This is a genomic window from Metabacillus kandeliae (assembly GCF_021166585.1).
Taxonomy (GTDB): Bacteria; Bacillota; Bacilli; order Bacillales; family Bacillaceae; genus Metabacillus_B; species Metabacillus_B kandeliae.
Genome location: NZ_JAJOZE010000009.1, coordinates 56,895 through 140,741, shown reverse-complemented (window position 1 = coordinate 140,741; position 83,847 = coordinate 56,895). Strand labels below are relative to the sequence as shown.

Sequence of the window (83,847 nt, the reverse complement as noted above, 5' to 3'; positions counted from 1 at the left end):
GATTAAATTGTGTCAACTTTGTGACAATCGCCCGAAAGCGACCTCTTGAGTATATCAAGTTACCAATCAGTTGTCAACAACTTTTTAAAATGTTTTTCAGCGCCGTTTATCAGCGACGAACATTAATATATCATGTATTCCAAGCTCTTTCAATAGAAATTTTAAGATATTATAAAAAAGTTTTACTAGAATACGGATATTGCTTTTTCCCCCTGTCCCCTCTTGCATTAATGAACTAAAGACCTGGAACCAAACAAGATAACCTGCTGGGCTCTCTTTCCCCCGCCGCTTTACAGCAGCACGGGACATGTCCCTCCTTTTATAGGAGGACTGAGACCCCATCAAGCCTACCTTAACACCCCAATCAACTCCCGCTTCAGTTCCCCAAACTCGCGCTCAGCCATCACATCCGCCGTTCTAGGCCTTCCAAACGGCACCTTCGCTTCTTTAATAACCTTTCCAGGCCTTTTTGACATTACATAAATGCGGTCCGATAGATAGATTGCTTCATCAATATCATGTGTAATGAAAAGAACCGTCAGATTCAGCTGGCTGCATATACCGAGAAGCCATTCCTGCAGATTGAGTCTTGTGATGGCATCCAGCTTGCCGAAAGGTTCATCAAGAAGCAGCATTTCTTTTTCATAGAGAATAGTTCTCAGAAAGCTGACTCTTTGTCTCATGCCTCCGGATAGCATGAACGGATAGTGATTTTCAAACCCTTTCAGGCCGAATAATTCCATTAAAGGCGCCGCTTTTTCTTTGGCTTCCTTCTTCTTAATTCCTTTCATTTCAAGAGAAAGGACGGCGTTTTCTAAAATTGTCCGCCAGGGAAGCAGCACATCGGCCTGCGGCATATAGGCGGAATAGCCGACCTTGCCTGTAATGTCTTTTCCTTCAAAAAGAACCTTCCCTTCCGTTGGAGGGATAAGTCCTGCTGCTATATCCAGAATAGTGCTTTTCCCGCATCCGCTTGGGCCGATCAGGCTGACGAACTCCCCTTTTTTCACCGTTAAATCTGTGCGCTGAACAGCTGTAATGGAATCCTTTTGCTGCTTGTAAGTTTTAGATACATCTTCAAGGGATAGCATCAGTCTGTGCTATCCTTTGGAAGAAATTCATTCGTGTAGGCTTTGGAGGCATCAATGTTTTCTTTAATCAGTTTCCTTTCAAACATCCAGTCGGCATATTTTTTCCACACTTCTTCTTTTTGCTGTCCCCATACCTCTGCTTTGCCCTGATATTGCGAACTGATCCATTTTTGGCTTTTTTTCACAAGATCGGCATTTATATCAGGCACTTGTTTAATTAACAAGTCCGCTGCATCTTCTGGGTGATTTATTGCAAACTGGTAGCCGAGAGAAGTTGCTTTCATAAATTTTGCGGTAGTCTCTTTATCTTCTTTAATTTTCTTTTCGCTTGCTGCTATGACTGGTGTGTAATAGTTCAGGGCCGGATCAAGGTCTTTGAGAAAGATATAGTTGAGCTTGATGCCCTTTCGTTCTGCTTCAATCCCGTCCCAGCCGTAATAGATCCATTCAAAGTCTGCGTCTCTTCCGATTGATTGAAAGAAGTCTGTCGCTCCGAGTGTAACGTTTTTCACTTTTCCGGGATCAGCGCCGTTCTTTTTCATAACAGCGTTTAATACAGCTTCTTCTGTCGGGGCTCCCCATCCTCCGTAGCGCTTTCCTTCAAAATCCTTTGGAGAAGCAATGCCATCCTTTTTTAAAGAGGCAAAGGCTGAGGTGTTTTCCTGAATAATGGCACCGATTGATACAAGCGGAATGCCATTGGATCTAGCCTGGGTAATGTTTTCTTGATAGCTGATCCCATAATCGGCTTTTCCGGCAGCGACCACTTGGTCCGTGCTCGTACCTTCCCCAGGCTCAACGATTTCAACATCCAGTCCTTCTTTTTTATAGTAGCCTTTTTCTTTTGCTGCATATATACCTGTATGATTTGTATTAGGAAACCAGTCCAGCATAACTTTTACTTTCTTTAAAGAAGCACTTTCTCCTGAATTGGCGGACTTCCCGCTGCTGCAGGAGGAAGCAATCAGCACAACGGCAAGGAGTAAACATGCCAGTATTCCCTTTTTCATATTCTCACCTGTTCTTATTAGTATTTTTCATATTTTTGCTGGGCGTATCTCCATGGCATAGCAAGCCGTGCGAGTCCTTCAATCACTCCAAAAACCACTAGACTCAGCAGGACGATGATAAAGATGACTGCAAACACTTTGTCGGTTAAAAAGGATTGGCTGCTTCTCGTTAGAAGAATGCCCAGTCCCTTATCAGAGCCGAGCCATTCCCCTATTACAGCTCCCATTACACTGTATGTACCGGCGATTTTCAGGCCGGAGAATAAAAACGGCAGAGCATGCGGGAACTTTACCTTCATATAAATCTGTGTTCTCGATGCCCGAAAGGTTTTCATCAGCTTCAGCATGTCTTTGTCTGCAAGCCGGAATCCATCTGCCAGATTAACAGCTATGGGAAAAAAGCAAACAAGTGCTGTGATTAAAATTTTCGGAAACATGCCGAATCCAAACCAGATGATAAACAGCGGCGCCAGCGCAATGATCGGAATAGTCTGGGAGATGATCAGCAAGGGATAAATTGCTTTTCGCAGCCATTTTGAAAGATCAATGATGATGCCGAAGAAAACGCCGGCCAAAGCGGCAAGTGCTAATCCAGCCAGTGCTTCTGCAGCTGTTTGAATAACGTGCGGAGCAAGTCCAGGAATCATGCTGAAAAGAGTTTGCACTACGTCAGCAGGTGCAGGAAGAATCCATTTTTCAATGCCGCTCCCCTTTACGGCAGCTTGCCAGATAATTAAAAACACGAGGATCGCCATACCGGGAAGCGCCATATCAGCCAGACGGCTGAATGCCTGGAATACCGACCGGGAAGGATTATAAGCGGTATTTTTTAATTTTTTCATCCATGGTCACTCCTGATGCTGGCCGGTAATGAATTTTCATGTGCGTCATAACTTCGCTTGCTCCAGCTTCTATGCAGGCATCCTGGGCTCTTTTGACAATGTCTAGAAGCTGATCAAGCTCTCCCTCCATCACCGTTTCCATTGCACCTACTTCATATTTGACTCCTGATTGCTGTACCGTTTCAATTGCTTTATCTACGATTTCGTATGTGCTGCCGCCTTCAGATTTTGGAAGGACTTGAAAAGCTAAATTAACGATAGACATCATTTTTCCCCCTGTTTCATTGTATTTAGATATGCTGCCGGCCGCTGAACCACGGCTCATATCTTTAGGACCTGAGCTGGCATGGCAACAAAAAAAGACTGCCTTGATAGGCAGCCTTTATGCTTGAATGTCATAAGCAAAACGTTATGAACGGCTCCCTACGCTGGCATTACCCAGATCAGGTTAACGGGTCGACGCTAATCAGCGTCCTCTCAGCCAAGTTCACTCAGCTCCCCGACGTATAAAAATGTATTGCGGCAAAGAAATCCCTTTCATGCCAGCTCTCTACCAAAAGATATCAGCCCGTTAGAAAAATGTAAAGAAAAATTGATTTTCCTTTACAAAACTGGTTGTCGAAATTTGCGAATTGTTGTATAGTATCATTATTCATAAATAATGAATCGACCACAAGGGGTGCGAAAGCTGAGAGTGAACTTTGTTCTGACCCTTTGAACCTGTTAGTTAGTGACTGCGTAGGGATGTGGCATGTACTTATTTTACCTTTACTCAAAGCAGTGCGTGGAAACGAACGACAGAGTTCCCCGCATTGCTTTTTTCATGCTCTCTTTTGGTCGGTAGATTGAGGTGCAGGATGAATCAACGGCTGATTTTTATGGTAGAAACGGCGATTTTTTCAGCCATCGCTCTTTTACTCGATTATTTTTCAAATATATTGCCCAGGCTTCCCCAAGGAGGCAGCTTGTCGCTTGCGATGGTGCCCATTTTCCTCATGGCCTTTCGATGGGGCTGGAAAGGCGGCGTACTGACCGGCTTTCTGACCGGTACTTTGCAGATTGTCCTCGGTATGGCAAGCATTGTTCATTGGGTGCAATTTTTGCTGGACTATTCTCTCGCATATGCCCTGCTTGGCATTAGCGGTCTATTTTCCAGCTGGGTCATCTCTTCAGCTGACAGCCGCCGGAAAAGGGCAGTTGTACTGTCTGTTTTTACGGCAGGTCTTGCAGGAAGTGCATTGCGTTATTTGGCGCATGTGATTTCCGGGATTGTTTTCTTTGCTTCATATGCTCCAAAAGGGACGCCTGTTGTGCCTTACTCTCTTATTTACAATAGTACTTATATGATTCCTTCCTGGATCGTCAGCTGTTTGATTGTTGTTCTGCTTCTGCAGACATCACCGGCTTTATTAAAAAGGAAAAGTGAACTCACTTGAGTTCACTTTTTTATTTGGCTTCCAATTAAATCGGCAACAAGCACATATCTTTTAGGGGCTGGCCCGATAAACCGGAATGGATAGCACGTTGATACGGTGAGCGTCGCCTTCGGTTTCGGGACAATGACTGTTCTGTCATCGGCATCCACAATCCGGACTTTTCTAACCTTATAGGTGAACGTTCCGGCCTTTGTTTTTACAATGAGCAAATCTTTCTTTCCCACTTCGCCAAGCCGCCTGAATACCGTATCCCTATGGCCGGCAAGAACAGAATTATCTTTTTCGCCTGGAAGGACAGAACCTGCATAGTGCCCCACACCTCTTTCAAGCTCGTCCTCATCCGTCCCATGATAAATCGGCAAAGATGCTTTCAGCTTTGGAATGAACAGCTCCCCCATATTTTCTCCGATTTTTGGAACAGCCGTGTAAAGCTGCTGCTTCTCATCGGTTTTTACGGGGGAAGTTCTAGGTGGAACCGGCTGCATGACAGGTGCCGGTTTTTCTGTCTTATAGAGAAAATAGGCGTAGGCCAGCTTAAAAGCATTTGTTCCGGCCAGATAAATGCCGCCGCCTAACAAGGCTGCAATGGCAAAAAGAAGAAGCATCCGCTTCTTCTTACCTGCTGAGTTTCCCATTATGCTTTTGCTTTTGCCCTTCTGAATAGAATGAAGGCAGAAGCGATGAGAAGAAATCCTGCTCCCATCATTTCAGCATAATTGCCGGCTGTTTTCGGAAGCTTTGCGCCTTTTTCTGTTCTTGCAGGATGAACGGCGGATGGCTTCTTTTTCTCATTCTTTATCACATGAACAGCCGTGTTCTCCAAGCTTTTTCCTGTGTCTTTAATCACTTCAGAGCCGGCGATTTCAGGTGTAATCAAAAGGTCCATCAGCAATTCCCCTGATTTCCCGTACAGTTCCACCAAAAGGTTTGCCCCTTTTAACTCATTCAATTTAACCAGTGTCTGAATTGAGAGCTCTTCTTTCTTTCCATCTTTTACGAGATAAAATTTAGGATGAAGCTGAAAGATATCCATGCCTTCGCTGTAAATAGACAAAAGTTCAGCAAGATCCTTTGCAGAAAGCTGATCAATGCTTTCGAAGTCTTCGAATTTCATCATTTTTTCAGCAAGCGCCTGGAGCCTTTCAGGAATCGTCGGATCGTTTTCAATCACAGAACCCATATAGTCTGATAGTTTTTGAATTTCCCTTTCCGTTACGCCAAGCTGTGAAAGAACATCTTCCATTTCTTTTTGCACATCAGCGGACGGCTGAAAGTAGTAGGCAACAGCCTGTTCCAAATCTTCAATATACTGATAATTTTTAAGAGAATCATCGTGTTCAGCAAGCAGATCCTCAAGCTCATTTTTCGTCATTCCATAATCGGAAAGAAACTGCTTAAGGCTGCTTTCTGTGATCGGTGTCAGTTCATTGTCAAGATAATAGGAAAGATCTGCTTCAAGGTCATTGACGAAATAATAGACATCCTCAATTTTTTCGCCTTTTTCAAGCTCGCCATTTTCTATTAAGAGATTTGTCGCTTTTTCTTTGGTTGTTTTATATTTTGCAAACAGAGCATCAAGGCTTTTTTGATCGGTTACAGGAGCTCCAAGTTCCTTTTCAAGCTCTTGGACTGAATTGAAATCATTCAGTGTCAGATCGCTGTAATCCAAATAATCCTCCAGCTCTTGTTTGCTTTCCATGCCGATTCTTTCCAAATAAGCATTCAGATCAGAATCTTTAACGGCAGCTAAAGCAGGTGTTGATGCAAAGACAAGCAGCAGCATTGCAGTAATTGTTGCAATAATTTTCTTCATGTTGACCCCCAGTTTTTTCAAATCCAGCTAATTATACAGGCAATACTATTTCAATACCAGTATTGCTATTAATTTGTTTTTCTCTTATAATTATCCATTTTTATTCACTGTCTGGAACAGCAAAAATAATAGGCATATTCCTGAGTGCAGCGGAATTTACTAGAGTAAGAGAGTTAATACTACTGGAGGCCGTGATCAATGAATATGGATGCTGTTTTGATGATGATAAGCTATGTACTCTCTCTTTTTCATTTTCTGTACAGCTATAAAGAAATTTTGCGCATTTCCGGTGAAGCTGGCAAAGTCAATGGCTGGCCCCTGATTTTCAGCGCCCCCTCAGCTATTCTCTTCGCCTGTTCTGCCTGCTACTTTTACGAAAGATGGTGGGCTGTTTGAGAGCCGGCAAAAAAAAGAAACCATTATTGGTTTCTCCTTTTACTCTCCGCCCTTAAGTTTTTCCGCTAATTTGCTAAGATCCTTCCAGCCATAGGCAATCTCTGTATGCTGCTTTCCGCTGATTTTAAAATGGTCTTCATCAATGAAATCAGGGTCGTACTTTTCATAAAATTTCCTCGATGGGTTTTCTTCAAAGACCCACAGCATGAGTGACTCTTCCCCTTTTTTTATCAGTTCCTCTATCGCTTTGCAGAACAATTTTCTTCCGATTCCCTGCTTCTGAAATTGCTTCAGAAGATAAATAGCATATAGCTCGCTTCCGTATTCGTATTTTCCAGTCCGTTCTTTTCCAAAGCTGGCAAAGCCGGCAATATTGCCCAGCCCGTCTTCTGCCACAAGCAGCTGGCGCAAATCCGTCTGCTCCCAAAGCCGCTCGCGGTCCTCGTATTTTAACGCGCTTAAATATCCTTGATCAACGATTCCGTCATAGGTTGTTCTCCAGCTGTCAACATGAGCCTTTGCTACATTTTTAATATCCTGAATTGCTGCAAATCGAATCTTGTACATCTTTCTCCCCCGCTTAATCAGCTAATCCTGCCTCATGGGCAGTTTGAATATTTTTCTTCGGCCTGCTGCCGAGCAAAAACCACAGAATTCCCCCGAAAATAATGGTTCCTCCAATTATTTGAGGAAGGGTTATCACTTCTCCAAGAATGAAATACGCAAGAATCACGGCCCCAACAGGTTCAAAAAGAATCGCGACAGAAATCGTATTAGTGCTGATCCATTTGAGCGCCCAATTAAATAAAGAATGACCGAGAAGGTTCGGAAAAACGGCCAGCAGAATGAAATAAATCCAATCCCCACTTTCTTTTGGAGCTAGCGGATAAGAGAAAACCAGACAGTAAATCAGCAAAACTGCTGCACTGATCCCATAAACTAAACCTGTATAAAGCGTCAGGCTGTGCCTTTTTCTTACCTCCTGCCCGAAAAGCAGATAAGCTGTGACCATCAGGCAGGCTAGCAGTGCCAGCATATCGCCAAAAAGCGCCATCCCGCTGATTTTCATATCGCCCCAGCTGATGATTAAGCTGCCTCCAATCGCCGCCAGTGCGCTGACCATTGCTTTAATGGAAAGCCTTTCTTTGAAAAAAAGATAGGTTCCGAGAAATGCAAACAGCGGCTGGAGGGTAACAAGAACAACTGAACTTGCCACTGAGGTATACTGCAGGGACTCAAACCAGAGAACAAAGTGAAAAGCGAGAAGCACTCCTGCTGAAACAGTAAAAATCCAGTCTTTTTTCGTAAGCCCTGATATTTCTTTCCGGCTTTTCATTAAAAAAACCGGCAGGAGGATCAGTGCTGAAAGAAACATCCTGTAGAACGCAGTAACAGGTGCCGGAGAAGCTGAAAGCTTTACGAAGATGGCGGATGCTGATACGGACAGCACGCCAATAATCAAAGCGCCGTATGGATAAAAGCTTGTTTGATTCACTATTTCTCTCTCCGTTTCTTAAAAAAACTGCTGAATTTTGTCTAATAAATAGTTTTTTTAATTTTCTGTCAATATTGTATAATGATAGCGTATTCACTTCTAACTGAACTTATTTTAAAGGAGGAACTATGAAGCCACTCATCCAAAAAACAATTGGCCAGCAGCTGAAGGATACGGCGCAAAAGTTTGCCGAGCGTGAAGCCATGGTTTATTCAAAAGAGGGCATACGCTACACCTATGAAGAATTTTACGGCGAAACTGGAAGGATTGCAAAGGCATTGTTAGCAATGGGCATAAAAAAAGGCGAACATATCGCCATTTGGGCGACCAATATCCCTGAATGGCCGCTGCTGCAATTTGCCAGCGCCAGAATCGGCGCTGTACTCGTTACAGTTAACACAAGCTATCAAAAATCAGAGCTGCAATACCTGCTTCAGCAGTCGGATGTGACTTCGTTGTTTTTAATTGAAGGCTATAAAGGAACTTCTTATACAAAAATTGTTCAGGACATTTTGAAGGAATCAAAGGGTGAGCTCCCCGAATTGAAAAATATCATCTACATAGGGAGCAGCAATACCCCTGATGGAATGACAGCATGGCAGGAACTGCTGATTGGAGCCAGTTACATCAGTGACGAGGAGCTGCTGGAAAGAGAAAAGGCCCTTGATCAGCATGAAACAATTAACATGCAATATACATCAGGAACGACTGGATTTCCTAAGGGTGTCATGCTTTCCCATCATAATATTATCAATAATGCTTATCTCGTTGCCCAGGCCATGAATCTTTCAAGTGAAGACAGGCTTGTCATTCCTGTTCCTTTTTTCCATTGCTTTGGATGTGTGATGGGATCGCTTGCCTGCATAACAGCCGGAGCTTGCATGCTGCCGATTACAGAGTTTCATCCCCGCAGTGTACTGGAGACGATTCATAAGGAAAAAGGCACGGCTCTTCATGGAGTGCCGACCATGTATATCGCTGAGCTAATGGATGAACAGTTTGATTCATACGATTTGTCTTCATTAAAAAGAGGAATTATGTCAGGCTCCCCCTGCCCTTCTGAAATCATGAAAAAAGTCATGAATAGAATGGGAATGCAGGAAATTACGATTGCCTATGGCCAGACAGAAGCCTCCCCAGTGATCACCCAGACAAGAATCCATGACTCGCTGGAACGGCGTGTTGGCACAGTCGGCAAAGCACAGCCTCACGCTGAAGTAAAAATTATCGATCCCCTTACTGGAGAAGAATCGGCGCCAAACGAGCAAGGTGAGCTTTGTACAAGGGGCTTTCTAGTGATGAAGGGCTATTATAAGATGCCGGAAGCAACGCATCAGGCTATTGATTCAGAGGGCTGGCTGCATACAGGGGACCTTGCTTCGATGGATGAGGATGGCTACATTACCATTACCGGCAGGCTGAAAGATATGATTATCCGCGGCGGCGAAAATGTTTATCCAAGAGAAATTGAGGAATTCTTATATTCACATGAAGATATTGTAGATGTTCAAGTCATCGGGGTTCCTGATGAAAAGTACGGAGAGCGGGTTGCTGCCTGCATTAAAATAAAAGAAGGCAAAGAAATAACAGAGGAAAATATCCGTGAATATTGCAAAGGCCGGATTGCCTTTCATAAGATACCAGATTACTGCTTTATCATGGAAGAATATCCAATGACAGCATCCGGAAAAATTCAAAAATATAAGCTGCGCCAGCAGGCTAAAGAGTGGGCAGCAGAAAAAACAGCAGCAAAGTAAGAGCTAACAGACGACTTTAATGCGGGAAATTTGCTATGATAGCCGCAAAGGGAGGCAGAAAAGAATGTTTGAACATATGATGCGTGTCAGAGAAGAGCTTTTGAACGAACTGGAAGAGATTCCCGCGGAAAAATTTAAGGAAAAGCCTTCGAGCACTGAATGGAGTCCGAGTGAGCTGGCTGATCACCTGCAAAAAATTGAGCATGTTATGACCAATACCCTAAAGAAAATTGCAGCTAATGCAGAAGAGAAATCATTGCCGGAAAAAAATCTTGAAATTATAACAGACCGCTCCAATAAAAGAGAAGCGCCTGAAAGTGTTGCTCCATCTGAAGAATTAATGGATAAGGAGCATGCCATCACTTCTTTGACGGAAGCCAGGCGTGATCTTATGACCTTTGCAGATCTGATTGAATATGATTTAACCGAAAGAGCGCTGAAACATCCTGTAATGGGAGAACTTTCTGTGAAACAGTGGATTGAGTTTATCGGCTACCATGAAGAACGCCATTTAAAGCAGCTTAGGGAAATTAAGCATGCAATCGTTCAATAAGAGGCTGCGGCCTCTTTTTAATTTATTTGAAAAGGAACAGGCTCAACAGCACCTGAATCTTTATTAACGGAAAAAGACGCCATATCGGAAGCAGCTGTTTTTGCTGCTGATTGAGCTTCTTCCCATTTTGCTGTACAAATATATTCCTTGTCTTTTAAGGACTGAAAAGAAACACCAACATTGCTCTTTCCTTCATTTTTAAGTTTCTCAGCCACAAGCAGCAGTGCTTCTTCCTTTGTAACATCCCGGTCTGCGAGCACTTCTTTTTGCAGCTTTGAAGGAACAACGCTGGCTTTAATGACATGCTCAAAGTAAGCATTATACAAAAGCAAACATCCGGCAGCCGCCGACAGCAGCACTTTTGCCCATTTCATGCTGGACCCTCCCTGATTTTCTTCCTATAAGATTTATCGACATAATTCTGTTATTTTTTTATAGAAACAAGAAAATTATCCAGGAAAAAACGGGTAAATTTACTTAGAAATTTTCACGTAAAGACCCGTTGACATTCTTGAGAAAATGGTTATTATATTATATATGTCTTAAGTTTATATTTTATACGGGGGCTTAGCTCAGCTGGGAGAGCGTTTGGCTGGCAGCCAAAAGGTCAGCGGTTCGATCCCGCTAGTCTCCATCGGTAAAAAACGGTCCATTGACCGTTTTTTTATTTGCACATCTTTTTCTCGTCTTTTCTATAGAGACAACGTAAAAAACCTTCCCGGCACAAATGTGCGGGAAGGTTTTTTATTGTGATTATTTGCTGTCAACCGCTTTGCGGAGATTTCTGGTTAAAAGAACGATGAATTCCAGTTCGTCCTTTGTCAGCTTTTTCCCATCAAGTGCAAGGTTATACTTCTCCGTAAGGTCTTCTGCAGTTAATTCCAGTTCTGCAATGAATTTGCGCTCCTCCGCTGTGTAATCAGCCTGATAATCAGCAAAATAGTTCAAATCCTTTGAATAAACCTGTGCGATTTTTGAAAGAAGCTCCAATGACGGCTTGTAAATGCCCCGTTCAATTTTGGAAAGATTGCTGTAATCATAATTAATTTTCTGGGCGAGCTGTTTTAAAGTGTCGCCATTTTGTTTTCTAAGCTCTTTTATCTTTATCATGCGGCTAGATCCCTTCTTGATCCTGATGCGGACTTAGAATGATCCGGTACTTTCAGGAAGCCATAAGTAACAATTAATATACCATAATGCATAATAATCTATATGATATTGTATTAAATAGCAACTGATTGATGTATTTTTTAAACTCCATTTGGTTAAATAAGAAAGATTATTGGATAAATAGACCAAATTTTTTTCTGTTTTTTTAAAAATAATACTTCAAATATTGCTTTAGGCTGGCATATATTGTATTGTATTTTCTATTCCCTACTATTAACTTATTGAACTATCTAATACTTAGGAGAAGAATAATGGAAAAATTAAGCATAGAACTAAGAAGCATTTTAAAAAAGCTTGTGCTGGAATATGAAAGCAAGTTTGAGCCAATGCTGTTTACGTTAAAAAAAGACAGCGGCGATTTTATTTTCAGCGAAATCAACAAGCCATTGCGTCAGTGCGTCAATCTTTCTGATGATGCTGTTGGCAAATCACTGCAAGAGCTCACTTATGTGACAGGTGAAGATTTTGATTACATTCACACGAATTTTTTGAATGCCTGGAATAAAAAAAATAGCGTCATCTACTACTTTAACCCAAAAACGAATATGGACATTTACCTGGTCGTGCTTCTTGAACCTGAAATGGATAGTGAAAGATCCGTCTCTCAGATTAATGGCCATTGTGCTGCCATTCTGAAGGAAGATTTGCCTTATACTGCCCAAGAGCTGTTCGCCCTACAGGAAAATACGATTCATGAAAATCGCTGAATCTTATAAAACCCTCCTTGACGCTATGTCAGGAGGGTTTTTCTTGACTTTTATAATAATCTCTTCTTGACCGCTGTTCCGGCTATTCCGTCTGCAATCATTTTATGATCCTTCTGGAATTTAATGACCGCTGCTTCTGTTGCGGGTCCGAAAATGCCGTCAATTCCTTTAGTAGAATAGCCGCGGGCCGTTAATTTTTGCTGCAGCTCTTTAACTGCTCCTCCTCTGCTTCCCCTTTTTAATGAAGGGCTGTTACTTAAAGAAGAACCCAGAGCAGGCTTTGAAACGGAGCCATTGAGCTTGCCCCATACTGCGGGCCCTGCTATGCCGTCTTGCTTCAGGCCGTTAGCTTTTTGAAAATTCAGCACCGCTTTTTCTGTACCTGATCCAAAAATACCATCAATTCCATTTGTGCTGTAGCCTTTGCTTGTAAGCTTCTGCTGGAGTTCCCTTACCGCTTCTCCCCTGCTGCCCTTTTTCAAAACCGGATGTGCTTCACTGCCTGAACCGCTTCCCGCTTGAGCACCGTAAGTTTTAGCCAGTGTTGCAAACGATTTTCCAGATGTGGTGATCACTACAGGCGTGCCCAGCGGAACCTGATTATACAGCCACGCAACTTCATCGTTATACATTCTGATGCAGCCATGGCTTACATAGCCCCCGATTGATGCCGGGTTATTGTTTCCGTGAATGCCGTAAGTCGTTCCCCACGTTCCTCTCGCATTTAGCCCAAGCCATCTTTTGCCTAGCGGGTTCCGGGGATCTCCACCCGGAATGTGGCCAGTATAATACGGTCTGTTCACAATCTTTGAAACCACTTTAAATTTTCCTTCAGGCGTTAGTGTCTGGCTCTTTCCCGTCCCCACTTTAAAGGTCCTTTTCAGACTGCCGTTTTCATAGTAAGCAAGCTTATTTACCGCCTTGTTGATAATAATAAACTTGCTTGAAGCAGCTTTCGCCGGCACTCCGGCAATGAAGAAGAATAGTAGCACACTGCTGAATAAAACCAGGCATTTCTTTAGCAATACCTCAACCCCCGTTTGTTCATTTGCATACAGCATTTATATATATGCGGGAGGAGCAAAGGGATTTCTTAAAAAACCAATTTCCATCGATATTGGTAAAAAAGCCAGTATTCGGCATAAACCGTTCTGCAAATAAATTTTTTATAACATTATGGAGAGATTTGGTGATGAATTGTTTGTCTTTCTTGCAGGAAAAATCGGTGCTGCCAGTAAAATTAACAGTAAGAAAAAAAAAGAAAGGCGGCTAAAAGAGAATGATACAGGAATTAAGTTTGCAGCAGATTGCCGAAGGGATACCCAAATCTGTACTGAACGCCTCTGACAGGGATATTGAGGGATTTCAAAAAATCATGGAAGAAACAATAAAGCTGAGAGAAGGACATAAAAACCTTCAAAAACTTATCAAAACCTATTCTACTTCAGTTATTCAAAGGTCATGATTGAAAAGGCTGTTGAAGTTCAACAGCCTTTTTTCTGTCCTGATGAGCAATTTTTTCCGTCCGTTTTAGCTTGTTTATTGTCCAAACTTATATCTCGGAAGCAAAACTCATTTTTGTTCCTTTAAAACTGAATTTTGCCCCCGCCTCCCCTTGTACAATCACTGCGAGCCAGTTTCCCCTGCAAACCCCTGCCGGATGAAAAAAATGTTCTGAATTAAAAGTATTTTCCTTTCCCAAATTCCCATTGATTTGGTAGGATAAACTTAGCGGCAAAAACGAGGCCGTCCCATATAAAGGAGGAGAAGCAAATGGCAACATTAACCTTAGACAAAGTGCATAGCGATGTCATCTTCCAGATTAAGCACATGATGGTTTCAAAAGCAAAAGGAGCATTTACTGATTTCGATGTAGAATTTACAGGAGATCCAGATGATCTTGCCTCTGCAAGTGTCAAAGCAGCCATAAAAACTGCTTCTATTGATACTGGAAATGCTGACAGGGATGGCCATTTAAAATCTGGAGATTTTTTTGAAGCTGAAAAATACCCGGAAATAACTTTTGCAAGCAAGTCTATTAAAAAGGTTTCCGATGATAAGTTCGAAGTAACAGGAGACTTTACCATTAAAGATGTGACGAAGACTGAAACATTCCATGTCACTTATAATGGAACGGCTAAAAACCCAATGGATGGCAGTATGGTCGCAGGATTTGATGTAGAAGGAAGAGTAAACCGAGAAGACTACGGCCTTACTTGGAATGCCGCTTTAGAAACAGGCGGAGTGCTTGTCGGCAAAGAAGTAAAGTTTACCGGAAATTTTGAATTTGCTATCAAAGAATAAAGAATAAACTAAAATGTGCGGTTTGTTTTGGCCGCACATTTTTTTGATGCTATTTTTTGTTAAACAGATACAGAGCTGCTGCGATAAGAAGGAGAGCTGTGATCCGCTTCCAATCAATCGGGATTTGCTTTCCCCCGAAGAGATTAAAATGATCAATCAGCGTGCTTGCAACCATCTGTCCAGCAATGGAAGCCAAGAGGGCTGATCCTACTCCGATTTTCGGCGCAGCTATAACCATTACAGTTACATAGACCGCCCCGAGAAAGCCTCCCAGCAGCTGCCACTTCGGAACTGTAAGGACTGACAGCAGACTGTTTCCTTTACCAAAAAAAAGGACGGTTAATAACAGCACAAGTGTCCCAATCGCAAACGAAATAAATGCTCCTTCAATCGTCCCCGTTTTCTTCCCAAGAGCTCCATTTACACCAGCCTGCAGAGACATTAGAATTCCTGCACAAGCTGTAACAAGAACAAACAGCCAATTCATCGCTCTCCCCCGCTCTTCTATGCCATATCGTTTCTCAATCTTTATGAACAAAACCTATTCTACTCTTTTTTAGGGCAAAATTGGATTTATATGCATCCCACCTCGAATTCGCACCTTATCATTGACTGTGAACAATAGCGCTATTATACTAGTAACATATTTAATGCTTAACTGCACAAAAGCATAAAAGCGTTTAAGTGGTATAATATTCTTATTTTTATTTTTTCAGGAAGGCAGGAAAAGGAATGGATCAAGAAAATAGATTGCAAAAAGGGCTGCTCCCGAGGCATGTCCAATTTATCGCCTTGGCAGGAATGATTGGAACAGGCATCTTTAAGGGCAGCTCAGATACTTTGAATATCGCAGGGCCAAGTGTCGTTTTCGCCTATCTGCTGGGCGGCCTGCTGCTGTTTATTGTGATGTCTGCTCTTGCAGAGATGGCAAGCGTCTTCCCAAATCATAATGTGCAGCATCTTATTTCCAAAGCATTCGGCTCTCAAACCTCCTTTATCATGGGCTGGCTCTACTGGATCAACTGGATTATCGTTACAGTTGTGGAGGTTCTCGCTGCTGGAAGCTTTCTGCAATTCTGGTTTGCTTCAGCGCCGCTTTGGCTGCTTGCACTGTTTTGCGCCATCTTTGTGATTGCGATTAACCTTATACAAGTAAAATTTTATGGCGAATTTGAATTTTATTTTGCCGGAATTAAGATTATTACATTGACGCTCTTTATTCTGCTCGGCGCACTTATGATTTTCGGTGTGATTCCAAGCCCGGTAGAAAATCCGCTCGGAAACTATACCGCACATGGAGGCTTTTTCCCGAATGGGGCCGGCGGCATGCTGAGTGCTTTTCTTGTGGTGATGTTCTCCTACGGCGGAGCAGAGCTGATCGGTGTTGCGGTTACAGAAACGAAGGATGCTGAAAAAGTGCTGCCAAAAGTAATAAAAAGCACTGTCATCAGGGTTATCCTGTTTTATATTTTGCCGATTTTAATTATCTGCGGGCTGATTCCGTGGAATGAGGTTTCCGGCAAAGACAGTCCTTTTGTGCAGGTATTTACCTCAACAGGCATACCTGGTGCTGCACATGTCATGAATTTTGTATTGCTCACGGCTGTCCTTTCAGCAGCCAATTCCGGTATTTATGCAACGTCGAGAACCTTGTTCTCCATGGCGCAGAACGGTGAAGCGCCAAAAAGACTTGCCGGGCTTACGAAGCAGGGAATTCCCATTAACGGCATTGCACTTACAGCAGCAAGCCTTTTGATCGGCGTTTTCCTTGCCTACAAAACACCAGGTGAAGTGATCAGCTATTTAATGACCATCCCTGGTTTTACCGTTCTTTTGCTTTGGCTTGGCATTTGCATGGCACAGCTGAAGCTTCGAAAAAGCTATCCGTCTGCCCCTTTTTTCAAGATGAAATGGGCTCCATTTACAACCATTGCAGCCAGTCTCGCATTGATCCTTATTTTCATATCCTTTGTTTTCAATAAACAAAATGCGATCGGCACTACTGTCTGCCTAATCATTCTCGCCGTATTGGCAGCAGCATCGTTCTTTTATCCGAAAGCTCTAGGAAAATCCCGAAAAATCCGATCTTAAGCTGAATATAGAATTCAAAAAAGGATAATCCTCCGCGGAAAACGGGAGGATTATCCTTTTTTCTTAAAATACGGACTGTCAAAGCCTTTAATAAACATTCCATAATCAATCACAACTATTTCATCCTGTTCTGAGAGAGCGGTATTGGCAAGCCTTAAATCAACGGGCAGAATGCCATTAAACAAGAACTTCACTTCCAGCTCTACAAGGGCCCTGACGTGAACCAGGCTCATGGGGACCTTCCTCATCATCTTTTGCATAATAATCCATCCGTGGCCTGATTCATAAACAGGGCAGAGATGTTTTTTCAGGATATTTGCCCCATCCCGGTAAATTTGCGCTTCAGTTTCATTGCTGCGGTACCCCCATTCTGACAAGGCTACCTTTAATACAGTTCCATTTTGAAGGTCAAAAACAATCCGGTTCATTCCATTGCCGAGCACAGGAGACTGAAGCTGCAGTATTTTTTTGCAAGCCTGCAATTTATGCAGCAGCAGCTTGTGCTGTGCCATTTCAGCAATCCAGGCATGGATTGCCCCAATTTCCGCCGCACTCAAAAACCGGCTTGTTTCCTGATGCCGCCCAAGGCTTTTTTCAGAAAACAGCTTTTGAAAAGCCTCCTTTTCATTTTCCGGGAACATTCCCTCATCCCCTGTCTTTTCGCTTAATACAGTATTATATGCTGTTCCAGAGGATTGGCTGGGCAGGAAGCCTTAATTCAGCAGTTTTAAAAAGGCAGCAAAAAGCCGGCAAGCAATGCTTGCCGGCTATCATGCTACTCGTGAATTTGCGAGATTTTATTTGCTATAGCAATAAACTGCTGCAGCTGATTCTTCAGCCGCTCCTCCAGATCCTCATCAAGAATGGGATCCAGTACATTGGTTTTATCGATTTGTGAATCTGTCAGGTACACTCCCCGCAAGATCGTCTGGGCATGCAGGGCTGCAAGCAGCGGCTTCAATGAATAGTCAATGGCAAGCAGATGAGCCTGGCTGCCGCCGATCATTAACGGAAGCACTGCTTTGTCCTTCAGGCAATCCTGCGGCATGAGATCAAGCAGACATTTTAATACACCGGAATAGGCTGCTTTATATACAGGCGATGCAATAATGACTCCTTGTGACTGCTGAATTGCTTCTGACGCCTCCCTCAATGAAGGGTGATTATATTCAGCATTAATCAGCACTTTCGGATCAAAATCAAGTACAGATACTTCTGTGACCTTGTGTCCTTCCCGTTCAAGCACATGCTTTAAATGCTGCAGAACGATAGCTGACCTTGATTCTGCAGACGGACTGCCTGAAATAGCTACAATATGATTCATCCAATCATCCCCTTTATTTAATGCGTATGTAAAAGTTCATTCCCTCTTTTATTGTACATAAAATTCTGACTATGTTGTATTCATTATGCCTCTTTTAAGCTCTTTTTGAAAGATTATTCACCAACACTTTTCATAGAACATTCATCCAATGCCTTTGTTTGACTTACAGTTAACTCTATCCCTTATAATTTGATTGTGTAATAACTCTGGAGACGACCAAGGAGGAGAGATAATGAAATACACTGTGATTACAGGTGCAAGTTCCGGAATAGGATATGAGACGGCTTTAGCCTTTGCTGAGCGCGGAAAAAATTTAATTATTGCAGCACGCAGAGCGGACAAGCTTGAAGAGGTAAAAGCTGATGTTGCGAAGATGAATCCGAACCTTGAAGTCATTATTAGGGAAATTGACCTTGCCGATGCGGCAAATGCTTATAAACTGTATGAAAGCCTGCAGGAATATGACATTGAAACATGGATTAATAATGCGGGGTTTGGCAATTATGCTCCCATTGGGGAACAGGATTTGAATAAAATTCAAAGCATGCTTCATCTTAACATTGAATCACTCACCATCTTAACTTCTCTATTCGTGAGAGACTATGCAGACAAAGAAGGCACACAGATTATTAATATCTCTTCAAGAGGCGGCTATACCGTTGTGGCGGATGCAGTTGCCTATTGCGCTACTAAATTCTATGTGAGTGCTCTGACAGAGGGCCTTGCTCAGGAGCTCCAGGATAAGGGAGCAAAAATGCAGGCGAAGGTGCTCGCCCCTGCAGCGACCGAAACAGAATTTGCCGGCCGGGCAAGAGAAGAAGAAAACTTTGATTACAATAACCTGCCGAAATTCCACACAGCAAAAGAAATGGCAGGATTTATGCTGGATCTTTATGACAGCCCGCACACTGTAGGTATTGTGGATGCCGAAACCTATGAGTTCCAGCTGAAAGGACCTATCTATCCATATGCTGGTCCAAAGAAATGAAAATGACAGAACAGCAGGCTCTTTTAAAAGAGTCTGCTTTTTTTTATCTCTTTCGGCATATTTTTCAACTAAATAGGGTATAGGTCTTTTGGTGAAGTAAATTCGAGGGAGAAAAAAGTATGCGTTCAACTATTATTCAGGTAAAAGAGCCTTTAACATTAGAAAAAATCGAAATGATTGAAAACCGATTGACGAAAACTCATGGAATTGAAAGAGTGCTGATTGATATCAAAACAGGCAGCATTCGGGTCATGTATGACGGGCTTGTTATTGCCCCGGAATTAATGATTCAGGCACTAAGCCAGCACGGGATGGAAACGGAAGAAGTTCAGCAAGTATAAAAAAAGCGGCCAACGCCGCTTTTTTTTGTTACATATTCTTCTCCATCCACTCAGCGATGGCCAGCTGGTTTTCCCCGCCAGCTTTCTTCAGCTGATCGGCAACAAGCTCTTGACGCGCTTTGGGATGATTCTGACTCAGCTTTGCTTTGCCTTCAAGCCTGTCGATTTTCAGTGAAAAGCCAACAATTCCTTTCAGCATTTTTTCAGCATACCCTTCTGGAAGCTGCTGAAACTGATAGGAGCTATCCTGGGCTTCATGAATGGTAATCAATGCCTCTAAGTATTGCATCAATTGCCCCTCATCTTCTATCATTTCAAGCTTCCCATAAGCATGAACACTCACATAATTCCAGGTTGGAACAGCAGTACCTGTTTCATACCACGAGGGAGAAATGTAAGCGTGAGGCCCTTAAAAAATCGCGAAGGCGGTCTGTCCGGAAATGGTTTGCCACTGCCTGTTTGCCCTTGCAAAATGATCATACAGGCAGTTTTCCTTCCGATTCAAGCTAAGCGGCAAATGGGTCGCTATAGGCTCTCCACCATCCTGTGAAATTAAAGCGGCAAAGTTATGCACCTCCATAAACTGTTGAATCAGAGCACGATCTGTTAAGGCAAATTCCTTAGGCGTATACATGCTTCAAAGCTCCTTTTCTACTTTTCTTTTATCATGAACACCTGCTTCTGCGGCGTGCCTCCAGGTGAAATTCCTTCGGTAAACCCTGCTTTTTCAAGCAGTTTGGCTGCAGGACTTGAAGCAGGCAGATTAAAAGTAGACTGGCGGTACACCTTTCCTGCAGGGAAAGCGGAGTTGAGCAATGCTATAACGGGCTCCTGTTCATTATCTCTTGCCTGGCAGTGAAATAAGATGACATCAGAAAGATCGCCTTCTTCTCCGTATTTCTTCTGAAGCAAAGCATAGGCAGCAGGTATTCCTTTTTGATCAAAAGCAATTAAAGCTAGTCCATTGGCAGTAAAAGGTCCATGTGTCTGCCATGGAACATCAGTATTGTAAAATGGGAGAGAGACCGCTTCATTAACTGAGTCCTTCTCAATTGTATAACCGGATGCGCTCCCAAAAGGATTCTCCTTTAGTGCTTTCCTATTTTCCAGGAATAGCAGTGTATCTTCATAACGGTATCCCAGCCGCTCATACAGTCTGATTGCCCGTTCATTCACAGCGAATGCTTCAAGAGTTACTCTGTCCGCCCCTTCCGCTTCATACATTTCCAGACTCTTCTTAATCAGCTCTCTTCCAACACCGTAGGAACGGAAGTCCGGCTTTACGCTTGTTCCGCCGTTCCATGCATGCTTTTTGCCTTTAATGATGCTTAATCCATTCAGAACAATCCCTGCTGGAAGATCATTCTGAAAAGCAACATAAGAGTGGTCAGGGGAAAGGCTCAGCGTCCCCATTCTGCCGATAAATTGCAAGGATGTCATTTTAATAGGAGAATAATAATCGCTAAATCCTCCGTTCCACGCATCCAGCGCTTCATCAATCCTGCATTCGCTCAATTTTTTGATTACCATATCCATTGTCATATCTGCTTCTCCTCCAATGTTTACAGCTTGTTTCTGAAATTTTCAGAAAAAAAAGACGCCTTATTAAAGCATCTTACAGCAGAGCAAGCGAGATCACAATGGGAAGAGCGACAATGCTCAGCAGTGTGCTGAGCAGAGTGGCGCTCGACACAAATTCAGGCTTCGTATTAAATTGAAGCGCGTACATAGTGGTATTGGCAGCCGTCGGCATGGCAGCCGTGATCACCATGATTTGTTTCACCATATGATCGACAGGCAAAAAAGAAGCGATAACAAAAGCAGCTATAGGAGAAATCGCCATCTTTAAAATAAGCGAATAGGCGAGCCTTTCCTTTTCCAGCTTTTTTAAAGAAATATCAGCAAGCTGCATGCCCAGGATGATCATGACCGTCGGGATGGTGGAATCTGCCACCATGCTGATGGCTGTATACATATCAGGACTGATTCCAACAGAAAAGATTTGACAAAGCAGTCCAAGCACTGCTCCGTATACAATCGGCATTCTGAAAATTTCCTTTAGAGGAGAAACTTTCCGTTCAGGATCAAGACTTCCCTTTGCGGCATAATACAAGCCGATGGTACACATAATCAGCTGCTGAATAACCATCAGAATCACCGCGAAATTTAACCCGGCTTTTCCGAAAACAAATAAAACTACAGGTGTTCCATAATTCCCGTTATTCATAAAAGCAGAAGACAAAATGGAACTGCAGATGCTGGAAGAATCCCACCCTCTCATAAATCCAATCACATAGTTTAAGAGGATAAGTACACCGCAAAGCAATATAAGGAAAATAGCAAAATAGAAATAATTCCAAGAAAGCGCATTTTCATAAAATGTACGGAAAGCAAGCACTGGCGTCATGAGAAATAGCGCCATTTTGGACAAGCTTTTCACATCAAAATTCATCATTTTTTTGCCTATGAAGCCTAAGAGGAAAATACAAAAAATAGGAAGAACTACAAGAATGAATGTCATGATACTAAACGTCACCTTCATATATCGGTTATTGCCTGCAGCAGCAGGCTGCTTTTAAAGTATAGCTGAAAACCCGTTTATTTTGCAGGGTAAATGATTGAGGGAAGAATTTGAGAATTTTTTGAAACAATCTGGCGGGGTTCTTCGTTACATGTGCGTATGGAGGAAAAGGACTGGCCGCTAGGTCTCTTACACCTGGCCCCTGGTTAAAGCTCTAAAGGACAGAGACCCGCCTAAACACAAAAAAGCAGAAAGCCAGCTATCTCCCTAATCCTCTAACAAAAAACAAGGAGGAACAAAAAATGAAAAAACTTACAAAAGCTATCAGCATTGGCACACTATCTCTTGGAATTCTTGCCGCACAGGCTTCTTTTAATCTTCCGTTCAATCAATCTCAGACAGCTGAAGCATCTGCTGCCTATACGTATGAGTCAAAGGTGGATCATTTAAATATCAGAGCGGCAGCATCCGTTAAGTCGAAAGTGGTCGGCTCATTGAATAAGGAAGAAAAAGTAGAGATTATCAGAATCTATTCAAATGGCTGGACATCTGTTCATTGGAAAGGAAAAACGGCTTATATTTCTTCGAAGTACCTCTTGCCTGTTGTCGGCTATGCTGTTACAAAGACAAATCTTAATTTAAGAACTGGTCCGAGTACATCCAATAAGGTGCTTCTTGTCATTCCAAAAGGAAAAAAGGTCACTGTCCATGAATGGAAAAATGGCTGGGGCCTGGTTGGGTATAACCATGTGAAAGGCTGGGTCAGTGAAAAGTATTTATTGACTGGGGAATAATGCCCCGTAAAAAAACAAGCCGGTTGCTCCGGCTTGTTTTTTCATTGTCGCGCCCATTTTCTTCTGCGGGAGCCTTTATAGTAAAGAATGGAGTGAGCTTTTTCACCTAAGTGGATGAGCTTCAGAGTACCGTTCTGATCTTCGTGAAGGATCGTGGTGCTTTTGTAACAGATTGAAACAGAAGTTTTCGCATTTTAATCCCTCATGTATCTTTGTATGGGTGCTATTTACCCTATTTCAATATCTTTTACACTTCTTTGCCTGCTGCTTTGAGGCAGAGCCCCACAAAGTTTTGGGGAAATTCAGGGTTTGAAGCAAAATGAAAATGCGCGTACCCTGCCATCAGGTTTTTCTGTGTGAATCCAGCAGGTGATTCCTTTATTTTATAGGCTGCTTTCTTAGAAGGACCTTCGTACTGAGAATGATGGTATACATGCCCTCTTATGGCCATGCCTTCAGGCAAAAGCGTGCTGCCTTCTAATCCTGCTGCTTCAAGGTAGCCGAGGGCTTGGAGCTGCTTTTCCATCTTGGCTCTGCCCGGAATCAGGCCGGCCATTTTATAAACCTGCCCTTCAGCTGTTTCCAGCTCTTCTGTCAGGTACATAAAGCCGCCGCATTCTGCGAGGATCGGCATTCCTTTTTCATAAGCCTGTTTTATTGAAGCAATGGTTTCCTTTGCATTGGAAAGTTCATTGGCGAAAATTTCGGGATAGCCTCCGCCGAGATAGATGCCGGCAGCGCCAGATGGCACTTTTTCTCCTTCCAGCGGTGAAAAGGGAAGAATTTTTGCGCCGCAAGCTTCCAGTAATTCCAGGTTCTCTTCGTAGTAAAAGCTGAAGGCTTTATCTCTCGCCACTGCAATGGCTGCCAAGGGTTCCTTTTTGCAAGTGAAAATGGACTTTTCCGCAGGAAAATTTCCTTTTTGCGAGATTTCAAAGAGCAGGTCAAGATTGATGGTTTTTAGTGCCTGCTCAGCAAGTTTGTTAAAGAGGGCAGCCAAGTCCTGATTTTCGGCAGCCTGAACAAGTCCTAGGTGTCGCTCAGGCATGGAAAGTTCAAGGTCATTCGGAAAATAACCGATCACAGGCAGTCCGCATTCCTTTTCAACGGCGGTCTTGATCATTTGATAGTGCCCTTCTCCGGCAGCTTTGTTAACAATGACTCCCCCAATTTTGACAGTGCTGTCAAACGACTGAAATCCTTTTACAACAGCAGCTGCGCTTCTCCCCATCGCCCAGCAGTCAAGACATAAGAGGACAGGAGTTTTGGTCAAAGAGCTGATCTCTGCTGTAGACCCCTCATTATTGAAGGGATTCTTTCCGTCAAACAGCCCCATCACACCTTCTATAACTGCTATATCTGCTCCTTGCATGCCGTGATGAAAAACATCAAGAAGGGTGGATTTGTTCAGCATCCAGCTGTCCAGATTGCGGGATGGCCGTCCGGTAACTTCTGTGTGAAAGGCAGGATCGATGTAATCAGGTCCGCATTTAAAGCCCTGCACCTTCCATCCTTTTTTTATGAGAGCAGCCATGATGGCTAAGGTGATGGTGGTTTTCCCTGCCCCGCTTTCCGTGCCGGCAATCATGATTCTTCTCATGCTGTGTTCCCCCTTTTTTCTAATGGCTGACTTTCTGTATGTATGACTCCTCCTACCTTCGATGAAAAAAGAAAAAAGCCTTCCAAAAAGGAAGACTTATCTGCCGTTTCTCATAATATTGGAAACAATTTCATAGGAGTGAAGCCTTGCTTGATGATCATAAATCTGGGCGTTAATCATAAACTCATTCGCCTGCGTATCATCCAGGAATTGCTGCAGTTTTTCTTGAACAGCTGCAGGGCTTCCCGTAATGGATGATTTCACGCGCTGGTCCAATAGCGCCTTTTCGTAGTCGGTTGCCACTTCGTCAATACTGTCAATCGGCGGCTGAAGCGGGCCGGGATTATTTCTGATGAGAGCGAGGAACTGCTGCTGCATGGAAGTTGCGAGCCTTGCAGCCTCTTCATCTGTATCTGCTGCAACGACATTGACGCCAACCATTGCATAAGGCTCTGACAAAACTTCTGACGGTTTGAAATTTCTATGGTATATCGAGAGCGCTGGAATCGTGTTCTCTGGCGAAAAATGGCTGGCAAAGGCAAACGGCAAACCGAGCTGTGCTGCCAAACGCGCACTGTAGTCGCTTGATCCAAGAAGCCAAATGGGAATATTCAGGCCTTCGCCTGGTATTGCCCTGACATGGCGGTCTCCTGAAGGCTTAAGATAAGCTCTCAGTTCTTCCAGCTGCTCAGGAAAATCATCGCCAGTGCTGTGTCTTTCTCTGCGAAGTGCATAGGCTGTCAGCTGGTCTGTCCCGGGAGCGCGCCCAAGTCCAAGATCAATTCTGCCGGGATAGAGCGACTCAAGTGTCCCAAATTGCTCTGCAATCAAAAGAGGAGCATGGTTTGGAAGCATAATTCCGCCTGATCCGACGCGGATAGTGGATGTTCCGCCTGCTACATGCCCGATGACGACAGAAGTGGCAGAGCTGGCGATTCCAGGCATATTGTGATGTTCAGCAAGCCAATATCGTTTATATCCCCATCCTTCTGCATGCTGGGCCAGATTCAGTGTATTTTGAAGACTGTCAGATATGGTTCCGTTCTCCAGTACAGGTGATAAATCCAGGATGGAAAAGGCAATATCCTTCAATTGTTTGGATGGCATTGGTTCCACTTCTTTCTTTTTCATTGTCTTTCAAATGCTATTTTATCAATTGTTTTTCCCTGTACAAAACATAACGATTCAGCCCCAGATTTCCCCTCTTTCATTAAGCTTCCCAAAAGGCTTGCCAGTTAGGCGGTACAGCGCTTTCAGAACCGTCCGGCTATCTTTTGCCGGGTTGAACTGCTGTATGGGCTGTGTTATCATGGAAAACGTTTTTGGCAGGAAGCCGCTCTTTTCACATTCAGCTGAGTTAGGAAAAATTTTTATAAAAAATTATGATTTCTTCGTAAAAAAATGATAACTTTTGCTAAATCAGGGTAAGTTATGTAGGAATCATGCCATTATTCCATTGACGCAGCCCCTTTTGTACACTTCTTAGAAATCTTCAAACGTACATATGCTCAGATTGAATGAACAAAAGAGTGCTTTTTAGCCGCATAAACGTTTAGGAGGAGGATGCAGCTAAAAACCCTCTCGCATGTAAGGACACATTGCCGGGGTAAAAATTTAAGGAGGAAGTTCATGTCTAATCATCAAGGGAAATTTAAAAAAACCATTTCACTGCTAGATCTTACACTGATCGGTCTCGGAGCCATTTTTGGTTCTGCATGGCTGTTTGCCGTCAGCAACGTTGCTTCGCAGGCAGGTCCAGCAGGAAGCCTATCCTGGATCATCGGCGGCGTTATTATTCTGCTGGTCGGCCTCGTATATGCCGAGCTCGGAGCCGCTTTGCCGAGAACAGGGGGAATCATTCGCTATCCAGTCTATTCGCATGGTCCGCTTGTCGGCTATTTGATTTCTTTCATCACGATAGTTGCTTATACAAGCTTAATTTCCATTGAGGTCACTGCTGTCAGGCAATATGTGGCGTTTTGGCTTCCAGGACTGACGCAAAAAGGCTCAGAGTCGCCAACGATCGCAGGCTGGCTCGTTCAATTTGCCATGCTTGTCCTGTTTTTCCTGCTGAACTATTGGAGCGTCAAGACATTTGCCAAATCAAATATCATTATTTCTATCTTCAAATATGTCGTACCAGTGACGGTAATTGTTGTTCTGGCTTTCCACTTTCAGCCTTCAAACATCACCGCAGCAGGTTTTGCTCCTGGGGGATTTAATGGCATTCAGGCTGCTATTTCAACAGGCGGAGTCATGTTTGCTTATCTTGGGCTTCATCCGATTGTTTCAGTTGCAAGCGAGGTTAAAAACCCTCAGCGAAATATACCGATTGCACTGATATTATGCATTGTGCTGTCTGCCCTTATTTATACAGCTCTGCAAGTGCTGTTTATCGGAGCTATTCCGGCAGACATGCTTAGCGGAGGCTGGGAAGGAATTCAAGATAAGTTTCCATTGCCGTTTAAAGATATTGCTGTATTGCTTGGCCTTGGCTGGCTGGCACAGTTTGTGGTATTCGATGCGATTGTTTCCCCTGGAGGAAACGGGAACATCTTTATGAATACGACGGCCCGTCTTGTATATGCTTGGTCCAGAAATGGAACGCTGTTTAAAACCTTTTCAAAAGTGGATAAAAACACAGGAATTCCGCGTTCATCGCTATGGTTATCTTTCGGACTGTCTGTCTTCTGGACGCTGCCGTTTCCATCATGGAATGCACTTGTGCAGGTTTGTTCTGTGGCGCTGATTCTTTCCTACGCGATTGCGCCAATTTCTTCAGCTGCTTTTAGGGTCAATGCGAAAGATTTGGAACGGCCTTTTAAATTGAGAGGCATGAGCATTATTGCTCCGCTTTCCTTTATCTTCGCTTCCTATATTGTGTACTGGTCAGGCTGGAAAACCATTTCCTGGCTGCTTGGCTCTCAAATTGTAATGTTTCTTGTCTACTTCGCCTTCACGAAATTTGTACCAAAGCATGAGGTCAGCATGGCCCAGCAATTGAAAAGCGCCTGGTGGCTTGTCGGCTATTATGTCATTATGCTTGTCATCTCGTATCTAGGCTCCTTTGGAGGAGGCTTAAAGGTACTGAGCAGTCCTGTTGATTTAATTGTCATCGCCATTGCTTCACTCGCTGTCTTTTACTGGGCCAAATACACCGGCCTTCCAAAAGCTATTATTGATGATGATGAATCAGATGCTCATGAAGAAGCATCGGCTGGCACTGAAAAAGAAAATGCAAAAATGACTTGAATATAAAATAAGCCCGGCATTTGCCGGGCTTATTCATTTTCTCGATGAATTTTTGAATCGAAGGAAAAAATGGATGATGAAGCTGGCCCTTCACCTTTTTAACTCGGCAAAGGCGAGCTCATTCCTTCGCTTGAGCTATTTTACAGACGGATTATCCGCTCTGCTTAGCCTGTTGATTCCCGTTACTCCTTCTGAATAGAAAGCCATTTATGCAGCGGAATAGTCAGCAAAAGACCGATAAAAAACAGTAGAGCTGCCGCTTCAAAGAGCAGCGTTAAAGAGAAAAGGCGTTTCAGCTGCCCCGCTGCACTAATGGCAATTGTCATAGAGCCAGTAAACAGCGGTGTGAGAAATCCGTTCACTCTGCCGATGAATCCTTCATCGGTATTTTTCATGATTAAGGTCTGAATGCTGATTTGAATGGCGGGAAGAAAGAAACCAATCACAAACTCTGCAGCCAGTGTCAGCCAAAGAACAGACGAAAAGCCAATGACGGATAAGCCGGCTGCGCTTGCCAGCATTCCTGCTGCGAGGATTTGTACAGTTGGCCATTTTTTCCCAAAAACCATCATCAGTGCTCCTCCTGTTAGCATGCCGATGCCGTTCACCATTAAAAGCCACTGCAGGCTTGTTTCAGACAGGCCAAGCTTTTCCGTCACTAAGAATATATTCATTGGCTGAATAAGTCCCATTGCAAGACCGCTGAGCGCGAACCCTGTTCCAAGCAGCTTCAGCCCTCTGCTTCCCCAAATATACTGAAATCCCAGCTTCATATCCCTTAATAAGCCCTCTTTCTCCACCTTTCTTTCATGATTTTCAGGAATCAATGCAAGGACAGCCGCTGATAGAAAGAAAGCTCCCGCTGTAAACAAAATCGCTCCATTGATCCCGAATTTGCTGTATGCCAATGTTCCTAAAACAGGACCAGCTGCCATAAACAGTGCAAAAACAGCCTGGTAAACGGAAATAGCTGTTTCCAGTGCTTCTTCTCTGACATGTTTTTTCAGCAGCTTCATGCCTGATGGCTGTGAGAATTGTGAAAGGGTGGAACTCATGACCAGGGCGAGGAAGATGGCCTGCCAAATTCCAAAAGCAAGGGCTGCCAGAACTGAGAGAACAGATATTCCGCTCAGCATATCACTCCAAACCATTGTCTTCTTTGGCCGCCATCTGTCAGCAAAGGTTCCTCCTATAAAAGAAAAAAGGAAGATCGGGCCATATTCTGCAGCTGCAACGAGCGAAACGGCCAGCGGGCTGCCATTCGTCCTGTCTGCTATATAAAGAAGAACCGCCATATTGCGGATCCAAATGCCTGACTGAAGGATAAGAGCCGATAAAAGTATGCTTTGAACATATTTGTTTTTAAAAAGATCTGTATGAGTACCAAGGAATGGATTTTCTTTTGCTGCAACTGACATACACTCTACCTTCTTTCTTATAGTGCTCACTCTTCTACTATGTATATGCTTAATACTCTGGCAGCTGAAGCTGTTTATTCTCTTTATCCTCATCTTCCGCATACAAACCTTTCAATGTGCTGCAGTCTTTTTTTCTTTCTAAGTTCTATATAGTAATAATGGGGCCATTAGTAGTATGATAACTATTATGAGAAGATCGTTTTCCAGGGAGGAACAAAACGTGGATATCAACTTGGCAATGTGCAATTACTTATTAGAAAATGGAGACCGCATGACAGATGAATGGTATGCGTCGCTGGAAGAAACGGACCCCTCTTCTGTATATGCTTCAACTGATCCGGAAGCTGTTGCTGAATTGAAAGCTCAGAATAGAGAATTTCATAACATCGTTCCAAATATACTTATTGAAGAAGAACAGGCCTTTTTGTCCCGATTTGACAGCTGGGTTCATGAACTTGCTCACGACGGCGCTCATTTAAGCACCCCGACCCACCAGATTATCAGAGAGTTTACAAGAGTAAGACAGCAATATTTCGATCTTATTAAAGAATTCTACACTCTTCATCCGGATAGGCTTGATGGCCATGTCCTCGGACAATGGAAGGACAAAATTATCCGTGTATTTGATATAGCCATCTTAAAATTCGTAGAAGAAGCTCATATCAATTCTGTTAACCTTCTGAACTCGCAGCAGGAAATGATTTACGAGCTAAGCTCACCTGTTATCAGCCTTTCTAATGACACAGCCCTTCTCCCTCTTGTGGGCGATATCGATACCGCTCGGGCTAAAATCATATTGGAAAACACGCTTGAGCAATGCTCAGCTAAAAGAGTGCGTCACTTATACATCGATTTGTCCGGTGTTGTGATTATTGACACAATGGTAGCGCATGAAATTTTCCAGCTTATTGATACCCTAAATTTAATCGGAGTAAAATCAACACTCTCCGGCATACGCCCGGAAATTGCGATGACAGCCCTCCAGCTTGGCCTGTCATTTGATAAAACGAAAATTGCGTCTACCCTGTCAAAAGCCTTAACGGACGATGGGCGATAAAGGAAAAAAGGTGTCCGGCACTTGCCGGACACCTTTTTTATAAAATGTTAATTTGCCTGCTGTTTTAAAAACTGGAGGCTTCTTTTAATGCATTCTAATGGCGGTTCTTTCGCTTCATCCTGCTCTATAATCCACCATTCAACACCTGCTTCTTCCTCAAGCGCAAGGACTGGCTTCAGGTTAATTCTTCCTTCGCCAAGCGGAGCAAATGCTCTTTCACTGTCATTTGTCATGTCTTTCAGGTGAACAAGCGGTGTTCTTCCTTTATACGTCTTAATCCAGCTGACGGGATCTTTATCCGCATAGGTCATCCAGTAAATATCGGGCTCTGCCGCGAGGTTTTCTTTTTCAGTTTCTTCAAGCAGAATGTCAAACCCTGTTTTATGATTAAACTCCTGCAATTCGAAATCGTGGTTGTGATAGCAGAGAGTGATGCCCTCTTCCCGGCATCTTTCCCCTATTTTATTCAGCTTTGCTGCAAGCTCTCTGTATTCTTCTTCCCGGTCCATCCGGTCCAGCGGATAAGCGACAATTAAGTAGCGGCTGCCGAGAACTTTTTGCGCCTCTAAATACTCTTCAAAGTTTTCTTCCAGCGGCTTTAATGGAAAATGGCTGCCTGATGCTCTTAAATTAAGTCTGTCGAGCTCTTTTCGAAGATCAGCCGGCTCCATGCCGTAATATCCGGCAAATTCTACCCCGTCAAATCCAAGCGAGGCGGTTTTTTCCAGCGTGCCGATAAAATCCTTTTCACATTCTTCTCTTAGTGAATAAAGCTGCACAGAAATTGGTTTCATTTTATCTTTTCGCCCCCGATAAGCCTTGTTCTTCCACTTCCGAACTGGCTTCTTTTAATTTGAAAATATTTGTTTTCAACCCTTTTGCACTTGTTTGGATTTTGAAGAGGCTGCCGGCATGCGGCTGTCCTGCTGCCGCATCTTCATCAAGGTTTTCCCGTCCTGTTGTAACATACAATTCATTCAGGTCAGGCCCGCCAAATGTGCAGCATGTCACCTGTGAAACCGGCAGTTTGCAGGATTCCATTTTTTCGCCTGTCTCAGGATTCCAGCGCGCGACCTGGCTGCCGTTATAATGGGCAATCCAAAGCATTCCTTCTTCATCAATGGTCATTCCGTCCGGGAATCCTTCCTCATCAGGGACATGAATCACCGTTCTTTTATTTGAAATGCGGCCTGTTTCAAGTTCAAAATCATAAGCAGCCACCGTCTGGGTTGGTGTATCAATTAAATAAAAAACTGTGTTTTCCTTGTTCCATGCAAGGCCGTTAGAAATCCCCAAATTCTCTTCAGCTTTCTGAACCTCGTAATCTGCATTCAGCACATAAAGCGACCCAGAGGAACCCTGCCCGTCTTTCTGCATGGTTCCGGCCCAAAGCCTTCCCATTGCATCGCATTTCCCGTCATTGAACCGGTTTTCAGACAGATGGCTTTCTGGATCTGTCAAAAGAGTCAATTCTTCTGTTTCTAAATCTATAGTATGAAACCCATTTTCGAGGGCCAGAATGGCTGTGCCGTTTTCTGCAGGCACGACCGTCCCTGTCAGCTGGCCGATATGTATCTTCCTGTCCTCATTCTTTGCGGGATTAAAGATATGAAGGTTTTTCCCCTTGATATCAACCCAATACAGCACTTCGTTATAAGGATCCCAGCATGGACCTTCTGCCAGCTCAGCTCTTGCATCAAGGATTAATTCTGCTTGATTCATTGTTTTTCCCCTCTCCTGTTTCGGAATATACCTTTCTATTCCCTTTTTCGCGGCTGCATTAATCCCATCCCCTCTTTTATTTATTCTCTTCTTTTTTTATGATCCCTTGTCTAAATTGCAAGGATTTTGTCTTCTATTAAAATTATTACCCTGCTAATCATTTTGTTTTAGTATAATAGTAGCTGGGCAATAACACGCAGTTTTGAATCCGAAGGTGCTGAAAAACATCAGAAAAGAAACTATAAGCTTGGAGCAAGCCAATGAAAATACTTATTGTAGATGATCATCCGGTTAATGTATTTGTCATAGAAAAAATATTAAAAAACGCTGGCTACAATGATTCTGTTTCATTGCATTCAGCAGGACAGCTGTTTGAATACCTGAATCTTAAGGAGCATAACGGTCCGCCCCCAAAGGCAGATTTGATTCTTTTAGATGTGATGATGCCGGAAGTTGACGGTATTGAGGCATGCAGAAGAATACAGGAGAATGAACGGCTGAAGGACATTCCAATTATTTTTGTCACAGCGATTGAAGATGCAAATAAATTGGCAGAAGCTCTCGATGTCGGCGGACTTGATTATGTTACAAAACCGATTAACAAGATAGAATTACTTGCAAGAATTAGAGTAGCCCTCAGGCTTAAGCAGGAAAAAGACTGGCATGCAGAGCAGGAAGAGAAGCTCACGCATGAACTGGACCTCGCCATGCAGATTCAAAAAAGTCTTCTGAATCCCCCGCTTATCCAGGATAATATCCGAATTCACGTATCCCATTTGCCGTCTAATAAACTGGCAGGCGATCTTTATTATTGGCATAAATTCAGCGAGCACCGCTATGGCGTCATTCTTCTTGATATGATGGGGCATGGCATTTCATCTTCCCTTATCTGCATGTACATATCATCCGTGCTGAGGGATTCGATTAAGCAGCTGGCTGACCCGGTTCAAGTTATGAAAGAACTGAACCGCTATATGGCGCTTCTTTCCAACCAGACAAAGGAGCACAATTATTATTTTACAGCAATTTATTTTATCATTGATACAAAAGAGAAGACGGTTGAGTATGTGAATGCAGGCCATCCTCCCGCTTACGCCCTTATAGATGAAACCGAGCTGAAGCTGCTGGATACCGGCTGCTGCGCCATCGGCTTTTTTGAAGAAATTGAGCCCAAAAAGACAATGATCTCTTACAAAAACTGTGTTCAGCTGCTGCTGTTTACAGACGGTGTTTATGAAAACAGCGGTGACAGCGAAGAAGAGGCTCTTGAAAAGCTTGAATATGTCGCCAAGCAGGATTGGAAAGGGACCAGCCTTTCCCCTATTCATCTCATCCATCAGCTCAGCAGGCAGGAACAGCAAAAGGATGATATGTGCCTTTTGATGATTCATGGGTTTTAAACAAATAAAAAAGGAGAAATCTCTTGAGATTTCTCCTTTTTTATTTGATTTTCCGGTAAAGCTTCTCCTCAGGATCAAATTCCTGATAGTTATAGGCAACGCTTGTGAATTTCAATGCTTCCTTGCTTCCAAGCCCCAGAAATCCGCCTTTTGCCAGGCTTGTGTGGAACAGCTCATGCACTTGATCCTGCAGGGGCAGGGTAAAGTAAATGAGTACGTTACGGCAGATAATGACATGAAATTCATTGAATGATTGGTCAGTTACAAGATTGTGCTGGGCAAAAATAATATTTTTAAGCAATTCCGGCTGGAAGTAGGCAAATTTCTCATCTGTTGTGTAGTATTCTGAAAAGGCCTTTTCACCGCCTGCCAAGAAGTAATTTTTCGTATAAGCCTGCATTTTGCTGAGCGGGAAAATCCCGAGCTTTGCCTGATCCAGCACTTTTTCATTCATGTCTGTTGCATAAATCGTTGTGCGGTCGTAGAGCCCTTCTTCCTTCAGCAGAATAGCCATCGAAAAAACTTCTTCCCCTGTCGAGCAGCCGGCATGCCAAATTCTGATGTTTTGATGCTTGGAAAGCACTGAGACAGCTTTTTCCCGAAATGTTTTAAAAAAGGATGGGTCCCGAAACATTTCAGTCACATTGATGGAGAAATCATTCAGCAGCTGATTTAAAAATTCCGGCTCATGAAGAGCTTTCTCAAGCATACGGGTGATCGTCGGGATTTGTTCAAGCTTCATTCTATTTTTAATCCTTCGTCCAATGGATGAGCGCATATACTCCCTAAAATCAAACCCAGACACTCGAAAGATTCCTTCTAAAAGCAGTTCCGTTTCCATTTCCTCCAGTGGATCTAAAATGATGTCATCAGAGTGTTGCAGTTTTCTTTCCTCCATTTGGTTGACCTCTTTTTTTCCATTTGGGTTTCTGTTATTGTGCAAGCCACACCCGCATGACGGACAGCAGCTGTTCCATCTTCAGCGGCTTGCTGATGTAGTCAGAAGCACCGGCTTCTATGCATTTTTCACGATCGTTTTTCATTGCTTTTGCTGTCAGCGCAATAATAGGCACCTGCTGCATGCAGTATTCGTTCCGGATTTTCCGGATTGCCTCATAGCCATCCATAACAGGCATCATAATATCCATTAAAATAATATCAACTTTTTTATTGGATTCAAGCACTTCAAGGCATTGGAGCCCATTAGATGCTGTCATCACATTCATTCCCTCGCTCTTTAAAGCTGCCTCTAATACAAAAATGTTCCGGTTGTCGTCATCAACAATAAGGACATTTTTTGAAGACAGAGCGTTTTCCGGGCTGTGTCCTGCCGGCGGTTCCAATACTGCCACGCTTGGTTCAGCCGGCATTTCCATTGCAGCCGCTGCTTCAGCTCCTGCTGAAGAAAGAGCGAGGGCAGGCTCCTGCTCTTTTATCGTAAGATCAGGCGCAAAAGGAATAATAACAATAAACTCGCTTCCTATTCCCTCATCGCTGATCAGTCTGATTTCGCCTCCAAGAAGCTTTGCAAGCTCCCGGCAGATCGACAATCCAAGTCCAGTGCCCCCAAACTTTCTCATCGTTGCTCCGTCTCCCTGCTGGAAGGCATCAAAAATCAATTCATGTTTTTCTTTTGGAATGCCGATGCCTGTATCTTTAACAGAGATCCGGATGCTCTCTTTGCTGTGCTGATCTTTTACTGTATCAAGCTTCACAGTGACCCCGCCGGTTTCTGTAAATTTAAATGCGTTGGAGAGCAGGTTTTTAACAATCTGATTCAAACGTTTTTCATCTGTATGAATAACATCCGGAACTTCAGCAGCCTTCTCAATCTTCAAGTAAAGGCCTTTCTGTTCTGCTACATGAGAAAAATTCCGTTCCACATATGATGGAAACTCTGCCAGGTTTACTTCGCTTAAAAAGACATCCAGTTTTCCGGACTCTACTTTTGATAAATCAAGAATTTCATCAATTAAATGAAGTAGATCCTGACCGGAAGAATGGATGATCTGTGCAAATTCCTTTTCATCCTCTGCAAGCTTTCCGCCCATGTTCTCAGCGAGCATTTCAGACAGGATAAGGATGCTGTTAAGCGGTGTTCTTAATTCATGCGACATATTGGCCAAAAACTCTGACTTATATTTAGAGCTCGCAATCAGCTGCTTCGCCTGTGCTTCCAGCTCCTCTTTTGCCTGCTCCAGCTCTTTTGACTTTTCTTCAGCATCCTTGCTTCTTCCTTCAAGCTGTTCATTGATCATCCGCAATTCTTCCGATTGCATCTGCAGCTCTTCAGACTGGGTCTGCAGCTCTTCTGATTGGGTCTGCAGCTCCTCCGTCATTGCCTGCGATTCAGCAAGAAGCTTTTTAATTTCCATCTGATCCAGCACGCTGTTAATCGTCAGCCCCATCATGTCTGAAAGGGAAATAAGAAGCTCCCGGTGGCTTTCAGAATAGGCGTTAAGGCTTGCGAGTTCAATAACCGCCACCGTTTCTCCTTTATGGGAAACAGGCACGATGAACATGCTTTTGGGCTGGATGTTGCTCAGGCCGGTTCCAATCAGCCGCTGTCCATGATTTAAATCATTCAGCATCACAGGCTCTTGGTCTTCAGCAGCCTGTCCAATCATCCCCTTGCCCAATTCAAATGAAGAGCGGCCGGCACTGTCCATATTGTCTGCATAAGCTGCTGTCTTGCTGAAAACAGGACTTGCGCCTTCCTTGAGATAAAAAGCAGCAAAAGCTGAATCTGTCATTTCAGCCACTGTGTGAATAAACGTTTGAGCCAGCGGTTCCATTGAAGAAATACCCTGGTTGCGGAGGTTTACTTCATTGATCTGCATTTGCACAATGCTTTTTTGCTCCATAACATCCAGCAAATAATTGGTCGCGTCACCGAGCTCCTTTATTTCATCCTTTGTTTTCACATGAAGCCTTTGGGTGAGATCGCCGCCTGTTGCCATTGCTTTAATATGGTCGATAACCTTTCGGACAGTCGTGATAATGGAATTTGAAATAAACAGTCCGACAATAATTGAAAAAGCAATGGTTCCCAGTACAATAGCAGCAAGCATTTTGCCGAGCGTTGAGTTTTGCTTGTCGAGCGCTGCAGCTCTTGCTTTTGTACCAGCAAGCTCTTTATTGCGGAAGCTGTCAAAATCAGCCCTTATTTGTTTAATATCATTCCTGTCAGGCTCCTCCTTATAGAGGCGCTCAACTTCCGCAGCATTGTTCTCTCTTTTGAGCTGAATCAGAGGTTCGCCTTTTAGCTGAATCCATTGCAGGATAGCCGTATGTATTTGGGCAAGCTTTTCCTTTTGCCCGGGATCTGCAATCAATTTTTGCAAGTTTCCATACTCTTTTTCCCAGCTGTTTTTCGCCTGTTCATAAGATTCGAGGTAATCCGGATTACCGGATGCTAAAAATCCCCTTTGCCCTGTCTGCATTTCCATCAGCTGCTTTTCAATGCTGTTCGTGCGGTTAAATACATTTATATCATGGTTAATGATGTAGTTTCTTTGCTTTTGCATGTTTGATATCTGGCTGCCGATCATCACGATGGATATGATTAAGCAGAGAATAATAATGCCGTACCCAATCAGTATTTTTGAACGGATTCCTAATCTCATCTTTCTCTTCTTCCCCTTTTGGTGAAATCTAATAAAAATTATAAAACAGAAATTTCGAATTGCCTATAAAAATGGCACATTTAGGTAGGATTTCTTTAACCGAGGGAAATGGAAGCTAAAAAATAAGCCCTGATTGATATGAAATTCAATCAAGGCTTTTTAAATAAGATAAAATGCGTGCTTCGTATTCTTCTTTATTCAGACGGTAAGCCTCAATGTGCCCGCCTTTTTTCGGCTGCCATAGATCAATGCCATCACAGATCTCTTTCATCCGCTCGCTTTCCTTGCAGGAGATCGCTGGGTCATCTTTAGCATGAATAATTAAGATTTTTTTGTCTTTTACTGTTTTCATTACCTCGATCGGCTTTACCTTATGCGGGGCAAAACCGTGAAAATTCAGCCTTGTCAAATACGTCGACAGCTGGCCGACAAACTTCGGCAGCTTAGTCCAATACTGGAAGGAATCAAGCACATACGTATCAAGACTTGCAAAAGGGCTGTCGGCAATGATTCCTTTAACATCCTTGCTCGCACCGCCGACTAGCAGCGATGTGCTCGCACCCATCGACCAGCCGATCAGGATGAGCTCCTCTGCACCTTTTTCTTTTTTTACAAAATCAATAGCACCCAGGAGGTCCAGCTGTTCCTTCAGGGCCATTGTTGTGACATTGCCTTCAGATTCGCCGGCATTTCGGAAATCATACAGCAGCACACTGTAGCCCTGGCTCTGAAATATCTTCACAAGATCAAACACCGGGAAGGGCATGTTATATCTGTTCAGCCCATAGGCGTGAGAAAAAATAATCGCTTTATCACTATTTTTGACAGGCATCCACCAGCCTTTTAAAGTCAAGCCGTCTGTACTTTGAAAGGCAACCTCTTCGCTCTCAAGCTGATAATCAGCCGGTTTTTTCCCAAGTGCCAATTTTTTAGGATGCGTGGCCCTCCAGACAATATAAGAACTCAATCCATAAAACGCATTCGCAGCAACTAGTCCAAGACCTGAAAATACAAAAGCAGCACGCTTCCACTGATGATTCTTTTGCTTTTCTGGTATAACCGCGTTTATTTCCAAAACTCTTTTTCCTTTCTATGTTCATTTTCCATTCATTTATATTGGATTACCTAATAAGTATTTAGTATAGATCTTTCATTATACTACTTTTATCGTCATTTTTTAACCCCTGCAGCAGTGTTTTTTTGACAATTTTCTACAGTCAGCTGAAAAAAATGCGTAAAAAAAGGCCTCATTATGAGGACCCTGAAATTCCTGCCTGTTCAAAGGTAGCCATCTCCCTGATCATTAAAGAAGCGGCAAGGATAATAGGAAAAGCGATGGCAGCCCCGCTTCCTTCACCAAGCCTCAAATTCAGCTTAAGAATGGGATCAAGTCCCAAAGCCTTAAGAGCGGCTTCGTGTCCAGCTTCCTCTGATAAATGAGACGCAAGCATGAAATCCTTTGCAGCAGGACAAATAGCAGCGGCAAGAAAAGCTGCGGCTGTACTGATAAACCCATCAGCTAATACCGGTATTCTGTTAGCTGCAGCCGCTAGCATGGCACCGGCCATCCCTCCGATTTCATAGCCTCCTACCTTTGCAAGAACATCCACAGGATCATGGATATTAGGCTTTCTTGCTTCTATTGCCTTGGAAATAACCTGCTGTTTATGGAACTGTTTTTCAGCATTAATGCCTGTACCTCTTCCAACCAGACTTTCTGCGCTGATTCCGCTTAGGACGGAAATAATTGCACTGCTCGAAGTGGTATTTCCAATGCCCATCTCTCCTGGAATTAAGCATTTTGCTCCGTCCTTGATTATTTTCGAAGCTTCTTCATACCCAATCAATAAGCTCGCTTCTGCTTCTTCCCTTGTCATGGCATCCTCTACGAGGAAGTTTCTTGTACCGTGCCTGATTTTTCTAACTGATAATCCTTCATAAGAAAGATCACCCGCAATGCCTGTGTCAATAATGGCCAGCTTGGCTCCAATTTGCCGGCTGAATACATTGATGGCAGCTCCGCCATTTAAAAAGTTGGCAACCATCTGCTGAGTGACTTCCTGCGGAAAGGCTGAAACCCCTTCTGAAACGATCCCATGGTCTCCGGCAAATACGAGCACACCTGGAGGAGTCACTTCAGGAGACAGGCTTGAAAAAATCTCAGCGAGCTTAATGGCAATTTCCTCTAACCTGCCAAGACTCCCTGGCGGTTTGGTAAGTGTATCAATATAAGAAGCAGCCTTTTTGCCTGCTTCCTTGTCAGATGGATGAATTTTTGCGAGTATTTCCAGCATTAATTATCGCTCCCCCTGTTTTAATCTCGATACCCTTCATATTGCCACATGATGAAATAAACAGGAATGAAATTTTTCTTTGGACCCGTATAAATCTTGAATTCCGCACGTTTAAATATGACTGTTGATTTCCGCTGCAGGCGTCCGCTTTTCGCGGGGCGGGCGGTGAGGCGCATGCGGGGTCTCACCTGTCCCGCTGCTCCCGCCTGGAATGTAGATAACAAGTGCGGAAAAATCAGCATTTCCCTTTAACATAGCCAATTAAAAAAACGACTCAATCAGCATAGTTTCCTGACAATTGCTTCAGTTTTATGCTCTGATAAAGCATTTAAACAAAAATTCAAGCACGAAAAAGAACGGGATAGCTATTTTTATATATGCTTTTCCAGAATTTACATGAAATTTTTGAATTTTTATTTAGAGGTTCTGAGACTTCTATGCAGATAAAGAGCCTTTCAATTAAAAGCGTCTTTCCAATAGAAGAGACGCGGTAAGTTCTTATTTGCTGTTCAGCGGTGCAAGAATTTCAGCCGTTTCATTTTTTGGAGAGTTAACAAGCTGGGACACCGCTGCTTTATCCATTTCTTTTGAAGGGTAAGGTTTAAACAGCTCCTGTAAATCTGCAGGTGCTGATTTGGAGGACAGCCATGCTTCCTGATCCTTTTTCTTAAGTATGACCGGCATGCGGTCATGGACATCCTGAGCCTTCTCGTTTGCTGAACAGGTTAATATTGTGCAGGAGACAATAGTCTCTTCTTTATTTTTCCATACATCATACAGTCCGGCAAAAGCAAATGGCTCTTTGCTGGATAAATAAAAAAAGTAGGGCTGCTTTCCGCTTTCTTCCTTTTTCCATTCATAATACCCTGTGCATGGAATGAGGCATCTTTTAGATTCAAATGGTTTTTTAAAGCTTGGTTTCTCCGCTATGGTTTCCGATCTGGCATTAATCATTTTGTAACCGATTTTAATGTCCTTGCTCCATGGCGGAATAAGACCCCATCTGAACTCTCTGCCCTTTCTTTTGCCACTTTCTCCGATAATGGCAAGGATTTTCTGAGAAGGAGCTATATTGTAGCGGGGCACTATTTCACCTTCATACTCAAATTCAAACATTTCCTCAAGCACATTTAAATCTTCAAAAAGTGAATATCTTCCGCACATTTTAATCCCTCCGGCTTTCATTAGTTACTGTTATTATGGATAAGCAGCATAACGAATTCAAGCATGAGGAAAAAAGTCACGGAGATAGGTCTGAAAATACAGATAATTCGAGGTTTTTCTTCTTTTTTGTAGTTAAAAATGACTGTTTATTGGTAACTGTATAGCTAATGCTGAGGTACGCTTGCATTGTTTGACTATTTCTGTTATCTTTAATAAGAATTATTTTTGTTCGTTGAAAGCGAGATTGTACGTCTCATTTTTCTGATTGAGCAAGGATAGTAATACAATGTGTGCGCAGCGCACAAGGAGGCAACACAAATGGAACAAGGTAAAGTAAAATGGTTTAATGCAGAAAAAGGTTTTGGATTTATCGAACGTGAAGATGGCGACGATGTATTCGTACATTTCTCCGCTATTCAAGGCGAAGGCTTCAAAACACTTGACGAAGGTCAAGAAGTATCTTTTGAAGTTGAACAAGGCCAACGCGGTCCTCAAGCAACTAACGTACAAAAAATATAATTCGCCACCACATAGATTTCAGACTCTTAACAGAGTCTGATTTTTTTTTGCCTTTTTAGTGGAAAGCATTTTGAAGTGCCCTGCTTAGCCGCGAACTCTATAAAAAAACTCCCTTTGCGGTTAAACAAAGGGAGTTTTTATTATCCAGCCCAAACATCCAGCGAATATCTTCCATCCTTCTGAAGCCCTGCAAGGAAACTTTGTGCCTCTTCCTCTGACACTCCAGCCTCTTTTTGATAGCAATTTAATAGCATGTTCTCTACATCAGGAGCCATCCTGCTGCCGTCACCGCAAATATAGAGGCAGGCGCCTTTTTCAAGCAGTTTGATCAATTGAGGACCATCCTGTTCCATCAAATGCTGAACATAGGTTTTTGGCTTGCCTGCTACTCTCGAAAAAGCAGTGTGCAGGCTCACCAGACCGTCTTTTTCTGCCTGCTCCAGCTCTTCTCTGTACAAATAATCGGTTTCTTTAGAACGGCATCCAAAATACAAATGTGCTTCACCGAGGGTTTGTCCGGAAGCTTTCAGAGCACGGCGAGCCTGCAGGAATCCTCTGTACGGGGCAACGCCTGTACCAGGTCCAACCATAATGATCGGTGTTTCCGCATTCTCCGGAAGACTGAAGCCTGTTTGCTGGCTTTTGATAAAGCATAGCACCCTTTCACCGGCGGAAAGTCCAGCCAGGTAGTTAGAGGCGACTCCTTTGTATTCTCCTTTTCCGCTCCACGCTTCTTCCCTAACAATGCTTACTGTAATGCTTGCCAGACCTTCTGCTGCTTTCAGCGAGCTTGAAATACTGTAATATCTTGGCTTCAATGGCGGCAATAGTGCAAGAAAGGTGCCAAGGCTCATTTCGCATGCTGGATATTGCTCTAAAAAGTCCAGCATCGTCAGCCGTTTATTGAGCACATTGCTCCGGTAAAGCCCATCATCCAAGAGCTCTTCAAGCTCTGCCTTATGAGGAGGGCAGACGGTATGAGAGGCAAGCGCTCTGAGCTGCGCTCTTGTTGCCGGCTCCTGAAGCTCTGTAAAAGCAGAAAGCAGTTCTCTTGCTCCAATAGCTTTATTTAATGGGAGATGAGAAAAAGAAGATCCTTTACCGCTAAGCTTAAGCTTTTCTGATCCTGTCAGTCCAAATCGGCTTAAAGCACGTGAAACCAGTTCAAAACTGTTTTCAGGGAGAATGCCTAGATGATCGCCTTCTTTATAAAGAGTTCCCTGCGGCAATGCTAATTCGATGTGCCGCGTGCTTCTCGGACTGTTTGCTGATTGCAGTTCTTCATTTTTTAAAACTTCAGCCGAAAACGCCTGGTAGTTTTTAGCGATCGGTGATTCTTCCAAGTGACCGACAAATTCTACATTTACTGTTTTAGCTGTCTGCTGTGCCTCAGCCTCAATTAACAGACCGAGCTTCTTCGCTGTTTCAGGCCATAATTCATTTTTCCAGCTTTCATATTGCAATTCAAAATCACTGTCAGCATCGCCTTCGCCGCGAGGCAGCATGGATTCTGCCCCTTTGGAGCTCAGCAGTTCATCAATGAGAAGCGGCACTTTCTGATAGGTACTGGCCCAGTTCCGGTCCCCGCAGCCAAAGACTGCGTAGCGGACACCAGCCAATTCCTCGCTTTTTGCAGATTCCAGCCAGTCAATAAACTGCATCGCATTGTCAGGCGGTGTGCCATTATAGGAAGAAGTAACGATGATAACAGCTCCTTCCTTCGGCAGCTTTCCTGCATGCTCGTCAAGCGGGGCCGCTTCTGTCTGATAACCCTGCGCTGTACCGGCATCTGCCAGCTCTTTCGCAATTCCTTCTGCTGTACCCATATTGGAACCATACAGAACAAGAAGAGGTGTCAGGTGGGCATTTTTCGGCTGTACTTGAGCACTGCTTTCCCCGGTGCTGCTCACTGCCGGCGCTTCCTCCTTCAAATTTACCGCTGCAAGCGGGCGCTTTCTTGATTTTACCTGCATGGTAAATCCTTCCGGCTTCAATGTCAGAGTTTCTTTTACCTTCAGCTGATAATTTTTATGATCAGTAAAATCAAAATGCTTCAGCAGCATGCCGAGAATCATCGTTGCTTCATGAAGGGCAAATTGCTGGCCAATGCAGGCGCGCTGTCCGTTTCCAAAAGGCTTGAATGCATGCTGCGGGATTCGGCTCATATCTTCAAAGCGCTCAGGCAAAAACTCATCTGCGTTTTCTCCCCAAACGGCCTTGTCGCGATGAAGCTGCGGAAGAATCACAAACACTTCCTGTCCTTCCTTTAGCATATACTTTTCGCCCAGAACCTGGTCTCCCTTTGCATAAATAGAGAATCCAGGTGCTGTCGGCCAGAGACGGAGGGCTTCATTCAAGACCATCTGGATGTACTTCAGTTTTTTAACCTGCTTGTAATCCGGAATAGGATCTGTCAGAACACGGTCAGCCTCGGCTTGAGTTTTTTGCAGCTTTTCTTTATTTTTCAGCAAATAGTAAAGGGTAAAGGAAAGCAGGCCGCTTGTCGTTTCATGCCCTGCAATCAGAAAAGTAATGATTTGAAAGCGGATGTTCTCGTCATCCAGCCTTTCTCCTGTTTCCGGGTCTGTGCTGTTCAGCATATGTGAAAGCAGATCTCCCGGATTTTCACCGCTCTTTTTTCGTTCTTCTATAAGAAAGTCAACAAGTCCGAACATATAGGAAATATCATCCTGAAATTGCTTTTGTCTTTCCTCAGGCACATCAGGGCTTGCAACTCTGTTCATCGCTTCCCCGAGTGAACGGACCATACAGTCGACAAACGGATGATTTTTTTCTTTATAAAAGCTATTGAACCTGTAATTGAATCCGCAGAGGCCTATGGTGTCGAGCGTAAGCCGGGTCATATCGTCTGATACCTCGACTTCTTCTCCTGGATTCAGCCGTTCCCATTTTTGCACAAGCTGAACGGCGATATCAGCCATCATGCTATGATAGCCCTTCATCGCTTTTTGGCTGAAGCTCGGCAGAAGAATATTGTGCGCTTTCTTCCAATTTGGCTCATGAGTCCAGCTTGTAAACAGTCCGTCTCCGGCAAATTCCCGGACATTCTGGAGCGCCGGACTGACGCTCTTGGCAAATCTCTTTTCATCGCTCACTTCTGCAGCAAATTCTCTGCTCGTTACATAAGTGGCCATCCGTTCAGGCGTCTGCAGCTGAAAAATCGGCCCCATAATTTCCGCTGTTTTCATCAGCCATTGCACAGGATTCTGAGGATCATGCGGCGGCAGCTTTTCAACGGCACCAGTTAATTCAGGATTAGGGATTTTCATTAACGTGTTCATGCTTTCCCTTCTTTCAGTTAGATGGTAAGACTTCCTTTATTTATGCGGACGGCATCCCATAAGCTTTCTTCCAGATCTGCAAGCAGCTTTGGCGACAGGATCAGATGGCCGGACCAGACCATTTTTTGCAATTCCAGAAAGGCCCCGAACAAAATCGCAATCAAGCCGTCTGAGGGCAGTTTTTTAATATCTTCCTTTTTTTGGCCCTCTTCAAAAAAGTCCCGGAGAATGCCAAGCGTTTCGTCAAATGCTTTTAAGCTTTCTTCGTCCAGAAAATGCGCATAGGCATGATCCCTCAAAAAATGAAGAGCATATTCCTCTTCCTCCGAATAGGAGACCATACCGTAAAAAAGTCTGTGAAATTGATCGCGCGTTTTAAATTCATTCAGTCCATCATTGGCTTTCCATATATCCGCAAGCCTTGAGATGCAATGCTGAAACAAATGGTTAACAAGCGTTTCTTTGTTATCAAAGTACCGATAGATCGTACCTGCTCCAACACCAGCGGTTTCAGCGATGCTCGGAACCGTTGTTGCATCATACCCCCGCTCCGCAAAAAGATGAAGGGCTGCTTTTAAAATGTGGTCCTTTTTCGATAATGCAGCTTCCACTTCCCCGCCTCCGATCGCGGAATGAATATTCATTCCGCCTAAAGTATAACGCTGGAGCTCATCTCATTGAATAGTCCGAATTGATGAAAAATATCGGGGCAATAACTCCCGAAAATGTGGAAATAAGAAGAAGTACAATAAAAAAAGCCCTGCATCATAGCAAAGGGCTGTTTATTGTGAGGAAGCTTTTTTACCAATAAAGCATACGATTGCGAGAGCAGCCAGAAGAAATAAAGAAATCATAGCGATGACTCCTCCCCATCCTGCTTCAGCCCAGAAAAGGCCTCCCAAAGTACCGCCAAGGCTTGAACCTGCGTAATAAAAGAATAGATAGAGAGAGCTTGCCTGCGCTTTATTGACTGCTGCTCTTCTCCCGACCCACCCGCTCGCGATGGAATGTCCTCCGAAAAAGCAAAAGGTAAAAACGGCAATGCCGGCAATCTTGGCTGCCAGGCTTGCTGAAAGAGTGAGAAGCGCACCGGCAGCCATAAACACAATGCTCAGCACAAGCATTTTTTTCCGCCCGTGTTGATCTGCTTTTGCTCCCATCCAGGCTGAACTGAACGTACCGACAAGGTAAACGATAAAAATCCAGCTCACAAGAATAGGACTGAGAGAATATGGCGGCTTTACCAGAAGAAATTCAATATAGTTATAGAGAGTGACAAAGCTTCCCATCAGAAGGAAGCCGATAAAAAACAAACCGTTCAATCCAGGATTTTTCAAATGACCGATCAGGGATAGGGCCATTCCTTTTGCATTCGTTTTCTGCGGCTTAAAATGTCTGGAATCCGGCAGCAGAAAAATAAAAAGAACACTTGCCGCAATGCTGATAACCCCGATTGCTGCCATGGCCAGCCGCCAGTCAAATAAATCGGTCAGCGTTCCCATCAGCACACGCCCGCTCAAACCCCCGACTGAATTCCCGCTTATATAGATGCCCATGGCTGCTCCAAGACTTTCCGGACTGATTTCTTCTCCCAAATAAGCCATCGCAACAGACGGCAGCCCCGCAAAGATGATTCCTTGCAGAACCCTCACTCCTAAAAGAACCGGGTAGCTTGGAATAAATGAAAGCACAATCGCAAGCAGTGAAACGCCTGCCATGGAAAATGCCATTATTTTTTTCCTGCCGGCTGCATCTGACAGAGATCCTGCAATGAGCATGCTGATGGCAAGCGCCAAAGTTGTAAATGAAAGAGATAAGCTTGCTTGGGCAGGTGTAATATGAAATGTCTGTGTAAACTCCGGCAGAAGCGGCTGGACGCAGTATAAGTTGGCGAACGTGCAAAATCCTCCTGCAAAAAGAGCCAGATTCGCTTTTTTAAAGGCTGATGACCCTTGCTGTATGTATTCCATAATGATGTACACTCCGAACGATTGCTTTTCTTTTTATGTTACTCCTATGTGAAGCTCTGCGTCCAAGAAAGAGGATTGAAAAAGAGGCTGGGACATAACTGAAATAACTATCCTCAGGAGACGAACAATGTCTAAATGGATTCTTCCTAAACTTTATCTCTTATGAATGAGTTAAACTGGAGGAACAAGTTCGTTCCATTGCGCTGCAGCCACTCCCTTTCCGCGGGGAGGAAGGCTTTAGCCTCCTCGGCTTCGCCTGCGGGGTCTCAGCCTTTCCTCTTCTTCCCGCAGGAGTGGAGTGGCTTCCGCTCCATTCCACTAAGTTTTACTATCCGTATGAAGCATAAAATCTACTTAAGTAAATTAAAAATCCGAACAATTAAGGGATCTACTCACTTAAATCTACCTAATCATTCGGATTTTTCACTAATTGAAATACACATGTCCAAACCTCTTATAAATTTATTATGTTGACCCCCAGGCAGAATTACAGAATGTAAAATAACCGGCCTGCCAGGAGGAGAAAGAGTAAAAACGAAAGTGCCAATAACCCTCTCATTCTATGCTTCAGCACGGCAAGCTGCGTTCTTGTGTACATCTATGAACCCTCCTTTTTTCAATGGCTTCCCTCATTGAATCATATAAACACATGATCCCACCACCTGAAATATATGATAAGAGGAGGGGGTTTTTCCAGTCTTTCCAGAAAGAAAAAGCGCAGCCGGCGGCCGCGCTTTTTTTCTTATTCTTTCCACCAGCTGTCGAACATGGTAGCCGGCATTTGTCTTTTGTGCTCACTTACGATAAACCGCTGTTCGATTTTTTCCGCAGCCTCTTTAGTTACTTCTTTGCCTTCAAGGTAATCATCAAGCTCATCATAGGTGATGCCAAGCTCTGTTTCATCAGCTTGCTGCGGCTTGTCATCAAGAAGATCTGCTGTCGGCGCTTTTTGGTACAGGCTTTCGGGGCAGCCAAGCTCCTTCAGGAGTGCTTTGCCCTGCCGCTTTGATAGTCCATGGAGCGGAAGAAGGTCTGCTCCGCCGTCGCCGTATTTTGTATAGAAACCTGTTACTGCTTCAGCAGCATGGTCTGTTCCTGCCACAAGAAGGCCATGCTGTCCGCCTACTGCATATTGGACAATCATCCGGACTCTTGCTTTTACATTTCCTCTGTGATAATCCTCAAGGTCCTCATCATTCATCTCATTATAGGTTTTTGTAAAGCTGTCAACAGTGTCCGCAATATTGAATGTGACCACTTTGTCAGGCTCGATAAAGTCAAATACGAGCTTTGCATCATGCTCATCCTTTTGTACTTTGTAAGGAAGCCTTACCGCCACAAAGCTTGCGTCTGTGCCTTCTTCGCGCAGCTCGTTTACCGCCATCTGGCAAAGCTTTCCTGCCAGTGTTGAATCCTGTCCTAAACTAATGCCTAGAACAAAGCCTTTTGCCTTCGTTTTTTTAATGTATTGCTTCAGGAAATCAACCCTTTTTCGGATTTCCTGTGCAGGTTCAATCTGAGGCTGAACATCCAAAGCTTTGATAATGCGTTCTTGCATACTCACTAAAATCATCCTTTCCCATTTCCTATAGCTTTCGTTTTCATTATTGCTGATAGATTCCGTGTTCTTTAATATAAGTGTAGCATTTGTCAGGGAGCAGATATCTCGGCTCGCCGCCAAGGGAAAATTCATCTCTGATATACGTGCTGCTGATTTCCATGGCAAGTCCTTTGTCGATCAGATGGAAGCGTGTGCCGTCATCATGATTCCGAAGCAAGGCTGAGCCGGAGATGGTCTTTAACATATCTATACCATTTCGCGCCATGATAATAAACTTGTTATTTGATATGAGCTCTTCCGCAAATTTCCATCGCCCAAGGGCAATATCCTGCAGAAGATCAGCCCCCATAATGAAATATACTTCATCTTCAGGAAACTGGGCACGAAAATGCTCCATCGTATGATAGGTATAGATGTTCCAGCTTTCCTGCTTCATTTCATAATCATCCAGTTCAAATTTGCTGTTATCTTCAAGGGCCATTGTAAGCATAGCCAGCCGATGCTCATCTGTTGTATGAAGATGCTTATCCTTTCTCTTGCTTGAACAAGGAAGAAAAATGACTTTATCCAGATTAGACCTGCGAGCTACCGTGCTCGCTGTCCATAAATGCACATTCGTTACCGGATCAAATGAGCTGCCGTATATCCCGATTTTCCCCACTGCGGTTCCTCCTATTCTACTTATCAAATGCCCCTGTTTTGTTTTTTACTTCTTCTATATTTTTCATTTTCTTTTCCCAGCATAATGGGCTCAAATCAACAGGATAGCCTTCAGGGTTCAGTGACCGCCTGTATTCATCCCATAGCTCGCCAAGACCGTACTGCACTTTTTCTCTGATAACGGAAAGCTCCGGCTTCTTGTACACCAGCTTGCCATCCTGAAAGATGTCTTTGTGAAGGTCCCTTGCCTCAAAATCCGTGACAAATTTACTGATATACGTATGGACAGGGTGGAACATTTTAATTCTTTCTTCTTTTTCAGGCTCTTCTCCTTCAAGTGCAATATAGTCCCCTTCAGACTTATGATTGGTGCTGTTAATAATTCTGTAGACTCTTTTCACTCCAGGAGTTGTAACCTTTTCAGGGTTGCCGCTGATTTTGATTGTATCCTGCATGATTCCATCTTCATCTTCAATGCTCACAATTTTGTATACCGCTCCAAGTGCAGGCTGGTCGTAAGCTGTAATCAGCTTCGTTCCGATTCCCCACGCATCAATCCTTGCGCCCTGTGCATGGAGGTTCATGATTGTATCTTCGTCAAGGTCGTTGGAAGCGATGATTTCTGTTTCGGTAAAACCTGCATCATCCAGCATTTTGCGGGCTTTCTTAGATAGATAAGCAAGGTCGCCGCTGTCGAGCCTGATGCCTTTAAAAACGATTTGATCGCCAAGTTCTTTTGCTACTTTAATGGCATTCGGGACCCCTGATTTCAGGGTGTCATATGTATCGACAAGAAAGACGCACTCTTTGTGCCTGCGGGCGTATTTATGAAAAGCCGTGTACTCATCACGGTATGCCTGCACTAAAGCATGTGCATGCGTGCCTGCGACAGGTATGCCGAATAGTTTGCCGGCCCGCACATTGGAAGTGGCAACAAATCCGCCAATATAGGCTGCCCTTGTCCCCCAAATGGCTGCGTCCATTTCCTGGGCTCTTCTTGTTCCAAATTCCATCAGAGGCTCGTTTTTAGCTGCAAGCTTCATTCTGCAGGCTTTTGTTGCAATAAGCGTCTGATAATTAACGATATTCAACAGAGCGGTTTCAATCAGCTGTGCTTCAGCAAGCGGCGCCTCCACCCGGATCAGCGGCTCATTGCCGAATACAAGCTCTCCTTCTTCCACAGACCTAATATTCCCCGTAAAACGAAGTTCTTTTAAATAGGAGACAAAATCCTCCTTATATCCCTGTTCTCTTAAGTAATCCAAATCACTGTCTGAAAAACGGAAGTTCTCCAGAAATTGAATGACTCTTTCAAGCCCGGCAAAAACGGCAAATCCGTTTCCGAATGGCAGGCTTCTAAAGAAAAGGTCAAATACAGCTTTTTTGCTGTGTATGCCATCTTCCCAGTAGGTTTCAGCCATATTGATTTGATAGAGATCGGTGTGAAGCGCAAGACTGTCATCCTGGTATAATGCTGCCATTGTTCTTCCTCCTCTTTTCAACTACCTGATTTCAGCGTTCATACTGTTTTTAAAATGCCCTAATGCCCATTGATGGCCCTCATTTGAAAAGCTTGCAACAGCGTTCTGATGAATAACAATGCGAAAGCCTTTATTATAGGCATCTACTGCTGTATGAAGCACGCAAATATCCGTACAGACTCCAACAAGATGGACTTCTTCAATCCCTCTTTCCCTCAGCCGCAATTCAAGGTCTGTACCGGCAAAAGCACTGTATCTTGTTTTGTCCAGGTAATGCACATTATCCATCCCGCTTGCAGTTTCGTATACTTCATAGAGTTCCCCGTACAATTCCCTTCCATCTGTTCCAGCAATATTATGAGGCGGGTAGAGGGTGCTTTCTGGATGAAAAGGATCATTGCCTTCATGACAGTCTACAGCAAATACCGTATAATCTCCATTTTCAATAAAATGCTTTGTCAGCTGGACAAGATCTTTTTCAATCATCTGTCCGGGCTTTCCACAGGTCAATGCTCCATGATCAGCCACAAAATCGTTTGTGTAATCAATATTAATCAATGCCCTTTTCATAAAAGTCCCTCCACTTGATCCATACAGCTTAATATCTCGCTGTATAGATTGGTTTAATAATATCCATCTCAATAAATCGATAAAGCTGGGCTGGTTTTTTCGACGTCCTGACTGTTGTTTTCCCTTTCGCCTCTTCTATAAAAGGGAGAGACTTGATCTTTCTGGCAAATGCCTGGCTGCTTTTTATGGCAGGGTCATCTGTAATGGTCAGGAGCAGAGCCTGCAGTTCTGAATAAGTGAATTCTTCCGGCAGGAAATTTTTTGCGGCTGTTGTTTGCAGAAGATCGCGCTTAATTTCTTTGATTGCATCCTGAATTAAACGATGATGATCAAATGCCAGCGGAAGCTGTTCGAGTTCCTCCAGACCAAATAGCTGAACGTCGTCTGCATCGTCGGCTGCTTTTCTTTCTGCTAAATAGGACTCGTTCACAATAGCGTAATGGGCGTTCGAAATAATCCAGCCTCTCGGGTCGCGGCCAGGCTGATCATAGGTTCCGTAATGCTTGAGATGAATGTCCTTTACACCTGTTTCTTCAGCAAGCTCCCTCGCTGCCGCCTCAAAGGCCGTTTCATCCGCCTGAACAAAACCGCCCGGCAAAGCCCACCTTCCTGCTTCAATATTCGGCTCGCCTTCCGCATTCTTCATACTCCGCCTGATCAGCATCAAATGGATGGCAACCTCAGGCGGCTTGTGTTCTCTTTTCTTTGATAAGATGGTAAAAACGGCAATATCCGAGGTGTATCCGTCAGGTGTACGATACTTTTTAGAATCATAGTGTTTTAGTGCTTCTTCGTTGGACACTGTTTCACTCCTTTTATTAATTAACACTTTGTTAATTATATTATAGCGAATGATTTCAATCTGTCAATGAAATTACCCTTAATTTAGGAAAAAGTAACCACTAAAAGCGCAAGCCGCTCGTTCAGCCCCGACAAGCGCTGGAGCTGGACAAATCAACTTCTGCCAAATAGCTATCTAATTACTTTTATAAATCTAATCTCAAGACATATAAATCTAATCTCAAGAAAAAGCCGCCTCTTTTTAAAAAGGCGGCTTTTTCTATCTACTTTATAACCAGTACAGGACAATTGGATAGCTGAAGAACACTGTGGCTGACGCTGCCCAGGAACAGCTCCTTGAAGCCTCCAAGACCTCTGCTTCCCATTATAATCAAATCCGAGCTGTTCATAATGGCATACCGGACAATTTCTTCCCCTGGTGCCCCCTGCAGAACAGCAGTGTCAGTAGTTCTCTCAGGCAGGTCCTCCCGAAGCCGTTCGCAAACTCTTTTCATTAAAAGAGCTGCCTCTTCAAATTCATCTTCAGCCATTCCATAATAGGAATTTGTTGCAGCATACTTGGAAGGGCTGATCACCATTACAGCTTTCACTTCAGAATCAGGGCTGCCTTTCGCCAGAGCTACAGCTTCCTTATAGGCTTTTTTGCTTAACTCGGAACCGTCATAAGCGACAAGAATTTTTTTGTATGAATTCATTCGGAACCCCTCCTGTCTCTTTTCATACTTCTATTATACTCCTAATAAAAGAGAGTGTTTATAGAGAAAAGGACAAAAGAGGATTAAGCTGCAGTCAAAAATCCAGCGGTTTCAATTTCGCCTCAATCTGTTCTCTTTGCGGCTCAAGAAAAGGGGGAAGCGCTAGCGTTTTTCCCAGTTCATCGGCAGGTTCATCGACGTCAAAGCCCGGGCCGTCTGTTGAAAGTTCAAAAAGGATGCCATTCCTGTCCCGGAAGTATAAGGCTTGAAAGTAAAATCTGTTTACTATGCCGGAATTGGCAAAGCCAAAGGATTCAATTTTTTTGTTCCACTGTTCCAATTCGTCTCTATTGCCCACTCTTAAAGCGACATGATGAATGCCGCCCCTGCCAATTCTCTCTGCCGGCAAATCCGCATGCTGAATAACGTGAATTTCGCTTCCCGCTCCGCCTTCTCCTGTCTCAAAAACGCTTAGTGAGGACTGCTCGTCAATCTTGTATTCGGCTTTCTTGCGGAATCCCAGAACCTCTTCCAGCACCCTGAATGTCGGGCCAGTTTTATTAACAGTCAGCTGAACCGGTCCAAGCCCAAGAATGCCGTTTTCTTCAGAAATTTCCTCTGTCACCCAAGGCATGCCATTTAATGAAGCTTCATCAGCCAGCAAAAGCACATCCAAGCCTTCTGGGTCACTGAAAAACAGTGCCTGTCTTCCATCCAGCTCATGAATGTCTCCAGTCTGTATGTCATGATTTTTTAATCTTTGCTGCCAAAATTGCAGTGCTTTGCTGCTTTTTACCCTAAGAGAAACGGCTGAAATGCTTCTCGCTCCTTTATGTGTCCGCGCTGCTCTCGGGATTTCAAAGAAGGTGAGCTCGCTCCCCGGAGAAGCATTTTTGTCGCCGTAAAAAAGATGATAAACGCTTGTATCATCCTGATTGACCGTCTTTTTAACAAGCCGCATCCCCATTACCTTTGTATAAAAATCATAGTTCTTCTTTGCATCAGCTGTTAAAGCTGACACATGGTGTATGCCTTTTATTTTCATGGTTCTCCCCCTTTTATCTCGAAAACAATTATCTTGATTTAAAGATATTAAAATATGGCCATTTTGTCAACAGCAAGACACCGGTTTAGGGAATTTTCCTTAGGGTATATTCAAGTAAATATGGAAATTCACGACGCAATGTAACCGCTTTACGGTTCCTTTGCCCCATTTTAAGGAGGCCGCCTTATGAAAGGAAAAACAAACAAAGCACTCATTTATTTCTTTGGTGCACTCGGAGGGTTGCTCTACGGTTATGATACCGGGGTAATTTCGGGTGCATTGCTGTTCATTAAAAATGATATTCCCTTAACAGATGCGCTTCAGGGAGTTGTTGTCAGTTCCCTCCTAGTAGGTGCTATTATCGGTGCAGGCTTCAGCGGGATGCTTTCAGACAGGATCGGAAGAAGAAAGGTTGTCCTGCTGATTTCCATTGTATTTGCCTTTGGCGCTCTTGGCGCTGCCCTTTCTGTGAATGCCGTTATGCTGATTTTGTTCCGCATCGTGATCGGTTTGGCAGTAGGAGGATCTACAGCTCTTGTGCCGGTATATTTATCAGAAATGGCTCCGACCCATATAAGAGGTGCTCTCTCCTCTTTAAACCAGCTGATGATTACGATTGGTATTCTTGTTGCTTACCTTATCAACTTCGCCTTTTCCGCTTCTGAGGGATGGCGCTGGATGCTTGGACTAGCCATTGTTCCATCTTTAATCCTGCTCGCAGGTGTTGCCTTTATGCCGGAAAGCCCGCGCTGGCTTATTAAAAAGAAGCGCGAGGATGAAGCAAGAAAGGTGATGGAATTAACCCGGAACAAGCAGGAAATTGAAAAAGAATTGAAGGAAATGAAAGAAACAGAAAAAGCAGAAGAGAGTACAAGAAGCATTTTGGCTTCCCCTTGGATGAAGCCTATGCTTGTTGCCGGCATAGGCTTGTCTATTTTTCAGCAGGTCATTGGAATCAACGCGATTATTTATTATGCTCCAACCATTTTTGAAAAAGCCGGCCTTGAGGCTTCTTCATCCATTTTAGGAACAGTAGGAATTGGAGCGGTGAATGTTCTCATGACACTTGTTGCCATTGCGGTCATTGATAAAGTCGGCCTCAAAAAACTCCTTCTGGCCGGAAACATCGGAATGGTGCTTGCCCTTTTAGCACTGTCCGTCATCTTGCTTACAGCAGGCCTTACTCCTGCCACAGCCTGGTATACGGTAATTCTGCTCGGACTTTTCATCGTGTTTTTTGCCGCAACATGGGGACCTGCAGTATGGGTTATGCTTCCTGAGCTTTTCCCGCTGAAAGCACGCGGAGCAGGCACAGGGCTGACAACTCTATGCTTGTCTGCAGCAAATCTCGTGGTCGCTTTGCTTTTCCCTATTTTGCTCGGAGCAATCGGCCCTGCCTACATTTTTCTTATCTTTGCGGCGATCGGCGTTCTGGCCTTCCTGTTTGTGTCCAAATTTGTTCCTGAAACAAAAGGAAGAAGCCTTGAAGATATTGAGAAAGATTTGCGCAGCAAAATGTCTGCCTCTTAACTGCAGGGGATTTTTACTTAATAACCAAGCAGCCCGGTCCTGTAATCAGACCGGGTTTTCTATTGGCTATTTTGCCGGCAAATGATCATAGCCAAGCTCTGCAAGCTTTTCAGCTATTACTTGATAGCCTTTGTCATTAGGATGAATATGGTCCGCTGATAAATATTCTGTTTCGCGGTTTTTAAATGCACTGTATAAATCCGCAATTTTTACATGCTCTCCAAACCGGAAGCTTTGAATCACCTGATTAAATTTCCTTACCCATTTGTCTGCGATTGGAATATCAGGAAATGGATTATACAAATTGCAAAGCCGGATAATAAAAACTTCTCCTTTTTTCAGCTCATTAATTCTTTCTATGATCTTTTTGAAATTCTGCTGACATTGAGCAAGTGCCTCCATAAAGATTTTTTCGTTATTGTGCTGCTGAAAATCCCGCGTGGCCTGAATCAGGTCATTTCCCCCTGCTGTAATGGTAATCATTTCAGCTTCTTTAATGCTTTTTTGAATAAGCGGTATGTTCAGCTCTTTCAGTACATCAGCTGTTGTGTATCCAGAATGCGCATAGACCGTGAGATCGATCCTCTGCCCAAGATTTTTTTCCGAAAGCCTTGCATAGCGGCGGGTAAACCCTGGTGCAAGGAACGAAGCTCCTCTACCCGCTGTTAAGGAATCACCAAGCGCCGTATATTGATAAGCCAAGTCCCATCGCCTCCTTTTCGAATTTCTTAGATGTGTATTGATATGCCCAGAAAAGGAGGGTGGTGACTGCAGTATTTGAATTGGGAAAGAAGCTGCAAAAAAAGAGGCGGTCCTTGGAAGGACCGTCTCTTTGTTAAGCTGTGCGGCGTGCCGCTTTCATGATCAGGCTTACGATAAATACGAAGATAATTGCTCCAATTAATGCTGGGATGATTGCAATGCCTGCGATGGAAGGACCAAAGCTTCCAAAGACAGATCCGCCAATCCATGCTCCGATTATGCCTGCAATAATATTTCCAATAATGCCGCCTGGTACGTTTTTTCCTAGTATAATACCGGCAAGCCATCCAATAAGGCCGCCGACGATTAAGTATAAAATAAAGCCCATTATAGCTTACCCCCTAAATTTTAGTGACTTCTTGTGCCTCTGCGCATAGAACGAAGAATCAAACTTACAATGAAAACAAGAATAATGGAACCGATTAGAGCTGGAATAATATAGATGCCGCCTAATTCCGGACCAAAGCTACCGAACAGCGTACCTCCAAGCCATGCTCCAATGATACCTGCAATAATGTTTCCGATAACTCCGCCTGGTACATCTTTACCAATTATAAGTCCTGCTAACCATCCGATAATACCGCCTACAATTAGAAAAATAATAAATCCCATTTACATTCACCTATCCTTTCGAGTGTTTTTGTATTTCTGCTAGGTATTTTCCCCATTTCCTTAAAAACAAACACCAAATATAAAAATTTCTTCATCGTTTCGCTTAATTTTGTTTGTTTTAAGGTTCTTTTGGCCTGATTTTTGTTTAAAATAGTCGAATATCGCGGGCTTTTTGAGGAGTAATCCTGAAAGGAAGGGGATAAGCGAACAATCTGTCATGGATTTAGATAAAATGAACCCTGACGAATGCAAAACGTACATTGCCAAGGCGGCACTTCCTATAAATAGAAAAAGCCCGCCATCAGGCGGGCTCGAAAAATTAGAAAGTTTTTGCCATATCTTTAGCGCGTGCAATCGCATTTTGTCTGATTTCTTCTGCTTTAGCAGGCTGAGCGTTATGGCCTTCCACGAACAATCCTTCAAATTGAGTAATACCAAAGAATTGCATGATAATACCGATGTAACGGTGGCCCATTTCCATTTCAGCTGCAGGTCCTTCAGAGTAAAAGCCTCCGCGAGCTTGAATGTGAATCGCCTTTTTATCAGGAAGAAGCCCTACCGGACCATTTTCTGTATACTTAAATGTTTTGCCGGCTACACAGATAGAATCAATGTAAGCTTTCATAACTGGAGGGAATGAGAAATTCCACAGCGGTGTTACGAATACATATTTGTCTGCTGAAACGAATTGATCCGCAAGCTCTCCAAGACGGCTTACTTTTGTTTGTTCTACATCAGAAAGCTGGTTAAATTCAGAACCGCTTTGCAGTTTGCCCCATCCGCTGAATACATCCGCGTCAATTTGAGGAATGGTTGTTCTATAAAGGTCAAGGTGAACCACTTCATCATTCGGATTCTCTTCTTTGTAAGAATTCATGAACTGACTTGCTACTGCCATGCTGTAGGAAGCTGTTTCGTCATGAGGATGTGCTGTAATATAAAGTACTTTAGCCATACATAAACCTTCCTTCTGGTTAGAATAGTGATTGTGCAAAAAAATCCTCTGTAAAAGGTTTCCCTTCACTTGAAATTCAAAACGCACAATATGAAATAGTAAAAGCATTTTAACTTACTTTCTGTAAGTAAGTTTATAATAGTACATTAAGTACGTCAAGTATTTTATTTACTAAAGATAATGATTTATCTAAAGGTAACTTTATTGTATAATAATCCGATAAGGAGGTGTGAAAAAATGAATAATCCAGTGCTATGTTCAAAGGTCGAAAAAGGAATGAAAATAATCAGCCAAAGGTGGACCAGTCTTATCATCTATCAGCTGCTTAACGGACCCCAGCGATTCTGTGAGGTGGAAGCTTCGTTGCCAATCAGCGGAAGAGTCCTTTCAGAGCGTTTTAAGGAATTAGAACAGGAAGGTATTGTAAAAAGAGAGGTATTCCCTGAAACACCTGTCCGGATTGTATATTCGCTGACTGACAAAGGAAAGGCGCTTGAGCCGATCATGAGAGGCATTGAAGAGTGGTCCCATTCATGGATAGAATTGCCGGCACAGCAAAAAGCAGAATAGCCGAAGACCATTCTGCTTTAAGAGCCGCTCATCCGCACTAGAGATTTTCCGCAATTGCAAGCCCCATATTTTCAATACTGAAGATGGATAAATGTTTGTTCCATCGGTAAATTTTCCCCTCATATGTCATCCCGATTTTTTCTGCTACCCTGATAGATGGAATGTTTTTAGGGTCTATCAGGGAAATGATTTTATCGAATTTCCATTCAAAAAGGCCAAAGCGAACACAGGCTGCTGCCGCTTCAGTTGCAAAGCCCTTTCCCCATGCAGATTTCTTGAAAAGATAACCAATTTCCATTTCGACCGCACCCTTTATCTTTTGCGGCACAATGCCGCACTGCCCGTAAAATTCCCCTGTATGCCTGTCTTCTGCTATCCACATGCCGATGCCGAATTTCCGGTAATTCTCCATCGTCCAGCCAATCCATTCTTTCGTTTCTTCATCATTTTTTGTTGATGGATAATATTGCATTGTTTCATGATCAGAAAAAATAAGCTTTAAAAAATTAAAATCTTCTTCCGTCATTTGCCGAAGAACCAATCGTTCCGTTTCACCCATGATACACTTCATACAAAAGCGCCCCAATCTTATGTTTTCAGCCTGACCGCTTTCCACTCGCCATTCCTTTCTTCCAGCAAAACAGCTTTGCCATAAAGCGGGATTTGCCGGTCGGCTAAGAATAGAAAGCTTTCTTCATAATTTTCTTTGTGAAATAGGACGGCTATCTGCTTTTTACTTCCTGAAGTGATGCGAAACGCAGTAACCTCCTGTGCCGCCAATGGCTCCTCTTCCCCAATTTTCCAAATGCCTGTCTTTTCTATCAGTGTTTCTTCCTTTTGATTTTTTCCAATGATGAAGGATGATGTCACACTTTCCTCAATAAAAGGATGAATGGATATGACAGTCACCGCATTATTGATTCCGTTGTAGTTTTTCGATTGAATATCTTCTGCGCGGTTTACGGTACAGTCAGACTCGTGGTAAATCTCAAGCATTGTATTAGAAACGGCCGCAGATGTTTTAGTGCCGGAAACCGTTACTTGCACGTCAGAATCAAAATGATACCTTTTTGCAAGCTGATGGCAGCCCTCCATTACAATCCGGTCACACAAAATCCACACAGCCGGTTCCACAAATAATAGTTTGCGGATTACCAAGCAAGGGGTTCCATGTTTGCCAAATCCAAGAAAGCCGATTTCAGTATAGTACGCTCCGTCTTTTTCCGAAGAAAAGGTGAAAACTGGTTCTGCCGCTTTCCTGTATTCCCATGAACTGCTTCCTATTGTAAAAGGATCGTTATCCACTGTAACCGTATTGTGAGCGGCAGCACTCTTCAGGTAGAGCCTGACATAATCGTTTTCACAATAAGTATACCGGCCGGGATCTATTAAAAAAGGAATACCATTATATACAAGATTGAAATGTCCTAAGTCTGCATGGCCGTGCCCGCTTCCAAGCGCTGTGTTATGTATCGACCAAAAATTCGCTCCGGTTCCCCAATGCGAACGGTAATAAATGCTGCCGCTGTTTTCACTGAGGCCAGCCAGCGGTTCTTTTTTCTCCAGCTTTTTGTAGGCTGTTATTCCAGGAATTCCGAGAAAAAATGCTGTATCAAAATCTGCCTCTTCATATCCTGTATACTTCCATTCCGGCTGCTCAAGCAGGATCGCCCCTTTCACCAAGAGGTCCCTTGCATCTGTGACATCACTGTCACCTTTCGCCAGCTGGTTTCCGCCCGGCTGCATGGAGATCATCACTGTTTGCAGCATCTTACACAGCGTGCCCCTAATGTCAGGGGCCCTCTTTTCTGGATGCTCCATACAGTAATGCCAAACTGTCAAGCAGGAAGACAGCACCTGAGCATGATACAAAGGGGACTGCTCCCAGTGCATCCCATCTTCAAGAACTTGAAGCTTCAGCTGTTCCTCCAGGCTGCCTGCAGACCAGCTGAAAAATTCTCCTTCCTCTCCGAACCATAGGAGATACGAAAGAATTCCTGTTACCTGGAGAACACCCCAATTGCTTAAAAGATGCTTAGGCATAGTCCTGCTGCGGATGGAATGTGTCTGCTCCTCCAAAGAAAGAAGGATTTGTGCTAATTCTTCTTCACTGATTTTATCCAATGCAATCAAATGGAGAAGGCCCTGCACCCAGCTCATGCAGCGGATGCCAGTGTCAATTGTCCGCCAAGCCTTGCTTCTGTACTGCCCTGATACTGGATTAGCAGAGATCCAGCCTAAAATATATTCTTTCCACTTGTCCAGATAAGCATCATTCTCTGTCATGTAAAAGGCTGCAAGCAAGTCTTGCAAATATTCCTGCCTGTTCAGCATAAAGGTCCATTCTTCGTCTCCATTTGCCGAAGCAAGCCAATTCATTTTTTCCATCCGGAACGGAATGGCTGACTGTTCCATATCCCATCTCCGGCTGAAAAGAAAAACCTGATCAAGGAGCATGTCAGCATTGCGCAGGGCAAGTCTCCCTTCATCAGGGAAATAGACCATACTATGACAGAGAGCACTTTTTATTTCGAGACTTTCAATATACCGGCAGATTTCTTTTCTATTCATGTCCCCCCTCCTGCCTTGCCATTCCGCTGTGGTACCCGCTGAATAAAAAGCAATGTGATCCTTCCTTTTCTTTCATTTCAACAAGCTTGAATAAGACGTCTGCTGAAGGTTCATAAAATAAAAGCAGGCAAATATTAATTAAAGTCTGAAAGGAAGCACCTGAGATGATCACATGTTTCTCAGGCACCTTTTCCTGCATCATCATCCGGAAAGCCAGCTGCTGCGGCAAGCCTCCAGTTACATCTGCATAAAAAACCATTTGGCGATGCTCCCTGAACAAGGCCTTCAGCTTTTCCAGGAACGAATGCTCCTCTCCTTCATATTCCGCCACATGAATCTCATCTATTCTGCCTGTAATTAGGGAAAGAGCTGATTTACACCCTTCAGGAAAGGATCCATATCCAATGATTACTAATTTATACATATTTCAGCCTCTTTAATTTTAATTTTCTGACTATTTTTATTTTAGCAAATTATTTGCTTTTGTCAGACAGTTTTTCGCTATGATAAAAGAAAAAAAGCTGGTGTTTAATGAGGCTCCCTGATGAATTTATACAAAATATTCAAGAAGCATTTCCTAAATATGGCCCCTTATGGCTTTTAAGACTGGACAAGCTCATCTGTGAGTGCGAAAGAAGATGGACTTTAAAGGTGATGCCGCATTATCCGCTTTCCTATAATTTCGCAGCACCTGTTAAATGGGAAGACGGAAAAGAAGCGGTATTGAAGCTTTCGGTTCCAGGTCCTGAGTTTCAAGCAGAAGAAAAAGCTCTCCGTGTTTTAGAGGGTGATGGCATGGTGAAGCTGCTGGAATCTGATCTTGAAAGAGGAATTTTACTTCTTGAACGCCTTTCACCGGGAACAATGCTTTCTGATTTAGAAAACGAAGAAATTACCCTTCAAATAGCAGCTGACGTGATGAAAAGAGTTTGGAAGAAGGCACCCTTTCATTCACCGCTTCCATCTGCTGCCTCAAGAATAGAAAGCCTTGAAACCATATACCGCCTTAATCCGGACGGCATCGGCCCAATCAGCAAAGAATTGCTGGGGAACGCTCTTTATACTTTCCAGAGCATGCATAGCACAAGAGAAGAATTCTATCTGCTTCATGGAGACTTGCATCATTTTAACATTCTGCAATCCGGGCAGGACAGCTGGCATGCAATTGATCCAAAGGGGCTGACAGGCGAAAGGGAATATGATTTGATCCAATTTCTTCTGAACAGGCTTCCTGAAAACGAGGATCCACTTGCTGTCATCCGTAACAGGGCAGTGTTTTTTAGTGAGGCATTGAATCTCAATAAAGAAAGAATATTGTCCTATGGTTTCTGCCACTCTGTTCTGGCTGCAGCTTGGTCAGTTCGAAAAGATGAAAGCTTTAACAAGTCTTTCTTTTCAGCGATTTCTGCCTTTCAGCGCTTGTTAAATAAAGAATTCCCATAATATGATTAAATTAAAAAAGCGCCCAAATGGGCGCTTATTTCGCGTTAATCTCAAGCTGAAGCTTTTTAAACTGTTCGTTCATTTCATTCATCATAATGTCCACCTGCATCTTTTTAGGAGCATCCTCCTGCAGTCTGATCGGCTCTCCAAAGATCAGGCGGGGTTTTTTCCTTTGAAACAATTCTTTTAAATTTGCAGGGCCTGCATAGGCAGCTGGCACCAGTGCAACTTTAGAGGTTGCCGCAATCGTAACAGCTCCTTTTTTTAATGGCACTTCATCAGATGTTCTCGTTCCGCTTGGGAAGATTCCGATCACCTTGCCTTCTTTCAAAAGCTTTCTCGGCACTTTGATTGTACTTGGCCCGGGATTATCACGGTCCACTGGAAATGCGTTCAAATGCTCCATCAGCCATTTAAGGCCTGCTGACTGAAAAAGCTCTTTTTTCGCCATATAATTGACCTTAACAGGCAAAATGGAAACGCCGAGCCATAAAACATCTACCCACCCCGAGTGAGTGCACGCAACAACATATCCTTCGTTTTGAGGCAAATGATGCTTATTATATACCTTCAGCCTTCCGAAAAGACTCAGCAGAAATTTCAGTAAATACCCAGCAAAATAATAAACCAATTTCACCATTCCTTTTTTATGCTTAATTGACAGCTTTTCTGCATCTTCCACTACATATTATCAAGCGGTCTGCTGCTTCCGTCAATTCTTTTTCGCTTTTTCATTAGTATAACACCAACAAATAGTACTTGGTACTAATTTGTTGGCAGGGCATATAGAAGGAAATATAAACCATGATTTTTTATTAAGGTTTTCTTACTTTCGCACAAAAAAAGCACTGCAAATTGCAGTGCTTTTTTTACTCATCTTTTTTATCGTTAATGGATTTTAGAGCATTACGGTAAAAATCATCGTTTACCTTTTGCTCTTTTTCTGCTGCAGCAGGCGTGCTGTTCAATTTATTTAATGCCGATCGATAAGATTGATCATCCATTTTTGATCTGGATCTTTTAGAAGTCCTTGACATAGCAGGCGCTTCTTCTTCCTGTGCCGGAGCTGTTTCCTCTTCCGTTCTGATTTCCGTCCTGCTCTTCTTCTCAGCTTTTTCCTCTGAAAGTCCATCTTTGGATTTCCTAGCTGAAGCTGACTGAATATTCATGGAAACCATGACGGCTATGACGACAACAGCTATAATGACACAGATGATTATAATCATCATAGTAGCATCTCCCTCTTACGCCTTTTTGAGGTTTTGAGTAACAGTTGCAACCCGAACGCCAAGCGCTCTTCCAAGCTGCAAGCCGTTTTCTGAAATAAATTCGCTGCTGTCTACAGGGCAGGTTACACCTACTCCGTAGTAGGAGCCATATAAGGCATTTTCCGGTATATTTCCTGGCAGGCCTACAATAATCATACCCTGGTGAAGCATTGGGGTAATCATATTCAGCATTGTAGCTTCAAGTCCGCCATGTGTCGTAGCTGTTGTACAGAACACAGCTCCGATTTTATCTATCAATTTACCTTCAGCCCAAAGATAGCCAAGCTGGTCAATCCACGTTTTTAATCCTGAGCTGATGGTTCCAAAGTGACCAGGTCCTCCCCAGATGATGGCATCCATTTCTGGAAGCTTCCGGACGTTTGCATGGTCAACGTGATCAATGTAAACTTCTGCGCCTGGAACAGATTGCGCCCCTTCAGCGATGGACTGGGCAAGAAATTTTGTATGTTCGCCTTCAGAATCATAGACAACGTAAATTTTCATCATGGTTCCCCCTATCATTCAAGGTAATTAAACAAAGAGACCGGCTTCACAGTGCATTGCTGCAGAAGCCGGATAATCTCTTTTACATATCTGCAGCTGACTTAGGAGCTGGAAGCATGCGCACTTCTTTGCGCGCTTCTTTTTTGATCGCGTAGTTTTTGTCCTTCCTTACGTCACGAAGGAACAAGCTCAGAATAAATCCAATGATAATCAGTCCGGATGCCCAGAAAAAGGCATCATCAATTCCCATTACATTGGATTGCAGCTGTGCCTGGCCGGAAAGAATCGCCATTGCCTGGGTCTTCGCCTGCTCTAACGGCATATGCATCGTTTGAGATATATTTTGCACAAATTGCTGGAATTGCATCATAAAATTCGGATCAGAAGAATCTGCCTGATTTGCCATGTTGGCAAAATGGAAGTTCGTTCTTGTTGTATATATAGTCGTCACCAAGCTTGTTCCAATAGAACCGACTACTTGGCGAAGCGTATTGGACATCGCTGTACCATGCCCGTTCAAATGCCTTGGCAGCTGGTTCATACCAGCCGTCATGACCGGCATCATTAGAAGGGACATACCAAACGTCCTTACCATGTAAAGAATCAAAATGTACTGATAGGATGAATTGATCGTCAGCGTAGTGAACTCATAAGTTGTAACAAACGTAATCAGCAAGCCGACAATGGCAAGCGGCCTTGGACCGAATTTATCAAAGAGAATACCGGAAATTGGTGACATGACAAGCATGACAAGCGCTCCCGGCATCATCAAAAGACCTGACTCGAGCGGAGTAAATCCGCGCAGGTTCTGCAGATAAATCGGCAGTAAGAACATCCCTGTGTAAAGAGCAAATGTAATAATGGCACTGATTACATTCGCTAAAGAAAACATATCATATTTAAAAACTCTGAAGTCAAGCATCGGTTTACTGGATCTCAGCTGCTGGAGTATAAATACTACAATAGCAACGACCCCAACGATGATTGTGGAAAGAACAACTGGATCAGTCCAGCCGTTTTTACCTGCTTCACTCACTCCGTAAAGGAGGAAGCCCACACCGATAAATGAAGCGGCCGTACCAAAAACATCAAGACCGATTTTTTTCGGCTCAATCAAGTTTTTCATAGTAAAGATCGCAATGATTATTACGATGATACCAAGTGGAACCATTCCGTAAAACATGACTCTCCAGCTGTAATTCTGAATGATCCATCCAGAAAGAGTCGGTCCTGCAGCTGGTGCGAACATCATCGCAAGTCCGAAAATCCCCATCCCTTTTCCGCGGATTTCAGGAGGGAAAATGTAAAGAATCATTGTCATAACAAGCGGCTGAAGAACACCGCCCCCAACCCCTTGAATCAAGCGGCCGACCAGCATGACAGAGAAGCCAGGAGCTGCACCGCAGATAAATGTCCCAAGAGTGAAGCAGGACATCGCCACAATAAACAAAGCACGCGCTCCAAAACGCTCGATCAAATAGGCTGATAACGGAATCAGCATCCCATTCACAAGCAGGAAGCCTGTGGATAGCCACTGGATGGTTGTTGCCGCAACACCGAATTCATTCATTAAATGCGGCATTGCCACATTCAGCAGTGTCTGATTCAATATGGCCAGGAAAAGACCAAGCATCAGTACAACCAAGAGCGGTATATGCTGTTTTACGCCGTTATCCTGTGCATTTGAAGCCATACGGCAGCCTCCTTTCTTTTATGGTTTTCAAATTACTTCGTAATGCTGATTTCAGCATTCATGCCTGGCAATACTTTATCAGAAGGGCTCTTAATAGAAATTTTCACAGGTACTTTTTGAGTCACTTTTGTATAGTTTCCGCTAGTGTTTTGCTGCGGCATCATAGAAAAAACAGATGTTGTGGCATAACCGATTTGATCGATATTGCCTTCAAATGTAGTGTTGTTGTCTCCATCAACTGTGATATCTACTTTGTTGCCATTTTCGATGTCTTTCAAATCGGTTTCTTTAATATTGGCAGTAACGTAAAGATTGTTCATGTCAATTGTTTGAGCAAGCACTTGGCCAGCTTGAACAAATTGATCCTGGTTCACACTGTTTTTTACTACAGTTCCAGCTTTAGCAGCTTTGATTGGTGTTTCAGTTTTTCCATCTGATACTTTTCCTACTTCTTGATCAACTTTTACTTCCTGTCCTTCTTTCACATTCCATTGTGTAATTTTACCTGCTGCAGGTGTAGAAATTTGCATCATATCGCCAGCGACATGCGCTTCATCAGTTTTCAGGAACGTCTGATTCTGATAGTAGTAATATGCGCCGCCTGCTACAATCGCAAGGACAACGAGAACTCCTATAATGTTTGAAATAATTAAACGGCCTCTGCTCATGTTAATAAAATCTCCCTTCAAATATGAAAAAATGTAAATTCTGCTTTTCTGCTCAACTGCTCAAATAATGATGCACATATAAAAGTTTACGAGAGCAAAAATAATAATCACTCAATTGAGTGATAGCCAAGGCTTTACTAATAAAATGCTGATGGAACACCTCTCTTTTGCTTCTCCCCCTCTATACATATTATTTAAACAAGTTAAATATTAATCTATATAAGTATTTTTTTCAACCATTAAACATCAATTTTTTTTAAGAAAAATTCCTTATTTTATTGGATGCGTTTTCATGAATTGAGCCGGCTTCAAGCACAGAAACAATGTAAGCTATTACACGGAATTCTTACTTCTATATAAATAGAAAAGTCTTTTGAAATTCCCCGTGTTTTTTTCCCATAATAAGTTACAATGGAATAGGAAATATGAATCGGATTAATCGGTTTTCATATAGAGTGCCGGACAAAAAGTCTTGAGAGGAAGAGCAATGTGGTTCAAGATGAAATGGAATTTGTAGAAGATTTGCAAATGGTGATCTCCTCTATCCGAAAAAAAATTAAGCCTGTTATTCAAAAAAACATGGCTCCTTATGGCCTTACCCTTCCCCAATTTAACATCATGCTGGCTCTGCACCGAGAAGGCCCTTTAAGAGTAACGCAGGTTGCCGACTATATGAACGTAAAACCAAGTGCCATCACGGTCATCATGGATCGGCTAATTGAACGGAACTTCGTAAAGAGATACCAGTCTCAGGAAGACAGACGGGTTTTCATCATGGAACTCACTAAAGAGGGCTGCAAACTCTTAGAGCAATTGAGAATAGCCAATAAACAGATTATGAGCAAATATGCTGCTCATTTTACACCCGAAGAAATGTACACGATGATCGACCTTTTTTCAAAATTCGACAGAATTATTTCCGAGGAAAATCTCGAGGAATGACTGCCTGCTGGCTTGGTGCAGCGGGTTTTTTTATGGGTGAAATTTGGATTTACGACTGGATATCAGCGAATTCTCTAATATATCCATCACTATCCTTTGGAACAGGGAAAACCGGCATTTTGTTAATTAAGGGCCGGCTTTGGGGGCTGAGCTTCATCTTAAAGCTGGTTCTTCGCGGTGGTCGCTGAAAGATTGCTTATTTTCTATCTTATATCGGCGGATCGTTTCGCGATATCGGCGGTTACCCACCAGATATCGGAGGATGAACGCTCGATATCGGCGGATTTCTAAATATATCGAGCACTTTCCTCTTTATATCGGCGAACTTGCGATTATATCGGCGAACTCAGTTTCTGCAGCTGAAAACCGGCTCTTTTATTAACCAAGAGCCGGTTTCGGGGGCTGAGCTTCATCTTAGAGCTGGTTCTTAACGGCGGTCGATAAAAGATTGCTTATTTTCTATCCTATATCGGCGGATCGTTACGCGATATCGGCGGTTACCCACCAGATATCGGCGGATGAACGCTTGATATCGGCGGATTTCTAATTATATCGAGCACTTTCCTCTTTATATCGGCGAACTTGCGATTATATCGGCGAACTCAGTTTCTGCAGCTGAAAACCGGCTTTTTCATTATCCAAGAGCCGGTTTTGGGGGCTGAGCTTCATCTTAGAGCTGGTTCTTAGCGGTGGTCGCTGAAAGATTGCTTATTTTCTATCTTATATCGGCGGATCGTTTCGCGATATCGGCGGTTCTCCACCAGATATCGGCGGATGAACACTTGATATCGACGGATTTCTAATTATATCGAGCACTTTCCTCCTTATATCGGCGAACTTGCGATTATATCGGCGAACTCAGTTTCTGCAGCTGAAAACCGGCTCTTTCATTAACTAAGTCAGGCGGTTTAATCTCTCTCTTAATAAATTTTTTTCTAAATGATAAGTTCTTCCTTTGTTATCTCCGGTATGTGGCAAATTTAAATTTTGAAAGATTCTTTTCACGGTATACGGGGATTCAATTTGCAGGAACTCTCTCGCCGATTTATTTGTAATACCAGTTGAAATAAGAGATGAATAATCCAGCAGTGCTTGAATAAGAGGCACATTGGATGTTTGATCGCACTTTGGACAGTGCCATCTTCCGTACCAAGACGTTAAGTTGATCTGGCACTTTAGGCAAATAACCCCCTTTTTTAATTCTTCCTTGCTGATGCCGAATTTTTTCATTGCATTGATTTCAGGGTCTTGATGCTGTTTTTTCAAAAGACGAATGACTTTTTTCCACTCTTTATCATTCCAAAGCTGTCTCTTATGTGTATCTTCAAATTGGCGAATTTTTGAAAGAAGTTTTTCAAGGCGGATTACTTTATGTCCGAGTGTCTTGTTTTCCGGAGAGGTGCGAAGAATTGATTGAGGATTTGTCATAACAATGAAAGAATGAACCGGCAAGATTGATATTTGGTTGCCGGCCATCCACTGTTTCAGCTGGTATTCCTGCCGCGAGAGCTGGGTAAGCGGATCTGGAAAAGCGGTCTCTTGCCCATCGGAAGTTCGGATAAGCTGGCTGAATTGCGAATCAAAGTAAAGACTGCCAGCCCAATTTTTCACTTCAATCAACAGAGCAAACTCCTTCGTTAAATACAGGCTGTCTATCTGAAAAAACTGACTCTCTAGGGAAAGCCTCAAATCATGAAAAACAGCTGCTTCTTTCTTTTCTGTTAGTGAAAAATAGTAGTCAAGCGACAATTCCCCTTTATAGCCGGCAGTGCGTTTTGCTGCTTCTTCCTTAATCAGGCTGTACTTGGGGTGTGAAGTCGGCAGCCTTCGGAGAAGGGCTTCAACCCCTTCTAAATGAACCGGTTTGTTTCGTTCTTTTACAATCATATCAAGCCTCCTTACTGGTATAAAAACATACTTTCGTCAAGCTTCGCCCAAATCCCTCTATTCGAAAAAAGCGCCCATCTTTGCTAATCTAATAAAAAAGGAGGATTTCTAACCTATGGCAGAACACCACTTTCACCTTAAGGCACATTGGCCAGGTCTGCGAAATGATGTGGGCACCATTCAAACAGGAAATTTAAATACTGAGATCTCCATTCCAGCCGGCATGGATGGTCCTGGCGCGGGAACTAATCCTGATGAAATGCTTCTTGGGGCTGCGGCCACGTGCTATATCATTACACTGGCAGCTATGATGGAGCGAAGCAAGCTTGATAAAGAGGATTTGACGATGGATTCAGAAGGAATTGTAGAGGTTGTGAACGGGATCATTACTTATAAGAAAATCATTCACCGCCCTGCAATCCTTTTAAAAAGCGATGCATCTGAAAGAGATTTATCACTTGCCAAAAAGCTCGCAGAAAAAGCAGAAACTTCATGCATGATTACCCGGGCAATACAGGGAAACGTAGCAGTCGAGCTTCAGCCGAAAATTGAAAAAGCGAGCAGTTAAACCCATGCTAAAAAAGATGGGTTTTTTATATCCATCCTTTTACCGCTTCATTTTTAAAGAGCATCTGCAAGCCTGCTTTTCTTTCCCTAAGAGGCAGTTCCATGTAAAATGAACATTATGACATCAGTAAAGCAATGATCTGTAAATACTCCTTAAAATTTCTTCAAATTCAAAACTTCTGTGACACTTACGGTTATTACTGTTTGTCCTGGTTAAGATATTATAAAATGAAGTTAGGCAAATGCCTTTTAGTATGGAGAGAAAAAGGAGCTATATATGAAGCAAAGAAATTACACCCCTATTATTGTTACACTAGCTATTTTGATTAATGTCATCGTAGCCGTTCTCTACTTTATGCCGAAGAATCACGGACTGAATAACATAGATTTAACGATATTGCCGTTTTTCAACGCCGTAATGAACAGTTTTACATTTATCTTTTTGCTATCAGCTCTGTATTCCATCATCAAGCAGAAAAACATTAAGCGCCATCGCGGGTATATCTTCGCTGCGTTTACGACAACTGCCTTGTTTTTGATTTCCTATGTTACATACCATGCGATCGCACCGAACACGCATTATGGCGGAACAGGCATTTCCGTACCGATCTATTACTTTATTTTGATCACCCACATTGTCCTGTCAGCTGCGATTGTGCCTCTTGCTCTTATTACTTTAGCCAGAGGTCTTAATATGCAGGTTGCCAAGCACAAGCGCATCGCCCGCTGGACTATGCCGCTCTGGCTCTATGTCAGCTTCACTGGCGTGATTGTCTATCTGATGATTTCACCTTATTATTAAGCAGAAGAAGGATGCCCGCTAAAGGCATCCTTCTTTCTTTTTGAGAAAGCTTTAGCGATAAAACAATTCATGGCTTCAGTGCAATGAAAAGCTTTCCATAAATTTATTTATCATTCTCTCTCTTTTTTCTAATTAGATTTTCCTGCTTTCTCCCCTTACAATAAATTTTGTATGTTACCTAAAAGGAGGAGATACCAGTGAGTAAAAAAGTATTAATGGTGGTTACTACTGCAGATAAAATGAACAACGGAGATTCTACGGGGCTCTGGCTTTCAGAGTTCGGCGAAGCATATATAGAGTTTAAAAAAGCTGGCTATGATATTACGGTTGCAAGCCCGCTTGGGGGCAAGGCACCGGTAGATGACAGGAGTCTTGCTGAAGAGAAAAATGAAGAAATACTGTCTTCAGCATCTTTATTGGAAGAAACCATTAAAATGGATACGCTGAACAGTTCTGATTTTGATGCCATCTTCCTGCCCGGCGGACATGGAACAATGTTTGACCTGCCTGATAATCTAAAATTGCAGGAACTGATTAAGGAACTATTCGAAGCTGGCAAACCTGTTGCTGCGGTCTGTCACGGTCCAGCCGGTTTGACAGGCGCCTATTTGACAGATGGAACACCTTTGGTAAAAGGAAAAAGGGTGACCGGCTTTACTAATGAAGAGGAAAAAGCGACAGGCCTTGATATTCATATGCCTTTCCTTCTTGAAACAAAGCTTCGCGAGATGGGAGCTAAATTTGAGGATTCACCTGAGTGGAGCGAACATGTAGTGGTTGATGGGAACCTTATGACCGGCCAGAACCCGCAATCCACTTCTGCTGCAGCAAAAGCAATGATCGAACTTCTGGGTTAATATAAAAATGCCGGCAAATGATTTGCCGGCATTTTTATTCAAATAGCTTAATGACTTCCTGCAATACCGGGTTTTCTTTATTCTTGATCTTATAAGCTAAGTAAATATCGTTTTTCACTCTCATAGCTGGGTACAGCAGCACCACTTTTTTTTGTAAAAGGGCTTCTTTTAATAGATATGCCGGCAAAATACTGATGCCCATTCCTTTTTCAATCATCATCAAAATTGCCCTTAAGTCAGGGACAACGTAAAGCGGCTGGATTTGGGGGCGCTTTTGGAAATGCTGCCTCCAAAATCTCCGTATAATGGGAAGTTCCTGCCCATAGCTCAGCCATTTTTGCTGAATAAGAAAATTTTCGGCATCCTCTTCTGTTTTCAGCTGGCTCATATAAGGCGGAGCGGCAATGACAAACTCCTCCTGCTCTATGAAGAGATATTCAATGCCGGGTTCTTCCATTCGCTTTGGAGTGATAATCAGCTCTGCTTTTTCTTCCATAAGCCATTGAAGAAGCGCATCTGCTGGCCCGAGAAGGGTATGATATCGATAAGAGCTTTTCCTGATCCGGTCTATCGCCCTCCCTGTAAAGTATTCAGGTGCAGAGGCAAGGCGTACAAGGGGGACGGCCTCCTCCTGTCTAATTTTAAGAGCAAGGCTCGCGGCCTCTAACTCTTCAATCAGCGGTACAAGTTTCGCATACAGCTCCTTTCCCTTTTCCGTGGGAATCATCTTTCGCGGAGCTCTTGCAAACAATGGCTCACCTGCTTCCGCTTCAAGTGCAGCAAGATGCTGGCTCATAGCAGGCTGTGTCATATATCGCGCTTTTGCTGCCGCGGATACGGAGCGATGCTTGTAAATGCTGATAAAGCTGCGGTACCATTCAAAATCGATCATGTGGCCTCCCAGGTTTATTTTAAAGTGCCTTCTTGTTAATTTTATTTTTATTATATAGGATGGTTTCTATTAACTACATTATATACCCCTTAAGGAGCTGAAGAGATGAAAGCATTATTGTTAAAAGAAAAGAATCAATGGCAGAACATGAAAGTGGAAGAAGCACGAGGTCCCTCTATTCAAGAGGATGAAATCCTTGTAGAGGTTCATGCTGCTGGATTAAATCCCGTTGATTATAAAACCGCAACGAATGGCAATCCGAATTGGAAATATCCGCATATTCTTGGACTGGATGTAGCCGGAACGGTTGCCGATCCAGGAAACAGCAGCTTCAAAAAAGGCGACAGAGTGGTTTATCATGGAGATTTAACCAAAAAAGGCGGATATGCTGAATTCGCTGCCGCAAAGGCGGATGCCGTCTCCCTTATTCCAGACCGGGTAAGCTTTGAAGAGGCTGCTGCCCTTCCGACAGCCGGATATACAGCCTATCAAGCTCTGCACCGCAAGCTGCCGTTTGATCAAATCAGCACCATTTTAATTCATGCCGGTGCAGGCGGTGTCGGAGGCTTTGCCATCCAGCTTGCTAAGCTCGCAGGAAAAACCGTTTTCTCAACAGCTTCCAAACACAATCATGAGTATGTGAAATTACTAGGAGCAGACTATGTTCTAGATTACCGCGAGCAAGATGTAAAAGCGGAAATCCTCATGCTGACGAACGGCAAAGGAGTGGATGCCGTACTTGACACTGTCAGCAGACAAAATGCCACTGACTCCCTTGATATGCTGGCTTTCATGGGGCACATCGCTTATATTGCAGGAGCTCCCGATTTCACAAAAATCCCAGGCTTCACAAAAGTCGTATCCTATCATGAAGTAGCGCTTGCAGCAGCCTACACTGCAAATGACAAGGATGCAGTAAAGGACCTTTCTGTTATCGGCAGCGATATGCTGAGACTTTGTGCAGAAGGAAAGCTGAATCCGATGATCGCAGAAACCATCACTCTTGATGAAGTGCCTGAAGCACTGATCCGTTTGTCCGACAGGCATGTGAAAGGTAAAATTATTGCTAAAATAAAGAACTGATAAGAAAAGCGCTTTGACCAGTCCAGACACATAAGAAAAGGATGCCAGCCGGCATCCTTTTCTTATCTATTAAAATATTCTTTCAAGCCTTGCACAATGCCGTTTGTAGCTTTTTCCTGATAGGCGTTGGTTGTTATCAGTTTTTCCTGAACCGGGTTTGATAAAAAGCCCAATTCGATCAGAATGCACGGAAACTTGTTGTCTCTTAGCACCTGAAGATTTTTATAGCTGGCTTTTCTGTCAGGCAGAGCCACAGCTGCAAGAACATCTTTATGGATGGTGGATGCAAGTCTTCCGTCCCTCGCAAACGAATAGTAAAAAGTTGAGATGCCTGTAGCGGAAGTGCCCCCTGAATCATAATGAATGCTGATAAAGGCGTCTGCTTTGCTGCTGTTGCTGAGGGCAGCCCTCGCTGCCAGCGTAGGATATGTATCACCATTTCTAGTGTAGATAACATTAGCTCCTTCATTTTGCAGCTTTTTCACAAGCATTTGAGAGGATACTAGAGTCAGATTTTTCTCCAGAGTAAAAAGTCCTCTTGTGCCCGGATCATAGCCTCCATGACCTGCATCAACTACAATTGTTTTCCCTGCCAGCACACCTGATGGCGCTCCAGGTACAGGACCTGAGTTTGTTCCATTATCGACCAGCCAGCCTGCAATCCAGCCGAATGCACCGTTCGGAAGCTTGACCTTCTGCCAGTCCCCGCTTTTTTCATAAGCATCCAGAACAGTACCGCCCATAAGGGTGCTGATAACTGGAGAGCTTGTCCCAGGACCGGAACGGATATTAGAGGTTTGGAGCAAGGTAACCTTCCCTGACGGAGCTGCCGGGGTTCCCGGAGTTGCCGGCGGTGTTGTTCCTGTCTGTCCGTTTTGGTTCTGAGCAGTTCCGGCATCTGTTAAATACCGTGATGCCGCCCAGCCTGTCAGTCCTTTGCCTGTTTTGATGTTCAGCCAAGTTCCTTGTGTTTTTAAAACAGTGACTATGTCGTTTTTCTTTACTGTTGTGACTACTTTGCCTGAAGTAGAAGGAAGAGTCCTGATATTCAGGCTTGATGCAGTAACCTTTTTCGCTACTGGCTTAGCCGGGGCCGCTGGCGGAGCAGCCGGTTTTGGCGGCGCAGCTGGCGGTTTAGCACTTGCTGCAGTCTGGTTCGTCAGGTACTTGCTGCTCACCCAGCCTGTCTTTCCTGAGACTGAGATGTTTGACCAGTCTTTTTGTGTTTTTGCCACGGTGACTGTACTGCCCTTTTTTAAGGTAAGGACAATTTTCCCGGTCAACGCCGGTGTGGAGCGAACATTCAACGAGGAAGCGTTCACTTTGGCAGTTTTTAAAGAAGCTGCTGCCGCTTGCTTTACCGTTAGATAAGAAGCATTCACCCATCCTGTTTTGCTTCCGGATTGAATCTTCGCCCAGCCGGATTTCTGCTCCAGCACGGCAACAGTCTGATTCTTTTTCAGCTGCATGACAATGCTCGATTTTACAGAAGCAGAAGCTCTTACGTTTAATACGGACGCTTTTATCGTCCCTTGCTGTGATGCTGCATAAGCCGGGGCCTCACTTGAAGGAAATGTGCTGATGACCGTCCCAAAGACCAATCCTGCAATAAGGAATCCCTTTTTTAGGGTTGTCTTCATGCTGTAACTCCTCTCAATTAGAACTCAATTATCCTATCGTCAACCTATGAAAATATCATTAGGTTCCAAAGACCTATTTTATCACAAAAATTTCACCAATAGGAATTTATTTCCTTTTTATTCAAACATTTTTGATTTAAGCAGGATATAAAAAAAAGCGCCTGTCCGGCGCCTTGCTGGTCCCTCTTAATAGCTTGTGATGGTTCCCCCATTCACATGCAGAATCTGGCCTGTTACATATTGAGAATCATCTGCTGCAAGGTAAATATAAGTTGGGGCAAGCTCAAATGGCTGGGCCGGCCTTTTCATAGGCGTATCTCTTCCAAAGCGGCTGACATAGGGGGGCTGATAGCTTGAAACAGTGAGAGGTGTCCAGACTGGGCCAGGAGCTACTCCGTTTACCCTGATTCCTTGATCAGCAAGCTGTGCTGACAGCGACCTGATAAATGTAACAAGTGCTCCTTTAGAAGAAGAATAGTCGAGCAGCAAAGGATTTCCTTTATAAGCAGTAACAGAAGTGGTTATGATAAGAGAGCTCCCCCTCTTTAGATGAGGAAGGGCTGCTTTTGTCATGTAAAACATCGGATACACATTTGTCTCAAAGGTTGTTTTGAGCTGTTCCTTCGTGATATTTACAATGGATTCCTGCGGAAATTGTACGGCTTGATTCATCACGAATATATCCAGTCTGCCGAATACCTCAATGGTTTTTTCTATCAATAGCCTGCATGTTTCTTCTTCTCTCAAATCTCCGGGGAACAAACAGCACTTTGCCCCATATTTCTCTGCATCTGCTTTCGCTCTTTTTGCATCTTCCTCCTCATACAGATAAGAAATAACAATATTCGCGCCCTCTTTTGCAAAGCCGATCACTGCTGCTTTGCCAATTCCGCTGTCTCCTCCTGTTACAATCGCAGCCTTTCCTTTCAGCTTCCCGCTTCCTGCTAAAGATGGATTATCTGAGATCGGCAGCGGCACCATTAAGTATTCCAAGCCTGGCTGCTTCTCCTGCTTCTGAGGCGGAAAGGTTAACGGCAGTTCTTTGCACGTCTTTTCATATCCATAATAAGGGTAGCCGGGATATCTGTTCATTTTTCCATCCCACCTTTTTTACAAAAAATGTTAACCCGCCTTGCTTGGTCCTTCATTAATTTTTTTCTGAATGGTATAATGCTTCCAACATCCTCTTTTATAAGGAGCAATTTTCGTGCAAAAATCACAAAAATCCATTATCGATTTTCTTGGAGGAAAAAAGACGCTTTATATATTTCTGCTTCTCATTTTGGCAGGAATTACTGTTTGGATTTACGACCACGTTTCTTTTATCTTTCTTCCAATTGCTGTTTTTGCGGAAACAGTAGGCTTTCCTGTTGTTCTTGCGGTTATTGGATATTATTTGTTCCGGCCGGTTGTTTCCCTGCTCATTAGGTTTGGCGTAAACAAAACGGCTGCGATTTTTGTGCTTTTGCTCATTTTGATTGGTCTTGGCGTGGTTCTTGTTATGTCAGTTATGCCTTTTTTAATTGAACAGGCTAAGGGCCTTGCACAATCTTTTCCGGAATACGTCAAAAAAGTAACAAAGGATATTGACAGCACCCTTCACCAGTCCATTCTTTCTACATATTACGAAAAATTAAAAAGTGAAAATGTCGGGTTATTAAACTCGGTTGGCAGCGGCACTTCAAAGGTAGCTTCTGAAACACTCACGAGCTTTTCTAAGATTGTGACGACTGTGACAAATGTCGCGATTGGGATTATTACAACACCGATCTTGCTTTTTTATTTGCTGAAGGACGGGGAAAAGCTGCCAAAGGCATTTATCAAAATTGCTCCGCCAAAATTCAGAAACAGTCTGCACACTGTTTTTCATAACATCAATATCTCGCTGAAAGGGTATATACAAGGTCAGATAATGGTTAGTCTGACGATCGGTATTTTGCTTTATTTCGGCTTTTTACTGATTAACATTGACTACCCTGTTGTTTTGGCTGTGCTGGCGAGTGTGACAAACGTAGTGCCGTATTTAGGGCCAGCTATTGCCATCACACCGGCTATTATCATCGCCCTTGTTACATCGCCGATTATGCTCTTGAAGCTTCTTGTTGTCTGGACCGTTATCCAGCTTGTGGAAACGAAATTGATTTCTCCTCAAATTATGGGGAAATCTCTTCGGATTCACCCGGTTACCATCATTTTCGTTCTGCTGACCTCAGGACATTTATTCGGAGTTGTCGGCGTTATTCTTGGTATTCCGGCTTATGCTATTATCAGAGCGATCGTGTTTGAATTTTACCAATGGTATAAGATCCGCTACAATGAATTTTATGCAGAACCGGGTGAGCGATATGAAACGAACCCGGAATATGAAGCAAAGAGTTCAGATATCGAAAAAGATTAACTTTAACAAGAAAAGACCGGCATGAGGCCGGTCTTTTCTTTTTCTTATTTCAGCAAGCCTTTCTTCTCTAAAAAGTCTTTTGCTGTCTGTTCTGGCGTCTGTTTTTCCACACTAACCAAATAATTCATTTCGCGCATCTCATCATCTGTAATTTTGCCAGCGAGCTTGTTCAGTGTTTTTTCAAGCTCAGGGTGTTCTTTCAGTGTTTCTGCTTTCAGCATTGGTGCTCCCTGATAAGGCGGGAACAAGTGCTTGTCATCCTCAAGGGCAATCAGATTGTACTGCTTCAGCTCACTGTCTGTTGAATACGCATCAACAAGATTAATTTCGCCTTTTTGCACAGCGCTGTACCTGAGCTTTGGCTCCATCGTTTTTACATTAGGGAATTTAATGCTGTACTTTTTCTGAATGCCCTTATATCCATCTTCCCTATCGGAAAATTCAAGGGTAAACCCAGCCTTAATGTTCTGCTGCACAGGCTTCAGGTCAGAAATGGTTTTTAGATTATACCGCTCCGCTATATTCTTTGGAACAGCCAGTGTGTACGTATTGTTATATTGCATCGGATTGAGCATAACCATGTTGAATTTCTTCATCATCCCCGCCTTAGCCTGCTCATATACCTTTTGGCGGTCAGTGCTCACTGCATTTTCCTTCAGGAAAGTAGAGAGTGCTGTTCCGGTAAACTCCGGATAAATATCAATATCTCCTGACTGAAGCGCATTAAAAACAAAAGAGGTTTTGCCAAGGCTTGGCTGAAGTCCGACTTTCAGATCCGTATCCTGTTCAATCAAAAGCTTGTACATATTAATAAGGATCTCCGGCTCAGAACCGAGCTTTCCGGCAATAACGACATCCTTCTTCCCGTTTCCAAAAGCAAATGGCACGGCAAGAATCAGTACAAGAACAAGGCTTGCAATCCACACAGGCTTCATGGACCGCTTTTTGGCTGAAAACTCAACATAGCGTAAAATGCTGTCAAAAATAATAGCCAGCAATGCAGCTGGAATTGCCCCCAGCAGGATCAGGTAATTATCATTTCGGTCAATGCCGAGGAGAATGAGCTTACCAAGCCCGCCTGCACCAATTAATGCAGCAAGAGTTGTCGTACCAACGATAAGGACCATAGCCGTCCTTATCCCTGCCATAATGACTGGAAGGGCAAGCGGAAGCTCCACTCTAATCAGGCGCTTCCACGTGTTCATTCCCATCCCTCTCGCGGCTTCCAGCAGGGACGGATCTACTTCTTTAATTCCTGTATATGTATTTCTTAAGATCGGCAATAGAGAATAAATCACCAAAGCTATAATAGCAGGAACAATACCGATTCCCACCAGAGGAATCAGAAGACCCAGCAGTGCAAGGGAAGGAATCGTCTGCAGAACAGCTGTAACGCCGATGACCGGCTCCGCAGCTTTTTTGCTTCTTGTCAGCAGAATGCCGAGCGGAATCGTAATAACCACTGCTATAATAAGCGCCAGCAGAGAGATTTGGATGTGTTCAAAAAGGGCTTCAACCAATTGGTCCTGCCTGTTTTGGAAAGTGCTGATCAATCCATTCATTATGCACCCTCCCTTTCAGCAAGATACCTGACAATGGTTTTGCTTGTAAGTATGCCAATTGGATTTCCATTCTGTTCTATCGCAATAGCATCTGTCACGGCAAGCTCTTTGATTGCCTCATCGAGCCTTGTTTCAGTATCCATAACTTTTGTGTACTCAAAAGCTGGATCTGCCTGTTCTAATTTCCCTGTCAAGTCTTTGATAAAAATCTCTTTTTCTTTGAAGGGCAATGTTTCCGGCCCGCGGCTGCCGATAAATTCCTTAACAAAATCATTAGCTGGATTTTTAATAAGATTTTCTGGTGTATCAGCCTGAATCAGCCGGCCGTCCTGCATAATTCCAATTCTGTCTCCAAGCGCTAATGCCTCTTGCATATCATGTGTCACAAAAACGATGGTTTTTCGGATTCGTTTTTGCAAATCAGCAATATCATGCTGCAGCTTTTCCCTGCTGATCGGGTCAAGAGCGCTGAATGGCTCGTCCATCAGAATAATATCGGGATCAGCTGCAAGCGCCCGAATGACACCTATCCGCTGCTGCTGACCTCCTGAAAGTTCGCCAGGTTTCCTTTTTTTAAAGGTTTCTGGATCAAGTCCCACCATTTCAAGCAGCTCATCCACACGCTTGCTGACTTTCTCCCTGCTCCACTTCTTCAATTCAGGAACAATCGCGATATTTTCTTCAATGGTCATATGCGGGAACAGGGCAATCTGCTGCAGTACATAGCCGATATTCCAGCGAAGCTCATGAATATTGTACTCGTGTATATTTTTCTCTTTTATGTATGTTTCACCGCGGGTGGAATCGATTAAGCGGTTAATCATCTTCAAGGTTGTTGTCTTGCCGCACCCGCTCGGGCCAATAAACACAAAAAATTCTCCCTCTTTGATTTCGATCGTCAGTGAATCTACCGCTTTTACTCCATCCTCATATTCTTTTGTAACATTTTGAAATCGGATCATATCATTCTCCTTTTCAGCAGCTTGAATCCAAAAATATTCCTATTACTATTCCCGCTTTTACCTATTCTTTAAACTGCTTTTTTTGCATAGAAAAAACGGGGTGAAATCCCCGTTTTTATTCGTCAATATACAGCTGTCAGCCTCTCCTTCGCCCTCTTCCCTGAACGAGTTTCACGATAAAAATGATAACTGCTATTACCAGGACGATATTAATTAATCCACCGGCCACTTTAAAAATAAGGCCAAGAATCCAAATGATCAGTAAAATCCAAATGATTGTCCAAAGCATCAGTATTCCTCCCTTCCGTAAGGCTTGTTTAACTGCATCAATATTTAATTCCTGTTTATTTTACCCCAACTGATAAAAATGTAAGCCTTCTTAAGAAATGTGATGCAGCTGCTGAAAATTAACTGTCTAAATAGATGTATACATTCTGACCTTATAAAAAAAGCCCTAATTAAAGGGCCTTTCCTTATTCTTTTTTGTCATTATAATACTGAACGCCATATTGAGATCCTTCATCAACCATTTTGTTATCAGGAACATCTTCCGGATCAGGATGCCCGCTTTTTTCAACCGGGAACGTTTCTGAAGAAGGATTTGTATCATTTTCTGTGTTTGTCAGGCTGGCTTGCTCTTGCTCTTCCTCTTTCCCGCTTTCATCCTGCTTTTCTTTAGAAAACAGTGACATGCATTTGTCAGAGACGCCTTTTACACCTTCTGTAATCTTGCTGCGTCTTGATTTGTCTTTCAGTAGATATGTGGCTGCCCCTACTGTTGCGACACCGACTCCTGATAAGATTAGTCCATTTCTTTTCATATCCTATCGCTCCTCTCAAAAAATAATGCTGTTTGAATGATTAATACCCGGACGCATTCCTTTTAAACTCCCTTCCTTTTCCAAGTTAGCCAGCGGCCACACTTTGGAAAATATGACCTTTTTTCACAAGAGCAAATATTTACACACAGGATAGGGACGATAAGGAAAAAAGGAGTGATACGATGAAAAAGCTCTCTTGCCTTCTTCTTGGGGTTTCTTTAATCCTTTCAGGCTGCGGGGAAATGGGAAAAGCGGGAAAAGACCCGAAGCAAGGCTCCCTTAACCAAGCAGAAACCGTTAATCCCAAGCCGCGTGTTGATCAAATCAGCACAAACCATAAAAAGCCTGCAGAAGTAAATCCGGCTGATACTGCCTACAAAAAACAAAAGATCGAAAGCATCGGTTTTCTGGAACCTGTTGATGCTAAAAAAGCTGCAGAGGAAATTAATAATACCGGACCTCTTCTTTCTTACACAGCTTTTTTCAGCTACAGGGCAAAGAAGGACGGCAGCCTTATTCCATTAAATGATGCTATTCCGCTTAAAGCAGCCAAAAAAACAGGCACCGCCCCAATGATGGTGCTGACGAATTTTACAGAAGGCAATTTTTCTCCTGAAGTAGCCCACAATATTTTCACGAATAAAGCAGCTTCAAAGAATTTGATTGCCGGCGTAATCCATACCATGCAAACAAAAGGATATAAAGCCCTTAACATTGATTTTGAACATATTAAAGAAAAAGACAGGGAGCTTTATAACGGTTTTCTGGAAACCATTATTCCAAAGCTTCATGAAAAAGGGTACCTTGTCTCTACGGCATTAGCACCAAAATCAAGTGACAAACAAGCCGGCCCCTGGCACGGCGCGCATGACTATAAAAAGCACGGCGAGCTCGCTGATTTTGTTATTCTGATGACCTATGAATGGGGCTGGTCAGGCGGTCCTCCGATGGCCGTTTCCCCAATTCAGCAAGTAAGGAAAGTGGTAGAATACGCCCTTACCGTTATCCCAAAAGAAAAGATCATTATGGGGGCGCCGCTATACGGCTATGATTGGACTCTGCCTTATAAAAAAGGGAACCCTTCCGCTAAACGAATTTCACCGGCAGATGCTGAATCACTTGCCTATAAAGAAGGCGCTGAAATTAAATTCGATAACGAAACACAGTCTCCTTACTACAATTACAAGGATGCAGCCGGAAAAAGCCATGTTGTCTGGTTTGAAAATCAGCAAAGCGCTCAGGCTAAATTTGAACAGATTAAGGATTATAAGCTGAGAGGCATCGCCTATTGGGTACTTGGAGAACCTTTTCCTGAAAATTGGTCACTATTGAAAGAGCAATTTGTTATTAAAAAACATTAAAGCACTTAAAAAAATAGACATTTGATTTCCCAGACGGCTTCGCTTTCCGCGGGCGTGCCGGGGAGCCTCCTCAGCGCTTAAGCGCCTGCGGGGTCTACCCTGTCCCGTACTCCCAAAGGAGTCTTCGCCGTCAACTGCGTTCTTTTACCTTGGCCGAATTTATTTAAACATGCGCCTTTTTGAAAAAAACATCTTAGGCATCCCCTCTTTCTGAAGGTCTTACTTGATTTCAATAAAAAGGACTCCCTTCTCTTAAAGGAGTCCTTCATTATTAATTAGAATACGTCATCAATGCTTTATTGTAGGTAATGGTGTATTGATTGCCTAAATCAAGCTTCTTGCCTTCAATACCGTATACTCTGAAGGAATCCCCTTTAGCAAGGGTTTTATTAGGATTCCCCTGCTGATCATATAAAACTGTATCAGCGCCAAGCTTAATGGTTCCAACAAAGTAAGTAGGATTTGAACTTTTAGGTACATAATAGCCGCCGCCTACATAGTAATTGGCCTCATCAAATGAATACACTCTCAGCGCTTCTCCAGGAATAATTTTTCTGGAGATTTTTTTGTCAGGGCCATATAAGTAAGTATCGGATTTTTTAATCAGTGCACGCCCTATGGCAATGGCCATTTTGCTGCTGTCAGCTTCGATCGTATAGCCTCCGCCTGTATCGTAAGCTTTGCCGATTACTCCATACACTCTCGCAGTACTTCCTCTTTTCATCCATTTATACACTATGCCATTTGGGGAAAGAAGCGGAACATCCTTTGAGAAATACAGCATGCCGACCGGCAGGGAATGACCTGAAGGCAGCGTTACGTTTGGTATGGTTAGCGTCATCGACGCCATGGCGCTGTAAATAGTCATGATGTTTTGGCCGTAGTTGTTGCCAGGCACAGCCCATTTTCCATTCAAGTCTGTCCATACTTCTGCTACACCCCGTCTGACAAGAGAGAAACGCGGATCAGCGAGTTCGGTTTCAAGCGGAAGCGTTGAAGCATAGGCTTTTAAGTGCTGAATGTGAGCCCGCACTCCTTCTTCCGGTGTTGCAAAGAAAGCACCTTTGACGCCTCCTCCAACGGTTCCAATTCCTGCGTAATTGTTTTGTGCAGGAATTACGTCGCCTCCGAAAGCAAAATAACCTGTTTCATGGATAGCCTGCGCAAAGGCTGCATCGCCTCTGATTCCTTCCTTGCTGCCTATTTCCAAATATAGATCGGCAAGCTGGTATATACTTATACCCATTATTGCCGGAAAGGGATTGTTCATGAGCACGTAGTCTCCGAGCTGCTGTGAAGTCAGCTGGGATTGTCCTGTAATCGTAAGGGATTCTGCTTTAGCTTTTGCCATATTTCCTCCACTAATTGGAAAAATACAGAAGAATAACAATAAAGCCAAAGATGCTGCTAAAGATTTTTTCACTTTGTACGCTCCTTTTTTGAAATATAAGACACAGGGCCTATTATAACAAAAAGGAGACCAGTATTATGGTATTTTATGAGATTAATTGAAAAACTTTGGATTTTTTTAAATGAATAACAAGTCTTTAGTCCTGATCCTGTTGTTACATAGCTGATTCAAAGTGCTTTGATTGCCGGTTTTTAAACACGGCAAATCCCAGAGCGGCAGCCCAAACAGCAATAATAAGCGTATAAAACACGGGATGAAGCGATTTTTCCGGCACCCATGTCTGCATAAGTGTCCGTGAGTTAATAAGCAGAATAAAGCCTCCGACAAGCACACCGAGCAGCTTGGCAGGAATTTTCCGTACAAGATAGGCAGCAATCGGGGCGGCAATCAGCCCGCCGGTCATAAGGGCGCCCACCCATAGCCAATTAACCTGCTCCCAGCCAAGGGATATAATAAAGCCGATTGAAGCAGAAACGGAGATGGCAAATTCGCTTGTGTCCACCGTTCCAACTACTTTTCTTGCAGAAGACCCCTTTTTAGAAAGCAGAACAGGTGTGGCAATAGGACCCCAGCCGCCCCCGCCTGTTGCATCGGCAAAGCCGGCAATCAATCCAAGAGGGATCGCTCCTTTCTTGGAAAGGCTGAGCTTTTCCTTTATTTCCTTTTCTTCTTTTACAAGAAATAAAAAGCGGATGAGCACATAGAGCCCAAGAAGCAGAAGAAAAATGGAGATATATGGCTTTGCCAAATCTCCTGAAATACTGCTTAAAAAGCATGCTCCGATAAATGCACCGATAGATCCCGGGATAATCAGTTTGTAAACCGCTTCTTTGTCTACATTTCCAAATTTCAAGTGCGAGATGCCGGATGCAGCTGTTGTGACGACTTCAGCCAAATGGACTGACGCAGAAGCAGCAGCAGGAACAACCCCAAAAGCAAGCAGAAGCGAGGTTGACGTAACCCCGTAAGCCATGCCAAGCGACCCGTCAATCAGCTGTGCCAGCAGTCCGACAATAATAAAGACAATCAGTTTTTTCAAAATGCTTTTCCCCCTTAGCTTTCCAGAATTTTTAATGCTGGTAACAGTAAAAAAATCCTCTATGCATCACCTGCACAAAGGACCTTCGGTTTTCCGATCAGTCTGGGGATTTTTCAACTCTTTTAAGCATTATATTCTGAGAATTCTGATGAGTCAACTATGTTTTAGGTTATTATTTTTCGTACAACTTTATGAACATTGGCCAAGAATGATAATTTCTTTCCCTTGCCATGTATATAATGAAGAAGAATCCTGTCCTGCGGAGGTACATACATGC

84 protein-coding genes, 1 tRNA gene, 1 pseudogene and 2 riboswitches (1 of these 88 cut by a window edge) are annotated in these 83,847 nt (G+C 43.4%); of the genes and pseudogenes, 27 read left to right on the top strand and 59 right to left on the bottom strand.

Annotated features, from left to right (window positions below; translation table 11 throughout):
• Positions 1-347: 347 nt before the first annotated feature.
• The 4 genes from LRR81_RS16615 to LRR81_RS16600 are packed head-to-tail and all read right to left on the bottom strand — an operon-like array spanning position 348 to position 3,208.
• A complete protein-coding gene (locus tag LRR81_RS16615; RefSeq protein ID WP_231790514.1) occupies positions 348-1,091 on the bottom strand; it encodes an ABC transporter ATP-binding protein in 744 nt (247 codons plus the stop codon).
• Positions 1,091-2,101: an ABC transporter substrate-binding protein gene (locus LRR81_RS16610; RefSeq protein ID WP_231790513.1), complete on the bottom strand. Its 1,011-nt coding sequence runs from the start codon at positions 2,099-2,101 to the stop codon at positions 1,091-1,093. Before LRR81_RS16610 ends, LRR81_RS16615 begins: the two co-directional genes overlap by 1 nt.
• A 17-nt stretch (positions 2,102-2,118) precedes the next feature.
• The gene (locus LRR81_RS16605; RefSeq protein WP_331716352.1) at positions 2,119-2,871 is read right to left on the bottom strand and encodes an ABC transporter permease; all 753 of its coding nucleotides are present in this window, start codon (positions 2,869-2,871) and stop codon (positions 2,119-2,121) included.
• Positions 2,872-2,914: 43 nt separating this feature from the next.
• A complete protein-coding gene (locus LRR81_RS16600) occupies positions 2,915-3,208 on the bottom strand; it encodes an MTH1187 family thiamine-binding protein (RefSeq protein WP_408631617.1) in 294 nt (97 codons plus the stop codon).
• Positions 3,209-3,345: 137 nt separating this feature from the next.
• Positions 3,346-3,455: riboswitch (TPP riboswitch) on the bottom strand.
• A 153-nt stretch (positions 3,456-3,608) separates the two neighbouring features.
• A riboswitch (TPP riboswitch) is annotated at positions 3,609-3,705 on the top strand.
• Positions 3,706-3,800: 95 nt separating this feature from the next.
• On the opposite strand from LRR81_RS16600, the gene thiT reads away from it, so the two are divergent.
• Positions 3,801-4,379, top strand: coding sequence for an energy-coupled thiamine transporter ThiT (gene thiT, locus LRR81_RS16595; RefSeq protein WP_231790510.1), 579 nt, complete (start codon positions 3,801-3,803; stop codon positions 4,377-4,379).
• A gap of 2 nt (positions 4,380-4,381) precedes the next feature.
• On the opposite strand, the gene LRR81_RS16590 is transcribed toward thiT, so the two are convergent.
• Both LRR81_RS16590 and LRR81_RS16585 read right to left on the bottom strand, forming a co-directional pair.
• Positions 4,382-5,014, bottom strand: coding sequence for a class D sortase (locus LRR81_RS16590; protein WP_231790509.1), 633 nt, complete (start codon positions 5,012-5,014; stop codon positions 4,382-4,384).
• A complete protein-coding gene (locus LRR81_RS16585) occupies positions 5,014-6,192 on the bottom strand; it encodes a processed acidic surface protein (RefSeq protein WP_231790508.1) in 1,179 nt (392 codons plus the stop codon). Before LRR81_RS16585 ends, LRR81_RS16590 begins: the two co-directional genes overlap by 1 nt.
• Before the next feature lie 198 nt (positions 6,193-6,390).
• Between LRR81_RS16585 and LRR81_RS16580 the strand changes: the two genes are divergently transcribed.
• The gene (locus LRR81_RS16580) at positions 6,391-6,588 is read left to right on the top strand and encodes a hypothetical protein (protein WP_231790507.1); all 198 of its coding nucleotides are present in this window, start codon (positions 6,391-6,393) and stop codon (positions 6,586-6,588) included.
• 39 nt (positions 6,589-6,627) lie between these two features.
• Here LRR81_RS16580 and LRR81_RS16575 read toward each other — a convergent pair whose 3' ends face one another.
• Both LRR81_RS16575 and LRR81_RS16570 read right to left on the bottom strand, forming a co-directional pair.
• Positions 6,628-7,155, bottom strand: coding sequence for a GNAT family N-acetyltransferase (locus LRR81_RS16575; protein ID WP_231790506.1), 528 nt, complete (start codon positions 7,153-7,155; stop codon positions 6,628-6,630).
• Positions 7,156-7,168: 13 nt separating this feature from the next.
• Positions 7,169-8,083 carry a DMT family transporter gene (locus tag LRR81_RS16570; protein ID WP_231790505.1) on the bottom strand — a complete coding sequence of 305 codons (915 nt, stop codon included), beginning with the start codon at positions 8,081-8,083 and terminating at the stop codon, positions 7,169-7,171.
• 128 nt (positions 8,084-8,211) lie between these two features.
• Between LRR81_RS16570 and LRR81_RS16565 the strand changes: the two genes are divergently transcribed.
• On the top strand, positions 8,212-9,840 hold the full coding sequence (locus LRR81_RS16565; protein ID WP_231790504.1) for an AMP-binding protein: 1,629 nt from the start codon (positions 8,212-8,214) through the stop codon (positions 9,838-9,840).
• A gap of 64 nt (positions 9,841-9,904) precedes the next feature.
• On the top strand, positions 9,905-10,393 hold the full coding sequence (locus LRR81_RS16560; protein WP_231790503.1) for a DinB family protein: 489 nt from the start codon (positions 9,905-9,907) through the stop codon (positions 10,391-10,393).
• 17 nt (positions 10,394-10,410) lie between these two features.
• Here the strand turns inward: LRR81_RS16560 and LRR81_RS16555 are convergent, their stop codons facing one another.
• A complete protein-coding gene (locus tag LRR81_RS16555; RefSeq protein ID WP_231790502.1) occupies positions 10,411-10,767 on the bottom strand; it encodes a hypothetical protein in 357 nt (118 codons plus the stop codon).
• Positions 10,768-10,954: 187 nt separating this feature from the next.
• Here LRR81_RS16555 and LRR81_RS16550 point away from each other — a divergent pair.
• A tRNA-Ala gene (locus LRR81_RS16550) sits at positions 10,955-11,027 on the top strand.
• Positions 11,028-11,146: 119 nt separating this feature from the next.
• Here LRR81_RS16550 and LRR81_RS16545 read toward each other — a convergent pair.
• Complete coding sequence (locus tag LRR81_RS16545; RefSeq protein WP_231790501.1) at positions 11,147-11,503, bottom strand: helix-turn-helix domain-containing protein; 357 nt, start codon at positions 11,501-11,503, stop codon at positions 11,147-11,149.
• A gap of 311 nt (positions 11,504-11,814) precedes the next feature.
• On the opposite strand from LRR81_RS16545, the gene LRR81_RS16540 reads away from it, so the two are divergent.
• Positions 11,815-12,270: a hypothetical protein gene (locus LRR81_RS16540; protein ID WP_231790500.1), complete on the top strand. Its 456-nt coding sequence runs from the start codon at positions 11,815-11,817 to the stop codon at positions 12,268-12,270.
• A gap of 50 nt (positions 12,271-12,320) precedes the next feature.
• Here LRR81_RS16540 and LRR81_RS16535 read toward each other — a convergent pair whose 3' ends face one another.
• Positions 12,321-13,295 (bottom strand): L,D-transpeptidase family protein, encoded by a 975-nt coding sequence (locus LRR81_RS16535; RefSeq protein ID WP_231790499.1) that lies wholly within the window; start codon positions 13,293-13,295, stop codon positions 12,321-12,323.
• A gap of 254 nt (positions 13,296-13,549) precedes the next feature.
• On the opposite strand from LRR81_RS16535, the gene LRR81_RS16530 reads away from it, so the two are divergent.
• Both LRR81_RS16530 and LRR81_RS16525 read left to right on the top strand, forming a co-directional pair.
• Complete coding sequence (locus LRR81_RS16530) at positions 13,550-13,735, top strand: hypothetical protein (protein ID WP_231790498.1); 186 nt, start codon at positions 13,550-13,552, stop codon at positions 13,733-13,735.
• Positions 13,736-14,043: 308 nt separating this feature from the next.
• Positions 14,044-14,574 carry a YceI family protein gene (locus LRR81_RS16525; RefSeq protein WP_231790497.1) on the top strand — a complete coding sequence of 177 codons (531 nt, stop codon included), beginning with the start codon at positions 14,044-14,046 and terminating at the stop codon, positions 14,572-14,574.
• A 49-nt stretch (positions 14,575-14,623) separates the two neighbouring features.
• Here the strand turns inward: LRR81_RS16525 and LRR81_RS16520 are convergent, their stop codons facing one another.
• Positions 14,624-15,061 carry a DMT family transporter gene (locus LRR81_RS16520; protein ID WP_231790496.1) on the bottom strand — a complete coding sequence of 146 codons (438 nt, stop codon included), beginning with the start codon at positions 15,059-15,061 and terminating at the stop codon, positions 14,624-14,626.
• 245 nt (positions 15,062-15,306) lie between these two features.
• Here LRR81_RS16520 and LRR81_RS16515 point away from each other — a divergent pair, with 245 nt between their 5' ends.
• Positions 15,307-16,665 (top strand): amino acid permease, encoded by a 1,359-nt coding sequence (locus LRR81_RS16515; RefSeq protein ID WP_231790495.1) that lies wholly within the window; start codon positions 15,307-15,309, stop codon positions 16,663-16,665.
• 50 nt (positions 16,666-16,715) lie between these two features.
• Here LRR81_RS16515 and LRR81_RS16510 read toward each other — a convergent pair whose 3' ends face one another.
• Both LRR81_RS16510 and ssuE read right to left on the bottom strand, forming a co-directional pair.
• The gene (locus tag LRR81_RS16510) at positions 16,716-17,306 is read right to left on the bottom strand and encodes a hypothetical protein (protein WP_231790494.1); all 591 of its coding nucleotides are present in this window, start codon (positions 17,304-17,306) and stop codon (positions 16,716-16,718) included.
• A gap of 134 nt (positions 17,307-17,440) precedes the next feature.
• Positions 17,441-17,989, bottom strand: a complete 549-nt coding sequence (gene ssuE, locus LRR81_RS16505) for an NADPH-dependent FMN reductase (RefSeq protein WP_231790493.1) — start codon at positions 17,987-17,989, stop codon at positions 17,441-17,443.
• Positions 17,990-18,221: 232 nt separating this feature from the next.
• Here ssuE and LRR81_RS16500 point away from each other — a divergent pair, with 232 nt between their 5' ends.
• Together LRR81_RS16500 and LRR81_RS16495 are read left to right on the top strand one after the other, a co-directional pair.
• Positions 18,222-18,977, top strand: coding sequence for an SDR family NAD(P)-dependent oxidoreductase (locus tag LRR81_RS16500; protein WP_231790492.1), 756 nt, complete (start codon positions 18,222-18,224; stop codon positions 18,975-18,977).
• Positions 18,978-19,096: 119 nt separating this feature from the next.
• Positions 19,097-19,318, top strand: a complete 222-nt coding sequence (locus LRR81_RS16495; protein WP_231790491.1) for a hypothetical protein — start codon at positions 19,097-19,099, stop codon at positions 19,316-19,318.
• A gap of 28 nt (positions 19,319-19,346) precedes the next feature.
• Here the strand turns inward: LRR81_RS16495 and LRR81_RS16490 are convergent.
• The 3 genes and pseudogenes from LRR81_RS16490 to LRR81_RS16480 all read right to left on the bottom strand — a co-directional run bounded on the left by LRR81_RS16490 (position 19,347) and on the right by LRR81_RS16480 (position 21,839).
• Positions 19,347-19,952, bottom strand: a pseudogene (locus LRR81_RS16490) (FMN-binding negative transcriptional regulator).
• A 17-nt stretch (positions 19,953-19,969) separates the two neighbouring features.
• Positions 19,970-20,860, bottom strand: coding sequence for a GNAT family N-acetyltransferase (locus LRR81_RS16485; RefSeq protein WP_231790490.1), 891 nt, complete (start codon positions 20,858-20,860; stop codon positions 19,970-19,972).
• A 73-nt stretch (positions 20,861-20,933) separates the two neighbouring features.
• Complete coding sequence (locus LRR81_RS16480; protein ID WP_231790489.1) at positions 20,934-21,839, bottom strand: AEC family transporter; 906 nt, start codon at positions 21,837-21,839, stop codon at positions 20,934-20,936.
• 302 nt (positions 21,840-22,141) lie between these two features.
• On the opposite strand from LRR81_RS16480, the gene LRR81_RS16475 reads away from it, so the two are divergent.
• Positions 22,142-22,633 carry an SH3 domain-containing protein gene (locus LRR81_RS16475; protein WP_231790488.1) on the top strand — a complete coding sequence of 164 codons (492 nt, stop codon included), beginning with the start codon at positions 22,142-22,144 and terminating at the stop codon, positions 22,631-22,633.
• A gap of 247 nt (positions 22,634-22,880) precedes the next feature.
• On the opposite strand, the gene LRR81_RS16470 is transcribed toward LRR81_RS16475, so the two are convergent.
• On the bottom strand, positions 22,881-24,233 hold the full coding sequence (locus tag LRR81_RS16470; protein WP_231790487.1) for a cobyrinate a,c-diamide synthase: 1,353 nt from the start codon (positions 24,231-24,233) through the stop codon (positions 22,881-22,883).
• Between the two features lie 96 nt (positions 24,234-24,329).
• A complete protein-coding gene (locus LRR81_RS16465; protein ID WP_231790486.1) occupies positions 24,330-25,340 on the bottom strand; it encodes an LLM class flavin-dependent oxidoreductase in 1,011 nt (336 codons plus the stop codon).
• Positions 25,341-25,862: 522 nt separating this feature from the next.
• On the opposite strand from LRR81_RS16465, the gene LRR81_RS16460 reads away from it, so the two are divergent.
• Positions 25,863-27,485, top strand: coding sequence for an APC family permease (locus tag LRR81_RS16460; RefSeq protein ID WP_231790485.1), 1,623 nt, complete (start codon positions 25,863-25,865; stop codon positions 27,483-27,485).
• 182 nt (positions 27,486-27,667) lie between these two features.
• On the opposite strand, the gene LRR81_RS16455 is transcribed toward LRR81_RS16460, so the two are convergent.
• Positions 27,668-28,903 (bottom strand): MFS transporter, encoded by a 1,236-nt coding sequence (locus LRR81_RS16455; RefSeq protein WP_231790484.1) that lies wholly within the window; start codon positions 28,901-28,903, stop codon positions 27,668-27,670.
• A 220-nt stretch (positions 28,904-29,123) separates the two neighbouring features.
• On the opposite strand from LRR81_RS16455, the gene LRR81_RS16450 reads away from it, so the two are divergent.
• Positions 29,124-29,960 (top strand): STAS domain-containing protein, encoded by an 837-nt coding sequence (locus tag LRR81_RS16450; protein WP_331716350.1) that lies wholly within the window; start codon positions 29,124-29,126, stop codon positions 29,958-29,960.
• 47 nt (positions 29,961-30,007) lie between these two features.
• Here the strand turns inward: LRR81_RS16450 and LRR81_RS16445 are convergent, their stop codons facing one another.
• Complete coding sequence (locus tag LRR81_RS16445) at positions 30,008-30,754, bottom strand: sugar phosphate isomerase/epimerase family protein (protein WP_231790483.1); 747 nt, start codon at positions 30,752-30,754, stop codon at positions 30,008-30,010.
• A gap of 1 nt (position 30,755) precedes the next feature.
• Positions 30,756-31,682, bottom strand: a complete 927-nt coding sequence (locus LRR81_RS16440) for an SMP-30/gluconolactonase/LRE family protein (RefSeq protein WP_231790482.1) — start codon at positions 31,680-31,682, stop codon at positions 30,756-30,758.
• A 260-nt stretch (positions 31,683-31,942) separates the two neighbouring features.
• On the opposite strand from LRR81_RS16440, the gene LRR81_RS16435 reads away from it, so the two are divergent.
• Positions 31,943-33,082 (top strand): fused response regulator/phosphatase, encoded by a 1,140-nt coding sequence (locus LRR81_RS16435; protein ID WP_231790481.1) that lies wholly within the window; start codon positions 31,943-31,945, stop codon positions 33,080-33,082.
• A 40-nt stretch (positions 33,083-33,122) separates the two neighbouring features.
• Here LRR81_RS16435 and LRR81_RS16430 read toward each other — a convergent pair whose 3' ends face one another.
• The 5 genes from LRR81_RS16430 to LRR81_RS16410 form a co-directional block, all read right to left on the bottom strand.
• Positions 33,123-33,980, bottom strand: coding sequence for a CheR family methyltransferase (locus LRR81_RS16430; protein WP_231790480.1), 858 nt, complete (start codon positions 33,978-33,980; stop codon positions 33,123-33,125).
• 34 nt (positions 33,981-34,014) lie between these two features.
• The gene (locus tag LRR81_RS16425; protein ID WP_231790479.1) at positions 34,015-36,708 is read right to left on the bottom strand and encodes a response regulator; all 2,694 of its coding nucleotides are present in this window, start codon (positions 36,706-36,708) and stop codon (positions 34,015-34,017) included.
• A 145-nt stretch (positions 36,709-36,853) separates the two neighbouring features.
• Positions 36,854-37,783 (bottom strand): alpha/beta hydrolase, encoded by a 930-nt coding sequence (locus tag LRR81_RS16420; protein WP_231790478.1) that lies wholly within the window; start codon positions 37,781-37,783, stop codon positions 36,854-36,856.
• A 175-nt stretch (positions 37,784-37,958) separates the two neighbouring features.
• Positions 37,959-39,002 carry a nicotinate-nucleotide--dimethylbenzimidazole phosphoribosyltransferase gene (gene cobT / locus LRR81_RS16415; protein WP_231790477.1) on the bottom strand — a complete coding sequence of 348 codons (1,044 nt, stop codon included), beginning with the start codon at positions 39,000-39,002 and terminating at the stop codon, positions 37,959-37,961.
• A 498-nt stretch (positions 39,003-39,500) separates the two neighbouring features.
• On the bottom strand, positions 39,501-40,166 hold the full coding sequence (locus LRR81_RS16410; protein WP_231790476.1) for an SOS response-associated peptidase: 666 nt from the start codon (positions 40,164-40,166) through the stop codon (positions 39,501-39,503).
• A 318-nt stretch (positions 40,167-40,484) separates the two neighbouring features.
• On the opposite strand from LRR81_RS16410, the gene LRR81_RS16405 reads away from it, so the two are divergent.
• Positions 40,485-40,685, top strand: a complete 201-nt coding sequence (locus LRR81_RS16405) for a cold-shock protein (protein ID WP_231790475.1) — start codon at positions 40,485-40,487, stop codon at positions 40,683-40,685.
• A 140-nt stretch (positions 40,686-40,825) separates the two neighbouring features.
• Here LRR81_RS16405 and LRR81_RS16400 read toward each other — a convergent pair whose 3' ends face one another.
• From LRR81_RS16400 to LRR81_RS16355, 10 genes are all read right to left on the bottom strand, one after another.
• Positions 40,826-43,987: a bifunctional cytochrome P450/NADPH--P450 reductase gene (locus LRR81_RS16400; RefSeq protein ID WP_231790474.1), complete on the bottom strand. Its 3,162-nt coding sequence runs from the start codon at positions 43,985-43,987 to the stop codon at positions 40,826-40,828.
• A gap of 17 nt (positions 43,988-44,004) precedes the next feature.
• Positions 44,005-44,631: a TetR/AcrR family transcriptional regulator gene (locus LRR81_RS16395; RefSeq protein WP_231790473.1), complete on the bottom strand. Its 627-nt coding sequence runs from the start codon at positions 44,629-44,631 to the stop codon at positions 44,005-44,007.
• 138 nt (positions 44,632-44,769) lie between these two features.
• Positions 44,770-45,957 (bottom strand): MFS transporter, encoded by a 1,188-nt coding sequence (locus LRR81_RS16390; protein ID WP_231790472.1) that lies wholly within the window; start codon positions 45,955-45,957, stop codon positions 44,770-44,772.
• 742 nt (positions 45,958-46,699) lie between these two features.
• On the bottom strand, positions 46,700-47,521 hold the full coding sequence (gene nadE / locus LRR81_RS16385) for an ammonia-dependent NAD(+) synthetase (protein ID WP_231790471.1): 822 nt from the start codon (positions 47,519-47,521) through the stop codon (positions 46,700-46,702).
• Positions 47,522-47,561: 40 nt separating this feature from the next.
• A complete protein-coding gene (gene nadD, locus LRR81_RS16380) occupies positions 47,562-48,179 on the bottom strand; it encodes a nicotinate (nicotinamide) nucleotide adenylyltransferase (protein ID WP_231790470.1) in 618 nt (205 codons plus the stop codon).
• A gap of 16 nt (positions 48,180-48,195) precedes the next feature.
• Positions 48,196-49,659, bottom strand: coding sequence for a nicotinate phosphoribosyltransferase (locus LRR81_RS16375; protein WP_231790469.1), 1,464 nt, complete (start codon positions 49,657-49,659; stop codon positions 48,196-48,198).
• 21 nt (positions 49,660-49,680) lie between these two features.
• Positions 49,681-50,229: a cysteine hydrolase family protein gene (locus LRR81_RS16370; protein WP_231790468.1), complete on the bottom strand. Its 549-nt coding sequence runs from the start codon at positions 50,227-50,229 to the stop codon at positions 49,681-49,683.
• 28 nt (positions 50,230-50,257) lie between these two features.
• The gene (locus LRR81_RS16365; protein ID WP_331716349.1) at positions 50,258-51,031 is read right to left on the bottom strand and encodes an NUDIX hydrolase; all 774 of its coding nucleotides are present in this window, start codon (positions 51,029-51,031) and stop codon (positions 50,258-50,260) included.
• Positions 51,032-51,293: 262 nt separating this feature from the next.
• A complete protein-coding gene (locus LRR81_RS16360; RefSeq protein ID WP_231790467.1) occupies positions 51,294-51,725 on the bottom strand; it encodes a universal stress protein in 432 nt (143 codons plus the stop codon).
• 94 nt (positions 51,726-51,819) lie between these two features.
• Positions 51,820-52,770: a ring-cleaving dioxygenase gene (locus LRR81_RS16355; protein WP_231790466.1), complete on the bottom strand. Its 951-nt coding sequence runs from the start codon at positions 52,768-52,770 to the stop codon at positions 51,820-51,822.
• A 186-nt stretch (positions 52,771-52,956) separates the two neighbouring features.
• Here LRR81_RS16355 and LRR81_RS16350 point away from each other — a divergent pair, with 186 nt between their 5' ends.
• Positions 52,957-54,300, top strand: a complete 1,344-nt coding sequence (locus LRR81_RS16350; RefSeq protein WP_231790465.1) for a sugar porter family MFS transporter — start codon at positions 52,957-52,959, stop codon at positions 54,298-54,300.
• A gap of 66 nt (positions 54,301-54,366) precedes the next feature.
• Here the strand turns inward: LRR81_RS16350 and LRR81_RS16345 are convergent, their stop codons facing one another.
• The 4 genes from LRR81_RS16345 to LRR81_RS16330 all read right to left on the bottom strand — a co-directional run bounded on the left by LRR81_RS16345 (position 54,367) and on the right by LRR81_RS16330 (position 56,629).
• Positions 54,367-55,002, bottom strand: a complete 636-nt coding sequence (locus tag LRR81_RS16345; RefSeq protein WP_231790464.1) for a GDSL-type esterase/lipase family protein — start codon at positions 55,000-55,002, stop codon at positions 54,367-54,369.
• A 133-nt stretch (positions 55,003-55,135) separates the two neighbouring features.
• On the bottom strand, positions 55,136-55,390 hold the full coding sequence (locus tag LRR81_RS16340) for a GlsB/YeaQ/YmgE family stress response membrane protein (protein WP_231790463.1): 255 nt from the start codon (positions 55,388-55,390) through the stop codon (positions 55,136-55,138).
• A gap of 20 nt (positions 55,391-55,410) precedes the next feature.
• Positions 55,411-55,674 (bottom strand): GlsB/YeaQ/YmgE family stress response membrane protein, encoded by a 264-nt coding sequence (locus LRR81_RS16335; protein ID WP_231790462.1) that lies wholly within the window; start codon positions 55,672-55,674, stop codon positions 55,411-55,413.
• A 319-nt stretch (positions 55,675-55,993) separates the two neighbouring features.
• The gene (locus LRR81_RS16330) at positions 55,994-56,629 is read right to left on the bottom strand and encodes an FMN-dependent NADH-azoreductase (protein WP_231790461.1); all 636 of its coding nucleotides are present in this window, start codon (positions 56,627-56,629) and stop codon (positions 55,994-55,996) included.
• 237 nt (positions 56,630-56,866) lie between these two features.
• Here LRR81_RS16330 and LRR81_RS16325 point away from each other — a divergent pair, with 237 nt between their 5' ends.
• Positions 56,867-57,199, top strand: a complete 333-nt coding sequence (locus LRR81_RS16325; protein ID WP_231790460.1) for a winged helix-turn-helix transcriptional regulator — start codon at positions 56,867-56,869, stop codon at positions 57,197-57,199.
• A gap of 37 nt (positions 57,200-57,236) precedes the next feature.
• Here LRR81_RS16325 and LRR81_RS16320 read toward each other — a convergent pair whose 3' ends face one another.
• From LRR81_RS16320 to LRR81_RS16310, 3 genes are read right to left on the bottom strand one after another with little or no spacing between them, the layout of a single operon-like run.
• Complete coding sequence (locus LRR81_RS16320) at positions 57,237-57,770, bottom strand: GNAT family N-acetyltransferase (protein ID WP_231790459.1); 534 nt, start codon at positions 57,768-57,770, stop codon at positions 57,237-57,239.
• A 17-nt stretch (positions 57,771-57,787) separates the two neighbouring features.
• Entirely contained in the window at positions 57,788-59,770 is a 1,983-nt protein-coding gene (locus tag LRR81_RS16315) for an alginate lyase family protein (protein WP_231790458.1), read from the bottom strand.
• Positions 59,763-60,194, bottom strand: a complete 432-nt coding sequence (locus tag LRR81_RS16310) for a hypothetical protein (protein ID WP_231790457.1) — start codon at positions 60,192-60,194, stop codon at positions 59,763-59,765. Before LRR81_RS16310 ends, LRR81_RS16315 begins: the two co-directional genes overlap by 8 nt.
• A 230-nt stretch (positions 60,195-60,424) precedes the next feature.
• Between LRR81_RS16310 and LRR81_RS16305 the strand changes: the two genes are divergently transcribed.
• Positions 60,425-61,213: an aminoglycoside phosphotransferase family protein gene (locus LRR81_RS16305; protein ID WP_231790517.1), complete on the top strand. Its 789-nt coding sequence runs from the start codon at positions 60,425-60,427 to the stop codon at positions 61,211-61,213.
• 34 nt (positions 61,214-61,247) lie between these two features.
• Here LRR81_RS16305 and LRR81_RS16300 read toward each other — a convergent pair whose 3' ends face one another.
• The 5 genes from LRR81_RS16300 to LRR81_RS16280 all read right to left on the bottom strand — a co-directional run bounded on the left by LRR81_RS16300 (position 61,248) and on the right by LRR81_RS16280 (position 65,346).
• Positions 61,248-61,853 (bottom strand): lysophospholipid acyltransferase family protein, encoded by a 606-nt coding sequence (locus LRR81_RS16300; RefSeq protein WP_231790516.1) that lies wholly within the window; start codon positions 61,851-61,853, stop codon positions 61,248-61,250.
• A gap of 229 nt (positions 61,854-62,082) precedes the next feature.
• Positions 62,083-62,442: a hypothetical protein gene (locus tag LRR81_RS16295; RefSeq protein WP_231790456.1), complete on the bottom strand. Its 360-nt coding sequence runs from the start codon at positions 62,440-62,442 to the stop codon at positions 62,083-62,085.
• 15 nt (positions 62,443-62,457) lie between these two features.
• Complete coding sequence (locus LRR81_RS16290; RefSeq protein WP_231790455.1) at positions 62,458-62,985, bottom strand: NAD(P)H-dependent oxidoreductase; 528 nt, start codon at positions 62,983-62,985, stop codon at positions 62,458-62,460.
• Positions 62,986-63,067: 82 nt separating this feature from the next.
• Complete coding sequence (locus LRR81_RS16285) at positions 63,068-64,678, bottom strand: DHA2 family efflux MFS transporter permease subunit (RefSeq protein WP_231790454.1); 1,611 nt, start codon at positions 64,676-64,678, stop codon at positions 63,068-63,070.
• Positions 64,679-64,710: 32 nt separating this feature from the next.
• Positions 64,711-65,346 (bottom strand): HlyD family efflux transporter periplasmic adaptor subunit, encoded by a 636-nt coding sequence (locus LRR81_RS16280; protein WP_231790453.1) that lies wholly within the window; start codon positions 65,344-65,346, stop codon positions 64,711-64,713.
• 489 nt (positions 65,347-65,835) lie between these two features.
• Here LRR81_RS16280 and LRR81_RS16275 point away from each other — a divergent pair, with 489 nt between their 5' ends.
• Complete coding sequence (locus LRR81_RS16275; RefSeq protein WP_231790452.1) at positions 65,836-66,288, top strand: MarR family winged helix-turn-helix transcriptional regulator; 453 nt, start codon at positions 65,836-65,838, stop codon at positions 66,286-66,288.
• An 894-nt stretch (positions 66,289-67,182) separates the two neighbouring features.
• On the opposite strand, the gene LRR81_RS16270 is transcribed toward LRR81_RS16275, so the two are convergent.
• The gene (locus tag LRR81_RS16270; RefSeq protein WP_231790451.1) at positions 67,183-68,175 is read right to left on the bottom strand and encodes a nuclease-related domain-containing protein; all 993 of its coding nucleotides are present in this window, start codon (positions 68,173-68,175) and stop codon (positions 67,183-67,185) included.
• A gap of 115 nt (positions 68,176-68,290) precedes the next feature.
• Between LRR81_RS16270 and LRR81_RS16265 the strand changes: the two genes are divergently transcribed.
• The 3 genes from LRR81_RS16265 (at position 68,291) to LRR81_RS16255 (ending at position 70,401) form a co-directional block, all read left to right on the top strand.
• A complete protein-coding gene (locus tag LRR81_RS16265) occupies positions 68,291-68,743 on the top strand; it encodes an OsmC family protein (protein ID WP_231790450.1) in 453 nt (150 codons plus the stop codon).
• Positions 68,744-69,019: 276 nt separating this feature from the next.
• Positions 69,020-69,544, top strand: coding sequence for a DUF420 domain-containing protein (locus tag LRR81_RS16260; protein WP_231790449.1), 525 nt, complete (start codon positions 69,020-69,022; stop codon positions 69,542-69,544).
• A gap of 197 nt (positions 69,545-69,741) precedes the next feature.
• A complete protein-coding gene (locus LRR81_RS16255) occupies positions 69,742-70,401 on the top strand; it encodes a type 1 glutamine amidotransferase domain-containing protein (RefSeq protein WP_231790448.1) in 660 nt (219 codons plus the stop codon).
• 34 nt (positions 70,402-70,435) lie between these two features.
• On the opposite strand, the gene LRR81_RS16250 is transcribed toward LRR81_RS16255, so the two are convergent.
• Positions 70,436-71,293 carry a LysR family transcriptional regulator gene (locus LRR81_RS16250; RefSeq protein WP_231790447.1) on the bottom strand — a complete coding sequence of 286 codons (858 nt, stop codon included), beginning with the start codon at positions 71,291-71,293 and terminating at the stop codon, positions 70,436-70,438.
• Between the two features lie 105 nt (positions 71,294-71,398).
• Here LRR81_RS16250 and LRR81_RS16245 point away from each other — a divergent pair, with 105 nt between their 5' ends.
• A complete protein-coding gene (locus LRR81_RS16245) occupies positions 71,399-72,376 on the top strand; it encodes a zinc-binding dehydrogenase (RefSeq protein ID WP_231790446.1) in 978 nt (325 codons plus the stop codon).
• Positions 72,377-72,438: 62 nt separating this feature from the next.
• Here the strand turns inward: LRR81_RS16245 and LRR81_RS16240 are convergent, their stop codons facing one another.
• Positions 72,439-74,016, bottom strand: coding sequence for an SH3 domain-containing protein (locus LRR81_RS16240; RefSeq protein ID WP_231790445.1), 1,578 nt, complete (start codon positions 74,014-74,016; stop codon positions 72,439-72,441).
• A 186-nt stretch (positions 74,017-74,202) separates the two neighbouring features.
• On the bottom strand, positions 74,203-75,108 hold the full coding sequence (locus LRR81_RS16235; protein ID WP_231790444.1) for an SDR family oxidoreductase: 906 nt from the start codon (positions 75,106-75,108) through the stop codon (positions 74,203-74,205).
• Positions 75,109-75,223: 115 nt separating this feature from the next.
• Between LRR81_RS16235 and LRR81_RS16230 the strand changes: the two genes are divergently transcribed.
• Positions 75,224-76,414, top strand: coding sequence for an AI-2E family transporter (locus LRR81_RS16230; RefSeq protein ID WP_231790443.1), 1,191 nt, complete (start codon positions 75,224-75,226; stop codon positions 76,412-76,414).
• 44 nt (positions 76,415-76,458) lie between these two features.
• On the opposite strand, the gene opuFB is transcribed toward LRR81_RS16230, so the two are convergent.
• The 4 genes from opuFB to LRR81_RS16210 form a co-directional block, all read right to left on the bottom strand.
• Positions 76,459-77,976 (bottom strand): osmoprotectant update ABC transporter permease/substrate-binding subunit OpuFB, encoded by a 1,518-nt coding sequence (opuFB, locus tag LRR81_RS16225; RefSeq protein WP_231790442.1) that lies wholly within the window; start codon positions 77,974-77,976, stop codon positions 76,459-76,461.
• Positions 77,976-78,938: an ABC transporter ATP-binding protein gene (locus LRR81_RS16220; RefSeq protein ID WP_231790441.1), complete on the bottom strand. Its 963-nt coding sequence runs from the start codon at positions 78,936-78,938 to the stop codon at positions 77,976-77,978. Before LRR81_RS16220 ends, opuFB begins: the two co-directional genes overlap by 1 nt.
• A gap of 136 nt (positions 78,939-79,074) precedes the next feature.
• Positions 79,075-79,227, bottom strand: coding sequence for a lmo0937 family membrane protein (locus tag LRR81_RS16215; RefSeq protein ID WP_231790440.1), 153 nt, complete (start codon positions 79,225-79,227; stop codon positions 79,075-79,077).
• A 184-nt stretch (positions 79,228-79,411) separates the two neighbouring features.
• Positions 79,412-79,759, bottom strand: a complete 348-nt coding sequence (locus LRR81_RS16210; RefSeq protein ID WP_231790439.1) for a hypothetical protein — start codon at positions 79,757-79,759, stop codon at positions 79,412-79,414.
• 182 nt (positions 79,760-79,941) lie between these two features.
• Between LRR81_RS16210 and LRR81_RS16205 the strand changes: the two genes are divergently transcribed.
• Positions 79,942-81,120 carry a glycosyl hydrolase family 18 protein gene (locus LRR81_RS16205; RefSeq protein WP_231790438.1) on the top strand — a complete coding sequence of 393 codons (1,179 nt, stop codon included), beginning with the start codon at positions 79,942-79,944 and terminating at the stop codon, positions 81,118-81,120.
• Between the two features lie 271 nt (positions 81,121-81,391).
• Here LRR81_RS16205 and LRR81_RS16200 read toward each other — a convergent pair whose 3' ends face one another.
• Positions 81,392-82,471, bottom strand: a complete 1,080-nt coding sequence (locus LRR81_RS16200; RefSeq protein ID WP_231790437.1) for a glucosaminidase domain-containing protein — start codon at positions 82,469-82,471, stop codon at positions 81,392-81,394.
• 214 nt (positions 82,472-82,685) lie between these two features.
• Positions 82,686-83,570 (bottom strand): sulfite exporter TauE/SafE family protein, encoded by an 885-nt coding sequence (locus LRR81_RS16195; RefSeq protein WP_231790436.1) that lies wholly within the window; start codon positions 83,568-83,570, stop codon positions 82,686-82,688.
• A gap of 273 nt (positions 83,571-83,843) precedes the next feature.
• Here LRR81_RS16195 and LRR81_RS16190 point away from each other — a divergent pair, with 273 nt between their 5' ends.
• Positions 83,844-83,847, top strand: the 5' portion of a protein-coding gene (locus LRR81_RS16190; protein ID WP_231790435.1) for a DUF3817 domain-containing protein. The gene runs 293 nt beyond the window's last position; the window shows 4 of its 297 coding nt (coding positions 1-4); the start codon lies at positions 83,844-83,846; its stop codon lies off the right edge, out of view.

Bases quoted from the DNA above. Each gene is read 5' to 3' on its own strand.
- LRR81_RS16615 (WP_231790514.1), bottom strand. From the start codon at position 1,091: ATGCTATCCCTTGAAGATGTATCTAAAACTTACAAGCAGCAAAAGGAT.
- LRR81_RS16610 (WP_231790513.1), bottom strand. From the start codon at position 2,101: ATGAAAAAGGGAATACTGGCATGTTTACTCCTTGCCGTTGTGCTGATT.
- LRR81_RS16605 (WP_331716352.1), bottom strand. From the start codon at position 2,871: ATGGCGCTTCCCGGTATGGCGATCCTCGTGTTTTTAATTATCTGGCAA.
- LRR81_RS16600 (WP_408631617.1), bottom strand. From the start codon at position 3,208: ATGTCTATCGTTAATTTAGCTTTTCAAGTCCTTCCAAAATCTGAAGGC.
- thiT (WP_231790510.1), top strand. From the start codon at position 3,801: ATGAATCAACGGCTGATTTTTATGGTAGAAACGGCGATTTTTTCAGCC.
- LRR81_RS16590 (WP_231790509.1), bottom strand. From the start codon at position 5,014: ATGGGAAACTCAGCAGGTAAGAAGAAGCGGATGCTTCTTCTTTTTGCC.
- LRR81_RS16585 (WP_231790508.1), bottom strand. From the start codon at position 6,192: ATGAAGAAAATTATTGCAACAATTACTGCAATGCTGCTGCTTGTCTTT.
- LRR81_RS16580 (WP_231790507.1), top strand. From the start codon at position 6,391: ATGAATATGGATGCTGTTTTGATGATGATAAGCTATGTACTCTCTCTT.
- LRR81_RS16575 (WP_231790506.1), bottom strand. From the start codon at position 7,155: ATGTACAAGATTCGATTTGCAGCAATTCAGGATATTAAAAATGTAGCA.
- LRR81_RS16565 (WP_231790504.1), top strand. From the start codon at position 8,212: ATGAAGCCACTCATCCAAAAAACAATTGGCCAGCAGCTGAAGGATACG.
- LRR81_RS16560 (WP_231790503.1), top strand. From the start codon at position 9,905: ATGTTTGAACATATGATGCGTGTCAGAGAAGAGCTTTTGAACGAACTG.
- LRR81_RS16555 (WP_231790502.1), bottom strand. From the start codon at position 10,767: ATGAAATGGGCAAAAGTGCTGCTGTCGGCGGCTGCCGGATGTTTGCTT.
- LRR81_RS16545 (WP_231790501.1), bottom strand. From the start codon at position 11,503: ATGATAAAGATAAAAGAGCTTAGAAAACAAAATGGCGACACTTTAAAA.
- LRR81_RS16540 (WP_231790500.1), top strand. From the start codon at position 11,815: ATGGAAAAATTAAGCATAGAACTAAGAAGCATTTTAAAAAAGCTTGTG.
- LRR81_RS16530 (WP_231790498.1), top strand. From the start codon at position 13,550: ATGATACAGGAATTAAGTTTGCAGCAGATTGCCGAAGGGATACCCAAA.
- LRR81_RS16525 (WP_231790497.1), top strand. From the start codon at position 14,044: ATGGCAACATTAACCTTAGACAAAGTGCATAGCGATGTCATCTTCCAG.
- LRR81_RS16520 (WP_231790496.1), bottom strand. From the start codon at position 15,061: ATGAATTGGCTGTTTGTTCTTGTTACAGCTTGTGCAGGAATTCTAATG.
- LRR81_RS16515 (WP_231790495.1), top strand. From the start codon at position 15,307: ATGGATCAAGAAAATAGATTGCAAAAAGGGCTGCTCCCGAGGCATGTC.
- LRR81_RS16510 (WP_231790494.1), bottom strand. From the start codon at position 17,306: ATGTTCCCGGAAAATGAAAAGGAGGCTTTTCAAAAGCTGTTTTCTGAA.
- ssuE (WP_231790493.1), bottom strand. From the start codon at position 17,989: ATGAATCATATTGTAGCTATTTCAGGCAGTCCGTCTGCAGAATCAAGG.
- LRR81_RS16500 (WP_231790492.1), top strand. From the start codon at position 18,222: ATGAAATACACTGTGATTACAGGTGCAAGTTCCGGAATAGGATATGAG.
- LRR81_RS16495 (WP_231790491.1), top strand. From the start codon at position 19,097: ATGCGTTCAACTATTATTCAGGTAAAAGAGCCTTTAACATTAGAAAAA.
- LRR81_RS16485 (WP_231790490.1), bottom strand. From the start codon at position 20,860: ATGACAATGGATATGGTAATCAAAAAATTGAGCGAATGCAGGATTGAT.
- LRR81_RS16480 (WP_231790489.1), bottom strand. From the start codon at position 21,839: ATGACATTCATTCTTGTAGTTCTTCCTATTTTTTGTATTTTCCTCTTA.
- LRR81_RS16475 (WP_231790488.1), top strand. From the start codon at position 22,142: ATGAAAAAACTTACAAAAGCTATCAGCATTGGCACACTATCTCTTGGA.
- LRR81_RS16470 (WP_231790487.1), bottom strand. From the start codon at position 24,233: ATGAGAAGAATCATGATTGCCGGCACGGAAAGCGGGGCAGGGAAAACC.
- LRR81_RS16465 (WP_231790486.1), bottom strand. From the start codon at position 25,340: ATGCCATCCAAACAATTGAAGGATATTGCCTTTTCCATCCTGGATTTA.
- LRR81_RS16460 (WP_231790485.1), top strand. From the start codon at position 25,863: ATGTCTAATCATCAAGGGAAATTTAAAAAAACCATTTCACTGCTAGAT.
- LRR81_RS16455 (WP_231790484.1), bottom strand. From the start codon at position 28,903: ATGTCAGTTGCAGCAAAAGAAAATCCATTCCTTGGTACTCATACAGAT.
- LRR81_RS16445 (WP_231790483.1), bottom strand. From the start codon at position 30,754: ATGAAACCAATTTCTGTGCAGCTTTATTCACTAAGAGAAGAATGTGAA.
- LRR81_RS16440 (WP_231790482.1), bottom strand. From the start codon at position 31,682: ATGAATCAAGCAGAATTAATCCTTGATGCAAGAGCTGAGCTGGCAGAA.
- LRR81_RS16435 (WP_231790481.1), top strand. From the start codon at position 31,943: ATGAAAATACTTATTGTAGATGATCATCCGGTTAATGTATTTGTCATA.
- LRR81_RS16430 (WP_231790480.1), bottom strand. From the start codon at position 33,980: ATGGAGGAAAGAAAACTGCAACACTCTGATGACATCATTTTAGATCCA.
- LRR81_RS16425 (WP_231790479.1), bottom strand. From the start codon at position 36,708: ATGAGATTAGGAATCCGTTCAAAAATACTGATTGGGTACGGCATTATT.
- cobT (WP_231790477.1), bottom strand. From the start codon at position 39,002: ATGCTGGAAATACTCGCAAAAATTCATCCATCTGACAAGGAAGCAGGC.
- LRR81_RS16410 (WP_231790476.1), bottom strand. From the start codon at position 40,166: ATGTGCGGAAGATATTCACTTTTTGAAGATTTAAATGTGCTTGAGGAA.
- LRR81_RS16405 (WP_231790475.1), top strand. From the start codon at position 40,485: ATGGAACAAGGTAAAGTAAAATGGTTTAATGCAGAAAAAGGTTTTGGA.
- LRR81_RS16400 (WP_231790474.1), bottom strand. From the start codon at position 43,987: ATGAACACGTTAATGAAAATCCCTAATCCTGAATTAACTGGTGCCGTT.
- LRR81_RS16395 (WP_231790473.1), bottom strand. From the start codon at position 44,631: ATGAATATTCATTCCGCGATCGGAGGCGGGGAAGTGGAAGCTGCATTA.
- LRR81_RS16390 (WP_231790472.1), bottom strand. From the start codon at position 45,957: ATGGAATACATACAGCAAGGGTCATCAGCCTTTAAAAAAGCGAATCTG.
- LRR81_RS16375 (WP_231790469.1), bottom strand. From the start codon at position 49,659: ATGGCAGCATTATACCAGGATGACAGTCTTGCGCTTCACACCGATCTC.
- LRR81_RS16370 (WP_231790468.1), bottom strand. From the start codon at position 50,229: ATGAAAAGGGCATTGATTAATATTGATTACACAAACGATTTTGTGGCT.
- LRR81_RS16360 (WP_231790467.1), bottom strand. From the start codon at position 51,725: ATGAATTCATACAAAAAAATTCTTGTCGCTTATGACGGTTCCGAGTTA.
- LRR81_RS16355 (WP_231790466.1), bottom strand. From the start codon at position 52,770: ATGAAAATAAAAGGCATACACCATGTGTCAGCTTTAACAGCTGATGCA.
- LRR81_RS16350 (WP_231790465.1), top strand. From the start codon at position 52,957: ATGAAAGGAAAAACAAACAAAGCACTCATTTATTTCTTTGGTGCACTC.
- LRR81_RS16340 (WP_231790463.1), bottom strand. From the start codon at position 55,390: ATGGGCTTTATTTTATACTTAATCGTCGGCGGCCTTATTGGATGGCTT.
- LRR81_RS16335 (WP_231790462.1), bottom strand. From the start codon at position 55,674: ATGGGATTTATTATTTTTCTAATTGTAGGCGGTATTATCGGATGGTTA.
- LRR81_RS16330 (WP_231790461.1), bottom strand. From the start codon at position 56,629: ATGGCTAAAGTACTTTATATTACAGCACATCCTCATGACGAAACAGCT.
- LRR81_RS16325 (WP_231790460.1), top strand. From the start codon at position 56,867: ATGAATAATCCAGTGCTATGTTCAAAGGTCGAAAAAGGAATGAAAATA.
- LRR81_RS16320 (WP_231790459.1), bottom strand. From the start codon at position 57,770: ATGAAGTGTATCATGGGTGAAACGGAACGATTGGTTCTTCGGCAAATG.
- LRR81_RS16315 (WP_231790458.1), bottom strand. From the start codon at position 59,770: ATGAATAGAAAAGAAATCTGCCGGTATATTGAAAGTCTCGAAATAAAA.
- LRR81_RS16310 (WP_231790457.1), bottom strand. From the start codon at position 60,194: ATGTATAAATTAGTAATCATTGGATATGGATCCTTTCCTGAAGGGTGT.
- LRR81_RS16305 (WP_231790517.1), top strand. From the start codon at position 60,425: ATGCCGCATTATCCGCTTTCCTATAATTTCGCAGCACCTGTTAAATGG.
- LRR81_RS16300 (WP_231790516.1), bottom strand. From the start codon at position 61,853: ATGGTGAAATTGGTTTATTATTTTGCTGGGTATTTACTGAAATTTCTG.
- LRR81_RS16295 (WP_231790456.1), bottom strand. From the start codon at position 62,442: ATGATGATTATAATCATCTGTGTCATTATAGCTGTTGTCGTCATAGCC.
- LRR81_RS16290 (WP_231790455.1), bottom strand. From the start codon at position 62,985: ATGAAAATTTACGTTGTCTATGATTCTGAAGGCGAACATACAAAATTT.
- LRR81_RS16285 (WP_231790454.1), bottom strand. From the start codon at position 64,678: ATGGCTTCAAATGCACAGGATAACGGCGTAAAACAGCATATACCGCTC.
- LRR81_RS16280 (WP_231790453.1), bottom strand. From the start codon at position 65,346: ATGAGCAGAGGCCGTTTAATTATTTCAAACATTATAGGAGTTCTCGTT.
- LRR81_RS16270 (WP_231790451.1), bottom strand. From the start codon at position 68,175: ATGATTGTAAAAGAACGAAACAAACCGGTTCATTTAGAAGGGGTTGAA.
- LRR81_RS16265 (WP_231790450.1), top strand. From the start codon at position 68,291: ATGGCAGAACACCACTTTCACCTTAAGGCACATTGGCCAGGTCTGCGA.
- LRR81_RS16260 (WP_231790449.1), top strand. From the start codon at position 69,020: ATGAAGCAAAGAAATTACACCCCTATTATTGTTACACTAGCTATTTTG.
- LRR81_RS16250 (WP_231790447.1), bottom strand. From the start codon at position 71,293: ATGATCGATTTTGAATGGTACCGCAGCTTTATCAGCATTTACAAGCAT.
- LRR81_RS16245 (WP_231790446.1), top strand. From the start codon at position 71,399: ATGAAAGCATTATTGTTAAAAGAAAAGAATCAATGGCAGAACATGAAA.
- LRR81_RS16240 (WP_231790445.1), bottom strand. From the start codon at position 74,016: ATGAAGACAACCCTAAAAAAGGGATTCCTTATTGCAGGATTGGTCTTT.
- LRR81_RS16235 (WP_231790444.1), bottom strand. From the start codon at position 75,108: ATGAACAGATATCCCGGCTACCCTTATTATGGATATGAAAAGACGTGC.
- opuFB (WP_231790442.1), bottom strand. From the start codon at position 77,976: ATGAATGGATTGATCAGCACTTTCCAAAACAGGCAGGACCAATTGGTT.
- LRR81_RS16220 (WP_231790441.1), bottom strand. From the start codon at position 78,938: ATGATCCGATTTCAAAATGTTACAAAAGAATATGAGGATGGAGTAAAA.
- LRR81_RS16215 (WP_231790440.1), bottom strand. From the start codon at position 79,227: ATGCTTTGGACAATCATTTGGATTTTACTGATCATTTGGATTCTTGGC.
- LRR81_RS16210 (WP_231790439.1), bottom strand. From the start codon at position 79,759: ATGAAAAGAAATGGACTAATCTTATCAGGAGTCGGTGTCGCAACAGTA.
- LRR81_RS16205 (WP_231790438.1), top strand. From the start codon at position 79,942: ATGAAAAAGCTCTCTTGCCTTCTTCTTGGGGTTTCTTTAATCCTTTCA.
- LRR81_RS16200 (WP_231790437.1), bottom strand. From the start codon at position 82,471: ATGGCAAAAGCTAAAGCAGAATCCCTTACGATTACAGGACAATCCCAG.